Consider the following 86751-nt stretch of genomic DNA (forward strand, 5'->3'; position numbering starts at 1 on the left):
GCGGGGGCCGGGCCGTCGGGGCCCCCGGCGGACCGGCCGACCGAGCGCACCCGCTCCGCCAGCGCCGCGACGGCCGCAGCCCGTTCCGCCGGGTCGGCACCCGCCGGGTCACCGGCGACCGCCGCGCCCTGGTCGGAAGCGCCCTGCCCGGCCGTGTCCGGCGACGACGCCTGCCCGGGGACGACGCCCGTGCCGCCGGCCGCACCGTCGCCGCCCGAGCCCGCCGGGGTCTCCTCCGGAGCGCCGTTCTCCGCGTCAGTCATCGTCCGCTCCACAAAAGCTCAACTCCACATGCTGGGCGCCGCCCGCCCCGTGGTGCGGGCGGTCGGCCGGGTCGGGCCGGTCCGGGGCCGCACGGGGCGGCCGGGCCGGCGGTCGGTCGGTTCGGGCAGGCTCGGGTCGCGGGGGCGGGCGGCCGCTACAGCTCGCTCCACCCCTGGTCGGGGTAGCGGTGGACCGGCGCCGAGATGTCGTCGAGCGCACCGCGGATCTCCTCCGGAAGCGTAAGCGCCTCCACCGACAGCGCCGCCTGCAGCTGTCCCACGGTCCGCGCCCCGACCAGCGCGCTCGCCACGCCGGGGCGGTCCCGAACCCAGGCGAGCGCGACCGCCAGCGGGCTGCTGGCCAGCCCGTCGGCGGCGGTGGCGACGGCGTCCACGATCCGCCGGGCGCGTTCCCCGAGGTAGGGCTGGACGAACCCGGACAGGTAGGGCGAGGCGCCGCGCGAGTCCGGCGGCAGGCCGTGCCGGTACTTGCCGGTGAGCACGCCGCGCCCGAGCGGGGAGCCGGCCAGCAGGCCCACCCCGGCGTCCCGGGCGGCCGGCAGCGCCTCGCGCTCGATGCCGCGCTGCAGCAGCGAGTACTCCAGCTGCGCCCCGGCCAGCGGCACCCGGCCGTGGTGGGCGTGCTGCCAGGTGGCGGCCTTGGCGAGCTGCCAGCCGCTGAAGTCGCAGACCCCGACGTAGCGGGCGCGGCCGGAGGAGACCGCGATGTCCAGGGCGCTCAGGGTCTCCTCGACGGGGGTGGCCGGGTCGAAGGCGTGCACCTGCCAGAGGTCGACGTAGTCGGTGCCGAGCCGGCGCAGCGAGGCGTCGAGCGCGGCGAGCAGGTGGCCGCGCGAGCCGTCGAACCGGCGGCCGGAGGCCGGCACGCTGCCCGCCTTGGTGGCGATGACCAGGTCGGAGCGCGGAATCAGGCCGTCGGTGAGTCGGGAGAGCAGGTACTCGGCGTCGCCGTCGGCGTAGACGTCGGCGGTGTCGACGAGGTTGCCGCCGGCGTCGACGAACTCCTTGAGCTGCTCGGCGGCCTCCTGCTCGTCGGTGTCGCGGCCCCAGGTCATGGTGCCGAGACCGAGCCGGGAGACCTGCAGCCCGGTGCGGCCGAGGTGACGCTGTTCCATCGGACGGGCCCTCTCACTGGCCGAAGGTGCGGTGGCGGAACGCTGCGGGGCGGCGTGCCCGCGGGACAAACCCGCAGGTGGGACGCGGCGCCCCACGTCGGCTGAGCGTAGCGGCCGGTGCCCGGGCAGGTGCGCAGACCCGCAGGAAGATCACCGTCGGCCGCGCCGGACCGGGGTGCGGCGGACGGGTGCCGAAATGTGACCCGGAACACTGCTACCGGCCAGTAGCATGTCGCCCGGACGCGTCGTCGCGCTCACGAGCAACCGGACTGGAAGGCAGTGCCCATGCGACTCGGCATCAACCTCGGCTACTGGGGACTCGGCATGGACGCCGACAACATCGCCGTCGCCCAGGAGGCCGACCGGCTCGGCTACGCGGTCTGCTGGGCCGCCGAGGCGTACGGCTCGGACGCGGCCACCGTGCTCTCCTACGTCGCCGCCAGGACCGAGCGGATCGACGTCGGCTCGGCCATCTTCCAGATCCCGGCGCGCACCCCGGCGATGACCGCGATGACCGCCGCCACCCTGGACACCCTCTCCGGCGGCCGCTTCCGGCTCGGTCTCGGCGTCTCCGGCCCGCAGGTCTCCGAGGGCTGGTACGGCGTGAAGTTCGACAAGCCGCTGGCCCGCACCCGCGAGTACGTGGAGATCATCCGCAAGGCGATGTCCCGGGAGCGGCTGGTCCACGACGGCGCCCACTGGACGCTGCCGCTGCCCGGCGGCCCCGGCAAGCCGATCAAGCTCACCGTGCACCCGGTGCGCGAGCACATCCCGCTGTACATCGCCGCGATCGGCCCGAAGAACCTGGAGCAGACCGGCGAGATCGCCGACGGCTGGCTCGGCATCTTCTTCGACCCGGCGCACGCCGCGCTCTCCCTCGACCCGCTGAGGGCCGGCCGCGCCAAGGCCGGCGCCGAGCCCGGCAAGGAGTTCGACGGCTTCGACGTCTGCCCGACCGTCGCCATCGCCGTCGGTGAGGACATCGAGGCGGGCATCGACTCCCAGCGCGGCTACACGGCGCTCTACATCGGCGGCATGGGCAGCAAGGAGAAGAACTTCTACAACCAGCTCGCCCGCCGGATGGGCTACGAGCGGGCCGCCGACGAGGTCCAGGAGCGTTACCTGGCCAAGGACTACGCGGGCGCCGGCGCCGCCGTCCCGCGCGACCTGATCGACGCCACCTCGCTGATCGGCGACACCGCCCGGATCGCCGACCGGATGCAGGCCTACGCCGACGCGGGCGTCACCACGCTCACCCTCGCCCCGGCCGGCTTCACGCTGGACGAGCGGATCACGGCGCTGCGCACCGGCGTCGAGGCCCTGGAGCGCGCCGGCCTGGCGTGACGGGCCCCGGCGGCCGCCGTCCCCCGGTGGACACCTGGGGGCGGCGCTACGACCGGCGGCGCTACAGCCAGTCGTGCCGCTTGAACACCCGGTGCAGTACCACGCAGACCACCGCCATCAGCGAGAGCGCCGCCGGGTAGCCCCACGGCTGGCGCAGCTCGGGCATGTCCTGGAAGTTCATGCCGTACACGCCGGCGATCATCGTCGGCACGGCGGCCAGCGCCGCCCAGGCGGAGATCTTCCGCATGTCGTTGTTCTGCTGCACGCTGACCTGCGCCAGGTTGGCCGACAGGATGTCCGACAGCAGCCGGTCCATGCCCTCCACCTGGTCGTTGGCGCGGGCCAGGTGGTCGGAGACGTCCCGCAGGTACGGCAGCGCCTCGGCCCGCACGTACGGCACGCCGCCGCGTTCCAGCCGCATCATCGGCTCGACCAGCGGCCCGGTGGCCCGGCGGGCGGTCACCAGCTGCCGCTTGTAGCCGTAGATCCGGCCGGCGACGTCGCTGCTCACCCGGCCGGGCGAGAAGACGTCCGCCTCCAGCTCGTCGAGGTCCGCCTGGATGCCGACGGCCACGTCCACGTAGCCGTCCACCACCGTGTCGCAGACCGAGTGCAGCACGGCGCTCGGGCCGTACCTGAGCACCTCCGGCCGCTGCTCCAGCTGGGAGCGCAGCTCGCTGAGCGGGCTGTCGGTGCCGTGCCGGACGGTCATCACGAAGTCCTCGCCGACGAAGACCATCACCTCGCCGCCGGTCACCGCGTGGCTGCCGGGGTGGTAGCCGAGGGTCTTGAGCGCCACGAACAGCGAGCCCTGGTACGCCTCCACCTTGGGGCGCTGGTGGGCGGTGACGGCGTCCTCGACGGCCAGCGGGTGCAGCCCGAACTCGGCGCCGACCCGGTCGAGTTCCTCGGCGGTGGGCTCGAACAGGCCTATCCAGACGAAGCCGCCCGGGCCCGCCGCGCGCGCGGCGGCGAGGCTGCCGGCGGGGTCCGCGGGCGTCGCGACCGGGCGGCCGTCGCGGTAGATGGCGCAATGGACGATCATGCGGGCCATTGTGGCCCCTCGGCCGGTCGCGAAACATCCGCCGCGACGGCTTTCGTCCCGGTACCGGCGCTCCGGCGCGGCCCCGGCCCCGCTCCCGGCCCGCCTCCCGGGCGGGATCCACGGGCGGACCCGGCCCGGCCCGGGAGGCCGTAGGGTAGGCCCCATGCCCACCCTGCTGCTCGTCCGCCACGGCCGCTCCACCGCGAACACCGCCGGAATCCTGGCCGGCTGGACGCCCGGGGTGGAGCTCGACGACACCGGGCGCGCGCAGGCCGCCGCGCTCGCCGCCCGGCTCGCCCCGGTCCCGCTGGTCCAGGCGGTCAGCAGCCCGCTGGAGCGCTGCCGGCAGACCCTGGAGCCGCTGCTGGCCGGCCGCCCCGAGCTGGCCGGCCCGGCGCTGGACGAGCGGCTCGGCGAGTGCCACTACGGCGAGTGGACCGGCCGGCCGCTGGCCGAGCTGGCCAAGGAGCCGCTGTGGCGCACCGTCCAGGACCACGCCGCGGCGGCCGCCTTCCCCGGTGGCGAATCGCTGCGCGAGCTGAGCCACCGCACGGTGGGCGCGGTCCGCGAGTGGAACGAGAAGATCGCCGCCGAGCACGGCGAGGACGCGGTCTGGATCGCCTGCTCGCACGGCGACGTGATCAAGGCGGTGGTGGCCGACGCGCTTGGCCTGCACCTCGACCACTTCCAGCGGATCAACGTCGACCCGTGCTCGGTCACCGCGATCCGCTACACCGCGCGCCGGCCCTTCGTGCTGCGGATGGGCGACACCGGCGACCTCGCCGCCCTCGCCCCGCGGCCGGCCGGCCCCGGCGGGCGCCCGGGCGGGCCCGCCGGGGACGCGGTGGTCGGCGGCTCCACCGGCGCGGCCTGAGCCGTCCGCCCGGCCCCGTCCGGCCCCGGCCCGGGGCTCGGCTCCCCGGTGCGGCCCCGGAGGTCGTAGGGTGACCAGTGGGTCCCCGCGCCGCCGGCCCGGGTACCCCGGACCACCCAGCCCCGACCCCGACCGACCCCAGCGGCGTCCGCCGGCGCCCACGACGATCGATACGACCCGGAGCGAGAGCGTGACCCGTCAGGTCTTCTTCTACGACCAGCCCGAACGGTTCGTGGCCGGCACCGTCGGCCAGCCCGGCGCCCGGGCGTTCTACCTGCAGGCCAGCGCCCGTGGGCGGATCACCAGCGTGCTGCTGGAGAAGACCCAGGTCGCCGCGCTCGCCGAGCGGATCGACGAGGTCCTCGACGAGGCGCTGCGCCGCAGCGGCGGCGAGGCCACCATCCCGGCCAGCGCCCCGCAGGACCTGCTCGACACCGCGCCGCTGGACCTGCCGCTGGAGCAGGAGTTCCGGGTCGGCACGATGGCGCTCGCCTGGGACGCCGTGGACAGCTGCCTGGTGGTCGAGGCCCAGGCGCTGGTCGAGGACGAGGAGGGCGAGGGCGAGGGCGCCGCCGTCTTCGAGGACGACGAGAACGGCCCCGACATGCTCCGGGTGCGGCTCTCCGGCGCGATGGCCCGGGTGTTCGCCAAGCGGGCGCTGGACCTCGTCGCGGCCGGCCGCAAGCCCTGCCCGTTCTGCAACCTGCCGCTCGACCCGGAGGGCCACCTGTGCCCGCGCGCGAACGGGTACCGGCGCTGAACACGCCGACCGCCCGGCCCGCCGACCCGCCGGAGCCGCCGCGGTCCGACCCCGCCGAGGCCGCCGCCCTGGCCGCCGACCCGCCCACCGCGCTGCGACTGCTGCGCGAGGGCGCGCTGACCGTGCACGGCCGGCTCACCGACGCCTCCAACGCCGCCCTCTACTGCACCGTCACCGCCGCCGACGGCCGTTCGGCGCAGGCCGTCTACAAGCCGGTGGCCGGCGAGCGGCCGCTCTGGGACTTCCCGGACGGCACCCTGGCCGGCCGCGAGGTGGCCGCGTACGAGCTGTCCGCCGCCACCGGCTGGGGCCTGGTGCCGCCGACCGTGCTGCGCGAGGGCCCGCACGGCCCCGGCATGGTGCAGCTGTGGGTGGAGCCCGACCCGGACGCCGCCCCGCTGCTCGCGCTGCAGGACCCGCGCGGCCCCGAGGACGGCTGGCTGCCGATCGTCCGCGCCGAGGTCGGCGACGGCCGCACCGCGCTGCTGGTCCACCCCGACGACGCGCGGCTGCGCCGGCTGGCGGTGCTGGACGCCGTCCTCAACAACGCCGACCGCAAGGGCGGCCACCTGATCCCGGCCGCCGACGGCCGGCTCTACGGCATCGACCACGGCGTCACCTTCAACACCGAGGGCAAGCTGCGCACCCTGCTGTGGGGCTGGGCCGGGCAGCCGCTGCCCGCCGAGGCGACCGCCGTGCTGACCGGGCTGGCCGAGCGGCTGGACGGGGCGCTGGGGGAGCGGCTGGCCCCGCACCTGACCGCCGCCGAACTGGACGCCGCCCGCGCCCGGGTGGCCGCGCTGCTCGCCACCGGCACCCACCCGCTGCCCTCCGAGGACTGGCCGTCCATCCCCTGGCCGCCGATCTGACGGCCGGGCGGCCCGCCGAGCCGAGGGTTCGAAGGCGGTTCGAGCCCTCGATCCGACGGAGCAGCGGCCCGCTCAGCCGGTAATGGTCTGGACCGGTGTGCCGTGCGGGCAGCACACTGCGACGATGGACGAGCGACGGACCACCCCCCACCTGGACCTGCCGCTGCACCGCCTCCAGGTCCCGCTGCCGCATCTGCTCCCGTTCGCGATCGGCAGTTTCGACGCCATCGGCCCGCTCTCCCGGGCAGGCTTCCCCCACCGGCACTCCTTCTACGAGATCGTCTTCCTCACCGGCGGGCGCGGCGCCCACGTCCTGGACCTGGTCCAGCGGCCGGTGCAGCCCCCGCAGTTGTGCGTGATCGCCCCCGGTCAGGTGCACTACTGGGCGGACGCGGACGACCTCGTCGGACAGGTCGTGCTGTTCAACGAGGACTTCCTGCTGGATCATCCGCAGGACCGCTCCGCGCTGCGCACCCTGGCCTCCCGCCCGGCGGTGCGGCTGGGGGAGCACGCCGCGCCGATCGCCGGGCTGCTGGCGGACATGGAGGCCGAGTACCGGGCCAGGCCGGCCGGCTACCCGGGCGTGCTGCGGGCCAGCCTGCACATCCTCATCGTGCGTGCCCTGCGGGCCTGTTCGCCCGGCGGCGGGGGCGGACTGCCCGGCCGCACCGGGGACCTCGCGGCCGCCTTCACCCGGCTGATCGCCACCCCGGGCGGAGTGCAGCGCTCGGTCGCCTCCTGCGCGCACGAGCTGGGCGTCTCCCCGGGCCACCTGCAGGCGACGGTCAAGCAGGCGACCGGCCGCACCCCGGGCCGGCTGATCCGCCAGCAGCAGACGCTGGAGGCCAAACGCCTGCTGGCCTGCACCGAACTGACGGTGCGCCAGGTCTCCAGGGAGGCCGGTTTCGGCGATCCGGCGTACTTCTGCCGGTTCTTCCGCAGGGAGACCGGGATGACGCCGGGGGAGTTCCGGACGAGGGTCGGAGGAAATCACCACGATCCCCGGATCACGTCCATCGCGGCCGCTCCCGACGGACCGTAGGTTGACTGCGGGCCACCGGCGGACCGCCCGGCGCGAGCGGGCGGCCCGTCGGCCCGGTCCTTGTCATGCCCCCACCATGGCAAGGGCCGCCCCCGGACGGAACCACCAGATCCCCCACACTCACAGCGAAGGAGTCGGCGCATGCCCGCGTCCGAAGAGCCCCTCACCGGGACGGACGGTCCGATCGACCGCCGGATCAGCCGCAAGACCGTCCTCCGGGCCGCCGCCGTGCTCGGCACCGCACCGCTGCTGGTCGGCGGCGGCGTCGCCCTGGCCCGCGACCGGGCCGGCAGCGGCGAGCTGCTGGACCTCACCCCGGAGTGCCACGACGGCGACGCCCCGACCATCGAGCAGACCGAGGGCCCGTACTTCAAGCCCAACTCCCCGCTGCGCACCTCGCTGATCACCGACAGCACCCCGGGCACCCGGCTCACCGTCAGCGGCTACGTCTTCGGCCGGGCCTGCCAGCCGATCGGCAACGTCCTGATGGACTTCTGGCAGGCCGACGTGAACGGTGACTACGACAACGTCGGCTTCACCTTCCGCGGGCACCAGTTCACCAACGCCCAGGGCGCCTTCAGCCTCACCACGATCGTGCCCGGCCTCTACCCGGGCCGCACCCGGCACATCCACGTCAAGCTCCAGGCGCCGGGCCGGCCGGTGGTCACCACCCAGCTGTACTTCCCGGGCGAGCCGCGCAACAGCACGGACACCATCTACGACGCCCGGCTGCTGATGAACGTCCGCCAGGTCGGGTCGGCCAAGGAGGGCACGTACGACTTCGTGCTCAACGTGGCGCAGACCCCGACCCCGTCGGGCACCCCGACCACCACGCCCACCACGCCGACGCCGACCCAGACCGGCGGCACCACCACCTGGGCCGCGGGCACCGCCTACAAGGCGGGTGACCGCGTCACCTACGCCGGCGTCTCCTACGTGTGCCTCCAGGCGCACACCGCCTTCGTCGGGTGGGAGCCGCCGAACGTGCCGGCCCTCTGGCAGCGGCTGTAGCGGCTCCGGCCGCGAGCCCAGAGGGTCACGGACGCCCGGTCGGCGGCAGGGCCGGCCGGGCGGCCGTCCGCCCGGTCCGCCCCGCGAGGCCGTGCGCGGGGCGGATCCGGGCGTCGCCCGGCGCTGTCAAGCGCCGGGCACTATCGGTCCGGAACCGCTCGGGCCACGAAAGGAAGCGAATCCAGTCGATCTTGCCGACTGGTTAGGCTTTCAAATGTTCTCACGGTTAAAGTCAATGCCATGCATGCCTGGCCCGCCTCCGAGGTTCCCGCCCTGCCTGGTCAGGGGCTCCCCCTCCGAATCCACGACACCGCGACGGGAGGCATCCGGGAGGTCGTCCCGCAGGACGGCACCGCCCGGATCTACGTCTGCGGCATCACCCCCTACGACGCGACCCACATGGGCCACGCCGCCACCTACAACGCCTTCGACCTGGTGCAGCGGGTGTGGAAGGACGCCGGCCACGACGTCCTCTACGTGCAGAACGTCACCGACGTCGACGACCCGCTGCTGCAGCGCGCGGTCGAGACCGGCCAGGACTGGGTGGCCCTCGCCGAGCGCGAGACCGCGCTCTTCCGCGAGGACATGACCGCGCTGCGGCTGCTCCCGCCGGCCCACTACATCGGCGCCGTCGAGTCGATCCCGTGGATCGTCCCGCTGGTCCAGAAGCTGCTGGCGAGCGGGGCCGCCTACGAACTGGACGGCGACATCTACTTCTCGGTCGACGCCGACCCGCACTTCGGCGAGGTCTCCGGCCTCACCCGCGAGGCCATGCGCCCGGTCTTCGCCGAGCGCGGCGGCGACCCGGACCGCCCCGGCAAGCGCCACCCGCTGGATGCCCTGCTCTGGCTCGCGGCCCGCCCCGGCGAGCCCGCCTGGGACACCGAGCTCGGCCACGGCCGCCCCGGCTGGCACATCGAGTGCGTCGCCATCGCGCTGCAGTACCTCGGCATGTCCTTCGACATCCAGGGCGGCGGCAGCGACCTCTCCTTCCCGCACCACGAGATGGGCGCCTCGCACGCCCAGGTCGCCTGCGGCGAGCACCCCTACGCCAGGGCCTACGTGCACGCCGGCATGGTCGGCCTGGACGGCCACAAGATGTCCAAGTCCCGCGGCAACCTGGTCTTCGTCTCGGCGCTGCGCCGGGACGGCGTCGACCCGGCCGCGATCCGCCTCGCCCTGCTCTCGCACCACTACCGCGAAGACTGGGAGTGGACCAAGGCCACCCTGGACGAGGCCGTGGAGCGGCTCGCCCGCTGGCGCGCGGCGGTCTCCCGGCCGGACGGGCCGGCCGCCGAGCAGCTGCTCGGCGAGGTCCGCGAGGCGCTCGCGAACGACCTGGACGCGCCCGCCGCGCTGGCCGCGGTGGACCGCTGGGCCGCCGCGCAGCAGGCCGACGGCGGCACCGACATCGGCGCCCCCGGTCTGGTCACCCGCACCGTGGACGCGCTGCTCGGCGTGGCCCTCTGACAAACGGCGAAGGGGCGCCGGGACCACTGGTCCCGGCGCCCCTTCGGCGTCCGTGCCGACGGGCCGAGGCGGCTCACTCCTCCTCGGCGCCGTCCTGGCCGTCCCGGCCGGCCGGCGGCTCCGGATCGGCCGGCCGCTCCACCGTGGCGTGCCCGGCGACCGGCTTCTCCCCGGTCGGCCCGACGTTCTCCCGGCGCCGCAGGTAGCGCTCGAACTCGCGGGCGATCGCGTCGCCCGAGGCCTCCGGCAGCTCCGCGGTGTCCTGCGCCTCCTCCAGCTGCTGGACGTACTCGGCGACCTCGCTGTCCTCGGCGGCCAGCTGGTCCACGCCCAGCTGCCAGGCCCGGGCGTCCTCGCCGAGGTCGCCCGGCGGGATGCGCAGGTCCAGCAGGTCCTCCAGCTTGTTGATCAGCGCCAGGGTGGCCTTGGGGTTCGGCGGCTGCGCGACGTAGTGCGGCACCGCGGCCCAGAGCGTCACCGCCGGCACCCCGGCGTGCGTGCAGGCCTCCTGCAGCACCCCGACGATCCCGGTCGGGCCCTCGTAGCGGCTCTCCTCCAGCTCCAGCCGGCGGGCCAGCTCGGGGTCCGAGGTGACACCGCTGACCGGCACCGGACGGCTGTGCGGGGTGTCGCCGAGCAGCGCGCCCAGGATCACCACCAGCTCGACGCCCAGCTCGTGCGCGAAGCCCAGCAGCTCGTTGCAGAACGAGCGCCAGCGCATGCTCGGCTCGATGCCGCGCACCAGGACGACGTCCCGGGTCTTCGGCTCGGTCACCCGGATCACCGAGAGTCTGGTGGTCGGCCAGGTGATCCGGCGCACCCCGCCGTCCAGCCAGACGGTCGGCCGGTTGACCTGGAAGTCGTAGTAGTCCTCCGCGTCGAGCGCGGCGAACACCTTGCCGCCCCAGGTCTCGTCCAGATGCGCCAGGGCCGCCGAGGCGGCGTCGCCGGCGTCGTTCCACCCCTCGAAGGCGCAGACCATCACCGGGTCGATCAACTCGGGAACATCTTCCAGCTCGATCACCCAGCGTCTCCCTCCGGTCGGCCGCCTCCGCCCCGCCCGGCCGGGACTGCCCGGGCGCCGGCGGGCCGGATGCCGACGGTCGAACCTCTCGTCACCCATGGAACGCCTCGCTCCATGGTTCCCTACCTGCCCAGCCTACGGGCTTTGAAGCCCCGTTCCGGCGGGCCACCGGGACAGTCTGGGGGAGCGGACGCCCACGATCCACCGGTTATCCAGCGTCACCGCCCGCCCGCCCGTGCCACAGCGCGGCGACGGCGCGATGATGGGAGGCGGGGGCCGGACGGCGTGGCAGCGAGGAGCCGGCGGATGAGTGGACGGCGGTGGGCGGGTGCCGCGGCGGCGGCCCTGGCGGCGGGCGCGGCCGGGGTGGCGGCGGCGGGCGCGGTGGCCTGGGCCGCGGGACGGCGGCTGCCGGTGGAGCACCTCAGCGGGGGCGGCCTGGAGCTGGCCCGGACGCCCGCCGAGGTCTGGGACGTGCTGACCGACGTCGACCTCTTCCCGGCCTGGCGCCCGGACGTGGTGCTCGTCGAGCGGCTGCCCGCCACCGCCGCCGGCCGCCCGCGCTGGCGCGAGGTCGGCCGGCACGGGCACACCGTGTACGAGGTGGTGGAGAGCGAGGCCCCGCACCGCCTGGTGACCGGCATCGCCGACCCCGACCTGCCGTACGGCGGCACCTGGACCTTCACCCTGACCGCGGTCGGCGCGGGCTGCACGCTCACCGTCACCGAGCGCGGCGAGGTGTACCAGCCGCTGTACCGGGCGGTCTCGCACTACGTGACCGGCGAGGGGGCCACCGTGCACCGCTTCCTGGCCGCGCTCGCCCACCGGACGGCCCCGGGCTGATCCGCGGGGCGAGACCTATCGCACCCACTCGCGCCGGTAGTCGGCCCAGTTCTGCTCGGTGGCCGCGAAGTCCACGTACAGCCCGACGCCGAAGTTGCGCCGCCCGATGTCGTGGCGGCCCAGGCCCAGCCGGATGCCCCGGATCCCGGCGTTCACCGTCTCGGCGTCGCCCCAGTGACCCCACTCGTCCTCCCAGTAGAACGGCAGGCCCATCAGCAGGTCGACGTCCTCCGGCGTGGCCTCCAGGGCGAGCTCGGTCTGGTAGGCGTTGTAGCCGCCGTAGAACCCCTCGGTCGGCATGCTGGAGTCGTAGGTCATCAGCGCGATCTGGTCGACCCGGCGGGCGGTGGCGGCGAAGTACGCCTGGTCCCACCACTTGCCGTGGCCGGTGAGCGCGATGCCCAGGTTGTGCTGGTACGGCAGCGGGTCGATCTGCGGGGCGGCCACCGACAGCACCGCGCCGCGCCCGGCGGTGACCGGGCGGACCCGCTCCAGCAGGTCCAGCCAGCCCTTGGAGCCGGGCCGGATCGGCTCCATGTCGAAGTGCACGCCGTCGAAGCCCTGGTCCAGCACCTGGCCGGCGGAGGCGGTGACCCGCTCGCGGGTGGCGGCGTCCTCCAGGTCGAGGCCGTCCTTCTCCGGCTTCACCTCGTCGCCGAGCCAGCCCTGCACCCGGATCCCGGGCAGCGCCCGGTGCGCGGCCTCGGTGAACCACCGCGCGCGGGGGTGCACGGAGGGCGGCAGCGAGCCGTCGTGCTCCAGTGGGCCGGTGTGCACGTAGAGGTCGCGCACGCCGGTGCCGGCCAGCCGCCGGGCGAGCCCGGCGACGTCGTCGTCACCCTTCCGGCCGTCCACCCAGGCATGGCCGAGCCAGACGGCGTCGCGGCCCCGGGTGCGGGCCTCGGGGGAGGGGTCGCCGACGTACTGCAGGCGCAGCGCGAGCGCCGCCGAACCGACCGGCACGGCCACCACGGCGAGCGCCGCCACCGCCACCACCAGGGCCTTCCGCCACCGGGACCAGCCGCGCCAGCGGGCCCGCAGCGCCTCCGCGCGGGCTCCGGTCCGGCGCAGCGCCCCGCGCGCCCCGTCTCGAAAACGTGTCCGGAATGTGGTCATGCCGTGGGCTCCCCCCTCAGGGCCGAGCACTCAGGATACGGAACTGGTGGTCACCACCCGGCGATGGCCGGATACCCTGGCCACGTGCGTCCCCGATCCAGCGGGTTCGCAAAGCCGACAGCCGTCGCACCCAGGGAGAAGCCCCATGGCCACTGCAGCCACCCCGTCCGTCACCCAGCAGAGCCGCGCGAACGCGCTGCGCGAGGCGCTCGCCACCCGTGTGGTGGTCGCCGACGGTGCGATGGGCACCATGCTCCAGGCACAGGACCCCACGCTGGAGGACTTCCAGAACCTGGAGGGCTGCAACGAGGTCCTCAACCTCACCCGGCCCGACATCGTCCGCTCGGTGCACGACGCCTACTTCGCGGTGGGCGTGGACTGCGTGGAGACCAACACCTTCGGTGCCAACCACTCCGCGCTCGGCGAGTACGAGATCGCCGACCGCGTCTTCGAGCTCTCCGAGGCGGGCGCCCGGCTGGCCCGCGAGGCCGCCGACGCGCACGGCGCCGAGGACGGCCGGCTGCGCTGGGTGCTCGGCTCGATCGGCCCCGGCACCAAGCTGCCGACCCTCGGCCACGCCCCGTACGAGACGCTGCGCGAGGGCTTCCGGCAGAACGCGGCCGGCCTGATCGCCGGTGGCGCGGACGCCCTGCTGGTGGAGACCAGCCAGGACCTGCTGCAGACCAAGGCCGCGATCCTGGGCTCCAAGCAGGCGCTGGCCGAGGCGGGCGTGGACCTGCCGGTGCTGGTCCAGGTGACCGTGGAGACCACCGGCACCATGCTGCTCGGCTCGGAGATCGGCGCGGCGCTGACCGCCCTGGAGCCGCTGGGCGTGGACTACATCGGCCTGAACTGCGCCACCGGCCCGGCCGAGATGAGCGAGCACCTGCGCTACCTGGCGAAGAACGCCCGGATCGGCCTGTCCTGCATGCCGAACGCCGGTCTGCCGGTGCTGGGCAAGGACGGCGCGCACTACCCGCTGAGCCCGGTCGAGCTGGCCGACGCGCACGACGTCTTCACCCGCGAGTACGGGCTGTCGCTGGTCGGCGGCTGCTGCGGCACCACGCCCGAGCACCTGCGCCAGGTGGTCGAGCGGGTGCAGGGCCGCCCGGTGGCCGCGCGCGACCCGCGCCCGGAGCCGGCCGCCGCCTCGCTGTACCAGTCGGTGCCGTTCCGCCAGGACACCTCGTACCTGGCGATCGGCGAGCGCACCAACGCCAACGGCTCCAAGAAGTTCCGCGAGTCGATGCTGGCCGGCGACTGGCAGGCCTGTGTGGAGATCGCCCGCGACCAGATCCGGGACGGCTCGCACCTGCTGGACCTGTGCGTGGACTACGTCGGGCGCGACGGCGTCGCCGACATGAAGGAGATCGCCGCCCGGCTGGCCACCGCCTCGACCCTGCCGATCGTGCTGGACTCCACCGAGCCGGAGGTGCTGCGGGCGGGTCTGGAGGCGCTGGGCGGCCGCGCGGTGCTCAACTCGGTCAACTACGAGGACGGCAACGCCCCGGAGTCCCGCTTCGGCCGGATCGCCGCGCTGGCCCGCGAGCACGGCGCCGGCCTGATCGCGCTCACCATCGACGAGGAGGGCCAGGCCCGCACCGCCGACAAGAAGGTCGGGATCGCCGAGCGGCTGATCGCCGAGCTCACCGCGGACTACGGCATCGACGAGGGCTCGATCCTGGTCGACTGTCTGACCTTCACCCTGGCGACCGGTCAGGAGGAGTCCCGCCGGGACGGCATCGAGACCATCGAGGCGATCCGCGAGCTGAAGCGCCGCCGCCCGGCGGTGCAGACCACGCTGGGCCTGTCCAACATCTCCTTCGGCCTCAACCCGGCCGCCCGGGTGGTCCTCAACTCGGTCTTCCTGCACGAGTGCGTGGAGGCCGGCCTGGACTCGGCGATCGTGCACGCCTCCAAGATCCTGCCGATCTCGCGGATCCCGGAGGACCAGCGCGAGGCCGCGCTCGACCTGGTCTACGACCGCCGCCGGGAGGGCTACGACCCGCTGCAGCGCCTGCTGGAGCTGTTCGAGGGCGTCTCCTCGGCCTCGGTCAAGGCGTCCAAGGCGGAGGAGCTGGCCGCGCTGCCGCTGGAGGAGCGGCTCCAGCGCCGGATCATCGACGGAGAGCGGAACGGCCTGGAGGCCGACCTGGACGAGGCGCTGACGGCCCGCCCGGCGCTGGAGATCATCAACGACACCCTGCTGTCCGGCATGAAGGTGGTCGGCGAGCTGTTCGGCTCCGGCCAGATGCAGCTGCCGTTCGTGCTCCAGTCCGCCGAGGTGATGAAGTCCGCGGTGGCGCACCTGGAGCCGTACATGGAGAAGTCCGACTCGGAGGGCAAGGGCACCATCGTGCTGGCCACCGTGAAGGGCGACGTCCACGACATCGGCAAGAACCTGGTCGACATCATCCTGTCCAACAACGGCTACAACGTCGTCAACCTGGGCATCAAGCAGCCGGTCTCGGCGATCCTGGACGCCGCGCAGGAGCACAACGCGGACGTCATCGGGATGTCCGGCCTGCTGGTGAAGTCCACCGTGATCATGAAGGAGAACCTGGAGGAGCTGAACCAGCGCAAGCTGGCGGCCCAGTTCCCGGTGATCCTCGGGGGCGCCGCGCTGACCCGCGCCTACGTCGAGCAGGACCTGCACGAGATCTACGAGGGCGAGGTCCGCTACGCCCGGGACGCCTTCGAGGGCCTGCGGCTGATGGACGCGCTGATCGCGGTCAAGCGCGGGGTGCCCGGCGCCGTGCTGCCGGAGCTCAAGCAGCGCCGGCACGCCCGGGTGGAGGTCGAGGAGCCGGAGGAGGTCAACCTCGGCCAGATCCGCTCCGACGTGGCGCTGGACAACCGGGTGCCGGCCCCGCCGTTCTGGGGCGAGCGGATCGTCAAGGGCGTGCCGTTCGCCGACTACGCCTCCTGGCTGGACGAGGACGCGCTGTTCAAGGGCCAGTGGGGGCTGAAGGCCGCCCGCACCGGCGAGGGACCGTCCTACGAGGAACTGGTGGAGACCGAGGGCCGGCCGCGGCTGCGGATGTGGCTGGACCGGCTGCAGACCGAGGGCTGGCTGGAGGCGGCCGTGGTCTACGGCTACTTCCCGGCCAACTCCAAGGGCGACGACCTGATCGTCTTCCACGAGGACGGCACCGAGCGGACCCGCTTCACCTTCCCGCGCCAGCGGCGCGGACGGCGGCTGTGCCTGGCGGACTTCTTCCGCCCGGAGGAGTCCGGGGTGCGCGACGTGGTGGGCCTGCAGGTGGTCACCATGGGCAACCGGATCTCCGAGGCGGCCAACGAGCTGTTCGCGAACAACTCCTACCGCGACTACCTGGAGCTGCACGGGCTGTCCGTCCAGCTGGCCGAGGCGCTGGCCGAGTTCTGGCACGCCCGGGTCCGCTACGAGCTGGGCTTCGGCGACGAGGACCCGCAGGACGTCAAGGACATGTTCGCGCTCAAGTACCGCGGCGCCCGCTTCTCGCTGGGCTACGGCGCCTGCCCGGAGCTGGAGGACCGTGCCAAGATCGCCGAGCTGCTGAAGCCCGAGCGGATCGGCGTGGTGCTCTCCGAGGAGTTCCAGCTGCACCCGGAGCAGTCGACCGACGCGATCGTGATCCACCACCCCGAGGCGAAGTACTTCAACGCCCGGTAACGCACGTGTCGCGCAGCGTTCGCTCTTTCCGGGCGGGCGGGGCGTATCCTTGATGATCCTGAACGGGCCGGTCCGCTCAAAAGCGGGCCGGCCCGTGCCATCCCCGGGGCCGATCCGGGCACGGACGGAAGGATCCCGCCATGACCACCATCTCCACCGCCACCCAGATCCTCGGCGGCGACGACCGGGGCCTCCAGGCGGTGCTGCTGGACATGGACGGGACGCTGGTCGACACCGAGGACTACTGGTGGCAGGCCGAGTGCTCGCTCTTCGCCGACCTCGGCCACCAGCTGACCGCCGACGACCGCGCCCACGTGGTCGGCGGCCCGATGACCCGGGTGATCGACCACCTGCTGAGCAGCACCGGCGTGGACCTGTCGCCGGCCGACCTGACCGTGCTGATCAACCAGCGCTTCGTCGACCTGCTGGGCGGCGGGGTGCCGCTGATGCCGGGCGCCGAGCGGCTGCTCAACACGCTGGCCGCGCACGGCGTGCCGGCCGCGCTGGTGTCCGCCTCGCACCGGCACATCATCGACATCGTGCTCCGCTCGCTGGGCGCCGAGCACTTCGCGTTCTCGGTCGCCGGGGACGAGGTGCCGCGCACCAAGCCGCATCCGGACCCGTACCTGGAGGCGGCCCGCCGGCTGGGCGCCGACCCGGCGCGCTGCGTGGTGGTCGAGGACGCGCCGACCGGGGTGCGGGCCGCCGAGGCGGCCGGCTGCCCGGTGATCGCCGTGCCCTCGGTGACGCCGATCGAGCCCGCGCCCGGGCGGCTGGTGCTGTCCTCGCTGGAGCAGGTCGATCTGGAGCTGTTGCGCTCCCTCGTGACCTCGCGAGTGTGATTGTCGTCTCATTGCAGAGCGGGCGGAACCACCGCTAAGCGGACGGAGGCGGCCGGGTCCCGGGGGAGCGTCCCGGGAGAAAACGGGCATTGCCTGACAACTCGTCGGACAGGCCTGACCAGAGGCCCGTCGCCGTGTCCCAACCGTCACCTGAGGGGGTGCCGGGGCCGCGTGTTCGATATGGCACGCTACTCGGGTTCGTTGCAACCCCAGCCCAGGCACCGCCGCTGACGGGCACCCCCGTCGTGCCCGCGGTCGCAGCCGGACCGCACCCAGAAGGACGCGACCCGTGAAGACTTCAGCTGAACGACTGGCCGTGCTCGGCTGTGCCGGAATCGTCGCCGCCTCGGTGGCCGGCTGCGGCTCGGTGACCGACGCCGTCAAGGGGGACGGCGACAAGTCCATCACCCTGGGCACCACCGCGCTGACCAGCGCCCTCGACCCGGCCGTCGCCTACGACGCGGGCTCCTGGCTGCTGCTGCGCAACACCTTCCAGTCGCTGCTGACCTACCCGGCCGCCTCCAGCGCGCCCACCCCGGACGCCGCCCAGTCCTGCGAGTTCACCGCCGGCGACGCCACCCAGTACCACTGCACGCTCAGGACCGGGCTGAAGTTCTCCAACGGCCACGCGCTCACCGCCGCCGACGTCGTCTTCTCGATCCAGCGGACCCTGAAGATCAACGACCCGAACGGCCCGGCCGGCCTGCTGTCGTCGATCAAGTCCGTCGAGGCGCCCAACGACACCGAGGTGGTCTTCCACCTCGGCCAGCCGGACGCCACCCTGCCCGCCAAGCTGGCCGGCCCGGCCGGCGCCATCGTCGACCAGGAGGTCTACCCGGCCGACAAGGCGCTGCCCAACGACAAGCTGATCGGCTCCGGCCCGTACCGGATCGACTCGGTCGAGGCGATGGCCAAGGGCGGCCCGGCCAAGGTCGTGCTGATGCCCAACGACAAGTACACCGGCGACGCCAAGCTGCGGAACAAGAAGTTCGTCCTGCGCTACTTCGACAAGCCGGCCGACCTCAAGGCCGCGCTGGACAGCGGCGCCGTCGACCTGGCCGACAACAGCCTGGAGCCGAACACCGCCGCCCAGATCCTCTCCGACCAGCAGGGCGGCAAGACCGACCTGCGCGTCGTCGAGGGCGACAGCAACGACACCCGCTACCTGGTCTTCAACACCAAGGACGCCACCGGCGGCAACGTCGCGGTGCGCCAGGCCGCCGCCCAGCTGATCGACCGCAAGTCGCTGGCCCGCGACGTCTTCGCGCGCACCGTCCAGCCGCTGTACTCGATGGTCCCGGCCGGCGTCACCGGCCACAACACGGCCTTCTTCGACCGCTACGGCGACCAGGACGCCACCAAGGCCAAGGCGATCCTCACCGCCGCCAAGGTCCAGACCCCGGTCAAGCTCAGCATCACCTGGGCGCGCTCGCGCGCCGAGTCCGCCGAGGCCGAGACCCTGAAGAAGCAGCTGGAGGCCGGCGGCCTGTTCCAGGTCACGGTCCAGCAGGAGCCCGACTGGGACACCTACAAGAAGGGCTGGAACGAGGGCAAGTACCAGGCGTACATCATCGGCTGGTTCGCGGACTACCCGGACCCCGACAACTACGTCGCCCCGCTGATCGTCGACGGCGGCTCCTACCACCACGGCTGGGACGACCCGCGGATCAGCCAGCGGCTGGTGCCCGACACCCTCAAGCAGACCGACCGGGCCGCGGCGACCAACAGCTACGCCCAGATCCAGGGCATCGTGGCCGAGAACGCCCCGCTCATCCCGCTGTTCCAGAACAAGGCCTTCTTCACCTCCCGCTCCAACATCACCGGCGTGGAGTCCACCGTCGACACCACCGGCTTCTTCCGCTTCTGGGAGATCGGCCGGAGCGGCAAGTAGCCCCCCGCCGACAGCACGGCACGGCGCACTGCGGCCCGCCCGCCCCGCCCGGCCTCGGCCGGGGGAGCGGACGGGCCGCCGTCCGTCGTTCCGCGCCGCCTACAGCGTGCCCGGGCGCACCAGCCCGCTCTCGTAGGCGTACACCGCCGCCTGCACCCGGTCGCGCAGCTGGAGCTTGGTCAGCACATGGCCGACGTGCGTCTTCACCGTCGTCTCGCTGACGAACAGCTCCGCCGCGATCTCCGCGTTCGACAGCCCGCGCGCCACCAGCTTCAGCACCTCCAGCTCCCGCTCGGTCAGCGCGTTCAGCGCCTGCGGCGGCGCCTCCTCGCCCGACGGCAGCTTGGTGGCGTACATGTCCAGCAGCCGCCGGGTGATCGACGGCGCCAGCATCGCCGCGCCGTCCGCCACCACGCGGATCGCCTGCACCAGCTCCTCGGCCGGCACGTCCTTCAGCAGGAAGCCGCTCGCCCCCGCGCGCAGCGCCTCCACGACGTACTCGTCCAGGTCGAAGGTGGTCAGCACCAGCACCTTCGCCGGCCCGTCCCGCCCCGGCCCGGCGATCCGGCGGGTCGCCTCCACGCCGTCCATCCGCGGCATCCGGATGTCCATCAGCACCACGTCGGGCTGCAGCGCCCGCACCTGGTCCAGCGCCTGCTGTCCGTCGCCGGCCTCACCGACCACCACCAGGTCGGACTCGGCCTCCAGGATCATCCGGAAACCGGTGCGCAGCAGCGGCTGGTCGTCGACCAGCAGCACTCGGATCGTCACCTACGACTCCTCGTTCGTCGGATCCCCCGTGGGATCGCGCTCGTCGGACGTACGCGCCAGCGGCAGCGGGTACGGCGGGGGCGTGCCGCCGAACTCCGGGCAGCTGGCCTGGTGGTCGCACCAGTCGCAGAGCCGGTTGCGGGTCGCCGGGAAGTCGCCGGTCGCCACCGCCCGGCCGATCCGCTCCCACAGCGCCAGCAGCTTGCGCTCCACCGCGAGCAGGTCCGCCTCGTCCGGGTCGTAGCTGACCACGTCCCCGCCGCCGCCCAGGTAGACCAGCTGCAGCCGCTTGGGGATCACGCCCTTCCAGCGCCAGACCACCAGTGCGTAGAACTTCATCTGGAACATCGCCTTGCCCTCGAAGTCCCGCGAGGGCGCCCGGCCGGTCTTGTAGTCCACCAGCCGGACCTCACCGGTCGGCGCGACGTCCACCCGGTCGATGTAACCGCGCAGCAGCAGCCCCGACTCCAGCGCCGTCTCCACGTACAGCTCGCGCTCCACCGGGTGCAGCCGGGTCGGGTCCTCCAGCCGGAACCACTGCCCGACCAGCTTCTCGGCGTCCGCCAGCCAGCGGGTCAGCGCCGCGCCGTCCGGGTCCTCCGGGAACAGCCCGGCCAGCTCCGGGCGCTCGCCCAGCAGCCGCTCCCACTGCGGGCGCAGCAGCCCCAGCGCCCGCTCCGGCGTCCGGTCGGCCGCCGGCGAGTCGAACAGCCGCTCCAGCACCGCGTGCACCAGGGTGCCCCGGGTCGCCGCCGAGCTCGGCGGCTCCGGCAGCCGGTCGATCACCCGCAGCCGGTACAACAGCGGGCAGGTGAGGAAGTCGCCCGCACGCGACGGGGACAGCCCGGTCGGGGCCGCCGCCGGACGTGGCGGGGCCGCGGCGGAGCTGCTGGTCTCGGTCTGCTGCATACCCAAGACCCTATTGCCCCCTGCTGTCATCCCGCTGCCACGGTGCTGCCGCAAAGCGCTCGCCGCGGGGTATGAAGGCAGTGGGAAGGCGAGGGGCGGGCGCCGTACGGCAGCCCCGATCACGTAGCGTGGGCGCACCGGCGCGCGGCGCACGCCGGGGGCGACGGACGAAGGGAACACGGTGAGCGACTCCAGGGGGCACCAGACCTCCGACCAGCCACCGCACGGCGGCAACACCCGGCCGGGGCCCCCACCGCCCCGCGAGCCGGAACCCCGCGGCGGCATCCTGGTGGGCCGCCCCTTCGGCGTGCCGATCTACGTCACCCCGTCCTGGTTCGTCATCGCCGCCCTCATCACCTGGGTCTTCGGCGGCCGGCTCGACCAGGTGCTGCCGCACCTCGGCGCCACCCGCTACCTGATCGCGTTCTCCTTCGCCGTCGCCTTCTACGGCTCGGTCCTGGTCCACGAACTCGCCCACACGGTGGTCGCGCTGCGCTACAAGCTGGGTGTTCGCCGCATCCAGCTCCAGTTCTTCGGCGGCGTCTCGGAGATCGAGAACGAGGCCGAACGCCCCTGGCGGGAGTTCTGGCTGGCCTTCGTCGGCCCGCTGCTCTCGCTCGTCCTCGGCGGCGTCTTCTACCTCGCCCTGCAGGCCGTCGAGGTCTCCACCGTCCCAGGCGTCCTGCTCACCGGCCTGATGGTCTCCAACCTCGTCGTCGCCGCCTTCAACCTGCTGCCCGGCCTGCCGCTGGACGGCGGCCGGATGCTGCGCGCCCTCGTCTGGGCCGCCACCGGACGGCCGATGGCCGGCACCGTCGCCGCCGCCTGGGCCGGGCGAGCCCTCGCCATCGCCGTCCTGATCGGCCTGCCGCTGATCAGCTCCGCCCGCACCCTCGAACGAAGCCGCACCGACACCCTGGTCGACGCGGTGCTCGCCGCCGTCCTCGCCGCCATCATCTGGAACGGCGCCACCGGCGCGCTGCGCAACGCCCGGCTCAAGGAGGTCCTGCCCGGCCTGCGGCTGCGCGACCTCGCCCGGCGGGCCGTCGAGGTCACCGCCGACACCTCGCTCGGCGAGGCCATGCGGCGCGCCCACGAGGCGCAGGCCGGGGCCGTCGTGGTCGTCGACGGCCGCGACCAGCCGATCGCCATCGTCCGGGAGTCCGCCGTCCGCTCGGTGCCCGAGCACCGCCGCCCCTGGGTCGCCGTCGGCCCGCTCGCCCGCGACCTCGAACCCGGCCTGCGCCTGTCCGCCGACCTGGTCGGCGAGGACCTGCTGCGCGCCGTGCGGGCCACCCCCGCCGGGGAGTACCTGGTCGTCGAGGAGGACGGGCGGGTGTTCGGCGTCGCGGCGCTCACCGACATCGAGCAGCGGCTGACCGCCGCCGTCACCGGCCGCTGAGAAGGATCACCTGGTAAGCCGGACGGTTCGCTTCCCTTAGGATTGTCCGCATGTCCGAACCGACCGGTGCCGCCCGCCGACGAGGGCCCTTCCAGGTCGGGGACCAGGTCCAGCTGACCGACCCCAAGGGCCGCCACTACACGTTCACGCTCCAGGCCGGGAACCAGTTCCACACCCACAAGGGTGCGTTCCCCCACGACGAGCTGATCGGCGCCCCCGAGGGCACGGTCGTGCGCACCACGGGGAACGTCCCGTACCTCGCGCTGCGCCCCCTGCTCCCCGACTACGTCCTGTCCATGCCGCGCGGGGCCGCCGTGATCTACCCCAAGGACGCGGGGCAGATCCTGGCCATGGCCGACATCTTCGCGGGCGCCCGCGTGGTCGAGGCCGGCGTCGGCTCCGGCGCGCTCTCCACCTACCTGCTGCGCGCCGTCGGCGACACCGGCATGCTCGCCTCCTACGAGCGCCGCCAGGACTTCGCCGACATCGCCCAGGGCAACGTCGAGCGCTACTTCGGCGGGCCGCACCCGGCGTGGAAGCTCACCGTCGGCGACCTCCAGGACAACCTCGTCGAGACCGACGTCGACCGCGTCATCCTCGACATGCTCGCCCCCTGGGAGTGCCTGGACGTCGCCTCCAAGGCGCTCGTCCCCGGCGGCCTCATCTGCTGCTACGTGGCCACCACCACGCAGATGTCGAGGACCGTCGAGGCGCTGCGCGAGCACGGCACCTTCACCGAGCCGCAGGCCTGGGAGACCATGGTCCGCACCTGGCACCTGGAGGGCCTGGCCGTCCGCCCGGACCACCGGATGATCGGCCACACCGGCTTCCTGCTCACCGCCCGCCGGCTCGCCGACGGCGTCGAGCCGCCGCTGCGCCGCCGCCGCCCGGCCAAGGGCGCCTACGGCGAGGACTACGACAACGGGGCCCCCGAGCCGACCCTGCAGGAGCGCGCCGCCGCCCGGGCCGCCGCCCGCGTCGAGGCCGCCGAGCAGGCCGTCCTCGACTGAGTCGCTCACGAAGACGCCTCCCGGAGGGGTGGTACGGCAGCGCCGTACCACCCCTCCCGCGTCCGGGCGTACCCGCGCCACCTCGCCGCCGCCCCGGTGTGGGACGATGCTCGCTCACACAGACCACTGGAGGGGACGCCTGGTGGAGACCGCGGTCGGCACGACGGCTGGACAGCAGACCGCCACGGGCCCAACCGGCCCCCGGCGCGGGCGCACCGCCCCCTGGCACTGGGCCGTGACGGTGGCCGGCTGCGCCGCCGTGGTGGCCGCAGCCCTCGTCGCCGGCCCCGCCAGCGGCGCCCCCGCGCCCGCCCGGCCCACCCCCAGGGCGCTGCCCGCGGCCGCCGCCCCCGATCCGTCGAAGGCCGAACTCCCGCTCGACTGCGGGCCGTTCCCGGTCACCGTGGCCGTCAGCTTCGCCGCCGACCTCGGCGACGGTCGCCCCGGCACCGTCGCCGCCGCGCACTGCGCCGCCGAGAACGGCACCCCGCCCGACGCCGTCTACCTGCTCGGCACCGGCCCCGACGGGCGCCCCGCGGTGCTGGCCACCCTGCTCTCCGAGCGCGAGAACCTCACCGTCAGCCGCCTCGCGCTGCGCTCCGACGGGGCCGTCACCGCCCACGCGCAGGGCTACTCCGGCGACGACGTACCGCGGTTCGCGCCGGACATCTCGCTCTCCCTCACCTGGACGCGCAAGGGCGGCGGCTGGGACCGTTCCCAGACCACCGCCCCGTTGAGCCTCACCTAGACCCCGGTGACGAACTCCTACTCCGCGTCAGGCCCGTACACCTCGACGCCGTCCGCGGCCCGGCGCACGTGGATGCAGTCGCCGGGGCAGTCCTTCACCGAGTCCACGACGTCCTGAAGCAGCGTCAGCGGCACCGGCACCGTCTCACCGGGCTGCTGGCGCAACTCGTCGTCCTCGCCCTTCACATACGCGAGGCCGTCGATGTCCAGCTCGAAGACCTCCGGCGCGTACTGCGCGCAGATGCCGTCGCCGGTGCACAGATCCTGGTCGATCCACACCTCCAGCGGCTCGGAAGCCGCCTTCGACTCGCTCACCGACATGATGATTGTCCGCCGTTTCTGTCCCGGGACGCCCCGTCCTGAGGCATTCCCGCCATTCGTACAACGATCGGACCCCGTGCGTCGGTCGCGATCGGATATCGACTCGATCGACGATACATCTGGTCCGCTTTGGCCCGTGCGCGGTGGGTATCCCCCTAGCAGAGGGGAAGCACGCGAGGGCGAAGATCGGACACGCCCGTTCCATCTTTCTTGATCTAGGGGTTTACGGACCCCTGGTCCCAGGTAGGGTCTGGAAGCGTCCAGCTCCCCGGAGGAGGTGAGGACCGTGGCAGCCCACGATGACGACTACAACCGCAGCACCGGCAGGCCCGCTCGTGGTTCCGACGAGGCCGCTCAGGTCTCGTACCTTGAGCAGGAAATCGCCGTCCTGCGCCGCAAGCTCGCCGACTCGCCGCGCAATTCGAGAATCCTCGAAGAGCGGATCGTCGAGCTCCAGACCAACCTGGCCGGCGTGACCGCCCAGAACGAACGGCTCGCCTCCACCCTGCGTGAGGCCCGCGACCAGATCGTGGCCCTCAAGGAGGAAGTGGACCGGCTGGCACAGCCCCCGGCGGGATTCGGCGTCTTCCTCAGCGCCAACGAGGACGACACCGCCGACATCTTCACCGGCGGCCGCAAGCTCCGCGTGAACGTCAGCCCCAACGTCGCCCTCGACGAGCTGCGGCGCGGCCAGGAAGTCATGCTCAACGAGGCCCTCAACATCGTGGACGCGATGGCCTTCGAGCGCATCGGCGACCTCGTCACCCTCAAGGAGGTCCTGGAGGACGGCGAGCGGGCCCTGGTCATCGGCCACACCGACGAGGAGCGGGTGGTGCGCCTCGCCGAACCGCTGCGCGAGACCACCCTCCGGGCGGGGGACGCCCTCCTGCTGGAACCGCGTTCCGGCTACGTGTACGAGGTCGTGCCGAAGGCCGAGGTCGAGGAGCTGGTCCTCGAGGAGGTCCCGGACATCGACTACCGCCAGATCGGCGGCCTGTCCAACCAGATCGAGCTGATCCGCGACGCGGTCGAGCTGCCCTACCTGCACGCCGAGCTCTTCAAGGAGTACGAGCTGCGCCCGCCCAAGGGCGTGCTGCTCTACGGCCCGCCCGGCTGCGGCAAGACGCTGATCGCCAAGGCCGTGGCGAACTCGCTGGCCAAGAAGGTCGCCGAGGTCACCGGCCGCCCGCAGGGGAAGAGCTACTTCCTCAACATCAAGGGCCCCGAGCTGCTCAACAAGTACGTCGGCGAGACCGAGCGGCAGATCCGCCTGGTCTTCCAGCGGGCCCGCGAGAAGGCCGGCGAGGGCACCCCCGTCATCGTCTTCTTCGACGAGATGGAGTCCCTCTTCCGCACCCGCGGCTCCGGCGTCAGCTCGGACGTCGAGAACACCATCGTCCCCCAGCTGCTCGCCGAGATCGACGGCGTGGAGGGCCTGGAGAACGTCATCGTCATCGGCGCCTCGAACCGCGAGGACATGATCGACCCGGCGATCCTGCGGCCCGGCCGCCTGGACGTCAAGATCAAGATCGAGCGCCCGGACGCCGAGGCGGCCAAGGACATCTTCTCCAAGTACCTCAAGGACTCGCTGCCCTTCCACCCGGACGACGTCAAGGAGCACGACGGCTCCGTCGAGGCCACGGTGGCGGCGATGATCCAGTCGGTGGTGGAGCGGATGTACTCCGAGACCGAGGAGAACCGCTTCCTGGAGGTCACCTACGCCAACGGTGACAAGGAGGTCCTGTACTTCAAGGACTTCAACTCCGGCGCGATGATCCAGAACATCGTCGACCGGGCCAAGAAGATGGCCATCAAGGACTACCTCGACCACGGCCAGCGCGGTCTGCGGGTCTCCCACCTGCTCAACGCCTGCGTGGACGAGTTCAAGGAGAACGAGGACCTGCCGAACACCACCAACCCGGACGACTGGGCCCGGATCTCCGGCAAGAAGGGCGAGCGGATCGTCTTCATCCGCACCCTGGTCACGGGGAAGCAGGGCGCCGAGTCCGGCCGCTCCATCGACACTGTCGCGAACACCGGGCAGTACCTGTAACCGACCCGGTCCGGGCCTCCCGGAACGCTCGCACCCCGTCCGGCTGTGGCGCCTCGCGGCCCCGCAGCCGGACGGCGCGTCTCGGGGCCCGCCGGTCGGTGCCGCGTTCTAGGCTCGACCCACCGTTCGCGGGCAGACGGCCGGCGTCGGTGTTGTTCAGCGGTACGTCAGCGTGGACCGCCCGCCGGGGGCGGCCCACCGGGCAAGGAGGGCCGCATGACCGTACGGCGCGTGATGGGCATCGAGACCGAGTACGGGATCTCCGTGCCCGGGCACCCCAACGCCAACGCCATGCTCACCTCGTCCCAGATCGTCAACGCGTACGCGGCGGCGATGCACCGGGCACGGCGGGCCCGCTGGGACTTCGAGGAGGAGAATCCGCTGCGCGACGCCCGGGGCTTCGACCTCGCACGGGACGTCGCCGACGCCAGCCAGCTGACCGACGAGGACATCGGCCTCGCCAACGTCATCCTCACCAACGGCGCGCGGTTCTACGTCGACCACGCGCACCCCGAGTACAGCTCGCCCGAGGTGACCAACCCGCGCGACGCCGTGCTCTGGGACAAGGCCGGCGAACGGATCATGGCGGCCGCCGCACAGCGCGCGCTGGAGCTGCCCAACGGGCAGAACATCCACCTCTACAAGAACAACACCGACAACAAGGGCGCCTCCTACGGCACCCACGAGAACTACCTGATGAAGCGGGCGACCCCGTTCGCCGACATCGTCCGCCACCTCACCCCCTTCTTCGTCTCGCGCCAGGTGGTCACCGGCGCCGGCCGGGTCGGCGTGGGGCAGGACGGCTCCGCCCACGGCTTCCAGATCAGCCAGCGCGCCGACTTCTTCGAGGTCGAGGTCGGCCTGGAGACCACCCTCAAACGGCCGATCATCAACACCCGGGACGAACCGCACGCCGACGCCGAGAAGTACCGCCGGCTGCACGTGATCATCGGGGACGCCAACCTCTCGGAGATCTCCACCTACCTCAAGCTCGGCACCACCTCGCTGGTGCTGGCCATGATCGAGGACGCCTTCATCACCTCCGACCTGGCCGTCGACCAGCCGGTGCGCACCCTGCACCGGATCTCCCACGACCCCACGCTGAAGCACCTGGTCACGCTGCGCAGCGGGCGCCGGCTCACCGCCGTGCAGCTCCAGCTGGAGTACTTCGAGCTGGCCCGCAAGTACGTCGAGGACCGCTTCGGCACCGACGCCGACGAGCAGACCGTGGACGTGCTGGCCCGCTGGGAGGACGTGCTGGGCCGCCTGGAGCGCGATCCGATGTCGCTCTCCCGCCAGCTGGACTGGATCGCCAAGCGGGAGATCCTGGAGGGCTACCGCAGCCGGGACGGCCTGGAGTGGGACAGCCCGCGGCTGCAGCTGGTCGACCTCCAGTACAGCGACGTACGGCCCGAGAAAGGCCTCTACAACCGTCTGGTGGCCCGTGGCCGGTTCGACCGGCTGCTGACCGAGGAGGAGGTCGTCAGGGCCGTCACCAAGCCGCCGGAGGACACCCGGGCGTACTTCCGCGGGCGCTGCCTGGAACAGTACGCCGAGCACGTCGCGGCGGCCTCCTGGGACTCGGTGATCTTCGACCTGCCGGGCCGGGACTCGCTCCAGCGGGTGCCCACCCTGGAGCCGCTGCGCGGCACCCGCAACCACGTCAAGGAGCTGCTGGACCGCTGCCGCACGGCGGAGGACCTGCTGCGGGTCCTCTCCGGCGGGTAGCCGGGTCACTTTCCGATCACCACGGGTGAACGCCGGGCAAATGGGAATCATCCGGGGTGACGGCGGACGTTGGACAGGAAGCGCCACCGGCAAACCGGAAGCGGGTTGTCGCACCTTGTGTATAGGGTCGGTGCAGCAAGCAACGACCAAACCGTGCCAGACGATCGAGCGGGGTGAGGTAAATGGCGAGCAAGGACACCGGCGGCGGCCAGCAGCGGGCGAACCGCTCCTCCGAGGAGGTCGAGGAGCAGGCCGCGGAAGCGCAGAATTCGGATGACCTCAAGGAACGCCAGGAAAAGCTGGGCGACGACGTCGACGCGGTTCTGGACGAAATCGACGAGGTCCTGGAATCGAACGCCGAGGATTTCGTGCGGCAGTTCGTGCAAAAGGGCGGACAGTAATCCCAGCCGGAATCCGGGAGGCTGCCCGGCGGCATTCCGGGAATCCACGGTCGCGAACGATGACGGCGGACGGGCGGCGGGAGCCGTCCGTCCGTCCGGTCCGGCCCCGCACCGTGCTGGACAGTGATCGTCCGGCCGGTAGGGTGCGGGCAGTGCGCGCTTCAAGCTACCTGGAAGGAATCGTGTGGAAGCCAACACTCGTGGCACCGGGCGTCTACCGGCTGCCTTCCTGACCCCGGGGTCCTCGTCGTTCCTCGACTTCCTGGAGGCCCACCGGCCCGAGTTGATCCCCGGCCGGCGCCGGCTGCCCGAGGGTGTCATCGAGGCCCCGCACGGCACGACCATCGTCGCCGCGGTCTTCGACGGCGGCGTGGTCCTCGCCGGTGACCGCCGCGCGACGATGGGCAACGTGATCGCCCAGCGGGACATGGAGAAGGTCTTCCCGGCGGACGAGTACAGCGCGATCGGCATCGCCGGCACCGCCGGCCTCGCGATCGAGATGGTCCGGATGTTCCAGCTGGAGCTGGAGCACTACGAGAAGATCGAGGGCACCGTGCTCTCCCTGGAGGGCAAGGCCAACCGGCTCACCACCATGATCCGGGGCAACCTCGGCATGGCGATGCAGGGCCTGGCGGTCGTCCCGATGTTCGCCGGCTACGACCTCGACCTCGGCCGCGGCCGGATCTTCACCTACGACGTCACCGGCGGCCGCTCCGAGGAGCGCGGCTTCGCCGCCACCGGCTCCGGCTCGGTCTTCGCCCGCGGCTCGATGAAGAAGCTCCACCGCGACGACCTGACGGCCGACCAGGCCGCCACCATGGTCGTCCAGGCGCTCTACGACGCGGCCGACGACGACTCCGCCACCGGCGGACCCGACCTCGCCCGCAAGATCTTCCCGATCGTCTCGCTGATCACCGAGGACGGCTTCCGCCGGCTCACCGAGGCCGAGGTCGCCGCGATCGCCGTCTCCATCACCGACCAGCGCCTGGCCCACCCCAACGGGCCGCAGGCCCCGCTGCTCTAGCCATCAACTGAGGAAGGAAGGGACGACCGCCGGTGTCCACACCGTTCTACGTCTCCCCCCAGCAGGCCATGGCGGACCGCGCGGAGTACGCCCGCAAGGGCATCGCGCGCGGTCGCAGCGTGGTCGTGCTCACCTACGCGGACGGCATCGTCTTCGTCGCCGAGAACACCTCCCGGGCCCTGCACAAGGTGTCCGAGATCTACGACAAGATCGCCTTCGCGGCGGTCGGCCGGTACAACGAGTTCGAGAACCTGCGCATCGGCGGCGTCCGCTACGCCGACCTGCGCGGCTACACCTACGACCGGGCCGACGTCACCGCCCGGGGCCTGGCCAACGTCTACGCCCAGACGCTCGGCACCATCTTCTCCTCGGTCGGCGAGAAGCCCTACGAGGTCGAGCTGATCGTCGCCGAGGTCGGCCGCACGGCCGAGGACGACCAGATCTACCGGCTCACCCCGGACGGCTCGGTGGTCGACGAGAAGAACTACGTCGTGGTCGGCGGCAACGCCGACTCGATCGGCAACTACCTGGGCCAGCGCCACCGCAGCGGCTTCTCGCTCACCGAGGCCGTCAAGGTGGCCGTGGACTCGCTCGCCCGCGACCCCAACGGCGGCAGCCCGCGCACCCTCACCCCCGACCAGCTGGAGGTGGCGGTCCTGGACCGCCAGCGCTTCCAGCAGCGCAAGTTCAAGCGGATCCTGGGCGGCCAGCTCGCCCGGCTGCTCGACGGCGACCAGTCCGCCGAGTCGGACGACTCGGACGACGCGGACGACAAGGGGAAGCCGGCGGCCACCCCGCCCGGCGACTCCGACCAGTAGTGCCCACGGGGTCCCGTACGGCGGCCGGCGACGGCGGCCGCACGGGACCCCGGTGCCCCTGCGGCGGCCCGGACGGGCTTTCGCGGAGGCGGTTTCGGACAGCTCCCATCAGAGAATGGATGGCCCATGGACCGCCGAATTTTCGGGCTGGAGAACGAGTACGGAGTCACCTGCACGTTCCGCGGACAGCGCAGGCTGTCCCCGGACGAGGTCGCCCGCTACCTCTTCCGCCGCGTAGTCTCCTGGGGCCGCAGCAGCAACGTGTTCCTGCGCAACGGTGCCCGCCTGTACCTCGACGTCGGCTCCCACCCCGAGTACGCCACCCCCGAGTGCGACGACGTCGTCGAGCTGGTGACGCACGACAAGGCGGGCGAGCGCATCCTCGAAGGCCTGCTGGTCGACGCCGAACGGCGGCTGCACGAGGAGGGCATCGCCGGGGACGTCTACCTCTTCAAGAACAACACCGACTCCGCCGGCAACTCCTACGGCTGCCACGAGAACTACCTGGTGGCCCGGCACGGCGAGTTCTCCCGGCTGGCCGACGTGCTCATCCCGTTCCTGGTGACCCGGCAGCTCATCTGCGGCGCCGGCAAGGTGCTGCAGACCCCCCGCGGCGCGGTCTACTGCGTCAGCCAGCGCGCCGAGCACATCTGGGAGGGCGTCAGCTCGGCGACCACCCGCTCCCGCCCGATCATCAACACCCGCGACGAGCCGCACGCCGACGCCGAGCGCTACCGCCGGCTGCACGTGATCGTCGGCGACTCCAACATGTCGGAGACCACCACCCTGCTCAAGGTGGGCGCCACCGACCTGGTGCTGCGGCTCATCGAGGCCGGCGTGGTGATGCGCGACCTCACCCTGGAGAACCCGATCCGGGCGATCCGCGAGGTCAGCCACGACCTCACCGGCACCCACCAGGTCCGGCTCGCCAACGGCCGGGAGGCCAGCGCGCTCGACATCCAGGAGGAGTACTACTCCAAGGCCCTGGAGTTCGCCGACCGCAAGGGCATCAACACCGGCACCATCGCGCGCGTCCTCGACCTGTGGGGCCGCACCCTGGAGGCGGTCAGGACCGAACGCCTCGACGGGGTCGCCACCGAGATCGACTGGATCATGAAGTACAAGCTCATCGAGCGCTACCGCGAGAAGCACCAGATGAGCATGAGCAACCCCCGGGTCGCCCAGATCGACCTCGCCTACCACGACATCCACCGCCGCCGCGGCCTGTTCTACCTGCTCCAGGCCAAGAACCAGGCGCAGCGGGTGACCACCGACCTCAAGACCTTCGAGGCCAAGTCGATCCCGCCGCAGACCACCCGGGCCCGGCTGCGCGGCGACTTCATCCGCCGGGCGCAGGAGCAGCGCCGCGACTTCACCGTCGACTGGGTGCACCTCAAGCTGAACGACCAGGCGCAGCGCACCGTGCTCTGCAAGGACCCGTTCCGGTCCGTCGACGAGCGGGTGGAGAAGCTCATCGCCGGCATGTGACCGGCGCGCGGGGCGGGGGAGCGGCGCGCGGTCCCCGTCACCCGTCGGTGTGATCTTCACGGCGCCCGGTCCCGGTGGTGCCTACCGGGACCGGGCGCCGTCTGCGCATACGCTGTCCGTCGAGTCCGGAGCCGGAGTCCGGAGAGCCGACTTTGACCGACAGTTAGGAACGCCGTGCGCCGCACCGCCGGGTTGCTTCTCACCCTGCCCCTGCTGCTGGCGGTGGCCTGCAGCAGCTCCACCAAGCCGGCCGGCCAGGCCACGCCCACGGCGTCGCCGACCGCCGCGCCCACCGTGCCCACCCCGGTGAGCGAGGCCTCGCCGATGCCGGTGCTGTCCGGCGGGGGCTTCGGGAGCAAGGCCACCATCACCCTCCCCGAGGGCCAGCAGCCCAGCGGTCAGTTCGTGGTGAACACCGTCAGCGAGGGGGACCGCCCGGCGGTCAACAAGGGCGACTGGGTGACGGTCAACTACACCGCCAAGGACTGGACCACCGGCAAGGACCTGCCCAGCTCCTACGACTCCGGCGGCAAGCCGCAGCTCTACCAGGCGGGCAGCGGGCAGCTGGTGCCGGCCTTCGACCAGAGCGTGATCGGCAAGAAGGTCGGCAGCCGGCTGCTGGTCGTCGCCCCGCCGGCCGCCGCCTTCGGCACCCAGGGTTCCACCCAGCTCGGCGTCGGCCCCGGCGACACCGTGGTCTTCGTGCTCGACATCATGGAGAGCCTGCCGCCGGACTCCACGCTGTCGGGCACCATGACGCAGGCGCCGGCGAACCTGCCGCAGGTCAAGGACAACGGCAAGGCCGCCGTCACCATCACCGTGCCGGCCGGGGAGGCCCCGCCGACCGACCTCCAGCAGGCCGTGCTGATCAAGGGCGAGGGCAAGCAGGTCAAGTCCGGGCAGACCCTGGTCGTGCAGTACACCGGGGTGCTGTGGAGCAACGGCCAGCAGTTCGACTCCTCCTGGAGCCACGGCGGCGCCCAGGCCCTGCAGATCGGCACCGGCAGTGTGATCGAGGGCTGGGACAAGGGCCTGGTCGGCCAGAACGTCGGCAGCCGGGTCCTGCTGGTGGTGCCGCCGGCGCTCGGTTACAAGGACCAGGCGCAGGGCTCAGTGCCGCCGAACTCCACCCTGGTGTTCGTGGTGGACATCCTGGAAGCCGTGTAGCGCCGGACCGGCGGAGATCCCCGGCGCGGGCTGGTTCGAGCCCGGGGGAGTCCGTACGCTTGGGCGGGCGCTCGCACGGGCAAGCGCCCGCCCTCATCCTGACCTGTCATACTGCCCTCGCACTGTGGTAGGCGCCGCCGGCGCCCGGGGTCCGGGCGGGCAGTGCGGCAGCACCCCGGCGCCACCACGCCGGCCGTAGACCTCGAAGACCTCGTGGCGAGATGGATGGGGAGTCATGTCTGAGAAAGCGTCGAGCCCGGGCGGGTCCGGCACCACGCCTGGTAACTCCGCCGGGGACCCGGCCGACTCGCGGCCCGGCGGCCCGCTCCCGGGCGACGGTGAGTCGATCATCGTGCCCCCGGCGATCCTGAAGCAGCAGGCCGGGTGGGGCGGGTCCGGGGAAACGCAGCGGGCCACCGGGACGAAGACCGACGAGGCCCCGCAGATCTTCGCCTCCACCGTCCGCCGCGAGGAGACCTCCGAGGCCGGGTACAACGAGAACCCGGGCAACGTCGGCAAGCTCGGCGTGATCCTCGGCACAGTCCTGGGCGTCCTGCTCATCGGCAGCGCCGTCACCCTGTACCTGGTGAACAAGGACGGCTCGGACGACACCGCCGCCGCCAAGCCGGACGCCGCCAAGTCCGCCCCGGCGACGCCGACCGCCGAGCCCGTCCCGCCGATCAAGGACAGCGCCAAGGTGCTGCCCAACGTCACCGGCGACTTCGGCACCAAGGCCACCATCGAGGTGCCCGCCGACCAGGCCGACGGCAACTTCGTCGTCAAGGTCCTCTCCGAGGGCAACGGCGCCAAGGTCGAGAAGAACTCCTGGACCTCCGTCGACTACACCGGCAAGGACTGGAACACCGGCAAGGACATCCCCTCGTCCTACGACGACAAGGGGAAGCCGCAGATCTTCCAGGCCGGCACCGACGCGCTCATCCCGGCGCTCGACCAGGCCGTCATCGGCAAGAAGGCCGGATCCCGGCTGCTGGTCGTCGCCCCGCCGGCCGCCGCCTTCGGCGCCCAGGGCAACCCCAGCATGTCGATCGGGGCGAAGGACAACCTGATCTTCGTCATCGACATCCGCAACAGCAACGCCCCCGACGCCGTCGTCAGCGGCACCGTGACCCCGCCGCCCGCGGACTTCCCGCAGGTCAAGGACAACGGCAAGAAGCCCGCCGACATCACCCCGGTGCCCGGCGCGGCCGACCCGACCGAGCTCAAGAGCCACGTCCTCATCAAGGGCGAGGGCCGCAAGGTCGAGAAGGGCGAGAAGATCCTCGTCCAGTACACCGGCGCCCTGTACAAGGACGGCAAGGTCTTCGACTCCTCGCTGACCCGCGGCCAGGCGTTCTCCTTCCCGCTCGGCGGCGGCCAGGTCATCGCCGGCTGGGACCAGGGCCTGGAGGGTCAGACCATCGGCAGCCGGGTCGAGCTCGTCATCCCGGCCTCGCTCGGATACAAGGACCAGGCCCAGAACGAGATCCCGGCCAACTCCACGCTGGTCTTCGTCGTCGACATCCTCGACGCCGGTCAGGGCTGATCCACTTTCGGGTGACAATGGTGTACGTGTGACCTCCGGGCCCCGGCCGCGTGGCCGGGCCCGGACGGGCGGCGGGCGCCCGTACCGTGGTCCGGGAACGGACCGGAGTGCGGGCGCCCGCCGCTTGGTCGTGGAACGAACCAACCGTGAGATGAGGCACTAGTGAGCAAGCCCGAGATCGACTTCCCGGTCGGAGACCCGCCGGCCGAGCTGAAGATCCGCGACATCGTCGTCGGCACCGGCGAGGAGGCCAAGCCGGGCCAGGTCGTCGAGGTCCACTACGTCGGCGTGACCTTCGCGACCGGCGAGGAGTTCGACGCCAGCTGGAACCGCGGCTCGACCTTCAAGTTCCCGCTCGGCGGCGGCCGGGTCATCAAGGGCTGGGACCAGGGTGTCGCCGGCATGAAGGTCGGCGGCCGCCGCGAGCTGACCATCCCGCCGCACCTGGCCTACGGCAACCAGTCGCCCAGCCCGCTCATCCCCGCGGGCTCGACCCTGATCTTCGTGGTCGACCTGATCTCCGTCTGAGGACGCTGATCGTCAGGGCCGCATCCCCCACGGGGGGTGCGGCCCCACGTGTTCGCGGACTCGGCTTTTGCACCGTGTACCGCTACCGGTACGGTCGGTCCCGCCGGGTCAACGACGACGCCCGGCGGGCGCACCCCGCGCGCGGCGCGGCACACCGGAAGGGTCAGCGATGGCGATCGCCAAGGCAGAGCGGCTGATGAATCTCGCCCTGTGCCTGATGAACACCAGACGTCCGCTCTCCAAGAAGGAGCTGCGGGAGTCCATCGAGGCCTACCGCGAAGCCTGGCAGAACAGCAGCGAGGAAGCCTTCAACCGGATGTTCGAGCGGGACAAGGACGACCTGCGCGAACTCGGACTGGTCATCGACGTCGACGAGAACGCCCTCGACGGCGAACTCGGCTACCTCGCCCGCGCCGACCGCAACCGCCTGCCCGAGATCGCCCTCGACGCCGAGGAGGCCGCCGCGCTCACCCTCGCCGCCCGGGTCTGGCAGCAGGCCAAGATGAGCGGCGCCGCCAGCGGCGCGCTCCAGAAACTGCGCGCCGCCGGCGTCCCCTTCACCGAGACCGAGCGCCGCCCCGCCCTCGAACCGCGCATCCCCGCCCGGGAGGCCGCCTTCGAACCGCTGCTCACCGCCGCCCGCGACCGCCGCCCGGTCACCTTCGAGTACCGCAAGGCCGGCGCCGCCGCCGTCGAACAGCGCAGCGTCGAACCCTGGGCCCTGGAGTGCTGGCGCGGCCACTGGTACCTGGCCGGCTGGGACCGCGACCGCGAGGATGCCCGGGTCTTCCGGCTCAGCCGGATCACCGGCAAGGTCCGGGCCCGCTCCGGCGCCTTCCTCGGCACGGTGCCCGAGCACGTCGACGTCCGCGCCACCGTGGCCAAGTTCGCCGGCGAGGGCGCCACCGCCACCGCCGTGGTCAGGGTCCGCCGCGGCGCGGGCTTCCCGCTGCGCACCAAGGCGCTCGCCACCCGGCGGGCCGACGACGGCTGGGACGAACTGGAGATCCCGTACGGCAACGGGCTCGGCGCCGACCTCGCCGAGTTCGGGCCGGACGTGCTGGTGGTCGGCCCCGAGGAGCTGCGGGCCGACGTCATCGACCGGCTGCGTGCGGTGGCCGGCACCGTAGTGGAGGGTGTGCGGGCATGAGCGAGCGAAGCCCGGGGGTACCCCCGGCCGGAGGCTGGGGGAGAATCATCGGAAGGCGCGCACTGTGCGAAGCGCCTGCCGAGCGGTGGGGGTCCCCCCGGCCGCAGGCTGGGGGAGAGGTGGCCGCATGAGCAACGCGATCGACCAGACCCGGCGGATGCTCTCGCTGGTCACCTACCTGCGCGAGCGCCCCGGCGCCGAGGTCGCCGAGGTGGCCCGGGCCTTCGGCATCAGCGAGCGCGAACTCATCGGCGACCTCAACGTCCTGCCGATGTGCGGCACCAGCTTCCGCGGCGGCGACTTGCTCGACATCGACACCGACGGCGAGCGGATCTGGTGGCACAACGTCGACGACGTCGCCCAGCCGCTGCGGCTGGCCGCCGACGAGGCGACCGCGCTGCTGGTCGCCGCCCGCGCCGTCGCCGGACTGCCCGGCCTGCGGGCCGGTGACCGCGAGGCGCTCACCCGGGCCGTCGCCAAGATCGAGAACGCGGCGGGGGAGAACGCCGAGGGCAGCGCCCGGGTCGGCGTGACCTTCGAGGCCGAGAGCCACGTCTTCGCCGACATCGACCGCGCCCTCAGCGAGGGCCGCCGGCTCTGGCTGCGCTACTACTCGCACGGCCGCGGCGGCATGACCGAGCGCGAGGTCGACCCGATCCGGCTGCTCACCGAGGGCCACACCTACCTGGAGGCCTGGTGCCGGACCTCCGAGGACCACCGGATGTTCCGGCTCGACCGGGTCGCCGAGATCAAGGTCCTGGACGTCCCCGCCGACCCGCCCAAGCGTGAGCCGCGCGACCTCTCCGGCGGGCTGGTCAACCCCTCCGCCGACGACCCCGAGGTCGTCGTCGAGGTCTCCTCCGGCGGCCGCTGGGTCGCCGAGTACTACACCCACGACCGGGCCGAGGAACTGCCGGACGGCGGACTGCGGATCACCCTGCGCAGCGCCGACCCTTCGCAGCTGCGCCCGCTGGCGCTGCGGCTGGGCCGCGACGGGCGGATCGTCTCGCCGCCGGAGCTGGCCGGGCAGGCGCGGGCGGCGGCGCTGGAGGCGCTGGCGCACTACGGGGAGGGGCGGGTCTGAGCCGTGGAGCCCGGTACCAGATTCAAGGTGTACTGCTCGGAGTGCCGGGAGAAGGTGGAGCTGCCGGTCGAGGCGTTCCGCCTGACCTTCGGCCGTGCGGCGGCGCAGCCGCACTACAGCTTCGGGTGCCCGCTGTGCGGGGCGGCGGTGCGCAAGCCCGCCGGGGAGAAGATCGTCGCCGCGCTGACCGAGGCCGGGGTGCGGACCATGCGGCTGGTGCCGGCCGAGGGATGAGCGGGGCCGGTGAGCGGGGCCGCTAGGGTGGGGTCCATGTCCTGGATGCTCGTCGCCGCCGTCCTCCTCGCCACCGCCGGCCTGCTGGTGCTCGGCGTCCTCGCGGTCCGGCTCTGGATGGATGTGCGGGCCCTGGCCAAGGGCGTGGACGCCGCCTCGCGGGCGCTGGCCGAGGCGGCCGGCGACCTCGCGGCCTCGGCGGCGGCCCGCTCCTGACGGCGCGCGGGCCCGCCGCGGTCCGGCGTACGGAGCGTTCACCCCGGCGCACGGAGCGCGGCGGACCGTCGCGGACCTGCCGGTGATGTCGAACGGAGCGCACCGGGGGCTGCTGTTCGGAGGTAGGGGCGCGTTACGCTCTCAGTTGGCTCCTGCGCGCGAACGGGGGCCGCTGTCCTGTTCGGGCGGCCGTCGTCACGGCGTCACCCGCAGCGGTTACCATCCCCGCAGCGGGCGGCCCGTCGGGTGCCGCCGAGACTGAAGGTGGTCGAGCATGCGGGTCTCGTTCACCGCGATCCTCCTGGTCGCGGTCATCGCCATTGTGCTTTTCGGCGCCAAGCGGCTGCCGGATCTGGCGCGTTCGCTGGGCCAGTCGGCCCGGATCCTCAAGAGCGAGGCCAAGGCGATGCGCACCGACGGCACCGACGGCACCCCGGCGCCGTCCGCCCCGGCGGTGGCCGACGGCGGTACGGCGAAGACCATCCAGTCCGCCCCGGGAGCGTCCGCGACCGCCCGCCCGGTGAACGAGCAGCCCGCCGGGCAGTCCGCTCCGGACGGCGGGGCGCGCTGAGCGCGCCGCACACGCGACCACTGGAGGCCCGTCGACCGGCGGGCCTCGACGCACGAGTTGAGGACCGGGGTTGAGCAAGCTCACCAAGGCGTCGAAGACGCCCAAGGATCCCGAGGGGCGGATGGCCCTCGCCGACCACCTGCGGGAACTGCGGAACCGCGTGGTCAAGTCGGTCCTGGCGATCGTGGTGATCACGATCGTCGCGCTGATCTTCCACAAGCAGATCGAGACGCTGCTGCTCAAGCCGCTGCCGCAGTGCACCCCGGAGACCATCGAGACCACCAAGGGCAAGTGCGCGCAGGTCTCCACCATCGGTCTGACCGCGGGCTTCAACTGGATGCTCAAGGTCGCCCTGACCGTCGGTGTGGTCGTCACCGTCCCGGTCTGGCTGTACCAGCTGTGGGCCTTCGTGGCGCCCGGCCTGCACAAGCACGAGCGCAAGTACACCGTGCTCTTCATCGCCTGCGGCGCGCCGCTGTTCCTGGCCGGTGTGACCCTGGCGATCCTGCTGCTGCCGGTGACCGTCCAGGTGCTGATCTCGTTCACCCCGGACCAGACCACGCCGATCCTGCCGCCCGCGGACTACTTCGACATCGCCACCCGGCTGGTGCTGATCTTCGGCCTGGCCTTCGAGTTCCCGCTGCTGCTGGTCATGCTGAACCTGGTCGGCATGGTCACCGGCAAGCGGCTGCTGGGCTGGTGGCGCGGCATGGTGATGGGCATCACCGTGTTCGCCGCCTTCGCGACGCCCAGCGCCGACCCGCTCACGATGCTGGCGCTGGCCGCGCCGATCTGGGCGCTGTACTTCCTCGCGGTCGGGGTGGCGATGCTGAACGACCGGCGCAAGGCCCGGCGCAACCCGGACCTCGCGCTGAGCGACGAGGAGGCCTCGCACGTGGACCTCTCGGTGGCGCCGGTCGCCGGGGCCGAGGCGATCGAGGCGTCGAGCACGCCGAGCGCCTCGGGTCACGTGCCGGCCGCCCGCCACGAGCAGATGGACGACATCACCTGAACCGGCCGATGACCTGAGGTCCGGCCACGGGCCCCGAGCCCCGGCCCGCCGCTTTCCGAGCGGCGGGCCGGGGCTTTTCGATGTCTTTGGCCCGTTCCGGCCGGATGGTCTTGGCAGGTTCGATGGCATGTGACATATTACTGACGTGTCCCACTCCCAGAGACTCCCCGACGTCGTGGTGGTCGGTGCCGGTGTCGTCGGCGCCGCCTGCGCGTACTACGCCGCCCGGGCCGGCCTCGCCGTCGACGTCGTCGACCGCGGTCCGGTCGCCGGCGGCACCACCGGCGCCGGCGAGGGCAACCTGCTGGTCTCCGACAAGGAGCCCGGCCCCGAGCTCGACCTCGCCCTGCACTCCACCGGCCTGTGGCGCGAACTCTCCGACGAGTTCGGCGCCGCCGTCGAGTACGAGGCCAAGGGCGGCCTGGTGGTCGCCGCCACACCCGCCCGGCAGGAGGCGCTGCGCGCCTTCGCGGCCGCGCAGCGGGCGGTCGGCGTCACCGCCGAGGAGATCCCCGGCGAGCGGCTGAACGAGCTCGAACCGCACCTCGCGCCCGGCCTGGCCGGTGGCTTCCACTACCCCCAGGACGCCCAGGTCCAGCCCGCGCTGGCCGCCGCCCACCTGCTGCGCGCGGCCCGCCGGGCCGGGGCGCGGCTGTACACCGGCGAGGCCGTCCGGGCCGTGCGGCTCGGGGCCGACGGCGCCGTGCGCGGCGTCGAGACCGAGCGGCGGCGGCTGGACGCGGCCGCCGTGGTCAACGCCGCCGGCACCTGGGGCGGTGAGCTGGCCGCGCTGGCCGGCGTCCGGCTGCCGGTGCTGCCGCGGCGCGGGTTCGTGCTGGTCACCGAGCCGCTGCCGCGGATCGTCCGGCACAAGGTGTACGCCGCCGACTACGTGGCGGACGTGGCCAGCGGCTCCGCCGCGCTGCAGACCTCGGCCGTGGTCGAGGGGACGCCCGGCGGGCCGGTGCTGATCGGCGCCAGCCGCGAGCGGGTCGGCTTCGACCGGACGCTCTCGGTGGAGGTGCTGCACCGGCTGGCCGCCCAGGCCGCCGCGCTCTTCCCGGTGCTGGCCGGGGTGAACGTGATGCGCGCCTACCGCGGCTTCCGGCCGTACCTGCCGGACCACCTGCCCGCGATCGGCGCCGACCCCCGGGTGCCCGGGCTGTACCACGCCTGCGGTCACGAGGGCGCGGGCATCGGTCTGGCCCCGTCCACCGGGCTGCTGATCGCCCAGCAGCTCACCGGCAAGGAGCCGGATCTCGGTCTCGCCCCCTTCCGGGCCGACCGCTTTCCGGCCGAGGACGACGCCGCCTGAGGCCCCGCCTGAGGCCCCGCCCGAGGGCCTGCCTGAGGTCGCCGCACACTTTGCAAAGTGTGCGACGACTTTGCAAAGTGCACTTTGCGGTCAGGTCGTCCGACCACCCCACGATCGGCTCATGAGCTGAACGGAGAACCCCCACCCATGCGCCGTAGCCGTACCCCCGCGGATCTGGTCGAGGCCGAACCCGGGCCCGCGTTCACCATCGACTTCGACGGCCGGCCCGTGCCCGCGCTGCCCGGGCAGACCATCGCCGCCGCCCTGTGGGCCGACGGCGTGCTCGCCTGGCGCACCACCCGGGTCGGCGGGAAGCCGCGCGGGGCGTTCTGCGGGATCGGCGCCTGCTTCGACTGCCTGGCCACCGTCGACGGGCGGCCCAACCAGCGCACCTGCCTGCTGCCGGCCGAGCCCGGCACCACCGTCACCACCCAGGAGGGCCACGGCCGTGCCGAGCTCGACGTCTGACCCCGTGGCCGGTGAGCCGCGCCCCTACGACCTCGCGGTGATCGGCGCCGGACCGGCCGGCCTCGCCGCCGCCGTGACCGCCGCCGACCTCGGGCTGCGCTGCGCCCTGGTCGACGCCGGCCGCAGCACCGGCGGCCAGTACTACCGTCACCCGGCCCCCGGCCTCGGCGCCGCCCGGCCGGACCGGCTGCACCACGGCTGGTCCGTCTACACCGGCCTCGCCGACCGGCTCGCCGCCCACCGGACGGCCGGCCGCGTCGACGTGCTGTCCGGCCACCAGGTGTGGGCGCTGGAGCGCGCCGGGGAGCGCGACTGGCGGCTGCACGTCACCACCGGACCGGACGCCGAGGACCGGGCCACCGTCCGCTCGGAAGCCGTGCTGCTCGCCACCGGCGCCTACGAGCGGCAGCTGCCCTTCCCCGGCTGGACCCTGCCCGGAGTGGTCACCGCCGGCGGCGCCCAGGCCATGCTCAAGGCCGGCCTGGTGCTGCCCGGCCGACGGATCGTGGTGGCCGGCAGCGGCCCGCTGCTGCTCGCGGCGGCCTCCTCGCTGGTCACCGCCGGCGCCGAGGTGCCCGCGGTGGTCGAGGCCACCGCCTACCTCGGGTACGCCCGACGCCCCGGCGTGCTGGCCGCCGTTCCGGCCAAGCTCGTCGAGGGCGCCGGGCACGGCTCCGCGCTGCTGCGGCACGGCGTGCGGCTGCGGCCGCGCAGCGCGGTCGTCGAGGTACACGGAACGGACCGGGTCACCGCCGTCACGGTGGCCCGGTTGGACGCCGAATGGCGTCCGGTGCCCGGCAGTGGGCGGCGGATCGAGTGCGACGCGCTCGCCGTCGGCCACGGCCTGGTCCCGCAGATCGAGCTGGCCACCGAGTTGGGCGCGGCCACCCGCACCACGCCCGACGGGACGGCGGCGCTCAAGGTCGACGCCCGCCTGAGGACCACCGTCCCCGGGCTCTGGGCGGCCGGCGAGACCTGTGGGGTCGGCGGCGCCGACCTGGCGATCACCGAGGGCGAGCTGGCCGCGCACGCGGTCGCCGACCGGCCGGTGCGCACCGCGCTGCTGCGGCGGCGCTCCCGGCTGCGGGCCTTCGCCGAGCTGATGGCGGCCGCCCACCGGCCCGGCCCGGGCTGGACCGACTGGCTGCGGGAGGACACCGACGTCTGCCGCTGCGAGGAGGTCCCGGCCGGGCGGATCCGCGAGGCGGTGGACGAGCTGGGCGCGGGCGACGCGCGCACCGTCAAGCTGCTGACCAGGGCCGGGATGGGCTGGTGCCAGGGCCGGATGTGCGGTCCGGCGGTGGCCTGCCTGGCCGGCGGCGGCGCCCAGGACGGGGAGGTGCGGGCCGACAGCCGGCCGTTCTCCTGCCCCGTTCCGCTCGGACAGCTCGCGGCCGACCGGACCGACACGGCCGACCGGACCGACACGACCGACCAGGCCGGGCGGACCGACCAGAACTGAGCTCGATCGGTCGGGACTGAGCTGGACTGAGCTTGACCGGCCGGGACCGGATTCGTCCGGTTCCCGGCCGACCCGCCCGAAATCGCTCGGCGGCGCCTCTTGTGTCCGCCGCGTGCCCCTTTATAAAATGTCACACCTCACCAAGGAGTCACCTGTGTCCAAGACCCTGCACGACGCCACCAAGCCCTGGCGCGGCATCATGGTCGCCACCACGCTGCCGCTGCGCCCGGACCTCTCCGTCGACTACGACGCCTACGCCGACCACGTCCGCTGGCTGATCGAGTCGGGCTGCGACGGCGTCGTCCCCAACGGCTCGCTCGGCGAGTACCAGACCCTCACCGCCGAGGAGCGCGCCAAGGTCGTCGAGGTCGCCGTCGAGGCGGCCGGCGACGGTTCCCGCGTGATGCCCGGCGTCGCCGCCTACGGCAGCGCCGAGTCCCGCCGCTGGGCCGAGCAGGCCGCCGAGGCCGGCGCCGGCTCCGTCCTGCTGCTGCCGCCGAACGCCTACCGCGCCGACCGGGCCGCCGTGCGCGGCCACTACGCCGAGGTCGCCAAGGCCGGCGTGCCGATCGTGGCCTACAACAACCCGATCGACACCAAGGTCGACCTCGTCCCGTCGCTGCTCGCCGAGCTGCACGGCGAGGGCTCGATCGTCGCGGTCAAGGAGTTCACCGGCGACGTCCGCCGGGCGTACGAGATCGCCGAGCTGGCCCCGGGCCTGGACCTGCTGATCGGCGCCGACGACGTGCTGCTGGAGCTGGCCCTGGCCGGCGCCGTCGGCTGGATCGCCGGTTACCCGAACGCGCTGCCGGAGGCGAGCGTCGCGCTGTACCAGGCCGCCGTCGCCCACGACCTGGGCACCGCGCTGCCGCTGTACAAGGCGCTGCACCAGCTGCTGCGCTGGGACTCCAAGACCGAGTTCGTCCAGGCGATCAAGCTCTCCATGGACATCGCCGGCCGCCCCGGCGGTCCGACCCGCGCCCCGCGCCTGCCGCTGACCCCGGAGATCGAGGCGGCCGTCCGCGCGGCCACCGAGAAGGCGCTGGCCGAGGGCCTCGCCTGATCGGCACCCCGTAGTTCCCGGAGTCCGGGACGGCCGGCTGCGGCGGCAGCCGGCCCCCTGGCGGCCCTCCACGGGCCGCCCCCCTCCACCACCCACCACCCACGGAGCGTCAGCTGATGCGCAGCCGCCACGTCTTCCACGCCGTCGACTCGCACACCGAGGGCATGCCCACCCGGGTCATCACCGGCGGGTTCGGCGTCATCCCCGGTGCCACCATGGCCGAGCGCCGCGTCCACTTCCAGCAGCACCTGGACCAGTTCCGGACGCTGCTGATGTACGAGCCCCGCGGCCACGCCGCGATGAGCGGCGCCATCCTGCAGCCGCCGACCCGGCCGGACGCCGACTGGGGCGTGCTCTACATCGAGGTCTCCGGCCTGCTGCCGATGTGCGGCCACGGCACCATCGGCGTGGCCACCGTGCTGGTGGAGACGGGCATGGTGCCGGTCGTCGAGCCGGTCACCACCGTCCGGCTGGACACCCCGGCGGGCCTGGTGATCGCCGACGTCGCGGTGGAGAACGGCGCCGCCAAGGCGGTCACCATCCGCAACGTGCCGTCCTACTCGGTCGCGCTGGACCAGAAGATCGAGGTGCCCGGCTTCGGCACGGTGACCTATGACCTCGCCTACGGCGGCAACTTCTACGCCATCCTGCCCCTCGACGAGTTCGGCCTGCCGTTCGAGCGGGAGCGCAAGCAGGACATCCTGGACGCGGGCCTGGCCCTGATGGACGCCATCAACGCGGGCCCGGACCGGCCGGTGCACCCGGAGAACCCGTCCATCCACAGCTGCCACCACGTCCAGCTGCTCGCCCCCGGCTCCACCGCCGAGCACTCCCGGCACGCGATGGCCATCCACCCCGGCTGGTTCGACCGCTCGCCCTGCGGCACCGGCACCTCCGCCCGGATGGCCCAGCTGCACGCGCGCGGCGAGCTGCCGCTGGACCGGGACTTCCGCAACGACTCCTTCATCGGGACCACCTTCATCGGCCGCCTGGTCGAGGAGACCGAGGTGGCCGGGCGTCCCGCGGTGGTGCCGACCGTCACCGGGCGTGCCTGGGTCACCGGCACCGCCCAGTACTTCCTCGACCCCACCGACCCGTTCCCGGCCGGCTTCCTGCTCTGACCGCCCGGCCGGTCCCGTTCCACCCCCTCCCGTCGAATCCCCCGAAGGGCTGCCCCCAGTGACGATCCGTTCGTACAACCCCGCCGACCCCGCGGACCTCGTCGCCGAGGCGCCCCGCCCCGGCACCGAAGCCGTCGAGGCCGCCGTCGCCCGTGCCCGCGCCGCCCAGCCCGGCTGGCTCGCCGCCGGCGCCGGCGCCCGCTCGGCCGCGCTCACCCGGATCGCCGCGGCGGTCGAGACGCACGCCGAGGAGCTGGCCGAGCTGGTGGTGCGCGAGGTCGGCAAGCCGATCGCCGAGGCGCGCGGCGAGGTCGCCCGCACCGTCGCGATCTGGCGCTACTACGCGCAGGCCCCGTTCGCCGCCTCCGGCGAGGTGCACGAGACCGCCGGCGGGCCCGGCCTGCTGCTCACCCGCCGCCGCCCGTACGGGGTCGCCGGGCTGATCACGCCGTGGAACTTCCCGCTGGCGATCCCGACCTGGAAGGCCGCCCCGGCGCTGGCCGTCGGCAACAGCGTCGTCCTCAAGCCCTCCTCGGAGGCGATCGGCGTGGCGCGGCGGCTGGGCGAGCTGATCGCCGGGGCCGGGCTGCCCGCGGACGTCTTCACCGTGCTGCCGGGCGGCGGCGCCGAGGGCAGCACCCTGGTCGCCGCGGCCGACGTGGTCTCCTTCACCGGCTCCACCGGGGTCGGCCGGCAGGTCGTCCGCACCGCCACCGAGCGCGGCATCCCGGTGCAGGCCGAGCTCGGCGGGCTGAACACCGCGATCGTCCTGCCGGACGCCGACTTCGACCAGGCCGCCGCCCACCTCGCCAACGCGATCGCCGGCTACGCGGGCCAGAAGTGCACCGCCACCAGCCGGGTCGTCGCGGTCGGCGAGGCCTACGAGCCGCTGCGCGCCGCGCTGGTCAAGGCGCTCGCCGCGGTCGACGAGACCTCCTGCGGCCCGGTCATCAACGAGACCACCCGGGACGAGATCACCGCGGCCGTCACCTCCGCCCAGGAGGCCGGCGCCGAGGTGCTGACCGGCGGCGGCGTCCCGGCGCGGGACGGCTGGTACCTGGAGCCGACCCTCGTCGCCGGGGTGCCGGACGACCACCCGCTGCGGCGCGAGGAGTTCTTCGGCCCGATCGCGCTGCTGCACCCGGCGGCCGACCTGGACGAGGCGATCGCGCTCGCCAACGACACCCCGTACACGCTGTCCGCCTCGGTGCACACCGGGGACCTGGACGCGGCACTGGCCGCCGCCGACCGGCTGAACGCGGGCATGATCCGGGTCAACGCGCCGTCCAGCGGCGTCGACTTCCACCTGCCGTTCGGCGGCGCCAAGGGCGCCAGCCACGGCGCGCGCGAGCAGGGGCAGGCGGCGCTGGACTTCTACACCCAGAGCCGCACCGTCACCCTGCTGCCGGCCGGGGGTGCCTGATGCCGGCGCAGCCCATTGACGGCATCGACGGCATCGACGCCGCCGACGGTGCGTCCCTGCACGTGGACACCGTCGACTACCACACGGCCGGCGAGCCGTTCCGGATCGTCGTCGCCGGTGCGCCGGTGATCCCCGGGGACAGCGTCGCCGAGCGGCGGGCCATCGCCATCGGCGCCGGCGGCACCGCGACCGCGCCCCGGCCGAGCGCGCTGGACGACATCCGTCAGCTGCTCACCCGCGAGCCGCGCGGCCACGCCGGGATGTACGGCGGCTTCCTGGTGCCGGCGGACGACGACGAGGCCGACTTCGGCGTGCTGTTCTGGCACAAGGACGGCTACTCGACCGCCTGCGGCCACGGCACCATCGCGCTCGGCGCCTGGGCCGTCGACTCCGGCCTGGTCGCGGCGCCCGACTTCGGCGTCGCCCGGGTGCGGATCGACGTGCCGTCCGGCCGGGTCACCGCGCTGGTCCACCGGGCCGCCGGGCGGACCACCGGGGTGACGTTCCGCAACGTGCCCGCCTGGGTGAGCGAGCTGAAGCTGCCGGTGGAGACCTCGCGCGGCACCGTCGAGGTGGCCGTCGCGCACTCCGGCGCCTGCTACGCCTCGGTGCCGGCCGCCGCGCTCGGCCTCTCGGTGAGCCTCGGGCAGCTGCCCGAACTCACCGCGATCGGGCGGGAGATCCGTGCTGCGCTGGCCGGCTCCCCGGCGGTGCGGCACCCCGTCGACCCGCGCCTGTCGGGCGTCTACGGGGTGATCCTGCACGACGAACTCCCCGCTGAGGGGGGTGCGCTGAACCAGCGCAACGTCACCGTGTTCGCGGACGGTCAGATCGACCGTTCGCCGTGCGGCTCCGGTACCTCGGCCCGGCTGGCGATCCTGGCCGCCGAGGGACGGCTGGCGCCCGGTGAGGAGCTGCGGCACGAGTCGATCGTCGGCACCGTCTTCGGCGGGCGGGTGCTGGCCGGCGGCGACCCGTGGGGCGACGGCGTGGTCACCGAGGTGACCGGCACCGCGCACCGCACCGGCGAGCACCGTTTCGTGCTCGACCCGCAGGACACCCTCGGCGCGGGGTTCCTGCTGTGAGCGGGGACCTGCGGACGGCGCCCGCCGCCGTGCGGACCCCGGAAACGCCCGGCGCGGCGGCTGAGCCGCTCCAGCCCGCCGCGTCGGGCCCGGTGGACGTCCTGGCCGCCGCCCCGGTCGGGCTGACGCCCGCCGAGGCGGCCGGGGCGATCGAGCGGGTGCTGATCGACGGGCTGGACCCGGAGGCCGCGCCCGCCCGCTCGGCGGTGCCGGTGCCCGCCGGGGAGCTGCTGCTGATGCCGGCCGCCTCGACCCGGTACGTCGGGGTGAAGGTCGCCGGGGTCGCCCCCGCGAACCCGGCCGCCGGGCTGCCCCGGATCACCGGCAGCTACCTGCTGCTCGACGGTCCGACCCTGCAGCCGCTGGCCCTGATCGACGGCGTCGCGCTCACCGCGCTGCGCACTCCCGCGGTCACCGCCGTCGCGCTGGACCGGCTGGCGGTGCCGCAGGCCGAGCACCTGGTGCTGTTCGGCTCCGGCCCGCAGGCCTACGGCCACCTGGACGCGCTGCTCGCCGTCCGCCCGCTGACCAGGGTGACCGTGGTCGCCCGCAGCGAGCAGCCCGCCGAGGCGCTGGCCCGGTACGCCCGGGCGCGCGGCGTGGCGGCGGCCGTCGGCACCTCCGCCGACGTGGCGGACGCCGACCTGGTGGTCTGCTGCACCACCGCGCGCACCCCGCTGTTCGACGGCGCGCTGGTCCCGGACCACGCGGCGGTGGCGGCGGTCGGCTCCCACGAGGTGGACGCGCGGGAGGTGGACGAGGTGCTGGTCGGCCGGTCCACGCTCTACGTGGAGGCCCGCGCGGTGGCGCTGCGGGAGGCCGGCGACCTGCTGATGGCGGGCGTGACCGGCGCCGACACCCTGTGGAACCTGGCCGAGCTGGTGAACGGCGAGGCGCCGGTGCCGACCGGCCGGCCGCGGTTCTTCAAGAGTGTCGGGATGGCCTGGGAGGACCTCGCGGTCGCGGCGGAAACCCACCGCCGCACCGCGGGCTGAAGTCTCCGGCCGGCACGGGGCCCGCTGTGGGGCCCGACGCACGGTGCCGGCGCCTCGGCGCAGCGCAGGCACCCGCCCCCTGACCCATTGCCCTGGACGGGGGCGGTCGTCGAAGTGACCGGCCGGATGTGCGGCCGACGTGGTGGGACGGGATCCCCCGCCACGTCGGCCGCTTCTTTGTTTTCGCCGGCCCGGGCGGCAGGACCCTAGCGGTAGGTGTTGATCAGGCGGGCCAGGTGGCGGCCGGTCAGGTGGAGCGGTTCCTCGCTGCGGGCGACCTGGGCGGCGAGCTCCGCGCCCTCCAGGGTGTTGATGACGGTGGCCGCGAGTTCCCGGGCGTCGGTGAGGGCGATGCCCGAGCCGTGCAGCTTCTCCTCGACGATCGCGCGCCAGTGGGCGAAGGCCTCGGTGACGGCCTGTTCGATGACCGGGGCCCGGCCGACGGTCTCCAGGGCGGTGGTGGTGATCGGGCAGCCGTCCTGCCAGTCGGAGGCGTGCAGGGCCTCGGCGAGCATGCGGGTGCAGGCGGTGACCGCCTCGGCCGGGTCGTCGGCGCTGCCGAGCCCCTCGCGGAGCATGTCGGAGAACTCCTGGTCGCCGTGGCGGATCGCCTCGGCGGCCAGTTCCTGCTTGCCGCCCGGGAAGAAGTGGTAGACGGAGCCGAGGGTGGCCTCCGCCTCGCGGGCGATCTGCTTGATGCCGGTGCCCTCGAACCCCTGGCGCTGGAGCAGCCGGGAGGTGGTCCGGACGATCCGCTCACGGGTGCCGGTGGTCGTCGTCTTCACGGGGGTGAGTCTAGCCGGTGGGCTGAATAGAGCGTTCGTTCTAGTGCTGTGCTAGCGTCGGGCCCTGGATAGAGCGTTCGTTCTAGTCGAACTCCGGAGGGGATCCCCATGTCCGTCACACCGCAGCAGCAGCCCGGCACGCCGTCCGTCACCCTGATCGGCCTCGGCCCGATGGGCCTGGCCATGGCCGGCGCCTACCTCGACGCCGGGTACGCCGTCACGCTCTGGAACCGCACCGCCGGGCGGGCCGCCGACCTGGTGGCCCGCGGCGCCGTGCTCGCGCCGAGCGCGGCCGAGGCGGTCGCCGCCAACGAGCTGGTCGTGCTCAGCCTCACCGACTACGACGCGGTGTTCGCCGTGCTGGCCGCCGCCGAACCGGAGCTGGCCGGGCGTGCCGTCGTCAACCTCAGCTCCGACACGCCCGAGCGGGCCCGCGAGGCCGCCCGGTGGCTGGCCGAGCGGGGCGCCGGCCACCTCACCGGCGGGGTGCAGGTGCCGCCGTCCGGGATCGGCAGGCCGGAGTCGTCGACCTTCTACAGCGGCCCGGCCGAGCTGTTCGGGCGCCACCGGGCCGCCCTGGAGGTGCTGACCGGCGCCGACTACCGGGGTGACGACCCCGGGCTCGCCCAGCTGTACTACCAGATCCAGATGGACCTCTTCTGGACCTCGCTGGCCGGCTATCTGCACGCCACCGCCGTCGCCGAGGCCAACGGCATCCCGGCGGACGTGTTCCTGCCCTACGCCACCTCGACGGCCGCCTCGATGCCGGGCTTCCTCGCCTTCTACGCGCCCCGGATCGCCGCCGGGAACCACGGGGGCGACGTCGACCGCCTCACCATGGCCCTCGCAAGCGTCGAGCACGTCCGGCACACGGTGGAGGCCTCCGGGGTGGACGGCGCGCTGCCGCGGCTGATCGCCGACACCTTCCGGCGGGGCGTCGAGGCCGGGCACGGGGCGTCCAGCACGACCAGCCTGATCCGGCTGCTCCGGGAGTGAGGGAGGCGTATCAAATAGTGGGCCGCCGACCGTTGTCACCGGGCGGCGGCCCTGTCACGATGGGCTCGGGGCGTGCGTCGCGGGCGCTGACAGGTCGTCCGAATCACGGGATGTTGCACACTCAACGTAACGTGACATTGTACGCTGGTGTTCTGCACTCACCGGAGGAACACCATGGCCGACCTCAAACCCCGCACCCTGATCTCCGTCCAGGAGCGGCTGCGCGACCAGGTCGCCCACGCTCTGCGGGCCGCCCTCATCTCGGGCGAGCTGCGCCCCGGCGTCGTCTACTCCGCGCCCGCCCTCGCCGCCGACTTCGGCGTCTCCGCCACCCCGGTCCGCGAGGCCATGCTCGACCTCGCCCGCGAGGGACTGGTCGAGGCCGTCCGCAACAAGGGCTTCCGGGTCACCGAGCTCACCGAGCGCGACCTGGACGACTTCACCGAGATCCGCGCCCTGATCGAGGTCCCGACCGTCGGCCGGGTCGCCCGCACCGCCAACGCCGACCAGCTGGAGGCGCTGCGCCCGCAGGCCGAGGCGATCGTCGCCGCCGCGGGCAAGCAGGACCTGATCGGCTACCTGGAGGCGGACCGCCAGTTCCACCTCGACCTGCTCGGGCTGGCCGGCAACACCCGCCTGGTCGAGGTGGTCGGCGACCTGCGCAAGCGCTCGCGCCTCTACGGCCTCAACCGCCTCGCCGAGCGCGGCGAGCTGGTGTCCTCGGCGGAGGAGCACCTGGAGCTGCTCGACCTGATGATCGCCGGCGACGCCCCGGCCGCAGAGTCCTGCATGACCCGCCACCTCAGCCACGTCCGCTCGCTGTGGGCCGAGGACCAGCAGGTGGCGGAGGAGGAGTCCCGCACCGGCCTGCGGCTCCGGGCCCGCTAGGGGCGAAACCGCCCGTTCGAGCGATAGAGATAGGAACGGGAATTCTCTCGCCGGTCCTGCGGGTCGTGGTGTTCACCGAGCCGCGCGGCGCCGCCTACCGGACGCGCCAGGTCCACCACCCGGGCGAGTCGTTCACCCTGCCTTCGTCGGTCGGGGTGTCGGCTTCGTTCGCGGTGGCGGACCTGGTCGCGGTCAGACAGCGGCCGCCGGTACCGTCAGGCGGCCGTCGTGGACCTCGGCGACCTGGTCGACCGCGGTGAGGTGGGTGCGGTCGTGGGTGACCAGGACGGTGGCGGTGGCGCGCTGGTGGGTGAGGGTGGTGAGCAGGTCCAGGACGGCGGCGCCGCGTTCGTGGTCGAGGGCGCTGGTGGGCTCGTCGACCAGGAGGACGGTGGGGTCGTTCATCAGGGCGCGGGCGATGTTCACCCGCTGGCGCTGACCGCCGGACAGCTGGTGCGGGCGGCGGCCCGCCTGCTCGCGCAGGCCGACCGCGTCCAGCAGCTCCAGGGCCCGGGGGAGGGCGGATCGCGGGGCGCGGCCGTCCAGGTGGGCCATCACCTGGAGCTGTTCGACGGCGGTGAGCGAGGGCAGCAGGTTGGGCTGCTGGAAGACGATGCCGATCCGGTGGCGGCGCAGTGCCGTCAGCGCGGTGCGGTCCAGGCCGGTGGTGTCGGTGCCGTCCACCACCACCCGCCCGGAGTCCGGGGCGATCAGGGTGGCGGCCACCGCCAGCAGGCTGGACTTGCCCGAGCCGGACGGGCCCACCACCGCGGTCAGGGTGCCCTTGGGGACGGTCAGCGACACGTCGTCGAGGGCGGTCAGCCGGCCGTCGCCGTCCGGGTAGGTCAGGGTGACGTGGTCGAGAACGAGGCTCATCGTGCACTCCCCAGGGCGGTCAGCGGGTCGACGGAGGTGATGCGGCGGACGGACAGGGCCGCGCCGACCGCGCCGAGCGCGATCATGACGACGGCGGGCAGCAGGACGGTCGGGGCGTCCAGGACGAACGGGACGGCGGAGCCGATCAGCGCGCCGAGGCCGGCGGCGAGCGCCGTACCGAGCACGGTGCCGAGCAGCAGCAGGACGACGGCCTGCCCCAGCGCGTCGCGCAGCAGGTAGCGGGTGGAGGCGCCGAGCGCCTTGAGGACGGCGATGTCGCCGCTGCGCTGGATCGTCCAGACGGTGAAGAAGGCGCCGATCACCAGGGCGGAGATGGCGAACAGGAAGCCCCGCATCAGCTGCAGCGAGCCGTTCTCGGAGGTGTAGGAGCCGATCGCGGCGAGCGCGTCGTCCCGGCTGCGGGTCTCGGTGCCGAGGGTGGCGTCGGCGGCGCCCAGGTCGGCGCCCTTCGCGGTGGTGAGCGCGACCACGGTGGCGTGGCCGGTGCCGCCCGGGGCGGCCCGCTGCCAGTCGGTGAGGGTGGTCCAGACGACCGGGGTGTGGCTGTAGGAGGCGTCCCCGGAGACGGCCGCGACCGTCAGCGGCTGCCCGCCGACGCTGAACGCGTCGCCCGGGTGCAGCCCGCCGAGGTCCTCGGCGGCGGTCTTCGACAGCACCGCCCGGCCCGGGGCGAGCGAGGCGCCCTGCGGGGCCAGCGTGGAGCCGTCGGGCACACCGAAGACGGAGAGCGCGGCGGTGCGCGGACCGGCCGCCGCCTTGGTGGTGGCGATGCCGAGCGGCTGCGCGTCGGTGACGCCCGGGGTCCGGGCCCAGCCCTGCCACTGCTCGGGAGTGACCTGGGAGTCGGTGAACGACAGCTTCTGGCCGTCCGCCGGCCGGCCGAAGGCCAGATGGTCGGCGGACAGCCCGGTGATCGCCGAGATGTTCTGCCGGCCCAGCCCGGCCGTCAGGCCGGACAGCAGCCCGACCAGCACCGTGATCAGCACGATGACGGTTCCCATCAGGGCGAACCGCCCCTTGGCGAACCTCAGATCCCTCCAGGCGACGAACACCGCAAGCCCTTCCGCTCGATCCACTGCGACAGTGACGAGACTCCCCCGAAGCGGGGTGCCCGGGCATCGCACCGGGGATTGGATCCTCGGCATCGAAGGGCAGAACCGGAGTTCAACCTTTCGATTGATGCCGGACGGCGGCGCGCACCCTACGCTGGACGGATGGCGACCGAACGACCCCGAACCACTCCCGTCGCCCGCGTCCTCCAGGTCTGCCTGCACCTGCTCGTGGCGGGCCTGCTGGCGCTCGCCGTCGTCCGGGCCCTGGCGGGCCGGGTCGGCGACCCGGCCGCGGTCACCGCCGCGGCCACCGCGATGGCCGCCGTCTACACGGCCGGACCGCTGATCGGCGCCGTCGGCCGCTCCCGGCGGGCGGCCGGGCTCTGGCTCGCGCTGCTCGCCGTCACCTGGGCGGGTGTGCTGATCACCACGCAGGACGGCGTCTGGCTGGCCTTCCCGCTGTACTTCCTGGAACTGCACCTGCTCGGCCGGCGCGCCGGGCTGGTCGCGGTGGGGCTCACCGCGGTCGCCTCGATCGCCGCGTACTCCGCGCACCAGCACACGGTCAGCGTCGCGGCCTCGATAGGGCCGCTGCTCGGCGCCGCCGTCGCCACCGCCACCGTCCTCGGTTACCAGGCGCTGTACCGGGAGAGCGAGGAGCGCCGCCGCCTGATCGACGAGCTCACCGCCGCCCGCGCCGACCTCGCCGCCGCCCATCACGCGGCCGGCGTCCTCGCGGAGCGCGAGCGGCTGGCCCGGGAGATCCACGACACCCTCGCGCAGAGCCTCACCAGCATCCAGCTGCTGCTGCGGGCCGCGCAGCGCGCCCTGCCGGAGCGCACCGACGCCGCCTCCGAGTACGTCGAGCAGGCCCGACAGGCGGCGCAGGACAACCTCGACGAGGCCCGCCGCTTCGTGCGCGCGCTCACCCCGCCGGCGCTGGAGAGCGACACCCTGCCGGTCGCGCTGGAGCGGCTGTGCGCGACGACCTCGGCGCGCAGCGGGCTGCCGGTGCGGCTGCACGTCTGCGGTGAGCGGGTCCGGCTGCCGGTGCCGCACGAGGTGGCGCTGCTGCGGATCGCGCAGTCGGCGCTCGGCAACACGGTGCGGCACGCGCGGGCGACGCGGGCCGAGGTGACGCTCGGCTTCCGGGCGGGGGAGGTGGCCATGGACGTGGTGGACGACGGGGTCGGCTTCGATCCGGCGGCCGTGGCGGGACCGGCGGCGGGCACCGACGGGGACGGCGGGTTCGGGCTGCCGTCGATGCGGGCCAGGGCGCGGGCGCTCGGCGGGACGTTCGCGGTGGAGTCCGCGCCGGGGGAGGGCACGGCGCTCGCCGTGCTGCTGCCGGTACCGGACGCTTCGAGTGAGGAGACCCCGTGACCGGGGACGTGATCCGCCTGCTGCTGGCCGACGACCATCCGGTGGTCCGGGCCGGGCTGCGGGCCGTGCTGGAGAGCGAGCCGGACTTCGCGATCGTCGCCGAGGCCGCGACCGCCGAGCGCGCCGTCGAACTGGCGGCGGAGCTGGCGGTGGACGTGGTGCTGATGGACCTGCAGTTCGGGCCGGGTTCGGCGATGAACGGCGCGCAGGCCACCGCGGCGATCACCGCCCGGGGCGCGGGGGCGCCGCGGGTGCTGGTGGTGACCACCTACGACACCGACGCGGACACCCTGCCGGCGCTGGAGGCGGGGGCCACCGGGTATCTGCTGAAGGACGCGCCGCCGGAGGAGCTGGCCCGGGCGGTGCGGTCGGCGGCGGCGGGGCGCACCGCGCTGGCGCCGACCGTCGCGGACCGGCTGCTGGAGCGGATGCGGACGCCCGGGGCGGCGCTGAGCGCCCGGGAGACGGAGGTGCTGGGGCTGGTCGCCGACGGGCTCACCAACCAGGCGATCGGCCGGCGGCTGCAGCTGAGCCTGGCGACGGTGAAGTCGCACCTGGTGCACATCTACACCAAGCTGGGCGTGGAGTCGCGCACGGCGGCGGTGCGGGAGGCACGGGCGCGGGGGCTGATCCGGCGCGGGGGCTGACCGCTGCCGCGGGGCGGTCCGGCACGGAGCGTAGGGTGGGCGGCACAGCCCGAGAACCCCGGTGCGCCGTGTGAGTGGAGGATCCCCGGATGGCCGTGCGACTCGACGAACTCCCCGTGCCCGTGATCGCCGCGCCGATGGCCGGCGGGCCGTCGACACCGGAGCTGGCGGCCGCCGTGAGCGGGGTGGGCGGGCTCGGCTTCCTCGCCGCCGGGTACCGCAGCGCCGAGGACACCTTCGACCAGGTGCGCCGGGTCCGGGAGCTGACGGACCGGCCGTTCGGGGTGAACCTGTTCGTGCCCGCGGAGCCGGGCGACCCGGCGGCCGTGGCCGCCTACCGGGAGCGGCTGCGGCCGGAGGCCGAGCGGTACGGCGTGAGCCTGCCGGAGTCCGTCGCGCCGGACCGGGACGACTGGGAGGCCAAGATCGCCGGGCTGCTCGCCGGGCCCGTCCCGGTGCCGGTGGTCTCGTACACCTTCGGGCTGCCCTCCGCCGAGGAGGCGCGGGCGCTGCGGGCGGCGGGCAGCTTCCAGGTCGGCACGGTGACCACGCCCGAGGAGGCGCGCCGCGCCGAGGCGGTCGGGATGGACGCGCTGTGCGTGCAGGGGCCGGAGGCCGGCGGGCACCGGGGCACCCACCGGGCGGCGGACCGTCCCGGGGAGCTGCCGCTGCTCGAACTGCTGGCCGCCGTCCGGGCGGTGACCGGGCTGCCGCTGATCGCGGCGGGCGGGCTGTCGGACGGTCCGGCGGTGGCGGGCGCGCTGCGGGCCGGGGCGGTGGCGGTGCAGCTGGGCACGGCGCTGCTGCGCGCGGACGAGGCCGGGACCTCGGCCGCGCACCGGGCGGCGCTGACGGAGTTCGACACGACGACGGTCACCCGGGCGTTCACCGGCCGCCCGGCGCGGGCGCTGCGCAACGACTTCACCGACCGGTTCGGGCCGTACGCGCCCGCCGCCTACCCGGACGTGCACTTCCTGACCCAGCCGCTGCGCGCGGCGGCGGCCGGGCGCGGTGACGCGCAGGGGATGCACCTGTGGGCGGGGACGGGCCACCGGGCGGCGCGCGGCGGCCCGGCGGCGGAGCTGGTCACGGAGCTGTGGGAGCGGGCCGCCGGGCGGTGAGCCCGGCGGCCCGCTCGACCGCGGTGCTCAGCCGAGCAGTTCGGCCATCCAGGCCTCGATGGCCGGCACCGTGCGGGGCAGCGCGCCGGACATCAGACGCGCGCCGTCGGCGGTGATGACGAGGTCGTCCTCGATCCGGATGCCGAGGCCGCGCAGTTCGGCGGGCAGCGTCTCGTCGTCGGGCTGGAGGTAGAGGCCGGGCTCGACGGTGAGCACGTGGCCCTCCTCCAGGACGCCGTCCAGGTACGTCTCGGCGCGGGCCTTGGCGCAGTCGTGGACGTCCAGGCCGAGCATGTGGCCGGTGCCGCAGAGGGTGTAGCGGCGGTAGAGGCCGCTGTCGTCGGCGAGCGCCTCCTCGGCGCTGACCGGCAGGATGCCCCAGTCGGCGAGGCCCTCGGCGATGACCCGGGCGGCCGCGCTGTGGAAGTCGCGGAAGCGGGCGCCGGGGCGCAGCGCGTCGATGCCGGCCTGCTGGGCGGCGAGCACCAGCTCGTAGGCCTGCCGCTGGACGGGGGTGAAGGTGCCGCTGAGCGGCAGGGTGCGGGTGATGTCGGCGGTGTAGAGGGTGTCGGTCTCCACGCCGGCGTCGAGCAGCAGCAGGGCGTTCGGGTCGAGGGCGCCGTCGTTGCGGATCCAGTGCAGGACGCAGGCGTGGGCGCCGGTGGCGGCGATGGTCTCGTAGCCGATGCCGTTGCCCTCGGCGCGGGCGCGCAGGTTGAACACGCCCTCGATCCAGCGCTCGCCGCGGTGGTGGCGCAGCGCGGTGGGCAGGGCGCGCACGACGTCCTCGAAGCCGAGCACGGTGTGGTCGACGGAGAGCTGGAGCTGCTCGACCTCCCAGGTGTCCTTGACCAGCCGCAGCTCGGACAGCACGGCGGCGAACAGGCCGTCGCCCTGGGCGAGCTCGGGGGCGCCGGGGCGGCCGGTGGCGCCGTCGAGCGCGGGGTCGACGCCGGTGAGGACGCGGGTGACGGGCTGCGGGCCGGTGAGCAGCTTGTCCAGCTCGTCGAGGTGCTCGACGCGCACGCCGGTGAGCCGGGCGGCCTCGTCGAGGTCGGGGCGGCGGCCGACCCAGAACTCGCCGTAGCGGCGGTCGCGGAAGAACTCGGCGCCGCGCACCGGGTCGCCGCCGCGCGGGGAGCGGGGGCGCAGGTAGAGGACGGGCTCATGGCCGTCGGGGCCGGTGGGCTCCAGGACGAGGACGTGGCCGACCTGGTCCTCGCCGGTGAGGCCGGTGAGCCAGGCGTAGGCGCTGTGCGGGCGGAAGCGGTAGTCGACGTCGTTGCTGCGGACCTTGAGCTGGCCGGCCGGGACGATCAGGCGCTCGCCGGGGAAGGCGGCGGACAGGCGGCTGCGGCGGCCGGGGGTCACGGCGTACCCGGGGACGCGGTCCTCGGCGGGGAGCGGCGTGGCCGCCCAGGAGGTGCCCATGAAGGCGTTGAGGGCGGCCGAGACGGGGAGGTCGTGGCTTCCGGTGTTGAGGCCGGTCTGACGGAGGGTCACCGGGTGGCTCCTAAGCGGGTGGTGCGGATGAGGGGGAGGTGGGGGGCGGCACGGACACAGCTCGGTAACGGGTCGCGTCACCTCTTGTGCAGTGCAATTTCACATTACTATGTTACGGGTCACACCGCGGAGCGGCTAGACCCCCTGAGGTCGCCCTCCACGGCTGGTCCCGGATCCACCCCCGGGGCGGACGACGGGCCTTCACGGCGGCCCCCCACTGCGGAGATCAGATATGAACAGGCGTACCCAGACCGCCATCGCGGCGGCCATCGCGGCGGCACTCTCCCTCGGTCTCGCGGCCTGCGGCGACAAGGACAAGAGCGACACCTCGGACGGCGGCACCGCCGCCTCCACCAAGGCCCCGGGTGCCGCAGCCGGCTCGGTCGTCGGCGGTACGCCGGTCAAGGGCGGCACCCTGCACGTCCTCACCAACCAGGACTTCGCGCACCTCGACCCGGCCCGCAACTGGGTGCTGCCGACCATGGACTTCGGTACCCGGCTGCTCTACCGCACCCTGGTCACCTTCAAGGCCGAGCCGGGCCCCGCCGGCAGCGAGATCGTCCCGGACCTCGCCACCGACGTCGGCCGCCCCTCCGACGGCGGCAAGACCTGGACCTTCACCCTGAAGGACGGCGTCAAGTACGAGGACGGCACCCCGATCAAGTCGGCCGACATCAAGTACAACGTCGAGCGCTCGTTCGCCGCGGACCTCACCGGCGGCCCCGACTACGCCGCGCAGTACCTGGCCGGCGGCGAGAACTACAAGGGCCCGCTGACCGGCGAGCACCTGCCGAGCATCGAGACGCCGGACGACAAGACCATCGTCTTCCACCTCAAGCGCCCGGTCGCCGAGTTCTCCTACACCGCGACGCTGCCCACCTTCGCGCCGGTCCCGCAGTCGCAGGAGAAGGGCACCCAGTACGACCAGCGGCCGTTCTCCTCCGGCCCGTACAAGATCGACACCTATGACCGCGGCAAGCAGCTGGTGCTGGTCCGCAACAGCAACTGGGACACCTCCACCGACACCGTCCGCAAGGCCTACCCGGACAAGATCGTGGTCACCCAGGGCATCAAGGGCGGCCAGGCCGACGACCGGATCATCGCCAGCGACGGCGCCGACGCCAACGCGATCGAGATGCCGTGGATGCGCCCCGAGTCGGTGCCGAAGGTGCTGCCCAAGGAGGACGTCAAGTCCCGCATGATCGCCGAGGTGACCGGCTGTACCGACAGCCTCTACCTCAACACCGCCAAGGCGCCCTTCGACGACCCGAAGGTCCGCGAGGCGATGATGTGGGCGGTCGACCGCGAGGCCCAGGTCACCGCGTTCGGCGGCCCGACGATGGCCGACGTCGCCACCACCTTCCTGCCGCCGTCGCTGGCCGGCGGCGTCAAGGGCGACCCGCTGAAGGTCCCCGCCGCCGGTGACCCGGAGAAGGCGAAGGCGATGCTGAAGGAGGCCGGCAAGACCGACCTCAAGCTCCAGCTCACCGTCTCGCTCGGCGACAAGGTCCGCGCCGAGGCCATCCAGCAGTCGCTCTCCAAGGCCGGCATCCAGGTCACCGTCAACACGGTCGACCCGTCCGCCTTCGCCGACACCATCGGCGACATCAAGAACGCCCCCGAGCTGCTGATCCAGGGCTGGTGCCCGGACTACCCGTCCGGCTCGACCTTCGCCCCGTTCCTGTTCGACGGCCGGACGATCAAGGAGAAGGGCAACCAGGGCAACTACAGCCAGTTCAAGGACCAGGCCACGATGGACGAGATGGACCGCATCGCGGGCCTGACGGACGTCGCGGAGGCCAACAAGGCCTGGCAGAAGCTGGACGAGGACATCATGAAGAAGGCCCCGGCCGTCCCGCTGATGTGGGAGCGCCGCCCGCTCCTGGTCGGCACCAACGTGGCCGGCGCGTTCGGCAACTCCGGTTACGCCGGGATGCTCGACATGGCCGTCATCGGCCTCAAGGACCCCTCGAAGAACCAGGGCTGAGGGGCCGTCGCCAGATGAGTACTACCACTGAGCCCGCCGCCGCGCCCGTCGCGGCGGCGGGCCCCGCGAAGCCCTCCGGGCGCGGGCCCTGGCGGCTGGTCTGGGACCAGCTGTGGGCCAAGGGCTCGGCCCGGTTCGGGCTGATCACCGTCGCCCTCCTGATCCTGATGGCGGTGCTGGCCGGCCCGCTGAGCTCGCTCGGCGGCTGGTCCCCCGAGGAGTTCGACAAGCGCGCCGTGGACGCCTACCTGGGCGGTCTGCCCAAGGGCGACTTCGGCGGCATGGGGGCGCGGCACTGGTTCGGCGTCGAGCCGGTCACCGGCCGCGACCTCTTCGCCCGGGTCCTGCACGGCGGCCAGGTGTCGCTGCTGATCGCCTTCACCGCCACCGCCCTCGTCGTGATCGCCGGCACCCTGGCCGGCATCGCGGCCGGCTACTTCGGCGGCCGCGTCGACAGCGTGCTGTCCCGGCTGATGGACCTCACGATGTCCTTCCCGTCGCTGATCTTCATGATCGCGATGATGTCGGTGGCCAAGGACGTCAACCGCATCCTGCTGATGACCACGGTGATCGGCCTGTTCGGCTGGCCCGGCATCGCCCGCGTGGTCCGCGGCCAGACCCTGTCGCTCAAGCACCGCGAGTACGTCGAGGCGGCCAAGGTCGGCGGCGCCCGCTCCTGGCGCATCCTCACCCGGGAGATCCTGCCGAACGTCTCCGGCCCGATCATCGCGTACACCACGCTGCTGATCCCCGGCATGATCGCCACCGAGGCCGCGCTCTCCTACCTCGGTGTCGGCGTCCGCCCGCCGACGGCCTCCTGGGGCCAGATGATCGCCGAGTCGATCGTCCACTACGAGACCGACCCGACGTACTTCATGATCCCGACGGTCTTCCTCTTCATCGCCGTGCTCGCGTTCACGCTGCTCGGTGACGCGCTGCGCGACATCCTCGACCCGAAGGGGGGCCGGTCGTGATCCTGTACCTCGGCCGCCGGCTGATCGGCGTGGTCGGCATCCTGCTGGCCATCTGCGCCATCACCTTCACCATCTTCTACCTGCTGCCCAACGACCCGGCGGCGGCCGCCTGCGGCAAGACCTGCAGCCCCGACCGGCTCGCCGAGGTCAAGGCGGCGATGGGCCTGGACAAGCCGGTCTGGGAACAGTTCGGCGCCTACCTGGCCGGCATCGTGGCCGGCCGCGACTACGGCACCGGCCCCAGCGCCGCCCACTGCGGCTTCCCCTGCCTCGGCTACTCCTACGAGTACTCGCTGCCGGTCTGGGACCTGCTCGTCGACCGCCTGCCGGTCTCCGTCTCGCTCGCCCTCGGCGCGGCGGTGCTCTGGCTGGTCCTCGGCCTCGGCGCCGGCGTCTCCTCGGCGCTGCGCAAGGGCAAGCCGACCGACAAGATCCTGATGGTGCTCTCGGTCGGCACCGCCTCGCTGCCCGTCTACTTCACCTCGATCATGCTGATCTGGGGCGTCGTGCGCAGCGCCGGCCTGCTGCCCTACCCCTCGTACCACAAGTTCACCGACAACCCCCTCGAATGGGGCTCCAACCTGCTGCTGCCCTGGATCGCGCTGGCCCTGCTGTACGCGGCCCAGTACGCGCGGCAGAGCCGCAACTCGATGATCGAGGCGATGTCCGAGCCGTACATCCGCACCGCCCGCGCCAAGGGCATGCCGTCCCGCACGGTCACCGTCAAGCACGGGCTGCGCTCCGGCATGACGCCGATCCTCACCATCTTCGGCATGGACCTCGGCGGCCTGCTCGCCGGCGCCGTCATCACCGAGTCCATCTTCGGCCTGCCCGGCATCGGACGCCTCTTCTACGACGGGCTGCTCCGCTCCGACCAGCCCGTCATCCTCGGCGTCACGCTGCTCGCGGCCTTCTTCATCGTGGTCGCGAACCTGCTGGTCGACGTGCTCTACGCATTCGTCGACCCGAGAGTGAGGTACTGATGACCGCCCTTCTGGAGGTCGAAGACCTCAAGGTCTCCTTCAACACCCCGCGCGGCACCGTCCGGGCCGTCGACGGCATCAACTTCACCGTCGAGGCCGGGAAGACCCTCGGCCTGGTCGGGGAGTCCGGCAGCGGAAAGTCCGTCACCTCGCTCGCCGTCATGGGCCTGCACCGCGGTGCCGAGGTCGGCGGCTCGATCCGGCTGCACGGCCAGGAGCTCAACGGCCTCAGCGAGAAGGCCCTCGGCGCCGTCCGGGGCCGGCGGATCGCGATGATCTTCCAGGATCCGCTGTCCAGCCTGCACCCCTTCTACACCGTCGGGGAGCAGATCGCCGAGCACTACCGGGTGCACTTCAAGGCCTCCCGCAAGGCCGGGCGGCAGCGCGCGATCGAGATGCTCGCCGAGGTGGGCATCCCCGAGCCGGCCCGCCGGGTCGACGAGTACCCGCACCAGTTCTCCGGCGGCATGCGCCAGCGCGTGATGATCGCGATGGGGCTCGCCTGCGAACCCGAACTGCTGATCGCCGACGAGCCGACCACCGCGCTCGACGTCACCGTCCAGGCCCAGATCCTCGATCTGATCGCCAAGATCCAGCAGGAGCGCGGCCTCGGCGTCGTGATGATCACCCACGACCTGGGCGTGGTCGCCCGGGTCGCCCACGAAGTGCTCGTCATGTACGGCGGCCGCGCCGCCGAACAGGCGACCGTGGACCGGCTGTTCGCCGCCCCCGCGCACCCGTACACCCGAGGGCTGCTCGACTCGCTGCCCCGCCTGGACGACACCGACGACGCCCCGCTGCGGGCCATCCCCGGCAGCCCGCCGTCGCTGATCGCCCCCGCCCCCGGCTGCTCCTTCGCCCCGCGCTGCGCCCGCACCACCGCCGCCACCGCCGAGGAGCACGCCCGCTGCCTGTCCGAGCGCCCGCAGTTCGGTCCGCTCTCGCCCGGCCACCAGGCCGCCTGTCACCTGCCGCTGGTGCCGGAAGGAGCCCTGGGATGACCGCGACGACCGACCCGGCCCAGCCCCTGCTGTCCGTCCGGGACCTGGTGAAGACCTTCCCCGGCCGCCGTTCGCGCACCGGCAAGGCCGGCGCCCCGATCCGCGCGGTGGACGGGGTGAGCTTCGACGTCGGCGCCGGCGAGACCCTCGGCCTGGTCGGCGAGTCCGGTTGCGGGAAGTCCACCACCGGGCGCATGATCGTCCGGCTGAGCGACCCGACCTCCGGAACCGTCACCTTCGACGGCACCGAGATCGGCGGCCTGACCCAGGCCCAGCTGCGCCCGCACCGCAAGCACCTGCAGATGGTGTTCCAGGACCCGTACTCCTCGCTCAACCCCCGCCAGACGGTGGCCCGGATCATCTCCGAGCCGTTGCTGGTCCAGGGCACCGGCGCGGCCGACGCCCGCAAGCGGGCCGCCGAGCTGATGGAACTGGTCGGTCTCATCCCCGAGCACCTGGACCGCTACCCGCACGAGTTCTCCGGCGGCCAGGCCCAGCGCATCGGCATCGCCCGCTCGCTGGCCACCTCGCCCCGGCTGGTGGTCGCCGACGAGCCGGTCTCCGCGCTGGACGTCTCCATCCAGGCCCAGGTGGTCAACCTGATGGAGCGGCTCCAGGACGAGCTCGGGCTGGCGTACATCTTCATCGCGCACGACCTCTCGGTGGTCAAGCGGGTCTGCGACCGGGTCGCGGTGATGTACCTCGGCCGGATCGTCGAGATCGGCGACAAGCACCAGGTGTACGGCAACCCCGCGCACCCGTACACCAGGGCGCTGCTCTCGGCGGTGCCGCTGCCGGACCCGGCGGCGGAACGCGAGCGCGAGCGGATCGTGCTGCTCGGCGACCCGCCGAGCCCCGCCGACCCGCCGTCCGGGTGCAGCTTCCACCCGCGCTGCCCGAAGGCCCAGGAGATCTGCCGCACGGAGCGTCCGCTGCTGCAGATCGCCGGTCCGGGCGGCCGTGAGGCGGCCTGCCACTTCCCGGAGAACTGACCCGGGACACGGTCTCGCGGCCGCGAGCGCCCGCCGATGGGCGCGCTCCCGGCCGCGGCTCGACCGCCGTACCGTCCGGCCACCCCCACAACGGGCGGTACGGCACCACCCGCGCGCGGAGCGACGTCTCCGCGCGCCCCACAGAACGCCCGGTCGGGCGCGGCGGGGAGCCTGATGAGGGCCGCGTCCGACCGGGTCCACCCGGCCACCCCCAGTGGCCGGGTGCGCCGGGCCTGCCGGACCGACCTGGGTCGTCGGTCCCGGCGGGCCCTTCGGCGTTCCGGCCCTTCGGCGTTCCGGCCCCGGGGTCCACGGCCTCAGCCGGGGGCGGGGCCGGACTCCTCGGAGGGCAGCCGGCGCGGGCCGGGCCCGTCGGCGGCGAGCGCGTCCCGCGGGTTGAGCACCCGGCAGCGGCGCAGCGAGAGGCAGCCGCAGCCGATGCAGCCGGTCAGTTCGCTCTCCAGCCGCTCGATCTCCCGGCGCCGGGCCGCGAGCAGCGCCGCCCAGCGGCGCGAGATCCGCTCCCAGTCCCGCTTGTCCGGCATCCGGTCGGCGGGCAGCCCGGCGAACACCTCGGCCACCTCGGCCAGCGGGATGCCGAGCCGCTTGGCGACCAGGATCAGCGAGAGCCGGCGCAGCACGTGCCGGTGGTAGCGGCGCTGGTTGCCGGAGGTCCGTTCGGAGGCGATCAGCCCCTGGTCCTCGTAGAACCGCACGGCGGAGGCGGCCACACCGGCCCGCCGGGCGACCTCGCCGACGGTCAGCAGATCGGCCGGGCGGGGCCGGGGCTCCGGGCTCCCAGGGAGGTCCGCGGTGCCGTCCATGAGCCTCCTTGACTTCAAGTTCTCTTGAGCTACTACCGTACCGAAGCGTGACCGAATCCTCGCCCGCCCAGACCGCCTCCACCCCCTCCGACCAGGGACGTCACCCTGCGGACACGGGGCCGCCGGCCTCCTCCGGCGGCTGGGGCGGACTGTTCTCCCGGCAGTTCGCCGCCCAGGCCTCGATCCTCGCCGGCGGTGTCGCCCTCTACGCGATGAACCTCTACTTCACCGCCGCCCTGCTGCCCTCGATCGTCGAGGACATCGGCGGCGCCCGCTACTACGCGTGGGTGGCGACCGGCTTCCTGATCTCCGCGGTGATCTCCGCGATGCTGGTCAGCCGGCTGCTGGCCCGGCTCGGGCCCTCGCGCGCCTACCTGGCCGGGTTCCTGGTGTTCGCCGGCGGCGCCGGGCTGACCGCGGCCAGTCCCTCGATCGAGGTCCTGATCGTCGGCCGGGTGGTCCAGGGCCTGGGCGGCGGGCTGATGGCCGGCCTCGGCTACGCGGTGATCCGCACCGCGCTGCCGGAGCGGCTGTGGACCAGGGCGGCCGGGCTGGTGTCGGCGATGTGGGGCGTAGGCACGCTGGTCGGCCCCTCGCTGGGCGGCCTCTTCGCCGAACTGGGCCTGTGGCGCGGGGCCTATCTGCTGCTGCTGGCGGCGGCCGTGGTGCTGGCGGTGCTGGCCCGGCGCTCGCTGCCCGGGCCGTCCGGGACGGGGCGGGCGACCGAGCCGCTGCCGCTGGCCTCGCTGCTGCTGCTGACCCTGGCGGCGGCCACCTTCAGCATCAGTTCGACGGTGCCGCGCGGCTGGGCGACGGTGCTCTGCATCGTGCTGGGCCTGGCGCTGCTGGCCGGCTTCGTGCTGGCCGAGCGCGGCGGCGCGGCGACCGTCCTGCCGAAGCACACCTACCGGCGCGGCAACCACCTGAAGTGGATCTACCTGACCGTCGCGGTGTACTGCACGGGCGTGATGACCGAGACCTTCATCCCGCTGTTCGGCCAGGAGCTGGGCGGGCTGAGCCCGCTGGCGGCCGGGTTCCTGGGGGCGACGGTGTCGGTGGGCTGGACGTCCGCGCAGCTGTTCAGCGTCAACATGGGCTCGGAGCGGGCCCGCGAGCTGGCGATCCGCTGCGGCCCGGCGGTGCTGACGGCGGGCCTGCTGGCGTACGGCCTGCTGCAGACGGGCTCGGCCTCCGGCGGGCGGGTGCTGCTGTGGGCGCTGGTGCTGGTCGCGGGCGGGACGGGCATCGGCATCGCCTTCCCGCACCTGAGCGTCACGGCGATGCGCAGCACGGACGACGAGGCGGAGGGCGCCAAGGCGGCGGCCGGGCTCAATACCACCCAGCTGATCGCCTTCTCGGTGAGCTCGGCGCTGGCCGGGACGCTGGTGAGCATCGGCGGGGACTCCACGCTGGACGGCGCCCGGTACATGGTGTTCGGGCTCGGCGCGCTGACGGTGTTCGGCACCGTCACGGCCGCGATGAGCCTGCGGCGGGGGCGTGCGGAGGCGCGCTGAGCGGGAAGCGCGGCCGCCCCGGCCCTCCGTGGGGGAGGACCGGGGCGGCCGTTTCTTCCGTGGTACCTGTCTTCCACGGGAGACCCGGTGCTCAGGACACCGGGGGTACTGGGCGCGTCAGGACGCGCGGGTCAGGAGGCCGGGCCCACCCGGACGGTGGTGATCCGCCCGCCCTGGGCCTCGCGGACGACCTCGATCTTGGTGTTGGTGTCCGGGACGTTCACCGCGAGCTGCGGGGTGGCCGGGTCCCGGTAGACGCCGCTGTGGTCGTTGAAGACCGGGACGGCGGGCTTGGACTCGATCCGCACCGGGACGCCCGCCTTGTGCAGGGTGAACGCGGTGGTCGGCTTCAGCGAGAAGGTCGCGTCGTAGGTCTGCGCCCGGCCGTTGACCAGGGTGCCGTCGGCGAAGCGGACCGGCGTCGGACGGGCGTCGATCGGCAGGATCTGGCCGCCGCCCAGGTGGTCCTTGGTGTTGTTGTCGCCGTAGGCGGTGTCCCAGAGCCAGATGAGCACGCCCTCCTGGTAGGGGTAGTTGTCGACGATGTCCTTCTTGCCGTCGACGCCGGAGTAGCCGAAGCTGTACGGCCCGGTCTTCAGGAACTCGCCGTAGCCGGTGTAGCGGCGGTTCTCCACCAGGTAGGCGCGCGGGTGCTGCTGGACGAAGGTGCGGCCGGTGACGATGGTGAAGCCGGTGCTGACCCAGCCGGCCGTGCCGTTCTCGGCGCCGTCGGCGAACAGCTCGGTGCCGCCGGCGGTGATCTTCACCGCGTCGACCAGGACGCCCTTGCCGTGGGTGTTGCCGTCCGAGGTGACGTGGAAGCGCAGCCGGACATTCTTCCCGGCGTAGCCGTCCAGCGGGATGTGCAGCTGCCGGTAGGCGCCGGACGTGCCGCTCAGGCCGGGGACGTTGGCGCTGGTGCTGCCGATCGGGGCGCCGTCCACGGTGCCGGGCAGGGCCGTCCAGCGCTGGCCGCCGTCGGTGGAGGCCTCGACGGTCAGGAAGTCGTAGTCCTGCTCGATGTCGTACCAGACGGCGGCGTCGAGCGCGGCCGGGCCGGTGACCGCGGTGAGGTCGACGTCGCGGGCCAGCGCGTTGTCCAGGTTGTCACCGGTCTGGCTCCACCACTGCTTGCCGCCCTCGCGCGGGTCGGCGAGGTCGGTGCTGGTGGTGCTGTCCGGCAGGTGGACCAGGACGGCCTGCGCCTGGTCGGTGTTGTAGCCGCTGACGCCGAGGGCGTGGCTGGAGCGGGTGGCGGCCTGCGCCTCGTCGTAGTTGAGCCAGCCGAACTGGAGCTTGCTCCAGGCGTCGAGGTCACCGGGGTAGGCGCCGGTGGTGTTGCGGCCCTTGCCGAGGTAGGAGCCGGAGGACATCAGCGACCAGAAGTTGACGCTGTTGTCGCCGCCGGTGGTGCTGTAGAGGTCGGGCAGACCGAGGTTGTGGCCGAACTCGTGGGCGAACAGGCCGACACCGCTGTTCTCGCCCGCCTGGACGTAGTCGTAGACGTACAGGCCGGTGTCGCCGACCGGTGCGCCGCCGATCTTGTTGCCCTCCGGGCCGGTCTGGCCGGTCGGGTCCGGGAAGGTCCAGCTGCGGTGCGCCCACAGCGCGTCGGCGCCCTGGGCGCCGCCGCCCCAGGTCTCGTCGACGCCCGCGTGCACCACGATGACGTTGTCGAGGTAGCCGTCGGGCTGGGCGAACTCGCCGTTCTTGTCGTGGTCGTAGCGGTCGTAGACGTCGTACTGGGCCAGCTCGGCCTTGACGTCGGCGGCCGTGCGGCCCTTGGCGATCTCGCCGTCGTACCAGGCCTTGACGGCGTCCCGGATGAACTCCTGGCCCTGGGTCCAGGCGCCGGAGCCCTGCGGGCCCTTGTTGGAGCCGTAGCGGGCCTCGTTCCACGGCACGGTGACCCAGTCGCTCACGGTGCCCTCGACGTCGTAGCGGCCGGAGGACTGGGTGCGGTAGTAGTTGCGCATCGAGACCGCGCCGGGCGTGTCGTCGAAGAACATCTTCTGGTAGTACTGCCGGTTGAAGTCCTGGTTCCAGAGCGTGTGGTTGTCGCCCTTGCCCGGCTTGGGGATGCTGTTGTGCTGCGGCCCCGGGGTGCCCGCGTAGCGCGGCTGCCCGTTGTAGAGGGTGGAGTTGTCCACCTGGTCGCCGAACTGGGCGAGGATGACGAAGACCTTGTCCTTGCGCTGCTGCGCGAGCTGGACGTAGTCGTTGCCGACCCGCACCTTGGCGGGCGCCCGGCGGTCGGTGGTCTTCGCCACGGCGCCCTTGTTGACCTGCTCCAGCGCCTTGGTGCGCAGCGACTGGCGCTCGCGCTCCTGCGGGGCGAGCGGGGCGGGCGGGGCTTCGAGGCCGCCGGCCTCGGCGCCCGTGCCGCTCTCGGCGGTGAGGGCGGGCGTGGGGGAGGGGGTGGCGGCCTGGGCGGTGGACCCGAGGAGGGTGGCCGCTATCGCGCTCGTGGTGAGCGCGGCCGCGAACGCCGCGGACAGTCTGCGCAACTGACCGGTCCTTTCCGGACGGGGGTGGTCGGGTGAGCGCAGGTAATATTTCACATGTCATGGGTCACACGGAAGGGCTTCGGGCGAGGCTCGCGGTGCGCGGTGCGCGGTGCGCGGACGCGAGAGCGCCGCACGGCCCGGACGGGGGCCGTGCGGCGCTCGGGGCCGTGGAGAGCCGGCCGGTCGTGCACCCCGGCGCGACGCCGATCGGCGCGAGCACGCCGAGCACCGGCCCCGGGGTGGGCCGCCCGGCGGCGTGCAGGGCCGGCGCGCACGACGACGGAACGGGCGCCGGGCCGGACCGCGGACCGGCGCCCGTTCGCGGATCAGCCCAGGGAGGCCCGCAGGAAGGCGAGTTCGGCCTGCGCCAGCTGCTCGTTCACGCCGCCCGGGGTCATGTGGGTGACGCCGGGCAGGGCCAGCAGGCTGTGCGGGCGGCCGGCCCGGGTGAGCGCCTGGGAGAGCAGCAGGGTGTGCGAGGGGTGCACGTTGTCGTCGGCCAGGCCGTGGATCAGCAGCAGCGGCCGGGTCAGTGAGGGTGCGTCGTCCACCAGGCAGTCGGCCGCGTAGCCCTCCGGGTTCTCCTGGGGCAGACCGAGGTAGCGCTCGGTGTACGCGGTGTCGTAGAGCCGGAAGTCGGTGGGCGGGGCGCCCGCGCAGGCCGCGTGGAAGACGTCCGGGCGGCGCAGCACGGCCATCGCCGCGAAGTAGCCGCCGTAGGACCAGCCGCGCACGCCGACCCGGCCGAGGTCGAGGTCGGGGTGCTCGGCGCCGAGCGCGAGCAGCGCGTCGACCTGGTCCTCCAGCGCGACCTCGGAGAACCGGCGGAAGATCGTCCGGGAGAAGTCGGGGGAGACGAACGGGGTGCCGCCGTTGTCGACGGTGACCACCGCGAAGCCCTGGTCGGCCCACCACTGCTTGAGCTGCCAGCGGCGCGGCTCGTTGGCCACCGCCTGGTAGCCGGGGCCGCCGTAGACGTCGAGCAGGACCGGCAGCTGCCGGCCGGCGACGTGTCCGCGCGGGTAGACCACGGCGCTGGGCAGCGAGCGCGCGGTGACCCGGGCCAGCCGCGGCCGCACCCGGTACGGCAGCGCGGCGGCGCGGTCCGTCAGGGCGGTCACGCCCTGCGGGGTGAGGGCCTCGCGGCGCACGCCGTCCTGGTCGGCCGAGGTGAGCAGCAGGGTCTCGCCGGCGGCCAGCGCGCTGTGCACGCCGGGGCCCTCGGAGAGCCGCTCGGGGGCACCGCCGTCCGGGTCGACGAGGTGGACGTGCTGGTCGAACGGGTCGCCCTCGCCGGTCTCGCAGAGCAGCTTGCCGCGCAGCCGGCCGACCACCCGGCGGATCTGCAGGCCGTCGGTGTCCAGCGGCTTGCCGTCCAGGGCCAGGCCGCGGGCGCCGGGGGTGTCGTGGACGGTGAGCAGCCGGCCGCCGTCCAGCCGGGCGGGGGTGCCGGGCAGGTCGTCGACCCAGAACTCGTCGGTGGTGCGGGAGAGTTCGGTGGTGGATCCGGTGGCCGGGTCGGCGCTCAGCAGCAGCACGTTCTGCTGCAGCCGGTCGGCGACGGTGAGCAGCAGCTCGTCGTCGCCGGCCCACTCGGCGGCGCACAGGTAGGGGAAGGCGACGGTGTCCCAGTCGAGTTCGACCCGGGTGCCGTCCAGGCCGAGCACCCAGAGCCGGACGTCGGCGTTGGGGCCGCCGGCCTGCGGGTAGGCGAACTGCTCGGGGGCCTGCTCGGGGTGGGCCGGGTCGGCGAAGTGGCGCGGCGGGACGGCGGACTCGTCCACCCGGGCGGCGAGCACGGCGGTGCCGTCCGGGCGCCACCAGTGGCCGCGGTGGCGGCCCAGCTCCTCGGCGGCGGCGAACTCGGCGACGCCCCAGCGGGCGCCGTCCTCCGGGCTCAGCCGCTGGCGGCCGGGCACGTCGGCCGAGGCGACGTAGAGCGCGTCGTCGGCGACGTAGGCGACGAGCTCGCCGGTCGCGTTCGGGCGGGGGTCGAAGGCCGGGCCGGCGGTGGGCAGCTCGGTGCTGCGGCCGGTGGCGGTCTCGGTGCGGAAGAGCCGGCCGTCCAGGGCGAACACGGCGACGGCGAGGTCGGGGGTGGCGGCGTAGGTGCCGATGCCGGCCGCGGTGAGCCGGCTGCGCTCGCGCAGCCGTCGCTCGACGGGGGGAAGGTCGGCGGTGGCGCCGGTGCGGCCGGGGGCGAGGGCGGTGGGGTCGGCGACCTCGCGCTCCTCGCCGGTGGTGAGGTCGAGGAGGTGGAGGCGGTCGAACGCGTCCTCGGGGCCGGTGGAGCGGAGCAGCAGCAGGCGGGTACCGTCCTGGTTGAGCGAGATCGCTCGCGGGGCACCGAAGCTGAAGCGGCCGGTCCGGGCGCTGAGGGAGAGGTAGGAGTCGGTGATGGTCACCGCCCGATGGTCGCCGCGGGACCGGCTCGCCGACCAGTGGGACGACATGTGAAATGTCACACATCACGTGATCCAGGTAACAGGAGGAACGCAGTGACCGAGACCCCGCAGGCCGTCGTACCCCCCGAGCCGCTGCCCGGAACCGAGGCGCTGTTCTCGCTGGACCCGGCGGTGATCCACCTCAACCACGGCTCCTTCGGCGCCCTCCCCGTCCCGGTCCAGGACCTCCAGCGCCGGCTGCACCGGGAGCAGGAGGCCGACCCGGACGGCTTCTTCGCCGACCTGCCCGAGCGGGTCGCGGGCGCCCGCGCCCGGATCGCCGCCGCCCTCGGTACCGAGCCCGAGCTGCTCGCCCTGGTGCCCAACGTCACCGACGCGATCGCCGTCACCCTGGCCAACGTGCCGCTCGCCGCCGGGGACCACGTCCTGGTCACCGACCACGGCTACGGCACCGTCACCGAGGCCGTCCGCCGGCGCGCCGAGGACGCCGGGGCCGAGCTGCGCACCGTGCGGCTGCCGCTGGACCTGCCCGACGGGGACGCGGTGCGCGAGGCGGTGCTGGCCGCGGTGACCGACCGCACCGTGCTCGCCGTCCTGGACGGCATCACCTCGCCGACCGCGCGCCGGATCGCCACCCCCGAGCTGCTGCGCGCCCTGCGCGGGCGCGGCGTGACCACCGTGGTGGACGCCGCGCACGAGCCCGGCATGCTGGCGGGCCCGGTCCCGGCGGAGGCCGACTTCTGGTTCGGCAACCTGCACAAGTGGGCCTTCGCCCCGCGGGCCACCGGCGTCCTGGTGGTCCGCCCGGAGTGGGCCGGCAAGATCCGCCCGCTGATCCTCTCCTGGGAGGACCACCAGGGCTACCCGGCCTCCGTCGAGTGGCGCGGGACCCTGGACTACACGCCCTACCTGGCCGCCCCGGCGGGTCTGGACGTGCTGGAGGCGTTCGGCCCGGGAGCGGTGCGCGCGCACAACGAGCAGCTGGTGGGGTACGGCGCCGCGCTGGTCGCCGCGCGCACCGGGCTGGCGCCGCTGCCGTCCTCGGCGGGGCTGTCGATGCGCGCGCTGCGGCTGCCGCCCGGGGTCGCCGAGACGCTGCCGCAGGCGCGGGACCTGATGGCCGCGATGTGGCGCCGGCACGCCGTGCGGACGGTGGCGCGCCCCTGGCCGGGCGGCGGGGTGCTGCGGCTGTGCGGGCAGCTGTACAACCGGGCGCCCGAGTACGAGGTGCTGGCCGACGGGCTGGCCGGGCTGCTCGGCTAGCCCGGCCCCGGGCGCCGGCCCCGGGCGCCCGCTGCCGCGCCTCCCCGGCTCAGTCGGCGGCGGCGCGCAGCTCGGCGAGCAGCACGTGCTGGTCGGCGATGAGCCCGGTGAGGATCCGCCGCGCCGCCCGCAGCAGGTCGGCGACGTCCCCGCCGGCCAGCGCGTACACCACCGTGCTGCCCTCCCGGGTGGCGGTGACGATGCCGGACCGGCGCAGCACCGCGAGCTGCTGCGAGAGGCGGGAGGGCTCGACCTCCAGCGCCGCCAGCAGCTCGCGCACCGGCGTCGGTCCGGCCTGCAGCAGCTCCAGGACCCGGATCCGGACGGGATGGCCGAGCATCCGGAAGAACTCGGCCTTGGCCTGGTAGAGCACGACCGCCACGGCGCTCCCTCCCTGTTCGCCTCACCGGCGCGTCCCCGGGTCGTCAGATCTCCAGCGCGGTCTCGATCCGCTTCAGCTGGTGGCGGGCCATCGCGAGATTGGCGCGGCCGCGGTTGAGCGCGAGGAAGAGGAACAGCCCGCGGCCGCCCTGCGTGGTGAGCGGGCGGAGCAGGTGGTACTGGCTGGTCAGGGAGACCAGGATGTCCTCGATCTCGTTGTCGAGCAGGTTGAGGTGCTCCATCGCCCGCATCTTGGCCCGCACCACGTCGGTATTGCCCGCGGCGGCGACGTTGAGGTCCAGTTCGCCGCCGTCGCCGAGCGTGCCGAGCGCCATGCCGCTGCCGTAGTCGACCAGGGCGACGCCGATCGCGCCCTCGATCGCCATGGCCTCCTTGAGCGAGGTCTCCAGGTTCGCCATCGTCCGCACCTCCCGTGGGCCCGGTGGGTGTCACCGGGATGTGCCACCGAATGTAGGCAGGCCGCACGGCGTGTCACCGTGGATGACCGGAGTCGTTCGAAGCTGGCCGTCCGATGACCGCTTGCAGACATTTGCAACTATGGATGTGAGAGAGAAGCGATCTCTTCCCCGGGAAAAAACGGTGCTATCGATGTCAGCCCCGCCGGGTAACCTCTCGCTGAGATGCGAGATCACACCACCGACCCCCGCGACCCCCGGACGGCGATGAACACCCCTGAGCGCGAGTCCTCCGACGGCCGGGACCCCTCCGACGAGCGGGAACTCAGCCCCGCCGAGGCCTTCGCCGCCTCCCGCCGCCGGGCCAAGGAGCAGGCCACCGCCCTGTACGGCTTCCAGGAGCTGTACGACTTCCCGCTGGACGACTTCCAGCTGGAGGCCTGTCGCGCCCTGGAGGCCGGCGAAGGCGTCCTGGTCGCCGCGCCCACCGGCTCCGGCAAGACCATCGTCGGCGAGTTCGCCGTCCACCTCGCCCTCCAGGGCGGGCGCAAGTGCTTCTACACCACGCCGATCAAGGCGCTGTCCAACCAGAAGTACGGGGACCTCGTCCGGCGCTACGGCGCCGCCAAGGTCGGCCTGCTCACCGGCGACAACACCGTCAACGGCGATGCCCCGGTCGTGGTGATGACCACCGAGGTGCTCCGCAACATGCTGTACGCGGGCTCCAGCACCCTCGACGGCCTCGGCTACGTGGTCATGGACGAGGTGCACTACCTCGCCGACCGCTTCCGCGGCGCCGTCTGGGAGGAGGTCATCATCCACCTCCCCGAGTCCGTCACCCTGGTCTCGCTCTCCGCGACCGTCTCCAACGCCGAGGAGTTCGGCGACTGGCTGGACACCGTCCGCGGCGGCACCCGGGTCATCGTCTCCGAGCACCGGCCGGTCCCGCTCTGGCAGCACGTGATGGCCGGCAACCGGATGTACGACCTGTTCGCCAGCCCCGACCGGGACGGCCGCCCCAAGGGCAACGTGCGCAACCCCGGCAAGGCCGTCAACCCCGAACTGGTCCGCCTCGCCCGCAGCGAGCTCGACCGCAACCCGCGGGACAAGTTCGGCCGCGGCCGCGGCCGTTCCATGCCGAACGGCCGCCCCGGCCGGGTCTGGACCCCGGGCCGGGTCGACGTCATCGACCGGCTCGACGCCGAGGGCCTGCTGCCCGCGATCACCTTCATCTTCAGCCGGGCCGGCTGCGAGGCCGCCGTCCAGCAGTGCCTCTCCTCCGGCCTGCGCCTCAACAAGGACGTCGACCGCGCCCGGGTGCGCGCCCTCGTCGAGGAGCGCTGCGCCGACATCCCCGACGAGGACCTGCACGTCCTCGGCTACTTCGAGTGGCTGGACGGGCTGGAGCGCGGCATCGCCGCCCACCACGCCGGGATGCTGCCCCGGTTCAAGGAGGTGGTCGAGGAGCTGTTCGTCAAGGGACTGGTCAAGGCCGTCTTCGCGACCGAGACCCTGGCCCTGGGCATCAACATGCCCGCGCGCTCCGTCGTCATGGAGAAGCTCGTCAAGTGGAACGGCGAGACCCACGCCGACATCACGCCCGGCGAGTACACCCAGCTCACCGGCCGGGCCGGGCGGCGCGGCATCGACGTCGAGGGCCACGCCGTGGTGCTGTGGCAGCGCGGCCTGGACCCGGAGGCGCTGGCCGGCCTGGCCGGCACCCGCACCTACCCGCTGAAGTCCTCGTTCCGGCCGTCCTACAACATGGCCGTCAACCTGGTCGCCCAGTTCGGCCGGCACCGCTCGCGCGAACTGCTGGAGACCTCCTTCGCGCAGTTCCAGGCCGACCGCTCGGTGGTCGGCATCGCCCGCCAGGTCCAGCGCAACGAGGAGGGCCTGGAGGGCTACCGCGAGTCCATGACCTGCCACCTCGGCGACTTCGAGGAGTACATGTCGCTGCGCCGGCAGCTCAAGGACCGCGAGAACGAGCTCGCCCGCGAGGGCAGCAGCCAGCGCCGCGCCGCCGCCGTCGAGTCCATCGAGCAGCTCAAGCCCGGCGACGTCATCCACGTGCCCACCGGCAAGTTCGCCGGCCTCGCCCTGGTCCTCGACCCCGGCCTGCCGCCGGTCAGCCGCTCGCCGCGCGGCGGCCCGCGCCACCCCGACTACCAGGACGGGCCGCGCCCGGTGGTGCTGACCGCCGAGCGGCAGGTCAAGCGGCTCGCGATGATCGACTTCCCGCACCCGGTCGCCGCGCTGGACCGGCTGCGCATCCCCAAGTCCTTCAACCCGCGCAGCCCGCAGTCCCGCCGCGACCTCGCTTCGGCCCTGCGCACCAAGGCCGGCCACCTGGAGCCCGAGCGGTTCCGGCGCGGCCGCGCGGCCGCCGCCGACGACCCCGAGATCAGCCGGCTGCGCACCACCCTGCGCCAGCACCCCTGCCACGGCTGCGACCAGCGCGAGGACCACGCCCGCTGGTCCGAGCGCTACCACCGGCTGCACCGCGACACCGAGCTGCTGGAACGCAGGATGCGCTCCCGCACGCACACCATCGCCCGCACCTTCGACCGGGTCTGCGGCCTGCTCACCGACCTCGGCTACCTCAGCGGCGACACCGTCACCGACGACGGCAAGCGGCTCGGCCGGCTCTACGGCGAGCTCGACCTGCTCGCCTCCGAGTGCATCCGCGAGGGTGTGTGGAGCGGCCTCGCCGCCGCCGAACTCGCCGCCTGCGCCTCCGCGTTGGTGTACGAGGCCCGCCAGTCCGACGACGCCACCGCCCCCCGCGTCCCCGAGGGCGAGGCGAAGACCGCCCTCGGCCAGATGGTCCGCATCTGGGGCCACCTCGACGCCCTGGAGGAGCAGCACCGCATCAACACCGCCGAGGGCGTCGGCCAGCGCGAACCCGACCTCGGCTTCGCCTGGGCCGCCTACCGCTGGGCCCTGGGCCACTCGCTGGACTCCGTCCTGCGCGACGCCGACATGCCGGCCGGCGACTTCGTCCGCTGGACGAAGCAGCTGATCGACGTCCTCGGCCAGATCCAGGACGCCGCCGGCGAGGACGCGGAGCTCCGCAAGACCGCCCGCAAGGCCATCGACGGCCTCCGCCGCGGCATCATCGCCTACTCCTCCGTCAGCTGACCCACCCCCCTTGCCCGGGCTCCCCTCCGGAGCCCGGGCATCCTGCTGTCACCCCACCCGCGTGGTCGCCCTACCGCGGGGGCCGGGTGGCCGCTTCGAGGCGGTGGACCAGGGCGCGCAGGGCGCGGAGTTCGCGGTCGAGGGCCTGGGCACCGGTGGGGGTGAGGGTGATCCAGGTGCGCGGGCGGCGGCCGGCGTAGCCCTTGTTGACGGCGATCAGGCCGGAGTCCTCCAGGACCTTGAGGTGGCGGGAGAGGTTGCCGTCGGTGAGGCCCAGTTCCTGCTTGAGGAAGGCGAACTCGACGCTCTCGGCCTCGCGGGCGACCGCCAGGATCCCGAGCCGGACCCGCTGGTGGACGGTGTCGTCCAGGGCCAGGGTCGGGTGCCGCTCCTCGGTGTCGTCCGCAACGCTCATGAGGTGACCGTACGGGATCCGGTGCACGTGCGGCGTCCGGCGGTCCACTGGGTCAGGCCGGGGGCGAGCAGGACCGCGGCGAGCAGCAGGGCCTTCGGCCGGGCGCCGTCGGCCCAGGCGGTGTCGAAGCGGTCGAGCCAGGGCAGCCAGCCGTCGCCCCAGAGCCCCGAGAGGTAGGCGGTGAGCAGCGCGGTGTGGACGAGCCCGGTGACGGCGACCAGCCGGTCGTGCTCGGTGAGGCCGAGGAGGAGCAGGCCGACGCCGACCACGTACCAGGGGGAGGCGTAGTTGTTGCCGAGGAGGTGGAGGCTGAACGGGATCCGCCGCATGGACACCAGGACCACCGGGACGGCGGCGATCAGGACGGCGGCCGCGGCCGCGGTGCCGAGCCAGGCACCGCGGTGCGGGACGATGCCGCGGCTCTCCCCGCGCCGCCGGTACCAGCGGGCGAGCACGAACCAGGCCAGCGGGAGGAGGGCGTACCAGATGCCCCAGCCGACGAAGCGCAGGATCGCCCCGTCGAACTCGCCCTCCAGGCACGGGCCGTCGATCGAGTGCGGTACGCAGAGGCCGATGTACTCGGAGTAGGCGAAGTAGGGGTAGGAGGTGATGCTGCGCCCGTTGGCGGCGAAGTTGTAGGCCTGACCGGCGATCGGCACGGCGGCGAGGGCGAGCAGCCCGAGGCCGATCAGCGGGATGCCCGAGCCGCGCAGGCGGATCCGGGCCCGGGCGCGCAGGCTCTCCGTCGCGGCGAGCAGTTCCGCCGGGTCGTCCCGGTGCAGTGTGTCCATGTCCACCCCTGGTGACGTCGTGTCAGTGCACCAACTTTGTATCGCAAAGTAGATTGCGGTCAAGAGTTCACGGCAGGGCAAAGCAAGGGGCCCGCCGCACGATGCGGCGGGCCACAGGGGGAGGGGACGGTGAATCAGCCGGTCAGGGCCTCCAGGACGCGGTCCAGCGAGGTGCCGAGGTTCCAGCGGGCGGAGAGGGACTCCAGGGTCATCGGGTCGAGCGGCTCGCCCGGCAGGGCGGGGTCGAAGTCGGGCAGCGGGGCGTCGGTGGCGACCCGGACCACGGTGGGCGCCACGTCCAGGTAGGCCGAGGCCTCCAGGAGGTTGCGGCGCCGCGCCGGGGTCAGCTTGGAGCCGATGTCCTGGGCGGCGGTGCGGATGCCGGCGAGGTCGCCGTACTCGTGGATCAGCTGGGCCGCCGTTTTCTCGCCGATGCCCTTGACGCCGGGCAGGCCGTCGCTCGGGTCGCCGCGCAGGGCGGCCATGTCGGCGTACTGGGCGCCGCGCACGCCGTACTTCTCCAGCAGCAGCGCGTCATCGGTGACCTGCAGGTTGCCCATGCCCTTGACCGGGTAGAGCACGGTGATCGCGCGGGCGTCGTCGACCAGCTGGAACAGGTCCCGGTCGCCGGTGACGATCTGCACCGGCCCGGTGGCGCGCGCGGTCAGCGTGCCGATGACGTCGTCCGCCTCGTAGCCGGGGGAGCCGATCCGGGCGATGCCGAGCGCGTCCAGCACCTGCTCGATCACCGGGACCTGCGGGGCGAGCGTGTCCGGCACCTCCTCCTCGCCGTCCGTGGCGGCCTCGGCGACCCGGTGGGTCTTGTAGGAGGGGATGAGGTCCACCCGCCACTGGGGGCGCCAGTCGGCGTCCATGCAGGCGACCAGCCGGTCGGGCCGGTGGTCGTGGACCAGCCGGGCGATGAAGTCCAGCAGGCCCCGGACGGCGTTGACCGGCTCACCCTGCGGCGAGCGCAGGGTGTCCGGTACGCCGAAGTAGGCCCGGAAGTAGAGGCTGGCGGAGTCGAGCAGCATCAGTCGGGGTGCGGTCACGCCTCCGATCATGCCGTACCGGGCGGACAGCACGGCTCTCCTGGCTCGTGCGGCCCGACTAGTGCTCGTGCGGCCCGGCGCGGTGGACGGGGCCGTGGGCGTCGGCGCAGTGCTCGGGGGTGAGGTCGCCGGGCGTGCTGATCTGCAGCAGCGCGCCGGCCTCGTCCTCGCCGACGTGGTCGACCTGGAGGGTGCTGTGGGTGATCCCGTACTCGTCGGCGAGCCGGCGCTGGAGTCCGCGCCGCACCGCGTGACAGTCGCCGCCCGGGGTGACCAGGATGTGCGCGGAGAGCGCCGGCTGGCCGGAGGTGATCTCCCAGATGTGCAGGTCGTGGATCTCCTCGACGAGCGGCTGGGCGACCAGCCGGTCGGCCACCGCGTCCGGGTCGACGCCGGCGGGCGCGGCCTCCAGGAAGATCCGCCCGGAGTCGCGGACCAGGCCGATGCCCGCCTTCAGCATCAGCGCGACCACGATGAGCGAGGCGATCGAGTCGGCCCGGGCGAAGCCGGTGGTCACCATGATCACGCCGGCCACGGCGGTGGCGATGAACGCGTACAGGTCGGTCAGGACGTGCTGGAAGGCACCCTCGACGTTCAGCGAGCTGCGGTTGGCCTTGGACATGCACCAGGTGGCGGCCAGGTTCACCACGATCCCGACCAGCGCGGTGACCAGCACCAGCGAGCCGGTCACCTGCGGCGGCTCGAACAGCCGCTTGACCGCCTCGTAGCCGAGCCAGGCGGACAGCACCAGCAGGGTCACGCCGTTGACCTGGGCGGAGAGGATCTCGGCGCGCTTGAGGCCGTAGGTGTAGCCGCCGCGGGCCGGACGGGCGGCCAGCCGCATGGCGACGAGCGCGAGGACGATCGAGATGGCGTCGGTGAGCATGTGCGCGGCGTCCGAGATCAGCGCCAGCGACTGGGCGGCGAAGCCGACCACCACCTCGCCGGCCATGAACGCCACGATCAGCGCGAGCGCGCTCACCAGCCAGCGGCGGTCGGCATCGGCGGAGACGCCGTGCGAGTGGCCGCCGTGAGCGCCGTGGCCACCGTGACCGCCGGGGCCGCCGTGGTCATGCGCCTGGTCATGCTCATGATCATGACGGGAGTGTTCGTGGCCGGCCATCGAAGTCCTCTCCTGGAACTCATGAACGCGTGGGGGTAAGGGGCGGCGTGCGCGACCGCCCCGCACTCGAAGTGAACCGCAGATCGGACGAAGATCCAAAGGCTGCACTGGAGACCGTTGTCATTGCCGGACGGTAACCCCCGTCCGGTATCGTCGCGCCGCCGCTGAACAGGGGAGACGCGCATGGCAACGACCGGACGGGTGAGTCTGGGAACGATCGCCCGCGAATGGGGCCGGATCGGCATCACCGGCTTCGGCGGACCGCCCGCCCACATCCTGCTGCTGCGCCGGCTCTGCGTGGAGCGGCGCAAGTGGCTCTCCCCGGAGGAGTTCGAGGACGGCATCGCGGCGACCAACCTGCTGCCCGGACCGGCCTCCACCCAGCTCGCGATCCTCACCGCCTGGCGGTTGCGCGGCGCCCCGGGCGCACTGGTCGGCGGGGCCTGCTTCATCGCGCCCGGGCTCGCGCTGATCCTCGCCCTCGCGGCGCTCTTCCTGGCCGGCGACCCGCCGCGGTGGGTGCTCGCCGCCGCCGCCGGCGCGGGCGCGGCCGTCCCGGCGGTCGCCGTGCAGGCGGCCACCTCGCTGGTCCCCGCGAGCTTCACCCGGGCCGGCCGGGGCCGCGGCGCCCGCGCCCGCTGGGCCGGGTACGCGCTGGCCGGGGCGCTGGCGGCGGTACTGACCGGCCCCTGGCTGGTCCTGGTGCTGATCGCCTCCGGCCTGGCCGAGACCGCGGTCCGGGCCCGTGGGCGGGGGCTCGCCCGGACGCGGGGGCGCGGACCGACGGAGAGCGGCGGACCCGGACGCGAACGACCCCGCCGGACGCGGGCCGGCGTGCTGCCGCTCGCCGCCGGGCTGCCCGCGCTCGGCGGGCTCGGCGCGGTGGCCTGGGTGGCGTTCAAGGTGGGCGCGCTCTCCTACGGCGGAGGGTTCGTGATCATCCCGCTGATGCAGAACGACGCCGTCGACCGTTTCCACTGGATGACCGACGGACAGTTCCTCAACGCCGTCGCCCTCGGTCAGGTCACCCCCGGTCCGGTGGTGCAGACCGTCGCCGTCGTCGGTTACGCGGCCGCCGGGATCGCCGGCGGGCTGCTCGCGGCGGCGGTCGCCTTCGCGCCGTCCTTCCTCTTCGTGATCCTCGGCGGCCGGTACTTCGACCGGCTGCGCGCCGATGCGCGGGTGCAGGACTTCCTCACCGGCGCCGGACCGGCCGTGATCGGCGCCATCGCCGGCTCGGCGCTGCCGCTCGCCGCCGCGCTCGGCCCCGGCTGGCAGTGGGCGGTGCTGGCCGGAGCGCTGCTCTGGCTGGTCGCCGCCCGGCGCGGGGTGGTGCTCGCCCTGCTGGCCGCCGGCGCGGCCGGGGTGATCGCCACGGCCGCCGGACTGCCCCTGCCCTGATCCGCCCTGCCCTGATCCGCCTCGCCCTGATCCACCCCGCCCCCGGGGCGTCCCGGGGCTACCCCACCTCCACCGTCTCCAGCTGCACCGACCGGGCCGCCGTCGCCGCCCGCACCAGCGCCTGCATCACCCGCAGGTCGTCCCCCTGCTCCGGATGCCACTGCACCCCGAGCGTGAACCCCGGCCCCTCCACCGCCTCCACCGTCCCGTCCGGCGCGTGCGCGCTCACTCGCAGCCCCGCCCCCAGCCGGTCCACCGCCTGGTGGTGGAAGGTCGGCACGGCCAGCTCCGGCTCCGGCAGCAGCCCGCCCAGCAGCGTGCCCGGCACCGGCCGCACCGGGTGCGTGCCGTAGCGGCCGGGCGAGCCGGTGTGCACGTCCACCTCGACGACGTCCGGCAGGTGCTGGATCAGCGTGCCCCCGCACACCACGTTGAGCACCTGCATGCCCCGGCAGATCCCCAGCAGCGGGATCCCGGCCGCCAGCGCCGCCCGCAGCAGCGCGCTCTCCCAGACGTCCCGCTCCACCGCGTCGATGTCGCTCAGCGGGTGCGGCGGCTGCCCGTAGTAGGCCGGGTCGATGTCCGGCCCGCCCGCGATGACCAGCGCGTCGAGCCGGGCGAGGACCTCCGGCGCGCGCTCCGGGGCGTCCGGCGGCAGCAGCACCGCGATCCCGCCCGAGTCCTGCACGTACGCGGTGTACCGCTCGGGCACCAGGGCCACCCGGCGGTCCCGCCAGTCGCTCCAACTCGCGTCCACCAGATAGGTGCTGACGCCGACAAAAGGCCTGCGTTCCATGGCGCGCATTCTCCTCCCGTCCCGTCTGATCCCTCGTCAACCTCACACATCGGCGCGCCACACCCGCCCGCCCTCTTCCGCCCCCTCCGCGACAGGCCGTACGGTTCGCTGTGACCGCTTGGTCTCGCTGCGTGATCGAGGAGGAGGGCGTCCGCCATGTCCGACCGCACCACCGCGCCCGGCACCACCGCGCCCGACGGCCCCGCGGCCGCGCCCGGCACCCCGCCCCGCCGCGCCCCGCTGACCCTGAACGAGCTGCGCACCCTGGTCGACGCCGGAGAGGTCCACACCGTCGCCCTCGGCTTCACCGACATGCAGGGGCGCCTGCAGGGCAAACGCTTCGCCGCCCGCTTCTTCCTGGACGAGGTGGCCGAGCACGGCTCCGACGCCTGCGAGTACCTGCTCGCCGTCGACGTCGAACTCAACACCGTGGACGGCTACGCGCTCTCCTCCTGGGAGACCGGCTACGGCGACTTCGCCATGCGCCCCGACCTGTCCACCCTGCGGCTGACCCCCTGGCAGCCGGGCACCGCCCAGGTCACCGCCGACCTGGCCGGCCGCGGCGGCCACCCGGTCTCCGCCGCGCCCCGCCAGCTGCTGCGGCGCCAGATCGCCCGGCTCGCCGAGCACGGCCTGGCCGCGGACGTCGGCACCGAGCTGGAGTTCCTGGTCTTCCGCGACACCTACGAACAGGCCTGGCAGGGCGGTTACCGCGGCCTCACCCCGGCCAACCTCTACAACGCCGACTACTCGCTGCTCGGCACCGCCCGGGTCGAACCGCTGCTCTCCCGGATCCGCACCGAGATGGCCGGCGCCGGCCTGGTCGTGGAGTCCGCCAAGGGCGAGTGCAACCTCGGCCAGCACGAGATCGCCTTCCGCTACGCCGACGCGCTCACCACCTGCGACCAGCACAGCGTCTACAAGACCGGGGCCAAGGAGATCGCCGCCCAACTCGGTTGCGCGCTCACCTTCATGGCCAAGTACGACCAGCGCGAGGGCAACAGCTGCCACATCCACCTGTCGCTGCGCGACGCCGTCGGTGCCCCGGCGTTCGCCGCCGATGACGGCCGGATGACCGACACCATGCGCCACTTCCTGGCCGGACAGCTGGCCGCGCTGCGCGAGTTCACCCTGCTCTACGCGCCGAACATCAACTCCTACAAGCGCTACCGCCCGGGCTCCTTCGCCCCGACGGCCGTCGCCTGGGGCCGCGACAACCGGACCTGCGCCTACCGGGTGGTGGGGCACGGCTCCGGGCTGCGGATGGAGAACCGGGTGCCCGGCGGCGACGTCAACCCGTACCTGGCGGTGGCCGGCATGCTCGCCGCCGGACTGCACGGGATCCAGCAGAAGCTGGAACTGCCCGCCCCCTGCCTCGGCAACGCCTACGCCGTCGAGGACTACGCCCGGGTGCCCGGCTCGCTGCGCGAGGCGGCCGATCTGTGGGGCGCGAGCGAACTCGCCCGCGCCGCCTTCGGGGACGACGTGGTCGAGCACTACCAACACATGGCCCGGGTCGAACAGACCGCCTACGACGGCGCGATCACCGACTGGGAGCGCTACCGATCCTTCGAGCGGATGTGAGCACCATCGACACCACCACCGTCCCCACCGCGGCCGGGCCCGCCGCCCGCGCCGTCCGCAACCCCGCCACCGGCGAGGTCCTCGGCACCGTCCCGGACACCACCCCCGGGCAACTGGACGCCGCCGTGCGCCGCGCCGTCGAGGCGCAGCGCGGCTGGGCCGCCCTCGCCCCCGGCGAACGGGCCCGGCTGCTGCGCCGCTTCGCCGACCAGGTGGAGGTGCACGTCCCCGAACTGGCCGCCCTGGAGGTCACCGAGGCCGGCCACACCATCGGCAACGCCACCTGGGAGGCGGGCAACGTCCGCGACCTGCTGGAGTACGCGGCCGGGGGAGTGGAGCGGCTGAGCGGGCGCCAGATCCCGGTGGCCGGCGGGCTGGACATCACCTTCCACGAGCCGGTCGGCGTGGTCGGGGTGATCGCCCCCTGGAACTTCCCGATGCCGATCGCCGCCTGGGGCTTCGCGCCCGCGCTGGCCGCCGGGAACGCCGTCCTGCTCAAGCCCGCCGAGGCGACCCCGCTGACCGCGCTGCGGCTGGCCGAACTCGCGCTCGCCGCCGGGCTGCCGGAGGGCCTGTTCCAGGTGGTGCCGGGCGCCGGGCCGGTGACCGGGCGGGCGCTGGTCGACCACCCGGCGGTGCGCAAGATCGTCTTCACCGGGTCGACCGGGGTCGGCAAGGAGGTCGCCGCCCGCTGCGCGGCCCGGGCCAAGCGGGTCACCCTGGAGCTCGGCGGCAAGAGCCCCAACATTGTCTTCGCCGACGCCGACCTCGCCGGGGCCGCCGATCCGATGTCCTTCCTCGACAACTCCGGCCAGGACTGCTGCGCCCGCAGCCGGATCCTGGTCCAGCGCGAGGCCTACGAGGACTTCCTGGCACTGCTGCTGCCCGCCGTCGAGCGGATCCGCACCGGCGACCCGGCCGATCCGCGGACCGCCCTCGGCCCGCTGATCTCGGCCGAGCAGGTCCGCCGGGTGGCGTCGTACGTGACGCCCGACCTGCCGGTGCTGGCCCGCGGCGCGGTGCCGGACGGGCCCGGCTACTGGTACCCGCCGACGGTGCTGGCACCCGTCCGGGAGGACCTGCCGGCGGTCACCGAGGAGATCTTCGGCCCGGTCGCGGTCGTGCTGCCGTTCACCGACGAGGCGGACGCGCTGCGGCTCGCCAACGCCACCCGGTACGGGCTGTCCGGCTCGATCTGGACCCGCGACCTCGGCCGGGCGCTGCGGCTGGCCAGGGGCGTCGCGGCCGGCAACCTCTCGGTCAACTCGCACGCCTCGGTGCGGTACTGGACGCCGTTCGGCGGCTTCGGCGAGTCCGGGGTCGGCCGCGAGCTGGGGCCGGAGGCGCTGGCGCACTTCACCGAGACCAAGAACGTCTACATCCGGACCGAGGAGTAGGAGCACCCGGTGACCCAGCAGTCCCACCACCCCCGCGCGTCCGACCGGTCGGAGCGGTCCCCACGGCCGGAGCGGTCCGCGCAGCCCGCGGCGCCGGTCTGCCGCCGGCTGGTCGGCCGGACGGCCGTGATCACCGGCGCGGGCAGCGGGATCGGCCTGGCCTCGGCCCGCCGGCTCGCCGCCGAGGGCGCGAAGGTGGTCTGCGCCGACGTCGACGAGACCACCGGCAAGGCGGCGGCCGAGGAGGTCGGCGGCCTCTTCGTGCACACCGACGTCACCGACCCGGCGATGGTCGAGGCGCTCTTCGACGAGGCCTACGAGACCTTCGGCAGCGTGGACGTCGCCTTCAACAACGCCGGCATCTCGCCGCCCGAGGACGACTCCATCCTCACCACCGAACTGGACGCGTGGCGCCGGGTGCAGGAGGTCAACCTGACCTCGGTCTACCTCTGCTGCCGGGCGGCGCTGCCGTACATGCGCCGCCACGGGCAGGGCTCGATCATCAACACCGCGAGTTTCGTGGCCCGGATGGGCGCCGCCACCTCGCAGATCTCCTACACCGCCTCCAAGGGCGGTGTGCTGGCGATGTCCCGCGAACTGGGCGTGCAGTTCGCCCGGGAGGGCATCCGGGTCAACGCGCTGTCGCCGGGGCCGGTGGACACCCCGCTGCTGCGCGAGCTGTTCGCCAAGGACCCGGAGCGCGCGGCCCGCCGGCTGGTGCACATCCCGCTGGGCCGCTTCGCCCGCCCGGAGGAGATCGCCGCCGCGGTGGCGTTCCTCGCCAGCGACGACTCCTCCTTCATCACCGCGAGCGAGTTCCTGGTGGACGGCGGGATCGCCGGTGCCTATGTGACCCCGCTGTAGGGCTTCCGGGGGCCGCGGCGCACCTTCTCACCGTAATCTCATCGAAAAGCCCGGAATTCGGGGCCCAGCTGATTTCGCGCTTATCCGGCTGCCTTTAGATTCATTCCCGTGAGTGAGCAGATCCCCGCCGGGTGGTACCCGGACCCGAAGGACATCACCAGCGACCCGAGACCACAGCGCTGGTGGGACGGCAAGGGGTGGACGGCCAACACCCGGCCCGCACCCTCGGACGCACCGCCGCCGGAGGCGCCGGCGGCCGGTGCTCCGGGGCCGGACGAGGCCGCCGGGCCCCAGGTGCTGGAGGGGGAGGTGCTGGAGAGCGGGCCGTCGGTCCGCTACCCGGAGCCGCCGCCCTTCGGCACCGCCTACGGTTCACCGGTGCCGCCCGCGCCCAAGCAGCGGCGCAAGCCGTCCAAGCTGGTGATCGCGGCGGCGGTGGCGGCCGTGCTGGGCCTGGGCGTCGGCTCGGGCGTCACCTACCTGGCGATGGACGACCACGGCGACCGGCACCGCTCCGCGCGCCCGTCCGGCCAGGAGGGCGACGGACGGTGGCGCGGCCTGCCGGACTTCGGCGGCGGCCCCGACGGCAACGGCCCCGGTGCCAACGGCAACCAGGGTGACGGCAATCAGGGCAATGGCAACCAGGGCAACGGCAACGGTAACCAGGGCAACGGCGGCAAGGGCAACGGCAACGGCGGCAACGGCCGGGGCAACGGCCCCGCCACCGGCAGCGACAAGGCCGTCGACATCGTGAACCGGCTGGTCCTGCCCGTCCCCTCCGGCTGGGAGGGCGGCACCACCCGCGACGGCTACGCGGCGCTCAGCATCGGCAGCTACGACTGCGAGGGCGGCGGCACCTGCTCGCTCGGCGGCGCCAACACCGGCCGGATCGACGGCGGCGGCACCGATGTGCAGGCGGCGGCCAAGGCCGACATCGACAAGGCCGCCAAGGACTCCTACAACGAGATCCTCTCGCACGAGGAGCTCAAGTCCGAGGCGGTCAAGGTGGACGGCCGGGACGGCTACCTGGTCCGCTGGAAGGTGGACGCCGCCAAGGGCAACGACGGCTACGTGCAGACGGTGGTCTTCCCGTCCGCCGACGGCAAGTCGCTGGTCTCGGTGCACCTGGGCTTCGACATCGCCGCCAAGGCGCCGGACGTCGCGGTGATGGACACCATCGTCAAGGGCATCGGCGACTACAGCGGTAACGTGCCGTTCCTCCCGGGCCTGCCCGGCGGTGCCGGCAACGGCAGCGGCACCGGGAACACCTGAGGCCGCGGTCTCGGCTCACGCACGGCGGCGGGCCCCCCCGGTTACAACCGGGGGGGCGCCCCCCGGGGGAAAGGCCCGGGGGGGGCCCCGGGGGGGGCCGGA

Annotated in this window: 76 protein-coding genes and 2 pseudogenes; 56 read left to right on the plus strand and 22 right to left on the minus strand. The window is 73.5% G+C overall.

The features are described 5' to 3' along the window. Together ACFVVU_RS32915 and ACFVVU_RS32920 are read right to left on the minus strand one after the other, a co-directional pair. Positions 1-263, minus strand: a pseudogene (locus tag ACFVVU_RS32915) (adenylate/guanylate cyclase domain-containing protein); the annotation flags it as partial. A gap of 155 nt (positions 264-418) precedes the next feature. Continuing rightward, positions 419-1399 carry an aldo/keto reductase gene (locus ACFVVU_RS32920; protein WP_380686273.1) on the minus strand — a complete coding sequence of 327 codons (981 nt, stop codon included), beginning with the start codon at positions 1397-1399 and terminating at the stop codon, positions 419-421. A 285-nt stretch (positions 1400-1684) separates the two neighbouring features. Between ACFVVU_RS32920 and ACFVVU_RS32925 the strand changes: the two genes are divergently transcribed. Beyond that, complete coding sequence (locus tag ACFVVU_RS32925) at positions 1685-2743, plus strand: LLM class F420-dependent oxidoreductase (protein ID WP_387793779.1); 1059 nt, start codon at positions 1685-1687, stop codon at positions 2741-2743. Positions 2744-2804: 61 nt separating this feature from the next. Here the strand turns inward: ACFVVU_RS32925 and ACFVVU_RS32930 are convergent, their stop codons facing one another. Beyond that, on the minus strand, positions 2805-3797 hold the full coding sequence (locus ACFVVU_RS32930) for a magnesium and cobalt transport protein CorA (protein ID WP_380686277.1): 993 nt from the start codon (positions 3795-3797) through the stop codon (positions 2805-2807). A gap of 154 nt (positions 3798-3951) precedes the next feature. Here ACFVVU_RS32930 and ACFVVU_RS32935 point away from each other — a divergent pair, with 154 nt between their 5' ends. The 6 genes from ACFVVU_RS32935 (at position 3952) to mshC (ending at position 9814) form a co-directional block, all read left to right on the plus strand. Continuing rightward, positions 3952-4662 carry an MSMEG_4193 family putative phosphomutase gene (locus ACFVVU_RS32935; RefSeq protein WP_380686279.1) on the plus strand — a complete coding sequence of 237 codons (711 nt, stop codon included), beginning with the start codon at positions 3952-3954 and terminating at the stop codon, positions 4660-4662. A gap of 190 nt (positions 4663-4852) precedes the next feature. Continuing rightward, positions 4853-5422, plus strand: coding sequence for a DUF3090 domain-containing protein (locus ACFVVU_RS32940; RefSeq protein WP_380686281.1), 570 nt, complete (start codon positions 4853-4855; stop codon positions 5420-5422). A 68-nt stretch (positions 5423-5490) separates the two neighbouring features. Further along, entirely contained in the window at positions 5491-6291 is an 801-nt protein-coding gene (locus tag ACFVVU_RS32945; RefSeq protein ID WP_387793796.1) for an SCO1664 family protein, read from the plus strand. 124 nt (positions 6292-6415) lie between these two features. Continuing rightward, positions 6416-7333 carry an AraC family transcriptional regulator gene (locus ACFVVU_RS32950; RefSeq protein ID WP_380686282.1) on the plus strand — a complete coding sequence of 306 codons (918 nt, stop codon included), beginning with the start codon at positions 6416-6418 and terminating at the stop codon, positions 7331-7333. Positions 7334-7474: 141 nt separating this feature from the next. After that, positions 7475-8344 (plus strand): carbohydrate-binding protein, encoded by an 870-nt coding sequence (locus tag ACFVVU_RS32955; protein ID WP_380686284.1) that lies wholly within the window; start codon positions 7475-7477, stop codon positions 8342-8344. 240 nt (positions 8345-8584) lie between these two features. Continuing rightward, a complete protein-coding gene (gene mshC / locus ACFVVU_RS32960) occupies positions 8585-9814 on the plus strand; it encodes a cysteine--1-D-myo-inosityl 2-amino-2-deoxy-alpha-D-glucopyranoside ligase (protein ID WP_387793780.1) in 1230 nt (409 codons plus the stop codon). A 73-nt stretch (positions 9815-9887) separates the two neighbouring features. Here the strand turns inward: mshC and ACFVVU_RS32965 are convergent, their stop codons facing one another. Continuing rightward, the gene (locus tag ACFVVU_RS32965) at positions 9888-10838 is read right to left on the minus strand and encodes a PAC2 family protein (RefSeq protein ID WP_380685861.1); all 951 of its coding nucleotides are present in this window, start codon (positions 10836-10838) and stop codon (positions 9888-9890) included. A gap of 306 nt (positions 10839-11144) precedes the next feature. Between ACFVVU_RS32965 and ACFVVU_RS32970 the strand changes: the two genes are divergently transcribed. Further along, on the plus strand, positions 11145-11681 hold the full coding sequence (locus ACFVVU_RS32970; protein WP_380685863.1) for an SRPBCC domain-containing protein: 537 nt from the start codon (positions 11145-11147) through the stop codon (positions 11679-11681). Positions 11682-11696: 15 nt separating this feature from the next. Here the strand turns inward: ACFVVU_RS32970 and ACFVVU_RS32975 are convergent, their stop codons facing one another. Further along, complete coding sequence (locus tag ACFVVU_RS32975; protein WP_387793781.1) at positions 11697-12797, minus strand: hypothetical protein; 1101 nt, start codon at positions 12795-12797, stop codon at positions 11697-11699. A 145-nt stretch (positions 12798-12942) separates the two neighbouring features. On the opposite strand from ACFVVU_RS32975, the gene metH reads away from it, so the two are divergent. The 3 genes from metH (at position 12943) to ACFVVU_RS32990 (ending at position 19185) form a co-directional block, all read left to right on the plus strand. Further along, positions 12943-16452 (plus strand): methionine synthase, encoded by a 3510-nt coding sequence (gene metH, locus ACFVVU_RS32980; RefSeq protein WP_380685867.1) that lies wholly within the window; start codon positions 12943-12945, stop codon positions 16450-16452. 140 nt (positions 16453-16592) lie between these two features. After that, entirely contained in the window at positions 16593-17294 is a 702-nt protein-coding gene (locus ACFVVU_RS32985) for an HAD family hydrolase (protein WP_380685869.1), read from the plus strand. Between the two features lie 289 nt (positions 17295-17583). Beyond that, entirely contained in the window at positions 17584-19185 is a 1602-nt protein-coding gene (locus tag ACFVVU_RS32990; RefSeq protein ID WP_380685871.1) for an ABC transporter substrate-binding protein, read from the plus strand. Positions 19186-19284: 99 nt separating this feature from the next. On the opposite strand, the gene ACFVVU_RS32995 is transcribed toward ACFVVU_RS32990, so the two are convergent. Together ACFVVU_RS32995 and ACFVVU_RS33000 are read right to left on the minus strand one after the other, a co-directional pair. Beyond that, the gene (locus ACFVVU_RS32995) at positions 19285-19956 is read right to left on the minus strand and encodes a response regulator transcription factor (RefSeq protein WP_148647703.1); all 672 of its coding nucleotides are present in this window, start codon (positions 19954-19956) and stop codon (positions 19285-19287) included. Beyond that, positions 19957-20865 (minus strand): RecB family exonuclease, encoded by a 909-nt coding sequence (locus ACFVVU_RS33000; protein WP_380689120.1) that lies wholly within the window; start codon positions 20863-20865, stop codon positions 19957-19959. 181 nt (positions 20866-21046) lie between these two features. Between ACFVVU_RS33000 and ACFVVU_RS33005 the strand changes: the two genes are divergently transcribed. The 3 genes from ACFVVU_RS33005 (at position 21047) to ACFVVU_RS33015 (ending at position 24025) form a co-directional block, all read left to right on the plus strand. Continuing rightward, positions 21047-22267, plus strand: a complete 1221-nt coding sequence (locus ACFVVU_RS33005; protein ID WP_380689118.1) for a site-2 protease family protein — start codon at positions 21047-21049, stop codon at positions 22265-22267. Between the two features lie 50 nt (positions 22268-22317). Next, positions 22318-23277, plus strand: a complete 960-nt coding sequence (locus ACFVVU_RS33010; protein ID WP_380689116.1) for a tRNA (adenine-N1)-methyltransferase — start codon at positions 22318-22320, stop codon at positions 23275-23277. A gap of 106 nt (positions 23278-23383) precedes the next feature. Next, positions 23384-24025: a hypothetical protein gene (locus tag ACFVVU_RS33015; protein ID WP_380687251.1), complete on the plus strand. Its 642-nt coding sequence runs from the start codon at positions 23384-23386 to the stop codon at positions 24023-24025. 17 nt (positions 24026-24042) lie between these two features. On the opposite strand, the gene ACFVVU_RS33020 is transcribed toward ACFVVU_RS33015, so the two are convergent. Further along, positions 24043-24345: a ferredoxin gene (locus ACFVVU_RS33020; protein WP_355372442.1), complete on the minus strand. Its 303-nt coding sequence runs from the start codon at positions 24343-24345 to the stop codon at positions 24043-24045. Positions 24346-24631: 286 nt separating this feature from the next. Here ACFVVU_RS33020 and arc point away from each other — a divergent pair, with 286 nt between their 5' ends. The 24 genes and pseudogenes from arc to ACFVVU_RS33140 all read left to right on the plus strand — a co-directional run bounded on the left by arc (position 24632) and on the right by ACFVVU_RS33140 (position 48294). Further along, positions 24632-26398 (plus strand): proteasome ATPase, encoded by a 1767-nt coding sequence (gene arc, locus ACFVVU_RS33025; RefSeq protein ID WP_355372445.1) that lies wholly within the window; start codon positions 24632-24634, stop codon positions 26396-26398. Positions 26399-26614: 216 nt separating this feature from the next. Next, entirely contained in the window at positions 26615-28126 is a 1512-nt protein-coding gene (dop, locus tag ACFVVU_RS33030; RefSeq protein ID WP_380687248.1) for a depupylase/deamidase Dop, read from the plus strand. Positions 28127-28308: 182 nt separating this feature from the next. Further along, the gene (locus ACFVVU_RS33035; RefSeq protein WP_380687246.1) at positions 28309-28527 is read left to right on the plus strand and encodes a ubiquitin-like protein Pup; all 219 of its coding nucleotides are present in this window, start codon (positions 28309-28311) and stop codon (positions 28525-28527) included. A 155-nt stretch (positions 28528-28682) separates the two neighbouring features. Then, positions 28683-28760, plus strand: a pseudogene (locus ACFVVU_RS33040) (recombination endonuclease VII); the annotation flags it as partial. Then, positions 28757-29551, plus strand: coding sequence for a proteasome subunit beta (prcB, locus tag ACFVVU_RS33045; protein WP_380687253.1), 795 nt, complete (start codon positions 28757-28759; stop codon positions 29549-29551). The pseudogene ACFVVU_RS33040 and the gene prcB, both read left to right, overlap by 4 nt. Positions 29552-29583: 32 nt before the next feature. Next, on the plus strand, positions 29584-30369 hold the full coding sequence (gene prcA, locus ACFVVU_RS33050) for a proteasome subunit alpha (RefSeq protein WP_380687244.1): 786 nt from the start codon (positions 29584-29586) through the stop codon (positions 30367-30369). Positions 30370-30495: 126 nt separating this feature from the next. Beyond that, complete coding sequence (gene pafA / locus ACFVVU_RS33055; protein ID WP_380690272.1) at positions 30496-31857, plus strand: Pup--protein ligase; 1362 nt, start codon at positions 30496-30498, stop codon at positions 31855-31857. Positions 31858-32031: 174 nt separating this feature from the next. Then, complete coding sequence (locus ACFVVU_RS33060; RefSeq protein WP_380689865.1) at positions 32032-33024, plus strand: FKBP-type peptidyl-prolyl cis-trans isomerase; 993 nt, start codon at positions 32032-32034, stop codon at positions 33022-33024. 235 nt (positions 33025-33259) lie between these two features. Beyond that, positions 33260-34567, plus strand: coding sequence for an FKBP-type peptidyl-prolyl cis-trans isomerase (locus ACFVVU_RS33065; RefSeq protein WP_380689863.1), 1308 nt, complete (start codon positions 33260-33262; stop codon positions 34565-34567). A 162-nt stretch (positions 34568-34729) separates the two neighbouring features. Then, the gene (locus tag ACFVVU_RS33070; protein ID WP_355372465.1) at positions 34730-35095 is read left to right on the plus strand and encodes an FKBP-type peptidyl-prolyl cis-trans isomerase; all 366 of its coding nucleotides are present in this window, start codon (positions 34730-34732) and stop codon (positions 35093-35095) included. Between the two features lie 169 nt (positions 35096-35264). Next, complete coding sequence (locus tag ACFVVU_RS33075) at positions 35265-36245, plus strand: helix-turn-helix transcriptional regulator (protein WP_380688766.1); 981 nt, start codon at positions 35265-35267, stop codon at positions 36243-36245. A 127-nt stretch (positions 36246-36372) separates the two neighbouring features. Further along, positions 36373-37329: a WYL domain-containing protein gene (locus ACFVVU_RS33080; RefSeq protein WP_355372471.1), complete on the plus strand. Its 957-nt coding sequence runs from the start codon at positions 36373-36375 to the stop codon at positions 37327-37329. Between the two features lie 27 nt (positions 37330-37356). Then, complete coding sequence (locus ACFVVU_RS33085) at positions 37357-37563, plus strand: hypothetical protein (RefSeq protein ID WP_380688764.1); 207 nt, start codon at positions 37357-37359, stop codon at positions 37561-37563. Between the two features lie 36 nt (positions 37564-37599). Beyond that, the gene (locus tag ACFVVU_RS33090) at positions 37600-37779 is read left to right on the plus strand and encodes a hypothetical protein (RefSeq protein ID WP_355372477.1); all 180 of its coding nucleotides are present in this window, start codon (positions 37600-37602) and stop codon (positions 37777-37779) included. 274 nt (positions 37780-38053) lie between these two features. Further along, a complete protein-coding gene (gene tatA / locus ACFVVU_RS33095) occupies positions 38054-38350 on the plus strand; it encodes a Sec-independent protein translocase subunit TatA (RefSeq protein WP_380688762.1) in 297 nt (98 codons plus the stop codon). 121 nt (positions 38351-38471) lie between these two features. After that, a complete protein-coding gene (gene tatC / locus ACFVVU_RS33100; protein WP_380688769.1) occupies positions 38472-39362 on the plus strand; it encodes a twin-arginine translocase subunit TatC in 891 nt (296 codons plus the stop codon). Between the two features lie 145 nt (positions 39363-39507). Next, on the plus strand, positions 39508-40677 hold the full coding sequence (locus ACFVVU_RS33105; RefSeq protein ID WP_380683540.1) for an NAD(P)/FAD-dependent oxidoreductase: 1170 nt from the start codon (positions 39508-39510) through the stop codon (positions 40675-40677). 147 nt (positions 40678-40824) lie between these two features. Beyond that, entirely contained in the window at positions 40825-41145 is a 321-nt protein-coding gene (locus ACFVVU_RS33110) for a (2Fe-2S)-binding protein (protein WP_380683542.1), read from the plus strand. Then, on the plus strand, positions 41126-42607 hold the full coding sequence (locus tag ACFVVU_RS33115; protein ID WP_387793782.1) for an NAD(P)/FAD-dependent oxidoreductase: 1482 nt from the start codon (positions 41126-41128) through the stop codon (positions 42605-42607). Before ACFVVU_RS33110 ends, ACFVVU_RS33115 begins: the two co-directional genes overlap by 20 nt. Positions 42608-42806: 199 nt before the next feature. Next, positions 42807-43670: a dihydrodipicolinate synthase family protein gene (locus ACFVVU_RS33120; protein WP_380683558.1), complete on the plus strand. Its 864-nt coding sequence runs from the start codon at positions 42807-42809 to the stop codon at positions 43668-43670. Positions 43671-43786: 116 nt separating this feature from the next. Then, entirely contained in the window at positions 43787-44791 is a 1005-nt protein-coding gene (locus ACFVVU_RS33125; RefSeq protein WP_387793783.1) for a proline racemase family protein, read from the plus strand. Positions 44792-44849: 58 nt separating this feature from the next. After that, on the plus strand, positions 44850-46214 hold the full coding sequence (locus ACFVVU_RS33130) for an aldehyde dehydrogenase family protein (RefSeq protein ID WP_380683547.1): 1365 nt from the start codon (positions 44850-44852) through the stop codon (positions 46212-46214). Beyond that, complete coding sequence (locus tag ACFVVU_RS33135; RefSeq protein WP_387793784.1) at positions 46214-47299, plus strand: proline racemase family protein; 1086 nt, start codon at positions 46214-46216, stop codon at positions 47297-47299. The genes ACFVVU_RS33130 and ACFVVU_RS33135 overlap by 1 nt, the downstream gene beginning before the upstream one ends. Then, on the plus strand, positions 47296-48294 hold the full coding sequence (locus tag ACFVVU_RS33140; RefSeq protein WP_380683549.1) for an ornithine cyclodeaminase family protein: 999 nt from the start codon (positions 47296-47298) through the stop codon (positions 48292-48294). The genes ACFVVU_RS33135 and ACFVVU_RS33140 overlap by 4 nt, the downstream gene beginning before the upstream one ends. 206 nt (positions 48295-48500) lie before the next feature. Here the strand turns inward: ACFVVU_RS33140 and ACFVVU_RS33145 are convergent, their stop codons facing one another. Then, a complete protein-coding gene (locus ACFVVU_RS33145; protein ID WP_380683550.1) occupies positions 48501-49079 on the minus strand; it encodes a TetR/AcrR family transcriptional regulator in 579 nt (192 codons plus the stop codon). Between the two features lie 108 nt (positions 49080-49187). Between ACFVVU_RS33145 and ACFVVU_RS33150 the strand changes: the two genes are divergently transcribed. After that, on the plus strand, positions 49188-50075 hold the full coding sequence (locus ACFVVU_RS33150) for an NAD(P)-dependent oxidoreductase (RefSeq protein ID WP_380683551.1): 888 nt from the start codon (positions 49188-49190) through the stop codon (positions 50073-50075). Between the two features lie 174 nt (positions 50076-50249). Further along, entirely contained in the window at positions 50250-50963 is a 714-nt protein-coding gene (locus ACFVVU_RS33155) for a GntR family transcriptional regulator (RefSeq protein ID WP_380683552.1), read from the plus strand. A 192-nt stretch (positions 50964-51155) separates the two neighbouring features. On the opposite strand, the gene ACFVVU_RS33160 is transcribed toward ACFVVU_RS33155, so the two are convergent. After that, a complete protein-coding gene (locus ACFVVU_RS33160; protein ID WP_387793785.1) occupies positions 51156-51839 on the minus strand; it encodes an ABC transporter ATP-binding protein in 684 nt (227 codons plus the stop codon). After that, complete coding sequence (locus tag ACFVVU_RS33165) at positions 51836-52912, minus strand: ABC transporter permease (RefSeq protein WP_380683554.1); 1077 nt, start codon at positions 52910-52912, stop codon at positions 51836-51838. The genes ACFVVU_RS33160 and ACFVVU_RS33165 overlap by 4 nt, the downstream gene beginning before the upstream one ends. A gap of 162 nt (positions 52913-53074) precedes the next feature. On the opposite strand from ACFVVU_RS33165, the gene ACFVVU_RS33170 reads away from it, so the two are divergent. The 3 genes from ACFVVU_RS33170 to ACFVVU_RS33180 all read left to right on the plus strand — a co-directional run bounded on the left by ACFVVU_RS33170 (position 53075) and on the right by ACFVVU_RS33180 (position 56063). After that, complete coding sequence (locus tag ACFVVU_RS33170; protein WP_380683555.1) at positions 53075-54295, plus strand: sensor histidine kinase; 1221 nt, start codon at positions 53075-53077, stop codon at positions 54293-54295. Then, entirely contained in the window at positions 54292-54942 is a 651-nt protein-coding gene (locus ACFVVU_RS33175; protein ID WP_380683556.1) for a response regulator, read from the plus strand. Before ACFVVU_RS33170 ends, ACFVVU_RS33175 begins: the two co-directional genes overlap by 4 nt. 89 nt (positions 54943-55031) lie before the next feature. Further along, a complete protein-coding gene (locus ACFVVU_RS33180) occupies positions 55032-56063 on the plus strand; it encodes a nitronate monooxygenase (RefSeq protein ID WP_387793786.1) in 1032 nt (343 codons plus the stop codon). 27 nt (positions 56064-56090) lie between these two features. Here the strand turns inward: ACFVVU_RS33180 and ACFVVU_RS33185 are convergent, their stop codons facing one another. Next, complete coding sequence (locus ACFVVU_RS33185) at positions 56091-57494, minus strand: aminopeptidase P family protein (protein ID WP_387793797.1); 1404 nt, start codon at positions 57492-57494, stop codon at positions 56091-56093. A gap of 304 nt (positions 57495-57798) precedes the next feature. On the opposite strand from ACFVVU_RS33185, the gene ACFVVU_RS33190 reads away from it, so the two are divergent. From ACFVVU_RS33190 to ACFVVU_RS33210, 5 genes are read left to right on the plus strand one after another with little or no spacing between them, the layout of a single operon-like run. Further along, on the plus strand, positions 57799-59553 hold the full coding sequence (locus ACFVVU_RS33190) for an ABC transporter substrate-binding protein (RefSeq protein WP_355370939.1): 1755 nt from the start codon (positions 57799-57801) through the stop codon (positions 59551-59553). A gap of 14 nt (positions 59554-59567) precedes the next feature. Beyond that, a complete protein-coding gene (locus tag ACFVVU_RS33195) occupies positions 59568-60527 on the plus strand; it encodes an ABC transporter permease (protein WP_380715454.1) in 960 nt (319 codons plus the stop codon). Then, a complete protein-coding gene (locus ACFVVU_RS33200; RefSeq protein ID WP_355370934.1) occupies positions 60524-61510 on the plus strand; it encodes an ABC transporter permease in 987 nt (328 codons plus the stop codon). Before ACFVVU_RS33195 ends, ACFVVU_RS33200 begins: the two co-directional genes overlap by 4 nt. Then, the gene (locus tag ACFVVU_RS33205) at positions 61510-62511 is read left to right on the plus strand and encodes an ABC transporter ATP-binding protein (protein ID WP_380689152.1); all 1002 of its coding nucleotides are present in this window, start codon (positions 61510-61512) and stop codon (positions 62509-62511) included. Before ACFVVU_RS33200 ends, ACFVVU_RS33205 begins: the two co-directional genes overlap by 1 nt. Next, positions 62508-63503, plus strand: coding sequence for an ABC transporter ATP-binding protein (locus ACFVVU_RS33210; RefSeq protein WP_380689150.1), 996 nt, complete (start codon positions 62508-62510; stop codon positions 63501-63503). Before ACFVVU_RS33205 ends, ACFVVU_RS33210 begins: the two co-directional genes overlap by 4 nt. Before the next feature lie 317 nt (positions 63504-63820). On the opposite strand, the gene soxR is transcribed toward ACFVVU_RS33210, so the two are convergent. Continuing rightward, complete coding sequence (gene soxR / locus ACFVVU_RS33215; protein WP_387793787.1) at positions 63821-64327, minus strand: redox-sensitive transcriptional activator SoxR; 507 nt, start codon at positions 64325-64327, stop codon at positions 63821-63823. A 47-nt stretch (positions 64328-64374) separates the two neighbouring features. On the opposite strand from soxR, the gene ACFVVU_RS33220 reads away from it, so the two are divergent. Then, entirely contained in the window at positions 64375-65841 is a 1467-nt protein-coding gene (locus ACFVVU_RS33220; RefSeq protein ID WP_387793788.1) for an MFS transporter, read from the plus strand. Between the two features lie 131 nt (positions 65842-65972). Here the strand turns inward: ACFVVU_RS33220 and ACFVVU_RS33225 are convergent, their stop codons facing one another. Together ACFVVU_RS33225 and ACFVVU_RS33230 are read right to left on the minus strand one after the other, a co-directional pair. Then, positions 65973-68348, minus strand: coding sequence for an immune inhibitor A domain-containing protein (locus ACFVVU_RS33225; RefSeq protein WP_387793789.1), 2376 nt, complete (start codon positions 68346-68348; stop codon positions 65973-65975). Between the two features lie 326 nt (positions 68349-68674). Further along, positions 68675-70753, minus strand: a complete 2079-nt coding sequence (locus tag ACFVVU_RS33230) for a prolyl oligopeptidase family serine peptidase (RefSeq protein ID WP_380682767.1) — start codon at positions 70751-70753, stop codon at positions 68675-68677. Positions 70754-70846: 93 nt separating this feature from the next. On the opposite strand from ACFVVU_RS33230, the gene ACFVVU_RS33235 reads away from it, so the two are divergent. After that, entirely contained in the window at positions 70847-72016 is a 1170-nt protein-coding gene (locus ACFVVU_RS33235; RefSeq protein ID WP_380682766.1) for an aminotransferase class V-fold PLP-dependent enzyme, read from the plus strand. A 49-nt stretch (positions 72017-72065) separates the two neighbouring features. On the opposite strand, the gene ACFVVU_RS33240 is transcribed toward ACFVVU_RS33235, so the two are convergent. Next, positions 72066-72398 carry an ArsR/SmtB family transcription factor gene (locus ACFVVU_RS33240; protein WP_380682765.1) on the minus strand — a complete coding sequence of 111 codons (333 nt, stop codon included), beginning with the start codon at positions 72396-72398 and terminating at the stop codon, positions 72066-72068. A 43-nt stretch (positions 72399-72441) separates the two neighbouring features. Then, complete coding sequence (locus tag ACFVVU_RS33245; protein WP_344322143.1) at positions 72442-72816, minus strand: hypothetical protein; 375 nt, start codon at positions 72814-72816, stop codon at positions 72442-72444. A 264-nt stretch (positions 72817-73080) separates the two neighbouring features. On the opposite strand from ACFVVU_RS33245, the gene ACFVVU_RS33250 reads away from it, so the two are divergent. Further along, positions 73081-75954, plus strand: coding sequence for a DEAD/DEAH box helicase (locus ACFVVU_RS33250; RefSeq protein WP_387793798.1), 2874 nt, complete (start codon positions 73081-73083; stop codon positions 75952-75954). A gap of 70 nt (positions 75955-76024) precedes the next feature. Here the strand turns inward: ACFVVU_RS33250 and ACFVVU_RS33255 are convergent, their stop codons facing one another. The 4 genes from ACFVVU_RS33255 to ACFVVU_RS33270 all read right to left on the minus strand — a co-directional run bounded on the left by ACFVVU_RS33255 (position 76025) and on the right by ACFVVU_RS33270 (position 79335). Continuing rightward, positions 76025-76369: a winged helix-turn-helix domain-containing protein gene (locus ACFVVU_RS33255; protein ID WP_380682764.1), complete on the minus strand. Its 345-nt coding sequence runs from the start codon at positions 76367-76369 to the stop codon at positions 76025-76027. Then, positions 76366-77160 carry a hypothetical protein gene (locus ACFVVU_RS33260; RefSeq protein ID WP_387793790.1) on the minus strand — a complete coding sequence of 265 codons (795 nt, stop codon included), beginning with the start codon at positions 77158-77160 and terminating at the stop codon, positions 76366-76368. The genes ACFVVU_RS33255 and ACFVVU_RS33260 overlap by 4 nt, the downstream gene beginning before the upstream one ends. A gap of 134 nt (positions 77161-77294) precedes the next feature. Then, positions 77295-78194 (minus strand): 5'-3' exonuclease H3TH domain-containing protein, encoded by a 900-nt coding sequence (locus tag ACFVVU_RS33265; protein WP_380682770.1) that lies wholly within the window; start codon positions 78192-78194, stop codon positions 77295-77297. A 76-nt stretch (positions 78195-78270) separates the two neighbouring features. Next, the gene (locus ACFVVU_RS33270) at positions 78271-79335 is read right to left on the minus strand and encodes a cation diffusion facilitator family transporter (protein ID WP_387793791.1); all 1065 of its coding nucleotides are present in this window, start codon (positions 79333-79335) and stop codon (positions 78271-78273) included. Positions 79336-79518: 183 nt separating this feature from the next. Here ACFVVU_RS33270 and chrA point away from each other — a divergent pair, with 183 nt between their 5' ends. Then, positions 79519-80736, plus strand: coding sequence for a chromate efflux transporter (gene chrA, locus ACFVVU_RS33275; RefSeq protein ID WP_387793792.1), 1218 nt, complete (start codon positions 79519-79521; stop codon positions 80734-80736). A gap of 58 nt (positions 80737-80794) precedes the next feature. Here the strand turns inward: chrA and ACFVVU_RS33280 are convergent, their stop codons facing one another. Further along, positions 80795-81532, minus strand: a complete 738-nt coding sequence (locus ACFVVU_RS33280) for a gamma-glutamyl-gamma-aminobutyrate hydrolase family protein (RefSeq protein WP_387793793.1) — start codon at positions 81530-81532, stop codon at positions 80795-80797. A gap of 156 nt (positions 81533-81688) precedes the next feature. Between ACFVVU_RS33280 and ACFVVU_RS33285 the strand changes: the two genes are divergently transcribed. From ACFVVU_RS33285 to ACFVVU_RS33300, 4 genes are all read left to right on the plus strand, one after another. Continuing rightward, complete coding sequence (locus ACFVVU_RS33285; RefSeq protein ID WP_380682757.1) at positions 81689-83116, plus strand: glutamine synthetase family protein; 1428 nt, start codon at positions 81689-81691, stop codon at positions 83114-83116. Further along, positions 83113-84513, plus strand: a complete 1401-nt coding sequence (locus ACFVVU_RS33290) for an aldehyde dehydrogenase family protein (RefSeq protein WP_387793794.1) — start codon at positions 83113-83115, stop codon at positions 84511-84513. Before ACFVVU_RS33285 ends, ACFVVU_RS33290 begins: the two co-directional genes overlap by 4 nt. A gap of 108 nt (positions 84514-84621) precedes the next feature. After that, a complete protein-coding gene (locus tag ACFVVU_RS33295) occupies positions 84622-85377 on the plus strand; it encodes a 3-oxoacyl-ACP reductase (RefSeq protein ID WP_380682769.1) in 756 nt (251 codons plus the stop codon). A gap of 108 nt (positions 85378-85485) precedes the next feature. Next, complete coding sequence (locus ACFVVU_RS33300) at positions 85486-86649, plus strand: DUF2510 domain-containing protein (protein ID WP_387793795.1); 1164 nt, start codon at positions 85486-85488, stop codon at positions 86647-86649. The last annotated feature ends 102 nt before the right edge of the window (positions 86650-86751 follow it).

It is taken from the genome of Kitasatospora sp. NPDC057965 (assembly GCF_042887135.1).
In the GTDB taxonomy this organism is placed as follows: domain Bacteria; phylum Actinomycetota; class Actinomycetes; order Streptomycetales; family Streptomycetaceae; genus Kitasatospora.

What these genes read in the sequence shown, in the direction of transcription:
- ACFVVU_RS32920 (WP_380686273.1), bottom strand. Translation starts at nt 1,399, where the DNA reads ATGGAACAGCGTCACCTCGGCCGCACCGGGCTGCAGGTCTCCCGGCTC.
- ACFVVU_RS32925 (WP_387793779.1), top strand. Translation starts at nt 1,685, where the DNA reads ATGCGACTCGGCATCAACCTCGGCTACTGGGGACTCGGCATGGACGCC.
- ACFVVU_RS32930 (WP_380686277.1), bottom strand. Translation starts at nt 3,797, where the DNA reads ATGGCCCGCATGATCGTCCATTGCGCCATCTACCGCGACGGCCGCCCG.
- ACFVVU_RS32935 (WP_380686279.1), top strand. Translation starts at nt 3,952, where the DNA reads ATGCCCACCCTGCTGCTCGTCCGCCACGGCCGCTCCACCGCGAACACC.
- ACFVVU_RS32950 (WP_380686282.1), top strand. Translation starts at nt 6,416, where the DNA reads ATGGACGAGCGACGGACCACCCCCCACCTGGACCTGCCGCTGCACCGC.
- ACFVVU_RS32955 (WP_380686284.1), top strand. Translation starts at nt 7,475, where the DNA reads ATGCCCGCGTCCGAAGAGCCCCTCACCGGGACGGACGGTCCGATCGAC.
- mshC (WP_387793780.1), top strand. Translation starts at nt 8,585, where the DNA reads ATGCATGCCTGGCCCGCCTCCGAGGTTCCCGCCCTGCCTGGTCAGGGG.
- ACFVVU_RS32970 (WP_380685863.1), top strand. Translation starts at nt 11,145, where the DNA reads ATGAGTGGACGGCGGTGGGCGGGTGCCGCGGCGGCGGCCCTGGCGGCG.
- ACFVVU_RS32975 (WP_387793781.1), bottom strand. Translation starts at nt 12,797, where the DNA reads ATGACCACATTCCGGACACGTTTTCGAGACGGGGCGCGCGGGGCGCTG.
- metH (WP_380685867.1), top strand. Translation starts at nt 12,943, where the DNA reads ATGGCCACTGCAGCCACCCCGTCCGTCACCCAGCAGAGCCGCGCGAAC.
- ACFVVU_RS32985 (WP_380685869.1), top strand. Translation starts at nt 16,593, where the DNA reads ATGACCACCATCTCCACCGCCACCCAGATCCTCGGCGGCGACGACCGG.
- ACFVVU_RS33000 (WP_380689120.1), bottom strand. Translation starts at nt 20,865, where the DNA reads ATGCAGCAGACCGAGACCAGCAGCTCCGCCGCGGCCCCGCCACGTCCG.
- ACFVVU_RS33010 (WP_380689116.1), top strand. Translation starts at nt 22,318, where the DNA reads ATGTCCGAACCGACCGGTGCCGCCCGCCGACGAGGGCCCTTCCAGGTC.
- ACFVVU_RS33015 (WP_380687251.1), top strand. Translation starts at nt 23,384, where the DNA reads ATGCTCGCTCACACAGACCACTGGAGGGGACGCCTGGTGGAGACCGCG.
- ACFVVU_RS33020 (WP_355372442.1), bottom strand. Translation starts at nt 24,345, where the DNA reads ATGTCGGTGAGCGAGTCGAAGGCGGCTTCCGAGCCGCTGGAGGTGTGG.
- dop (WP_380687248.1), top strand. Translation starts at nt 26,615, where the DNA reads ATGACCGTACGGCGCGTGATGGGCATCGAGACCGAGTACGGGATCTCC.
- ACFVVU_RS33035 (WP_380687246.1), top strand. Translation starts at nt 28,309, where the DNA reads ATGGCGAGCAAGGACACCGGCGGCGGCCAGCAGCGGGCGAACCGCTCC.
- pafA (WP_380690272.1), top strand. Translation starts at nt 30,496, where the DNA reads ATGGACCGCCGAATTTTCGGGCTGGAGAACGAGTACGGAGTCACCTGC.
- ACFVVU_RS33065 (WP_380689863.1), top strand. Translation starts at nt 33,260, where the DNA reads ATGTCTGAGAAAGCGTCGAGCCCGGGCGGGTCCGGCACCACGCCTGGT.
- ACFVVU_RS33075 (WP_380688766.1), top strand. Translation starts at nt 35,265, where the DNA reads ATGGCGATCGCCAAGGCAGAGCGGCTGATGAATCTCGCCCTGTGCCTG.
- ACFVVU_RS33080 (WP_355372471.1), top strand. Translation starts at nt 36,373, where the DNA reads ATGAGCAACGCGATCGACCAGACCCGGCGGATGCTCTCGCTGGTCACC.
- ACFVVU_RS33090 (WP_355372477.1), top strand. Translation starts at nt 37,600, where the DNA reads ATGTCCTGGATGCTCGTCGCCGCCGTCCTCCTCGCCACCGCCGGCCTG.
- tatA (WP_380688762.1), top strand. Translation starts at nt 38,054, where the DNA reads ATGCGGGTCTCGTTCACCGCGATCCTCCTGGTCGCGGTCATCGCCATT.
- tatC (WP_380688769.1), top strand. Translation starts at nt 38,472, where the DNA reads ATGGCCCTCGCCGACCACCTGCGGGAACTGCGGAACCGCGTGGTCAAG.
- ACFVVU_RS33110 (WP_380683542.1), top strand. Translation starts at nt 40,825, where the DNA reads ATGCGCCGTAGCCGTACCCCCGCGGATCTGGTCGAGGCCGAACCCGGG.
- ACFVVU_RS33120 (WP_380683558.1), top strand. Translation starts at nt 42,807, where the DNA reads ATGGTCGCCACCACGCTGCCGCTGCGCCCGGACCTCTCCGTCGACTAC.
- ACFVVU_RS33125 (WP_387793783.1), top strand. Translation starts at nt 43,787, where the DNA reads ATGCGCAGCCGCCACGTCTTCCACGCCGTCGACTCGCACACCGAGGGC.
- ACFVVU_RS33135 (WP_387793784.1), top strand. Translation starts at nt 46,214, where the DNA reads ATGCCGGCGCAGCCCATTGACGGCATCGACGGCATCGACGCCGCCGAC.
- ACFVVU_RS33150 (WP_380683551.1), top strand. Translation starts at nt 49,188, where the DNA reads ATGTCCGTCACACCGCAGCAGCAGCCCGGCACGCCGTCCGTCACCCTG.
- ACFVVU_RS33155 (WP_380683552.1), top strand. Translation starts at nt 50,250, where the DNA reads ATGGCCGACCTCAAACCCCGCACCCTGATCTCCGTCCAGGAGCGGCTG.
- ACFVVU_RS33160 (WP_387793785.1), bottom strand. Translation starts at nt 51,839, where the DNA reads ATGAGCCTCGTTCTCGACCACGTCACCCTGACCTACCCGGACGGCGAC.
- ACFVVU_RS33170 (WP_380683555.1), top strand. Translation starts at nt 53,075, where the DNA reads ATGGCGACCGAACGACCCCGAACCACTCCCGTCGCCCGCGTCCTCCAG.
- ACFVVU_RS33180 (WP_387793786.1), top strand. Translation starts at nt 55,032, where the DNA reads ATGGCCGTGCGACTCGACGAACTCCCCGTGCCCGTGATCGCCGCGCCG.
- ACFVVU_RS33185 (WP_387793797.1), bottom strand. Translation starts at nt 57,494, where the DNA reads ATGGGCACCTCCTGGGCGGCCACGCCGCTCCCCGCCGAGGACCGCGTC.
- ACFVVU_RS33190 (WP_355370939.1), top strand. Translation starts at nt 57,799, where the DNA reads ATGAACAGGCGTACCCAGACCGCCATCGCGGCGGCCATCGCGGCGGCA.
- ACFVVU_RS33195 (WP_380715454.1), top strand. Translation starts at nt 59,568, where the DNA reads ATGAGTACTACCACTGAGCCCGCCGCCGCGCCCGTCGCGGCGGCGGGC.
- ACFVVU_RS33205 (WP_380689152.1), top strand. Translation starts at nt 61,510, where the DNA reads ATGACCGCCCTTCTGGAGGTCGAAGACCTCAAGGTCTCCTTCAACACC.
- ACFVVU_RS33210 (WP_380689150.1), top strand. Translation starts at nt 62,508, where the DNA reads ATGACCGCGACGACCGACCCGGCCCAGCCCCTGCTGTCCGTCCGGGAC.
- soxR (WP_387793787.1), bottom strand. Translation starts at nt 64,327, where the DNA reads ATGGACGGCACCGCGGACCTCCCTGGGAGCCCGGAGCCCCGGCCCCGC.
- ACFVVU_RS33245 (WP_344322143.1), bottom strand. Translation starts at nt 72,816, where the DNA reads ATGGCGAACCTGGAGACCTCGCTCAAGGAGGCCATGGCGATCGAGGGC.
- ACFVVU_RS33250 (WP_387793798.1), top strand. Translation starts at nt 73,081, where the DNA reads ATGAACACCCCTGAGCGCGAGTCCTCCGACGGCCGGGACCCCTCCGAC.
- ACFVVU_RS33255 (WP_380682764.1), bottom strand. Translation starts at nt 76,369, where the DNA reads ATGAGCGTTGCGGACGACACCGAGGAGCGGCACCCGACCCTGGCCCTG.
- ACFVVU_RS33260 (WP_387793790.1), bottom strand. Translation starts at nt 77,160, where the DNA reads ATGGACACACTGCACCGGGACGACCCGGCGGAACTGCTCGCCGCGACG.
- ACFVVU_RS33265 (WP_380682770.1), bottom strand. Translation starts at nt 78,194, where the DNA reads ATGCTGCTCGACTCCGCCAGCCTCTACTTCCGGGCCTACTTCGGCGTA.
- ACFVVU_RS33270 (WP_387793791.1), bottom strand. Translation starts at nt 79,335, where the DNA reads ATGGCCGGCCACGAACACTCCCGTCATGATCATGAGCATGACCAGGCG.
- chrA (WP_387793792.1), top strand. Translation starts at nt 79,519, where the DNA reads ATGGCAACGACCGGACGGGTGAGTCTGGGAACGATCGCCCGCGAATGG.
- ACFVVU_RS33280 (WP_387793793.1), bottom strand. Translation starts at nt 81,532, where the DNA reads ATGGAACGCAGGCCTTTTGTCGGCGTCAGCACCTATCTGGTGGACGCG.
- ACFVVU_RS33285 (WP_380682757.1), top strand. Translation starts at nt 81,689, where the DNA reads ATGTCCGACCGCACCACCGCGCCCGGCACCACCGCGCCCGACGGCCCC.